This window comes from Bordetella genomosp. 13, from assembly GCF_002119665.1.
GTDB lineage: Bacteria > Pseudomonadota > Gammaproteobacteria > Burkholderiales > Burkholderiaceae_B > Bordetella.
This window is the reverse complement of record NZ_CP021111.1, coordinates 3,967,252-4,080,494: the sequence shown is the minus strand read 5'-3', so window position 1 is coordinate 4,080,494 and position 113,243 is coordinate 3,967,252. Positions and strand designations below refer to the sequence as shown.

Annotated in this window: 106 protein-coding genes and 2 tRNA genes (2 of these 108 only partly in view); 61 read left to right on the top strand and 47 right to left on the bottom strand. The window is 66.7% G+C overall.

Annotated features, from left to right (window positions below):
- The 3 genes from copD to CAL15_RS18290 all read left to right on the top strand — a co-directional run.
- On the top strand, window positions 1–461 hold the end of the coding sequence (copD, locus tag CAL15_RS18300; RefSeq protein WP_003116797.1) for a copper homeostasis membrane protein CopD. Its footprint begins 466 nt before the window's first position; only the last 461 of its 927 coding nucleotides appear in the window; its start codon lies off the left edge, out of view; it ends in the stop codon at window positions 459–461.
- Window positions 462–589: 128 nt separating this feature from the next.
- Complete coding sequence (locus CAL15_RS18295; RefSeq protein ID WP_003090336.1) at window positions 590–874, top strand: CopK family periplasmic copper-binding protein; 285 nt, start codon at window positions 590–592, stop codon at window positions 872–874.
- Window positions 875–1,105: 231 nt separating this feature from the next.
- Window positions 1,106–1,996 carry a LysR family transcriptional regulator gene (locus CAL15_RS18290; RefSeq protein ID WP_014833982.1) on the top strand — a complete coding sequence of 297 codons (891 nt, stop codon included), beginning with the start codon at window positions 1,106–1,108 and terminating at the stop codon, window positions 1,994–1,996.
- Between the two features lie 4 nt (window positions 1,997–2,000).
- Here the strand turns inward: CAL15_RS18290 and CAL15_RS18285 are convergent, their stop codons facing one another.
- The gene (locus tag CAL15_RS18285) at window positions 2,001–2,306 is read right to left on the bottom strand and encodes a helix-turn-helix domain-containing protein (protein WP_003097526.1); all 306 of its coding nucleotides are present in this window, start codon (window positions 2,304–2,306) and stop codon (window positions 2,001–2,003) included.
- 356 nt (window positions 2,307–2,662) lie between these two features.
- Here CAL15_RS18285 and CAL15_RS18275 point away from each other — a divergent pair.
- A protein-coding gene (locus CAL15_RS18275) for an IS3-like element ISPa39 family transposase (protein WP_086009122.1) occupies window positions 2,663–3,822 on the top strand; the annotation gives its coding sequence in 2 pieces (ribosomal slippage) (window positions 2,663–2,921 and window positions 2,921–3,822; 1,161 coding nt in all).
- Here CAL15_RS18275 and CAL15_RS18270 read toward each other — a convergent pair.
- Both CAL15_RS18270 and CAL15_RS18260 read right to left on the bottom strand, forming a co-directional pair.
- Complete coding sequence (locus tag CAL15_RS18270; RefSeq protein WP_003116793.1) at window positions 3,823–4,098, bottom strand: hypothetical protein; 276 nt, start codon at window positions 4,096–4,098, stop codon at window positions 3,823–3,825.
- Window positions 4,099–4,513: 415 nt separating this feature from the next.
- Window positions 4,514–5,306, bottom strand: a protein-coding gene (locus tag CAL15_RS18260) for an IS5-like element ISStma16 family transposase (RefSeq protein WP_086009121.1) whose coding sequence is annotated in 2 segments (ribosomal slippage) — window positions 4,514–5,048 and window positions 5,047–5,306 — 795 coding nt in all. Because the reading frame shifts where the segments join, the coding sequence is not laid out codon by codon here.
- Between the two features lie 278 nt (window positions 5,307–5,584).
- On the opposite strand from CAL15_RS18260, the gene CAL15_RS18255 reads away from it, so the two are divergent.
- A complete protein-coding gene (locus CAL15_RS18255) occupies window positions 5,585–6,820 on the top strand; it encodes a TolC family protein (protein ID WP_024099874.1) in 1,236 nt (411 codons plus the stop codon).
- A 212-nt stretch (window positions 6,821–7,032) separates the two neighbouring features.
- Here CAL15_RS18255 and istB read toward each other — a convergent pair whose 3' ends face one another.
- The 4 genes from istB to CAL15_RS18230 all read right to left on the bottom strand — a co-directional run bounded on the left by istB (window position 7,033) and on the right by CAL15_RS18230 (window position 11,667).
- Window positions 7,033–7,824 carry an IS21-like element ISPa36 family helper ATPase IstB gene (gene istB, locus CAL15_RS18245; protein WP_003097544.1) on the bottom strand — a complete coding sequence of 264 codons (792 nt, stop codon included), beginning with the start codon at window positions 7,822–7,824 and terminating at the stop codon, window positions 7,033–7,035.
- Complete coding sequence (gene istA / locus CAL15_RS18240; protein WP_003097546.1) at window positions 7,811–9,310, bottom strand: IS21-like element ISPa36 family transposase; 1,500 nt, start codon at window positions 9,308–9,310, stop codon at window positions 7,811–7,813. The genes istB and istA overlap by 14 nt, the downstream gene beginning before the upstream one ends.
- 119 nt (window positions 9,311–9,429) lie before the next feature.
- Window positions 9,430–11,364 (bottom strand): tyrosine-type recombinase/integrase, encoded by a 1,935-nt coding sequence (locus tag CAL15_RS18235; protein ID WP_003097548.1) that lies wholly within the window; start codon window positions 11,362–11,364, stop codon window positions 9,430–9,432.
- Between the two features lie 227 nt (window positions 11,365–11,591).
- Window positions 11,592–11,667: transfer RNA gene (locus CAL15_RS18230), tRNA-Gly, on the bottom strand.
- Window positions 11,668–11,863: 196 nt separating this feature from the next.
- On the opposite strand from CAL15_RS18230, the gene CAL15_RS18225 reads away from it, so the two are divergent.
- Window positions 11,864–12,286 (top strand): RNA-binding S4 domain-containing protein, encoded by a 423-nt coding sequence (locus CAL15_RS18225; RefSeq protein ID WP_086079886.1) that lies wholly within the window; start codon window positions 11,864–11,866, stop codon window positions 12,284–12,286.
- Window positions 12,287–12,441: 155 nt separating this feature from the next.
- On the opposite strand, the gene CAL15_RS18220 is transcribed toward CAL15_RS18225, so the two are convergent.
- Entirely contained in the window at window positions 12,442–13,380 is a 939-nt protein-coding gene (locus CAL15_RS18220) for an alpha/beta fold hydrolase (protein ID WP_086079885.1), read from the bottom strand.
- A 202-nt stretch (window positions 13,381–13,582) separates the two neighbouring features.
- Between CAL15_RS18220 and CAL15_RS18215 the strand changes: the two genes are divergently transcribed.
- Window positions 13,583–14,593 (top strand): SDR family oxidoreductase, encoded by a 1,011-nt coding sequence (locus CAL15_RS18215; RefSeq protein ID WP_086079884.1) that lies wholly within the window; start codon window positions 13,583–13,585, stop codon window positions 14,591–14,593.
- 111 nt (window positions 14,594–14,704) lie between these two features.
- Here the strand turns inward: CAL15_RS18215 and CAL15_RS18210 are convergent.
- Window positions 14,705–14,780 (bottom strand) — tRNA-Gly (locus CAL15_RS18210).
- 108 nt (window positions 14,781–14,888) lie between these two features.
- Between CAL15_RS18210 and murB the strand changes: the two genes are divergently transcribed.
- The gene (gene murB / locus CAL15_RS18205; protein ID WP_086079883.1) at window positions 14,889–15,959 is read left to right on the top strand and encodes a UDP-N-acetylmuramate dehydrogenase; all 1,071 of its coding nucleotides are present in this window, start codon (window positions 14,889–14,891) and stop codon (window positions 15,957–15,959) included.
- Window positions 15,960–16,374: 415 nt separating this feature from the next.
- On the opposite strand, the gene dapB is transcribed toward murB, so the two are convergent.
- Both dapB and CAL15_RS18195 read right to left on the bottom strand, forming a co-directional pair.
- Window positions 16,375–17,169 (bottom strand): 4-hydroxy-tetrahydrodipicolinate reductase, encoded by a 795-nt coding sequence (dapB, locus tag CAL15_RS18200; protein ID WP_086079882.1) that lies wholly within the window; start codon window positions 17,167–17,169, stop codon window positions 16,375–16,377.
- Between the two features lie 35 nt (window positions 17,170–17,204).
- Window positions 17,205–17,792 carry an outer membrane protein assembly factor BamE gene (locus tag CAL15_RS18195; RefSeq protein ID WP_086079881.1) on the bottom strand — a complete coding sequence of 196 codons (588 nt, stop codon included), beginning with the start codon at window positions 17,790–17,792 and terminating at the stop codon, window positions 17,205–17,207.
- 252 nt (window positions 17,793–18,044) lie between these two features.
- Between CAL15_RS18195 and fur the strand changes: the two genes are divergently transcribed.
- On the top strand, window positions 18,045–18,464 hold the full coding sequence (fur, locus tag CAL15_RS18190; protein WP_086079880.1) for a ferric iron uptake transcriptional regulator: 420 nt from the start codon (window positions 18,045–18,047) through the stop codon (window positions 18,462–18,464).
- Between the two features lie 78 nt (window positions 18,465–18,542).
- Here the strand turns inward: fur and recN are convergent, their stop codons facing one another.
- The 4 genes from recN to CAL15_RS18170 form a co-directional block, all read right to left on the bottom strand.
- The gene (recN, locus tag CAL15_RS18185; protein ID WP_086079879.1) at window positions 18,543–20,201 is read right to left on the bottom strand and encodes a DNA repair protein RecN; all 1,659 of its coding nucleotides are present in this window, start codon (window positions 20,199–20,201) and stop codon (window positions 18,543–18,545) included.
- Window positions 20,202–20,216: 15 nt separating this feature from the next.
- Window positions 20,217–21,116, bottom strand: a complete 900-nt coding sequence (locus CAL15_RS18180) for an NAD kinase (RefSeq protein ID WP_086079878.1) — start codon at window positions 21,114–21,116, stop codon at window positions 20,217–20,219.
- Window positions 21,117–21,205: 89 nt separating this feature from the next.
- A complete protein-coding gene (locus CAL15_RS18175) occupies window positions 21,206–21,733 on the bottom strand; it encodes a cytochrome b (protein ID WP_086079877.1) in 528 nt (175 codons plus the stop codon).
- Window positions 21,730–22,809 (bottom strand): catalase family peroxidase, encoded by a 1,080-nt coding sequence (locus tag CAL15_RS18170; protein WP_086079876.1) that lies wholly within the window; start codon window positions 22,807–22,809, stop codon window positions 21,730–21,732. Before CAL15_RS18170 ends, CAL15_RS18175 begins: the two co-directional genes overlap by 4 nt.
- Before the next feature lie 171 nt (window positions 22,810–22,980).
- On the opposite strand from CAL15_RS18170, the gene CAL15_RS18165 reads away from it, so the two are divergent.
- The 15 genes from CAL15_RS18165 to dnaJ all read left to right on the top strand — a co-directional run bounded on the left by CAL15_RS18165 (window position 22,981) and on the right by dnaJ (window position 38,135).
- Window positions 22,981–23,499, top strand: a complete 519-nt coding sequence (locus CAL15_RS18165) for a sigma-70 family RNA polymerase sigma factor (RefSeq protein WP_086079875.1) — start codon at window positions 22,981–22,983, stop codon at window positions 23,497–23,499.
- Entirely contained in the window at window positions 23,496–24,251 is a 756-nt protein-coding gene (locus tag CAL15_RS18160; RefSeq protein WP_086079874.1) for an anti-sigma factor family protein, read from the top strand. The genes CAL15_RS18165 and CAL15_RS18160 overlap by 4 nt, the downstream gene beginning before the upstream one ends.
- Window positions 24,252–24,579: 328 nt before the next feature.
- The gene (locus CAL15_RS18155) at window positions 24,580–25,563 is read left to right on the top strand and encodes a Bug family tripartite tricarboxylate transporter substrate binding protein (RefSeq protein WP_086079873.1); all 984 of its coding nucleotides are present in this window, start codon (window positions 24,580–24,582) and stop codon (window positions 25,561–25,563) included.
- Window positions 25,564–25,583: 20 nt separating this feature from the next.
- Window positions 25,584–26,579: an ABC transporter substrate-binding protein gene (locus CAL15_RS18150; RefSeq protein ID WP_086079872.1), complete on the top strand. Its 996-nt coding sequence runs from the start codon at window positions 25,584–25,586 to the stop codon at window positions 26,577–26,579.
- Window positions 26,580–26,585: 6 nt separating this feature from the next.
- Window positions 26,586–27,449, top strand: a complete 864-nt coding sequence (locus tag CAL15_RS18145) for an FAD binding domain-containing protein (protein ID WP_086079871.1) — start codon at window positions 26,586–26,588, stop codon at window positions 27,447–27,449.
- Window positions 27,450–27,458: 9 nt separating this feature from the next.
- On the top strand, window positions 27,459–27,980 hold the full coding sequence (locus CAL15_RS18140) for a (2Fe-2S)-binding protein (RefSeq protein WP_086079870.1): 522 nt from the start codon (window positions 27,459–27,461) through the stop codon (window positions 27,978–27,980).
- Window positions 27,970–30,336 carry a xanthine dehydrogenase family protein molybdopterin-binding subunit gene (locus CAL15_RS18135; protein ID WP_086079869.1) on the top strand — a complete coding sequence of 789 codons (2,367 nt, stop codon included), beginning with the start codon at window positions 27,970–27,972 and terminating at the stop codon, window positions 30,334–30,336. Before CAL15_RS18140 ends, CAL15_RS18135 begins: the two co-directional genes overlap by 11 nt.
- Before the next feature lie 18 nt (window positions 30,337–30,354).
- Window positions 30,355–31,140 (top strand): SRPBCC family protein, encoded by a 786-nt coding sequence (locus CAL15_RS18130; protein WP_198299085.1) that lies wholly within the window; start codon window positions 30,355–30,357, stop codon window positions 31,138–31,140.
- 78 nt (window positions 31,141–31,218) lie between these two features.
- Window positions 31,219–32,226, top strand: a complete 1,008-nt coding sequence (gene hrcA, locus CAL15_RS18125) for a heat-inducible transcriptional repressor HrcA (RefSeq protein ID WP_086079868.1) — start codon at window positions 31,219–31,221, stop codon at window positions 32,224–32,226.
- A 54-nt stretch (window positions 32,227–32,280) separates the two neighbouring features.
- A complete protein-coding gene (hemH, locus tag CAL15_RS18120; RefSeq protein WP_086081176.1) occupies window positions 32,281–33,372 on the top strand; it encodes a ferrochelatase in 1,092 nt (363 codons plus the stop codon).
- Window positions 33,373–33,470: 98 nt separating this feature from the next.
- On the top strand, window positions 33,471–33,713 hold the full coding sequence (locus CAL15_RS18115; RefSeq protein WP_086079867.1) for a hypothetical protein: 243 nt from the start codon (window positions 33,471–33,473) through the stop codon (window positions 33,711–33,713).
- Window positions 33,714–33,899: 186 nt separating this feature from the next.
- Entirely contained in the window at window positions 33,900–34,457 is a 558-nt protein-coding gene (gene grpE, locus CAL15_RS18110) for a nucleotide exchange factor GrpE (protein WP_086079866.1), read from the top strand.
- Between the two features lie 8 nt (window positions 34,458–34,465).
- Window positions 34,466–34,861, top strand: coding sequence for a thioredoxin family protein (locus CAL15_RS18105; protein ID WP_086079865.1), 396 nt, complete (start codon window positions 34,466–34,468; stop codon window positions 34,859–34,861).
- A 111-nt stretch (window positions 34,862–34,972) separates the two neighbouring features.
- Entirely contained in the window at window positions 34,973–36,895 is a 1,923-nt protein-coding gene (gene dnaK / locus CAL15_RS18100) for a molecular chaperone DnaK (RefSeq protein ID WP_086079864.1), read from the top strand.
- Window positions 36,896–37,001: 106 nt separating this feature from the next.
- Window positions 37,002–38,135 (top strand): molecular chaperone DnaJ, encoded by a 1,134-nt coding sequence (gene dnaJ / locus CAL15_RS18095; RefSeq protein WP_086079863.1) that lies wholly within the window; start codon window positions 37,002–37,004, stop codon window positions 38,133–38,135.
- 403 nt (window positions 38,136–38,538) lie between these two features.
- Here dnaJ and CAL15_RS18090 read toward each other — a convergent pair whose 3' ends face one another.
- Entirely contained in the window at window positions 38,539–39,426 is an 888-nt protein-coding gene (locus CAL15_RS18090; protein ID WP_086079862.1) for a LysR family transcriptional regulator, read from the bottom strand.
- Between the two features lie 199 nt (window positions 39,427–39,625).
- Here CAL15_RS18090 and CAL15_RS18085 point away from each other — a divergent pair, with 199 nt between their 5' ends.
- The 10 genes from CAL15_RS18085 (at window position 39,626) to CAL15_RS18040 (ending at window position 50,395) form a co-directional block, all read left to right on the top strand.
- Complete coding sequence (locus CAL15_RS18085; protein WP_332455559.1) at window positions 39,626–41,314, top strand: acetolactate synthase catalytic subunit; 1,689 nt, start codon at window positions 39,626–39,628, stop codon at window positions 41,312–41,314.
- Window positions 41,311–42,096 (top strand): SDR family NAD(P)-dependent oxidoreductase, encoded by a 786-nt coding sequence (locus CAL15_RS18080; RefSeq protein ID WP_086079860.1) that lies wholly within the window; start codon window positions 41,311–41,313, stop codon window positions 42,094–42,096. Before CAL15_RS18085 ends, CAL15_RS18080 begins: the two co-directional genes overlap by 4 nt.
- Before the next feature lie 22 nt (window positions 42,097–42,118).
- Entirely contained in the window at window positions 42,119–43,093 is a 975-nt protein-coding gene (locus tag CAL15_RS18075; protein ID WP_232468028.1) for a Bug family tripartite tricarboxylate transporter substrate binding protein, read from the top strand.
- A 41-nt stretch (window positions 43,094–43,134) separates the two neighbouring features.
- Window positions 43,135–44,103 (top strand): tripartite tricarboxylate transporter substrate binding protein, encoded by a 969-nt coding sequence (locus CAL15_RS18070; RefSeq protein ID WP_086079858.1) that lies wholly within the window; start codon window positions 43,135–43,137, stop codon window positions 44,101–44,103.
- 11 nt (window positions 44,104–44,114) lie between these two features.
- Entirely contained in the window at window positions 44,115–44,885 is a 771-nt protein-coding gene (locus tag CAL15_RS18065) for an SDR family oxidoreductase (RefSeq protein ID WP_086079857.1), read from the top strand.
- Window positions 44,886–45,150: 265 nt separating this feature from the next.
- Window positions 45,151–45,858 carry a GntR family transcriptional regulator gene (locus tag CAL15_RS18060; protein ID WP_086079856.1) on the top strand — a complete coding sequence of 236 codons (708 nt, stop codon included), beginning with the start codon at window positions 45,151–45,153 and terminating at the stop codon, window positions 45,856–45,858.
- A gap of 156 nt (window positions 45,859–46,014) precedes the next feature.
- Window positions 46,015–46,965: a Bug family tripartite tricarboxylate transporter substrate binding protein gene (locus CAL15_RS18055; protein ID WP_157666688.1), complete on the top strand. Its 951-nt coding sequence runs from the start codon at window positions 46,015–46,017 to the stop codon at window positions 46,963–46,965.
- Between the two features lie 131 nt (window positions 46,966–47,096).
- Window positions 47,097–48,230, top strand: a complete 1,134-nt coding sequence (locus tag CAL15_RS18050; protein ID WP_086079854.1) for a pyridoxal phosphate-dependent aminotransferase — start codon at window positions 47,097–47,099, stop codon at window positions 48,228–48,230.
- 44 nt (window positions 48,231–48,274) lie between these two features.
- Window positions 48,275–49,522, top strand: a complete 1,248-nt coding sequence (locus CAL15_RS18045) for a M20 family metallo-hydrolase (protein WP_232468026.1) — start codon at window positions 48,275–48,277, stop codon at window positions 49,520–49,522.
- 186 nt (window positions 49,523–49,708) lie between these two features.
- On the top strand, window positions 49,709–50,395 hold the full coding sequence (locus tag CAL15_RS18040) for a DUF3313 domain-containing protein (RefSeq protein WP_232468025.1): 687 nt from the start codon (window positions 49,709–49,711) through the stop codon (window positions 50,393–50,395).
- A gap of 127 nt (window positions 50,396–50,522) precedes the next feature.
- Here CAL15_RS18040 and CAL15_RS18035 read toward each other — a convergent pair whose 3' ends face one another.
- A complete protein-coding gene (locus CAL15_RS18035; RefSeq protein WP_086079852.1) occupies window positions 50,523–51,374 on the bottom strand; it encodes a class I SAM-dependent methyltransferase in 852 nt (283 codons plus the stop codon).
- 149 nt (window positions 51,375–51,523) lie between these two features.
- Here CAL15_RS18035 and CAL15_RS18030 point away from each other — a divergent pair, with 149 nt between their 5' ends.
- The 3 genes from CAL15_RS18030 (at window position 51,524) to CAL15_RS18020 (ending at window position 55,195) form a co-directional block, all read left to right on the top strand.
- Window positions 51,524–53,551: a transcriptional regulator gene (locus CAL15_RS18030; RefSeq protein WP_232468023.1), complete on the top strand. Its 2,028-nt coding sequence runs from the start codon at window positions 51,524–51,526 to the stop codon at window positions 53,549–53,551.
- 91 nt (window positions 53,552–53,642) lie between these two features.
- Window positions 53,643–54,065: a CopG family transcriptional regulator gene (locus CAL15_RS18025; protein ID WP_086079850.1), complete on the top strand. Its 423-nt coding sequence runs from the start codon at window positions 53,643–53,645 to the stop codon at window positions 54,063–54,065.
- Window positions 54,066–54,091: 26 nt separating this feature from the next.
- Window positions 54,092–55,195 (top strand): extracellular catalytic domain type 1 short-chain-length polyhydroxyalkanoate depolymerase, encoded by a 1,104-nt coding sequence (locus tag CAL15_RS18020; protein WP_086079849.1) that lies wholly within the window; start codon window positions 54,092–54,094, stop codon window positions 55,193–55,195.
- A gap of 28 nt (window positions 55,196–55,223) precedes the next feature.
- Here CAL15_RS18020 and CAL15_RS18015 read toward each other — a convergent pair whose 3' ends face one another.
- A complete protein-coding gene (locus CAL15_RS18015; protein ID WP_086081174.1) occupies window positions 55,224–55,703 on the bottom strand; it encodes a VOC family protein in 480 nt (159 codons plus the stop codon).
- Window positions 55,704–55,822: 119 nt separating this feature from the next.
- A complete protein-coding gene (locus tag CAL15_RS18010) occupies window positions 55,823–56,476 on the bottom strand; it encodes a TetR/AcrR family transcriptional regulator (RefSeq protein WP_086079848.1) in 654 nt (217 codons plus the stop codon).
- A gap of 94 nt (window positions 56,477–56,570) precedes the next feature.
- Here CAL15_RS18010 and CAL15_RS18005 point away from each other — a divergent pair, with 94 nt between their 5' ends.
- A complete protein-coding gene (locus tag CAL15_RS18005) occupies window positions 56,571–57,446 on the top strand; it encodes an aldo/keto reductase family oxidoreductase (RefSeq protein WP_086079847.1) in 876 nt (291 codons plus the stop codon).
- Window positions 57,447–57,497: 51 nt separating this feature from the next.
- Here the strand turns inward: CAL15_RS18005 and CAL15_RS18000 are convergent, their stop codons facing one another.
- Complete coding sequence (locus CAL15_RS18000) at window positions 57,498–60,248, bottom strand: M16 family metallopeptidase (RefSeq protein ID WP_086079846.1); 2,751 nt, start codon at window positions 60,246–60,248, stop codon at window positions 57,498–57,500.
- 233 nt (window positions 60,249–60,481) lie between these two features.
- Here CAL15_RS18000 and phnD point away from each other — a divergent pair, with 233 nt between their 5' ends.
- Genes phnD through CAL15_RS17975 form a run of 5 tightly spaced genes read left to right on the top strand, consistent with a single transcriptional unit; the run spans window position 60,482 to window position 64,593 of the window.
- On the top strand, window positions 60,482–61,462 hold the full coding sequence (gene phnD / locus CAL15_RS17995) for a phosphate/phosphite/phosphonate ABC transporter substrate-binding protein (protein WP_086079845.1): 981 nt from the start codon (window positions 60,482–60,484) through the stop codon (window positions 61,460–61,462).
- A gap of 2 nt (window positions 61,463–61,464) precedes the next feature.
- Complete coding sequence (gene phnC, locus CAL15_RS17990) at window positions 61,465–62,322, top strand: phosphonate ABC transporter ATP-binding protein (protein WP_198299083.1); 858 nt, start codon at window positions 61,465–61,467, stop codon at window positions 62,320–62,322.
- Complete coding sequence (gene phnE, locus CAL15_RS17985) at window positions 62,319–63,173, top strand: phosphonate ABC transporter, permease protein PhnE (RefSeq protein ID WP_232468021.1); 855 nt, start codon at window positions 62,319–62,321, stop codon at window positions 63,171–63,173. The genes phnC and phnE (CAL15_RS17985) overlap by 4 nt, the downstream gene beginning before the upstream one ends.
- Complete coding sequence (phnE, locus tag CAL15_RS17980) at window positions 63,170–63,991, top strand: phosphonate ABC transporter, permease protein PhnE (RefSeq protein WP_232468019.1); 822 nt, start codon at window positions 63,170–63,172, stop codon at window positions 63,989–63,991. The genes phnE (CAL15_RS17985) and phnE (CAL15_RS17980) overlap by 4 nt, the downstream gene beginning before the upstream one ends.
- 50 nt (window positions 63,992–64,041) lie before the next feature.
- On the top strand, window positions 64,042–64,593 hold the full coding sequence (locus CAL15_RS17975; RefSeq protein ID WP_086079844.1) for a GNAT family N-acetyltransferase: 552 nt from the start codon (window positions 64,042–64,044) through the stop codon (window positions 64,591–64,593).
- Between the two features lie 110 nt (window positions 64,594–64,703).
- On the opposite strand, the gene CAL15_RS17970 is transcribed toward CAL15_RS17975, so the two are convergent.
- From CAL15_RS17970 to CAL15_RS17960, 3 genes are all read right to left on the bottom strand, one after another.
- Complete coding sequence (locus CAL15_RS17970) at window positions 64,704–65,690, bottom strand: Bug family tripartite tricarboxylate transporter substrate binding protein (RefSeq protein ID WP_157666687.1); 987 nt, start codon at window positions 65,688–65,690, stop codon at window positions 64,704–64,706.
- Between the two features lie 357 nt (window positions 65,691–66,047).
- Window positions 66,048–67,220 (bottom strand): vWA domain-containing protein, encoded by a 1,173-nt coding sequence (locus tag CAL15_RS17965; RefSeq protein WP_086079842.1) that lies wholly within the window; start codon window positions 67,218–67,220, stop codon window positions 66,048–66,050.
- Window positions 67,221–67,238: 18 nt separating this feature from the next.
- The gene (locus tag CAL15_RS17960) at window positions 67,239–68,114 is read right to left on the bottom strand and encodes an AAA family ATPase (protein ID WP_086079841.1); all 876 of its coding nucleotides are present in this window, start codon (window positions 68,112–68,114) and stop codon (window positions 67,239–67,241) included.
- A 159-nt stretch (window positions 68,115–68,273) separates the two neighbouring features.
- On the opposite strand from CAL15_RS17960, the gene CAL15_RS17955 reads away from it, so the two are divergent.
- From CAL15_RS17955 to CAL15_RS17945, 3 genes are all read left to right on the top strand, one after another.
- Window positions 68,274–68,648, top strand: a complete 375-nt coding sequence (locus CAL15_RS17955) for a c-type cytochrome (protein WP_086079840.1) — start codon at window positions 68,274–68,276, stop codon at window positions 68,646–68,648.
- Window positions 68,649–68,660: 12 nt separating this feature from the next.
- Window positions 68,661–69,023 (top strand): c-type cytochrome, encoded by a 363-nt coding sequence (locus CAL15_RS17950; RefSeq protein ID WP_086079839.1) that lies wholly within the window; start codon window positions 68,661–68,663, stop codon window positions 69,021–69,023.
- A gap of 259 nt (window positions 69,024–69,282) precedes the next feature.
- On the top strand, window positions 69,283–69,717 hold the full coding sequence (locus tag CAL15_RS17945; protein ID WP_157666686.1) for a CopD family protein: 435 nt from the start codon (window positions 69,283–69,285) through the stop codon (window positions 69,715–69,717).
- Between the two features lie 25 nt (window positions 69,718–69,742).
- Here CAL15_RS17945 and CAL15_RS17940 read toward each other — a convergent pair whose 3' ends face one another.
- Entirely contained in the window at window positions 69,743–70,213 is a 471-nt protein-coding gene (locus CAL15_RS17940) for a DUF2231 domain-containing protein (RefSeq protein WP_086079837.1), read from the bottom strand.
- 43 nt (window positions 70,214–70,256) lie between these two features.
- Here CAL15_RS17940 and CAL15_RS17935 point away from each other — a divergent pair, with 43 nt between their 5' ends.
- The 3 genes from CAL15_RS17935 to CAL15_RS17925 are packed head-to-tail and all read left to right on the top strand — an operon-like array spanning window position 70,257 to window position 73,860.
- On the top strand, window positions 70,257–70,955 hold the full coding sequence (locus CAL15_RS17935; RefSeq protein WP_198299082.1) for a cytochrome c oxidase subunit II: 699 nt from the start codon (window positions 70,257–70,259) through the stop codon (window positions 70,953–70,955).
- An 8-nt stretch (window positions 70,956–70,963) separates the two neighbouring features.
- Complete coding sequence (ctaD, locus tag CAL15_RS17930) at window positions 70,964–73,453, top strand: cytochrome c oxidase subunit I (RefSeq protein WP_086079835.1); 2,490 nt, start codon at window positions 70,964–70,966, stop codon at window positions 73,451–73,453.
- Window positions 73,450–73,860: a hypothetical protein gene (locus CAL15_RS17925; protein WP_086079834.1), complete on the top strand. Its 411-nt coding sequence runs from the start codon at window positions 73,450–73,452 to the stop codon at window positions 73,858–73,860. The genes ctaD and CAL15_RS17925 overlap by 4 nt, the downstream gene beginning before the upstream one ends.
- 18 nt (window positions 73,861–73,878) lie before the next feature.
- On the opposite strand, the gene CAL15_RS17920 is transcribed toward CAL15_RS17925, so the two are convergent.
- Window positions 73,879–74,304, bottom strand: coding sequence for a DUF1841 family protein (locus tag CAL15_RS17920; protein WP_086079833.1), 426 nt, complete (start codon window positions 74,302–74,304; stop codon window positions 73,879–73,881).
- A 107-nt stretch (window positions 74,305–74,411) separates the two neighbouring features.
- Between CAL15_RS17920 and icd the strand changes: the two genes are divergently transcribed.
- Window positions 74,412–75,668: an NADP-dependent isocitrate dehydrogenase gene (gene icd / locus CAL15_RS17915; protein WP_086079832.1), complete on the top strand. Its 1,257-nt coding sequence runs from the start codon at window positions 74,412–74,414 to the stop codon at window positions 75,666–75,668.
- Between the two features lie 237 nt (window positions 75,669–75,905).
- The gene (locus CAL15_RS17910; protein ID WP_086079831.1) at window positions 75,906–78,134 is read left to right on the top strand and encodes an NADP-dependent isocitrate dehydrogenase; all 2,229 of its coding nucleotides are present in this window, start codon (window positions 75,906–75,908) and stop codon (window positions 78,132–78,134) included.
- Window positions 78,135–78,597: 463 nt separating this feature from the next.
- On the opposite strand, the gene nhaA is transcribed toward CAL15_RS17910, so the two are convergent.
- The 6 genes from nhaA to CAL15_RS17880 form a co-directional block, all read right to left on the bottom strand.
- Complete coding sequence (gene nhaA, locus CAL15_RS17905) at window positions 78,598–79,959, bottom strand: Na+/H+ antiporter NhaA (protein WP_086079830.1); 1,362 nt, start codon at window positions 79,957–79,959, stop codon at window positions 78,598–78,600.
- A 114-nt stretch (window positions 79,960–80,073) separates the two neighbouring features.
- Complete coding sequence (locus CAL15_RS17900) at window positions 80,074–80,994, bottom strand: 4-hydroxy-tetrahydrodipicolinate synthase family protein (protein WP_086079829.1); 921 nt, start codon at window positions 80,992–80,994, stop codon at window positions 80,074–80,076.
- The gene (locus CAL15_RS17895; RefSeq protein ID WP_086079828.1) at window positions 80,991–81,278 is read right to left on the bottom strand and encodes a hypothetical protein; all 288 of its coding nucleotides are present in this window, start codon (window positions 81,276–81,278) and stop codon (window positions 80,991–80,993) included. The genes CAL15_RS17900 and CAL15_RS17895 overlap by 4 nt, the downstream gene beginning before the upstream one ends.
- 171 nt (window positions 81,279–81,449) lie before the next feature.
- Window positions 81,450–82,244 (bottom strand): TorF family putative porin, encoded by a 795-nt coding sequence (locus tag CAL15_RS17890; RefSeq protein ID WP_086079827.1) that lies wholly within the window; start codon window positions 82,242–82,244, stop codon window positions 81,450–81,452.
- A gap of 165 nt (window positions 82,245–82,409) precedes the next feature.
- Window positions 82,410–83,042, bottom strand: coding sequence for an outer membrane lipoprotein chaperone LolA (gene lolA / locus CAL15_RS17885; protein ID WP_086079826.1), 633 nt, complete (start codon window positions 83,040–83,042; stop codon window positions 82,410–82,412).
- A gap of 73 nt (window positions 83,043–83,115) precedes the next feature.
- Window positions 83,116–85,482 (bottom strand): DNA translocase FtsK, encoded by a 2,367-nt coding sequence (locus CAL15_RS17880; protein WP_086079825.1) that lies wholly within the window; start codon window positions 85,480–85,482, stop codon window positions 83,116–83,118.
- A gap of 42 nt (window positions 85,483–85,524) precedes the next feature.
- Between CAL15_RS17880 and trxB the strand changes: the two genes are divergently transcribed.
- From trxB to CAL15_RS17865, 3 genes are read left to right on the top strand one after another with little or no spacing between them, the layout of a single operon-like run.
- Window positions 85,525–86,484 (top strand): thioredoxin-disulfide reductase, encoded by a 960-nt coding sequence (trxB, locus tag CAL15_RS17875; protein WP_086079824.1) that lies wholly within the window; start codon window positions 85,525–85,527, stop codon window positions 86,482–86,484.
- Complete coding sequence (locus CAL15_RS17870) at window positions 86,471–87,148, top strand: Smr/MutS family protein (RefSeq protein WP_086079823.1); 678 nt, start codon at window positions 86,471–86,473, stop codon at window positions 87,146–87,148. The genes trxB and CAL15_RS17870 overlap by 14 nt, the downstream gene beginning before the upstream one ends.
- A complete protein-coding gene (locus CAL15_RS17865; RefSeq protein ID WP_086079822.1) occupies window positions 87,145–87,474 on the top strand; it encodes a DMT family transporter in 330 nt (109 codons plus the stop codon). Before CAL15_RS17870 ends, CAL15_RS17865 begins: the two co-directional genes overlap by 4 nt.
- A 9-nt stretch (window positions 87,475–87,483) precedes the next feature.
- Here the strand turns inward: CAL15_RS17865 and CAL15_RS17860 are convergent, their stop codons facing one another.
- The 6 genes from CAL15_RS17860 to CAL15_RS17835 are packed head-to-tail and all read right to left on the bottom strand — an operon-like array spanning window position 87,484 to window position 93,272.
- The gene (locus CAL15_RS17860) at window positions 87,484–88,443 is read right to left on the bottom strand and encodes a PDR/VanB family oxidoreductase (protein ID WP_232468017.1); all 960 of its coding nucleotides are present in this window, start codon (window positions 88,441–88,443) and stop codon (window positions 87,484–87,486) included.
- A 14-nt stretch (window positions 88,444–88,457) separates the two neighbouring features.
- The gene (locus tag CAL15_RS17855; RefSeq protein ID WP_086079821.1) at window positions 88,458–89,780 is read right to left on the bottom strand and encodes a Rieske 2Fe-2S domain-containing protein; all 1,323 of its coding nucleotides are present in this window, start codon (window positions 89,778–89,780) and stop codon (window positions 88,458–88,460) included.
- Window positions 89,774–90,553, bottom strand: a complete 780-nt coding sequence (locus CAL15_RS17850) for an HpcH/HpaI aldolase family protein (RefSeq protein WP_232468016.1) — start codon at window positions 90,551–90,553, stop codon at window positions 89,774–89,776. The genes CAL15_RS17855 and CAL15_RS17850 overlap by 7 nt, the downstream gene beginning before the upstream one ends.
- A gap of 15 nt (window positions 90,554–90,568) precedes the next feature.
- Complete coding sequence (locus CAL15_RS17845) at window positions 90,569–91,501, bottom strand: 3-keto-5-aminohexanoate cleavage protein (protein WP_086079820.1); 933 nt, start codon at window positions 91,499–91,501, stop codon at window positions 90,569–90,571.
- The gene (locus tag CAL15_RS17840) at window positions 91,498–92,262 is read right to left on the bottom strand and encodes an SDR family NAD(P)-dependent oxidoreductase (protein WP_086079819.1); all 765 of its coding nucleotides are present in this window, start codon (window positions 92,260–92,262) and stop codon (window positions 91,498–91,500) included. The genes CAL15_RS17845 and CAL15_RS17840 overlap by 4 nt, the downstream gene beginning before the upstream one ends.
- Window positions 92,259–93,272, bottom strand: a complete 1,014-nt coding sequence (locus tag CAL15_RS17835; protein ID WP_086079818.1) for a Bug family tripartite tricarboxylate transporter substrate binding protein — start codon at window positions 93,270–93,272, stop codon at window positions 92,259–92,261. Before CAL15_RS17835 ends, CAL15_RS17840 begins: the two co-directional genes overlap by 4 nt.
- Before the next feature lie 135 nt (window positions 93,273–93,407).
- Between CAL15_RS17835 and CAL15_RS17830 the strand changes: the two genes are divergently transcribed.
- Window positions 93,408–94,298 carry a LysR substrate-binding domain-containing protein gene (locus CAL15_RS17830; protein ID WP_086079817.1) on the top strand — a complete coding sequence of 297 codons (891 nt, stop codon included), beginning with the start codon at window positions 93,408–93,410 and terminating at the stop codon, window positions 94,296–94,298.
- A gap of 6 nt (window positions 94,299–94,304) precedes the next feature.
- On the opposite strand, the gene CAL15_RS17825 is transcribed toward CAL15_RS17830, so the two are convergent.
- Together CAL15_RS17825 and CAL15_RS17820 are read right to left on the bottom strand one after the other, a co-directional pair.
- Window positions 94,305–96,374: a sodium:solute symporter family protein gene (locus CAL15_RS17825; protein ID WP_086079816.1), complete on the bottom strand. Its 2,070-nt coding sequence runs from the start codon at window positions 96,372–96,374 to the stop codon at window positions 94,305–94,307.
- Window positions 96,374–96,679: a DUF4212 domain-containing protein gene (locus CAL15_RS17820; protein WP_086079815.1), complete on the bottom strand. Its 306-nt coding sequence runs from the start codon at window positions 96,677–96,679 to the stop codon at window positions 96,374–96,376. The genes CAL15_RS17825 and CAL15_RS17820 overlap by 1 nt, the downstream gene beginning before the upstream one ends.
- 313 nt (window positions 96,680–96,992) lie before the next feature.
- Between CAL15_RS17820 and kdpF the strand changes: the two genes are divergently transcribed.
- From kdpF to kdpE, 6 genes are read left to right on the top strand one after another with little or no spacing between them, the layout of a single operon-like run.
- Window positions 96,993–97,436 (top strand): K(+)-transporting ATPase subunit F, encoded by a 444-nt coding sequence (gene kdpF, locus CAL15_RS24545; RefSeq protein WP_198299080.1) that lies wholly within the window; start codon window positions 96,993–96,995, stop codon window positions 97,434–97,436.
- Entirely contained in the window at window positions 97,436–99,235 is a 1,800-nt protein-coding gene (gene kdpA, locus CAL15_RS17810; protein WP_086079813.1) for a potassium-transporting ATPase subunit KdpA, read from the top strand. Before kdpF ends, kdpA begins: the two co-directional genes overlap by 1 nt.
- A 41-nt stretch (window positions 99,236–99,276) precedes the next feature.
- Entirely contained in the window at window positions 99,277–101,430 is a 2,154-nt protein-coding gene (gene kdpB, locus CAL15_RS17805; RefSeq protein ID WP_086079812.1) for a potassium-transporting ATPase subunit KdpB, read from the top strand.
- 30 nt (window positions 101,431–101,460) lie between these two features.
- On the top strand, window positions 101,461–102,072 hold the full coding sequence (kdpC, locus tag CAL15_RS17800; protein ID WP_086079811.1) for a potassium-transporting ATPase subunit KdpC: 612 nt from the start codon (window positions 101,461–101,463) through the stop codon (window positions 102,070–102,072).
- A gap of 46 nt (window positions 102,073–102,118) precedes the next feature.
- Entirely contained in the window at window positions 102,119–104,920 is a 2,802-nt protein-coding gene (locus CAL15_RS17795; protein WP_086079810.1) for a sensor histidine kinase, read from the top strand.
- 3 nt (window positions 104,921–104,923) lie between these two features.
- A complete protein-coding gene (kdpE, locus tag CAL15_RS17790; RefSeq protein ID WP_086079809.1) occupies window positions 104,924–105,616 on the top strand; it encodes a two-component system response regulator KdpE in 693 nt (230 codons plus the stop codon).
- Window positions 105,617–105,631: 15 nt separating this feature from the next.
- Here kdpE and CAL15_RS17785 read toward each other — a convergent pair whose 3' ends face one another.
- The 8 genes from CAL15_RS17785 to CAL15_RS17750 form a co-directional block, all read right to left on the bottom strand.
- Window positions 105,632–106,057, bottom strand: coding sequence for a RidA family protein (locus CAL15_RS17785; RefSeq protein ID WP_086079808.1), 426 nt, complete (start codon window positions 106,055–106,057; stop codon window positions 105,632–105,634).
- Window positions 106,054–107,559, bottom strand: coding sequence for an N-acyl-D-amino-acid deacylase family protein (locus CAL15_RS17780; protein WP_086079807.1), 1,506 nt, complete (start codon window positions 107,557–107,559; stop codon window positions 106,054–106,056). Before CAL15_RS17780 ends, CAL15_RS17785 begins: the two co-directional genes overlap by 4 nt.
- A gap of 5 nt (window positions 107,560–107,564) precedes the next feature.
- Window positions 107,565–108,434 (bottom strand): MurR/RpiR family transcriptional regulator, encoded by an 870-nt coding sequence (locus tag CAL15_RS17775; protein ID WP_086079806.1) that lies wholly within the window; start codon window positions 108,432–108,434, stop codon window positions 107,565–107,567.
- Window positions 108,435–108,526: 92 nt separating this feature from the next.
- Window positions 108,527–109,507, bottom strand: a complete 981-nt coding sequence (locus tag CAL15_RS17770) for an ABC transporter ATP-binding protein (protein WP_086079805.1) — start codon at window positions 109,505–109,507, stop codon at window positions 108,527–108,529.
- Window positions 109,504–110,511 carry an ABC transporter ATP-binding protein gene (locus tag CAL15_RS17765; protein ID WP_086079804.1) on the bottom strand — a complete coding sequence of 336 codons (1,008 nt, stop codon included), beginning with the start codon at window positions 110,509–110,511 and terminating at the stop codon, window positions 109,504–109,506. The genes CAL15_RS17770 and CAL15_RS17765 overlap by 4 nt, the downstream gene beginning before the upstream one ends.
- A 1-nt stretch (window position 110,512) precedes the next feature.
- Window positions 110,513–111,382 (bottom strand): ABC transporter permease, encoded by an 870-nt coding sequence (locus CAL15_RS17760; protein ID WP_086079803.1) that lies wholly within the window; start codon window positions 111,380–111,382, stop codon window positions 110,513–110,515.
- A gap of 3 nt (window positions 111,383–111,385) precedes the next feature.
- Window positions 111,386–112,327, bottom strand: coding sequence for an ABC transporter permease (locus CAL15_RS17755; RefSeq protein ID WP_086079802.1), 942 nt, complete (start codon window positions 112,325–112,327; stop codon window positions 111,386–111,388).
- 58 nt (window positions 112,328–112,385) lie between these two features.
- Window positions 112,386–113,243, bottom strand: partial view of an ABC transporter substrate-binding protein gene (locus CAL15_RS17750; RefSeq protein ID WP_086079801.1) — the 3' portion only. The gene runs 693 nt beyond the window's last position; the window shows 858 of its 1,551 coding nt (coding positions 694–1,551); its start codon lies off the right edge, out of view — the gene reads right to left on this strand; its stop codon occupies window positions 112,386–112,388.

Here is a 113,243-nt window from a genome sequence, read left to right as displayed (position 1 = left end):
CGGATATCACGCACCTCTGGGCAGCGGGCGCTTGGGTGGGCGCATTGGTGGCGTTCTTGATGCTGGCATCCCACAAGCAGGATGTCGCGCAAGACCCGGTAGCGGTCCTCAGTCGGACGTCGAATGGCTTTACTCGCATAGGTACAGCGATCGTGGCTGCACTCGTCGTGAGTGGAATTCTCAATTACCTGTTGATCGCCGGACCATCGTTTGATCCGCTCATCTCGACGCTGTATGGCCGGCTGCTGATGGTAAAGCTCTTGCTTTTCGCAGGCATGCTGGCGTTGGCTGCTGCCAATCGGTATCGGTTGAGCCCGAGCCTGGAGGCTGCTTTGAAGGCAGGCAATCGCGCACAGGCAGTCATCAAGCTTAGACAGAGTCTGTTCACGGAGGCGACCTTGGCCGTTTTGGTTCTGGCGAGCGTTGCATGGCTTGGCATCTTGTCTCCCACTGGAACCTAGTCCTTCATGGGCGGCAGATGACAGCACATGAATTGAATGTAATGCACGGGTAAGCGCTCTGTAGACCGCCTGCTTCTACATTTAACGACGCGGCGCAAGTTGTCGTCGTTTTTACAAAGGAGTCGATCATGAAATCGCAAATTGTCATTGCCGCCCTGTTGAGCGCTCTCTCCGTGCCAGCCTTCGCCGGTCATGCAGCAGCCCAAGCAGCCAAGGAAATGGTTCCCTTGGCTGACGGGGGAACGCTGTACATCTTCAAGGACGGAAAGATGGCACAGGAAAGCCGCTTCGGGCGCGCCGTCTATCTCAATGTCGGAGCTTCGGTGTCGACGAAGGATGGGCGCAACATCGCGATCACCAGCAATGAAGTCGCTCGCCTCGGGTCGCTGCTACAAAAAGAGCACGGCGGATGACGCCGCGGGTGTGCGGTGCTTTTCAAAGCTTCTGCACAGTGTGACAGAGACGCGCGCCCCGATTGGGCGCGCGCGCTTGGGACGCGTCACGAGCAACCACGAGCGCTCAAGGTGCCAGTTTTTGCGATGTCAAGCGCATCAACTTCCCTGAAATGGATCCAGCCTCCCCGTCCACCGTGATTCGTCCACGGGACATCTGGCGCGAATGAGGACTTGCGAGGAGCCCGATTTATGGAGTTGCGTCATCTACGATGCTTTGTCGTCTTGGCAGAGGAGTTGCATTTCACGCGGGCGGCCGAGAGGCTGCATATAGAGCAACCCCCCTTGTCTCGCGCGATCAAGGAATTGGAAGATGAGCTTGGGGTCACGCTGTTTGACCGCGACCGCAGGGGCACACGGCTGACCGTGGCGGGGGCGGCATTCTTGCAGGACACCCGCCGACTCTTCACTGTCCTGGAGCAAGCGCGTGAAAATGCCAGAGCCATTGCCGCGGGCCTGAGGGGCAGCCTGCGCATTGCAATTTCCGATGGTGCGATGGACCCACGACTATCGGCGTTCCTAGCTCGTTGCCGCGCGGAAGAGCCCGAGGTCGAGATACGTCTCTCCGAGGTACCGCTGACCGAGCAGATACGGGGCCTACGGTCTGGCGACTTCACGATCGGATTTGCACACGCGGCGGATGTTGGCGAAGGCATCGTGGCTGAACCGATCTGGCGAGACCCGATTGTGATCGCCATGCCAGCGCGGCACTCGCTTCTTGCGCACAAGCAAGTTCCGCTGAACGAACTTCAGGGTCACCCACTGGTTCTGTGCGACAAACTGGCCTGCGAAGGCTACTGCCGAGAACTAAATCGGCTGCTACAGGTTCTGGAACACAGACTCAACGTTGTCGAAGAAGTGTCGTCGCTGGACATGATGCTAACGCTCGTCGGCGCAGGCTATGGGATTGGTTTCATGACGGCGACCAAGATTCCCATCAGCCAGAGGCCGGACGTGGTGATTCGCCCTCTGGCGCAGGACACGGCGGTAATCACAACCTATCTGCTTCGGCCAGAAAGCAGCAACTCATCGGTTTCGCTGGATCGCTTCATCGAACGTCTGCGAGGACCTCCGGGTGACTAAAGCGTCAATGCCTATCTGAATCGTGCGCCGCGGCACGAAGATTGCGTTCGGCTGCGCTGACGAGTTCCGCAGCACTGAGCTTGAGTCCGGCGGCGATTCTTAAGATCAGAGCGAGAGTGGGCATGTGCTCCCCACGCTCTATTTTGCCCATGTGCGATCGCTCGATCCCTGCTTTCGCAGCCAGTTCTTCCTGAGCAACACCTTGCGTCAGGCGGGCGACACGAACGGCCGCTCCGAATGCCAACGCTGGCTCGGCGTCGAAAGTGGTAGTTCCTGGGGGACGGCCTCGTCGGACAGTTCGCTTCTCCATCCTTGGAAGCGTCGAACAGTCCAAACAATTTAACCACGTTAAGTTTAACTCAAACTAGCTATCATGAAGACTTTCCATCCTTGTCTTATCGCTTCTTGGGGCCTCTCATGCACGACGCCACCAGCCCACGCCCACAGCTCAGGCTCGCCATAGCGCCTGGTGTGGCCTCTTCGTACCTAGCTGCATTGCTTGCCCTGCAGCGCGCGGAGGAGCCCGAAGTTTCTATGGAATTTAATGAGGTTACGGCGAGCGATCTCATTACGGGCCTCTACAAACGGCGCTTCGACGTCGTGACCTGCCCCCCGTTTTCCGGGCCAACCTGATCTTAGTAGAGTCCGTCTCACAAGAGGACGGACATGAAGAAGCGATACACCGAAGAGCAGATCATCGGCTTCCTGAAGCAGGCGGCCGCCGGCACGCCGGTCAAGGAGCTTTGCCGCAAGCACGGCTTCAGTGACGCGTCGTTCTACCTGTGGCGGCGCAAGTTCGGCGGCATGGATGTGCCCGACGCCAAGCGCCTGAAGGCACTGGAAGCGGAGAACGCGCGGCTCAAAAAGCTGTTGGCCGAGTCGATGTTGGACAACGAAGCGCTGAGGATCGTGGCGCGGGGAAAATACTGAGCCCGCCGACGCGACGGGCTGCCGTCGCGGACGTGCGGGCGAAGCTGGGCCTGTCGGAGCGGCGGGCCTGCCGGGCACTGGGCTTGTCACGCAGCGTGTTGCACTACCAGCCGCGCATGGCGAACGCGCCGTTGCAGGCCAGGCTCGTTGCGTTGGCGGGCGAACGTCGCCGGTTCGGCTACCGACGGCTGCACATCCTGCTGGAACGGGAGGGCTGGATCGCCAACCACAAGCGAATCTACCGGCTGTACCGCAACGCTGGCCTGGCGGTGCGCAAGCGCCGCAAGCGCGATCGCGTGGCCGTCGAGCGCCGTCCGCTGCAGCTGCCGTCGGGGCCCAACCACACCTGGTCGATGGACTTCGTCTTCGACGCCCTGGCCAACGGGCGCCCGATCAAGTGCCTGACGGTGGTGGACGATTGCACCAAGGAAGCGGTGGAAATCGCCGTCGGCCGGAGGATAAATGGCCAGAACGTGGCCGACATCCTGGATGCGGTATGCCGTTTCCGCGGCTACCCCGCGGCGATCAGGACCGACCAGGGACCCGAGTTTACCGGCCGGGCGCTGGACCAGTGGGCGACCGCCAACGGCGTGACGCTTGTGCTGACCCAGCCAGGGAAACCCACGCAGAACGCCTATGTGGAGAGCTTCAACGGCAAGTTCCGGGACGAATGCTTGAACGAAAACTGGTTTATCTCGCTCGAGCACGCACGGGCGGTAATCGCCATCTGGCGCAAGGACTACAACGAGGTGCGTCCGCACAGCTCACTGCCCAAATGCACGCCTGCCGAGTTCGCCGCCGCGCTGCGCAACGAAGGTGCCTTGACTGGTTCGACCGCTGATCGAAACCTGACCCACCGGAGCGGTATGCTCCCCAACCTGGACTCTACTAAGTAGCTAGTGGCCCTGAGAAAGGGGGCAGGTCACGGAATCTGCACGCGCCCAATAGCCGATGGCCCCTACGAGGTCATTACGCACCTGCAGCGACTCTCGGGACAGACGAATCTTGTAGCTGATCGATTTGAGCTTAGAGCCTTGCGAGTTGCCGAGGCGCGTAAAGCATGACAACCACGTGCGGTGCCCGCCCTTGCCGGTGGATTTGCAGCGGGTGCCGGTTCGGGCCAAGGCGCCGTCCAGACGCATCAATTCATCCTGGAAACTGACCTTGATCAATTCAACTCCCTACAACTTCCAATAGTATGTCCGCATGATCGGCTTAAGGCGCCTTCTCGCAAGATGGAGCCGCTGGATTACCAGCGGCCTAGTCGTAACCTTGCTTTTCTCGCAGGTTGCGATGGCGATGTACGTCTGTCCCAAGCCAGACCCGAGGGCATCTGTGGAAACCACGCAAATGCGTGCCACGATCTCGATGCAGCAGGCTGACAAGTTGCCAATGTCGGATTGCACCGGCATGCCTGATTCCATGGACAGCGAAGCGCCACAGTTGTGCCACGCTCATTGCAGTGGCGATCGGGAGTCGGCGCTTTCATGGCAGGGGCTGGACATTCAGTTTCTCGCGGCGCACGTGATGTGGCTCGCCAACTCGCTGCCCGGGTTGGTTCTCGACCGGGTAGCCCTCAGAGCGTGTTCAAAGTCTTTTGAGCAAGAGCACCAAGAATGCCAAGTGGACGAACTGCAGGCTGGTGTTGAGCCATCGCTCGCAGTTCTTCCACAGCCTCCTGTTCTTGTCCAGCCAGGCAAAGCTGCGTTCCACGACCCAGCGCTTGGGCATCACTTTGAAAGTGTGAAGCTCGCTTCTCTTGGCGATCTGCACCGTCACATGCCCTCCCAGAATCTGCTGCACGCCTTGCGCGAACGGCCGACCGATGTAGCCTGCATCGCACAGCAGGCTTTGTAGCCGGCTCAACCGGGGCTTGCAGCGCTGTAGCGCCTGCAGTGCGCCTTTGCGGTCCGTCACCTCGGCCGTGGTCACCGCTATCGCATGCGGCAATCCCTGGGTGTCCACCGCGATGTGGCGCTTGATGCCCGAGACCTTCTTGCCTGCGTCATAGCCCTTCAAGCCCGCCGTGTCCGTGTTCTTCACGCTCTGCGCGTCCACGATCAAGAGCGTGCTGCAGGCGTTGCGCCCCAGTTTCTCGCGGGCCGCGCCAACCTGATTTTTTTAATGCCTGCTCCAGCAGGCTGCCACCCTCGCGTGGCTCGCTCCAGATGGCAAAGTACGAGTGCACGGTGCGCCATTTGGGAAAGTCGCTGGGCAGTGCCCGCCACTGACAGCCCGTGCGCAGCAGGTACAGCACGGCGCAGAACACCTCGTACAGCTCCACTTTGCGTGGGGCAGTCTTTCTGCGCGCACTCTCCAGCAATGGCCGGATCACCTCGAACTGCTCGCGCTTGATGTCGCTGGGGTAGCCTTTTCTCACCCAGCGAGCTTCTCACATCAAGAGGGCGAGACTTTGAACACGTTCTCAGGCGGCACGTTACCTACATTCCTCCCAATCCCCGCGCGGGCTTTCCGCCGATCTACCTCACGTTCCAAGTCCTGCGGAATTGATTTATGTGTCCGTGCTCGCCGCGCACCGATGCGGCAGACCACGTGATTTCGTGAATACCAATTCCGAGGACAACCATGTTTACTCCCTTTTTTGGCGCCCCCGAGGGGCGCCCGTCGGCGTACGGCCGAGGCACAACGCCGGCCTCGATGCGAGTGCATCGTCTGAAAGCTATCAGCATCGCGTTGGCGGGCAGTGCGCTTGTCTCGCCTGTAGCCTACGCCCTCGATTTTGCTGAGGCACGCCTTATCGCGGAGCAGCAGAGCCCACGCATAAGCGCGCAGCAGTTGCAGGTTAACGTCGCCGAATCCGTGCAGAAGGCAGCAGGCTCGCTGCCCGACCCCAAGCTCTCGCTCGGCATCGAAAACTACCCCATCAGCGGCATGGATCGCTGGAGCATGACGCGCGAATCCATGACGATGCAGCGCTTGGCGCTCATGCAGGAAGTGCCCAACAGGGCCAAGCGCGACGCCCAGGTCGCCAGCGCGCAGGCGCGTGTGGATCGAGAACGCGCGGCGCTGGTTTTGCAGCGATTGCAGATCCGCCAGGAACTCAGCCTGGCGTGGATCGCCGCGCAGGCGGTGGAGCAACGGGAGATACTGCTGACGGAACTGCTCGCGGAGAACCAGCGCCTGCAAGACAGTCTCCCCGCTCGCGTCGCCGGCGGCACCGCCCAGGCTGGCGATCTGTTGGTCGCGGAACAGGAGGCGCTGACACTCACGGACCGCCGTGACGATCTACAGCGGGACCGGGCCAAGGCCAGGGCCGCGTTGCGGCGCTGGGTGGGCTCCAGGGCCGACGAAGCACTGCAAGGCGATCCAGGCCCGCTCACTCGCCCCGTCGCGCAACTGCGCACAGAACTGGCGAATCACGCGGAGCTTGAACTCTATCCGGCGATGCAAAGCATGGCCCGGGCCGAGTCCCGCGAAGCCCAATCAGAGACCCGCGGCGATTGGGCCTGGGAGATAGCCTATAGCCGGCGTGATCGCCGATGGGGCGACATGGTGTCATTTCAGGTGACATTCGATCTGCCTTGGCAGAAGGATCGACGCCAAGTGCCCATGATCGAGGCAAAACGGCACGAGTTGGAACGTCTGGACGCCGAACGCGAAGACGTGGCGCGGCGGCATTTGCAGGAGCTGGACGACAGCGCCGCCGAACTCCAAGCGTTGAACAGCCAGATCGACCGCCTGCAGACCGCCGGCTTGCAACTGGTACGGAACCGAGCGGCGCTTGCATTGAGCAACTACCGATCCGCCAAGGGGGACCTGAGCGCTGTGCTCAGTGCACGCGCCCAGGTGCTGGAGACGCGCATGCGTCTGATCGACCTTGGAGCGCAGCGCGACAGCCTCGTCGCCCGACTGAACAGCCTGATCGCGGACTGAGTGGAGACCCTCGCCATGAATACCTCTTCGAGAAACATCCTTGCCGGCTTGACGCTGGTTGCTGCCGGTATTGCCGTTGGATGGGGCGTCGCCCAATGGCGCGCCGGCCACCTCAGCGGCTCCCCCGCTGCCAACGTCTGTTGGCGCGCACTTAAAACTGACCCAGGCTGCGCGTTGAACTTTGACCCACCCGGTGTACGGGGCTGAGGGTATCAGTTGGTGGTCTGGGTGGTGGCCTCCTTTGCCCTGATTCTGGCTTTGGTCTTGTTGGCGGCGGTGCTGTTGCGCAGCCGCCAGGAGTCGTTGCCGGTCTCCAGGATGTGGCAGTGGTGGGTGATGCGATCCAGCAGCGCGGTGGTCATCTTGGCGTCGCCGAACACCTGACCCCATTCGGAGAAGGCCAAGTTGGTGGTGATGGCGAGGCTGGTGCGCTCGTAGAGCTTGCTGATCAGGTGGAACAGCAGCGCGCCGCCTGAGGGGGTGAACGGCAGGTAGCCCAGTTCATCGAGGATGACCAGGTCGGCATAGGTCAGGCGCAGGGCGATCTGCCCGGCCTTGCCCTGGGCCTGTTCCTTCTCCAGCGCATTGACCAGTTCGATGGTGGAGAAGAAGCGCACGCGCAGGCGATGCTGGCGCACGGCCTGGATGCCGATGGCGGTGGCCAGGTGGGTCTTGCCGGTGCCCGGTCCACCGACAAGGACGACGTTCTCGGGGGTGTGGATGAAGTCACCCTGGTGGAGTCGTTCGACCAGTGCGCGATCAACGGGACTGGCCGCGAAGTCGAACCCGAGCAGGTCACGATGGACGGGGAAACGTGCGGCCTTCATCTGGTTGGCCTGGGCACGAACCTGCCGTTCGGCGGACTCGGCCTGCAGCAGTTCGGCCATCCAGTGTTCGGGCTCCATGGTGTGCAGGCGCATCTTGGCCAGCAGTTCGGGCCACTGGCTGGCCATGCCGTGCAGCTTGAGCTGCTGCATGCGCAGCGGCAGGTCAGGCGTCGACATGATCTGCCTCCCGCAGGGCGTCGTAGCGGGCCGGATCGGACACCGGCGGATGACGCAGCGTCACTCGCGAGGCGACCGTCTCGATCGTGCGGTCCGGATGCTGCAATCGCCCCAGCACGTTGAGCACGTGGTCGGCGCGCACCAGGCCGGACTCGAGTGCCAGTTCCACCGCCACCAGTACCGCTTCGAGCCCGTGCACGGGTACGGCGGCCAGCACCTGGGCCATGGCGCGGTCGCCGTGAGGCTGGCGCAGCAACACCTGCTGCAGCTTGCGCAGCGGATCGGGCATGGACAGGAACGGCGCGCCGTCACGCAGTGCCCCCGGCTTGCGCTGGACCAGGGCGATGTAGTGCTGCCAGTCGTAGTGGACCCGATCACGCTCGAAGCTGCGCCGGTGGCGGGCGACCTCGGCCTCGCCGACCACCACGGCCAGTTCGAAGGGATACACGCGCAGGCTGGCGACGGCGTGGGCGTGTTCGCACGGCACGCTGTAGCGGTTGCGCTGGAAGCTGACCAGCGCGGTCGAACTGACCCGCACCGGCCGCTCGATGTAGCCGTCGAAGGGCGCGGGCATCGGCATCAGGTGGGGCTGTTCGTCCTCCAGAGCTTCGGCCACGGTGATGTCGGAGGCATCCGGATGCGCCTGCATCGGCCAAGCGGCGCGGCACTCGCTGGCGAGCCAGGCGTTGAGGGTGTCCAGATCTGGCCAGTGGCGGGCCCCGGCCTCGATCCAGATCTGTCGGCGCCGGTCCTGCACGTTCTTCTCGACCCGCCCCTTCTCCCAACCCGCGGCGCGGTTGCAGAACTCCGCGGCGAACAGGTAGTGGCTGGTCATGGCGTGGAAGCGGGCGTTGACCCGCCGTTCCCGGTGCTGGCCGATCCCGTCCACCGCCGTCTTCATGTTGTCGTAGATGCCGCGGCGCGGCACGCCACCGAAGGCGGTAAACGCCTGGGTATGAGCATCGAACAGCATCTCGTGGCTCTGGGTGGGATAGGCCACCAACCAGAAGGCGCGGCTGCAGGCCAGCTTCACGTGGGCGAGATCCAGCGGCATCTTGGCGTGGCTGCCGACGAAGGCGTACTCGCGGCTCCAGTCGAACTGGAAGGCTTCACCCGGAGGAAAGTGCAACGGCACGAAGGCCGGGCGGCGGCTGGCGCCGCCGGCCGCCTTCCACTGGCGGATGAAGGCCGTCACCCGGGTGTAGGTGCCCGGATAGCCGATCGCCTGCAACTGCGAGAACAGCACCTTGGCGGTGCGTTGTTCCCGCCGGGGACGATGGCTGTCGGCACGCAGCCACGTCTCCAACTGGGACCGGTAGGGATCGAGCCGGGAGGGCGAGGCTCGCCTGGGATAGACCGGCTCGGACTGGCCGCTGCGCAGCCATCGCCGGATGGTATTGCGGGATAGGCCCGTGCGCTTGGCGATCTCGCGCAGCGGCAGGCCATCGCGGAAATGCATCCGCCGGATCTTGGCCAACATGACCATGGTGATCACTCCTGAAATCCCCCGAGCAAAAGATGCTCAGGATGTGGGCTTCAGGTGGGTCAGTTTTACCCGCGCATCACCGCCGAAAGTGGGTCAGTTCTGGATGCGCGCCAACAGCGTCAGGCACTTTCGAGCATTGCCGCATCATTTAGCAACCGTTGAATGCGCTGGCGAGTCTCCTCTGGAATACCTTGCACAGACGAGTCAGGTCCGGGCCTGTTTGGCTGCTGCTGGGTGCCCGCGATGACCCGCACGACCATGCCCAAATTTCCTGGTGTCACGATGTCGATGGCTGCGCGATCACCCAGGTCCGGATGTGGGCGGGTCAGCATCCGGTACAGGTCCCACGGATCCGCATGCGGGCACTGGTTCATGAGCACCTGTGCCAGCTTGTGCTTGAGGGGTACCAGCTGCCAGTCGGGCACGCGTTGCCCGCGGTTGCCCAAGCTGATGGACAGCAGCTTGCCCGCCTTCAGCTCGCGGTTGATCTGGTCCTTGGACTTCCCGGCCAACTTGCCGAACAGCGGGACCGGCAGACTGCTCGGCGATTCGTAGATGACCAGCATTTCCTCGCGCTCGCGCTGGATGACAGACACCTCCGGCTCTGGCGCATGCGTCGGGGGCGGTGGTACCTGCGACAGTCGCTGGAATGTGATTCCCCCGTCGTTTGGCGTCACGACGATGGGTTCGGCCACCACAGGCGGAACGGATGCCGCAGAAGCAGCAGCGACGATGGTGTTGGGCTTGTCCTCCTCTGCCATGGCCGGCACGCCCTCGATATGGATCGTGAGGTGCGCGCTGGCCGCTTCCACTTGGCCCTGTTCGAGCAGATCGAGACGATCCGCCCAGTCCTGCATCATCCGGCGGCGCGGCTCAACATACTTGGCGTGGTTGTAGGCCGAACTCACCTTGTTCGGGTCCGAGTGCGAAAGCTGCGCGTCCACCCAAATCTTGGGATAGCCGATCTCGTTGAGCGCCGTCGAGATGGTTCCGCGGATGCCGTGACCGGTCAGTTGATCCTCGTAGCCCATTCGTTTCAAGGCCGCGTTGAGGGTGTTCTCGCTGATGCGCTTCTTGAGTTCGCTGCGGTGCGTGAGCAGATGGACCTGGGCCGGCCTCATCACACCCAACAGGTAGCGCACGATCTCGATGGCCTGCACGGACAACGGCACGATGTAGGGCGGAACGTCCTGCGGGCGCTTGCCGGCCTTGCGCATCTCGTCTTGGAGTTGCTTGACGATCTGCGGCGGGATGATCCACAGGCCACGGTCGAGATCGAACTGGTCCGGGGTCGCCAGCCGCAGCTCGCCGGTACGCACGCCGGTCAGGAACAGCAGCCGGATGCCGAGTTGGGTCTGCCAACCACGAGGGTTGTAGAGCCTGAGCTTGTGCAGGAACTCGGGAAGCTCCGGAAGATGCAGGTAGGGGTTGTGGTTCACCGGGGGCTTGGGCTCGGCCACCACGTCCAGGTCGGAGGCCGGATTGGCTTCCAGCCCCTCCACGATGACGAGGGCATAGCGGAACAACTGCCCCAGCCAGGTGCGGACCTTCTCGGCAGTGGTGAACGCCTTGCGCTCCTCGATCCTCGCCAGGACGCCCAGGAGTTGGGGCCGGCGAATGTCGTAGATCGACATCTGCTTGAGGCTAGGCAGCACGTCCTTGTTGAAGATCCGCAGGATTTGCGACAGCGTGCTGTTCCTGCCCTCCTTGATTTCCTTGCGGCGATGCTCGACCCACGCATCGAAGACGGCCTTGAAGGTGTAGTCGGCCGCAAGCTTGACCGCGTGTCGCTTCTGTTTCCGATCGGTATGGGGGTTGACGCCCTTTGCCAGAAGCGCCCGGGCTTCGTCGCGCAAGGTGCGCGCTTCGCGCAAACCGATCTCGGGGTAGTTCCCCAGGGAGATGCGCTTTTGCTTGCCGAGCCAGTAATAGCGCAAATGCCACGACTTGCCGCCGGTGCGGGCGACCACCAGGCCGAGGCCATCGGTGTCGGGGATGCTGTAGGTTTTCTCGGCGGCCTTGGCTTGCCGCACGGTCAGATCAGAGAGTGTCATCATCAAGCTCCTAAGTCTTGGACTTAGGCCCGATGCTGCTTGTCATCCCGATCCAACCCCAGCAACAACCCGGAACCGGCACGACCCGCATTCTTTGGCCTTGTTTTTGGCCTCAAAAATGGTGGCTGTCAGTGGACTTCCGTGGCTTTCGCTGGAATGAAAAAAGGAGCCGAAGCTCCTCTTTTCAATGACTTACAGACGTCAGTGGAAGTCTGTAGATCATAAATTGGAGCGGGAGACGAGTCTCGAACTCGCGACCTCAACCTTGGCAAGGTTGCGCTCTACCAACTGAGCTACTCCCGCAGGGGTCTTGCTGGGCTTGCCCGGTTTCCCTGCCCAGCTTATCGGGCTATCGGGCAGACCTCTTTTGGGCAGGCCTTTTTCGCAGCGCCGCCTGTTTGGTTTCAGGCTACGCGTTTCCGCGAAAGAAAAAGATTATAGCGCTCTTGCAGAATCTGTCAAGTGATTGGCGGACGTCATGTGCTCGTATCATGTACCGATGTCCAAATCGTCAACCGCTTCGAATCCCGGCGTCGCTTCCGCCGAACGTCTGCGCCTGGACAAGTGGCTGTGGGCCGCGCGCTTCTACAAGACGCGCAGCCTGGCCGCCCAGGAGGTCGAGAAGGGCCGGGTGCTTATCAATGATCAGCTTGCCAAGCCGGCCCGCGAGGTGCGGCCCGGCGACATCGTGCGCATACGCAGGCAGGACCAGGTGATGCAGGTACGCGTGCGCGGCATCAGCGCCGTGCGCGGCCCGGCTCCGGTGGCAGCGCAGCTGTATGAGGAAACGCCCGAAAGCCGCGCGGCCCGCGAGCACGCGGCCGAGATGCGCCGCCTGGCGCCCGAACCCGCGCAAACCATCTCGGACGGCCGTCCCACCAAGCGGGACCGGCGACAACTTGCGTCGCTGCGAGAGAAGTAGACAGCGCATGGCGGGTCGACGGATTGCCTGGTGTTCGAACCTTGATCGAGGGCTTCGTTTCTCGGCCGCCATTCCCGTATCGAAGTATCGGAGCCGCTCGACGCGAATGCCCACCTGGCGGCGGCGCGCTGGCCGAGCCCGTCGCTGCGCCCAAGTCAGTTTCCCGGCGCACCCACATGCTCGGCAATCAGTCGCGCCAGCATGGGCCACAGCGCTGGAGGCAGGTCATGTCCCATTCCCGGTATCAGCCGCAGGCGCGCCCCTGGAATGGCCCGCGCCACCGCGCGCCCGGCGGCCAGCGGCATCATGCGGTCTCCGGTGCCGTGGATCACGAGTGTCGGCGCACGGATGGCTCGGCAATACACCCGCAGGTCGCCGGTGCCCAGCACCGCCCACACTTGCCGACGCACGCCCTCGCCATCCAGGCCTCTGTCGCCCATGGTCCGTACGATGTGCTCCAGTTCCGAATCCGGTACCGGATACTGCGCCGTACCCAATGCATGCAGCAGAGATTTGATGCGCGCCTGGCGGACGTGCGCCGGTGCGGGCATGGATCCGCGCCACATCTTCCACAGCAGCCGGGGCGCGGGCGGCGGCATCAACGGCTGGTTGGTGCTGGTGGACATCAGGGTCAGCGTGCGCACGCGGCACGGATGCCGGGCGGCCATGACCTGTCCGATCATGCCTCCCAAAGACATGCCCACCACATGCGCTTGCGGGATGTTCAACGTGTCCAGCAGCCGCAGGGCGTCGTCGGCCATGTCGTCCAGTGTGTAGGGAACCTGCGTGCGCAATCCAAGCTGGGCGCGCATGGCCAGGCGCCACATAGACGGAGCGGGCGTCGACATGCGAAACCTGCCGGACAGGCCCACGTCACGATTGTCGTAGCGGATCACCCTCGACCCGGTCGCCGTAAGCGCTTTGCAGAAGCCGTCGGGCCACAGCACCATCTGCGCACCGATGCCCATGATCAATACCAGGGGAGGCGCCGCCCGGTTGCCCCAATCTTCGTAAGCGAGCGCTATCGGCGGCCCCTGGATGCGGCCTCGCCGCACCGGCGGCTCGGATGCCGGGTCGTCTACCCACGCGCTCATCGTGGCGGCCGCGTTAGTCCTGGTCCGGCGATTTGCTGTCAGAGTCCGACATGGCGTGCCTCCTGGATGAAAGAAGGGGAGTGGATTCGCAAGCGGACGCAAGCCGTATGCCCGCGCGCCGGACAACAGGAATGGCGCTTGCTGCGGCTACAGGTCTTGCGGCGCGGCGGACGCGCCGTCTTACCGAACAGGAGCGATGCCCATGAAACTGCGACTGAAACCCCTACGCGAACAGGTAATTGTGATCACCGGCGCCGGCAGCGGCATCGGGGCCGCCACGGCCAGGATGGCTGCGCAGCAGGGAGCGAAAGTGGTGCTGTGCGGCCGTGGTGAAGAGGCGCTGACCCGGCTGGCGGACGAGATTGCCGGCGCCGGCGGACAGGCGAAGGTGATCGTGGCCGACGCAGGCGTCCCGGAGGACCATGAACGCATCCTGCAGAACGCCCTGGCGGCCTATGGCCGCGTCGATACCTGGGTGAACAACGCCGGCGTGTCGATCTTCGGCCCGCTGGAAGACGTGCCGCTGGAAGACCAGCGCAAGCTGTTCGAGACCGACTACTGGGGCGTGGTGTACGGCTCCATGACCGCGGTGCGCCACTTCAAGGTGTCCGGCGGCGGCGCGCTGATCAATGTGGGCAGCGAAGTGTCCGACCGCGCCGTGCCGCTGCAGGGCGCATACTCCGCCGCCAAGCACGCAGTGAAGGGCTTCACCGATGCACTGCGCATGGAACTGCAGCAACAGGGGGCGCCGGTGTCCGTGACCCTGATCAAGCCCGCGTCCATCGCGACGGGGTTCACCGAGCATGCGCGCAACTACATGGACGTGGAGCCGCAGCTGCCGCCGCCCGTATACGCACCCGAGATGGTGGCCGAGGCCATTCTGCATGCCGCGCAGCACCCGGTGCGGGACCTGTACGTCGGCAGCGCGTCGCGCGCCATCTCGATGGTGGGCCAGAACATGCCGGGGTTGGCCGATCGCATGGCCGGCTGGCTGATGCGCAACCAGCGCGGCAAGGGTCCGGCCGTGCGCGGGTCCGATTCGCTGTACGAGGGCGGCGGCTCGCATCCCGCCTCGATGCGGCCCGCGCGCCGGCGCAGCGTCTACACGTACGCGGCCATGAACAGCGGCAAATCGTGGCTGGCCGCCGCGGCGGTGCTGGGCGGCGCGGCGCTGTGGATGCGGCACGCGAAGCACCGCGGCTCGCTGGAATGAGGCGTGCGCAAGACGCGGCCGAAATGACAAAAGGGGCCGGAGGGCCCCTTTACATTGCACGGTGTTGTGGCCGCGTGGGCAGCGTGCGCTGCGCCCTGGCATGACCGAATCTGGAGCGGGAGACGAGTCTCGAACTCGCGACCTCAACCTTGGCAAGGTTGCGCTCTACCAACTGAGCTACTCCCGCGTGAGCCGCGCAGTATACACGAAACGCAAATGTATGCGCGCAAGGGCCTTCAAGTAATATCGGCGCAGTTCTCACGCAGCACCCATCACGCAGCACCCAATCCACGCCATGTCCCAGTCGTCCGATCCCGCCGTGTCAGGCGCATCCCTAACTCCTGCCCCGTGCGACCTGACCGCGAGCAACACGCTGGGCCTGCCGTCGCACGCGCCCGCATGCGTGACGCTGGACGACTCCGCGCAGTTGACGGCCCTGTCCGACCTGGTCTTGCAGCATCCCGCCGTGCTCGTGTTGGGCGGCGGCAGCAATGTGGTACTGCCCGAACGTGTGGCCGGGCTGGCGGTGCGCGTGGCGCTGCGCGGCATCCGGCTGGTGGAAGAGCGTCCGGACGCCTGGATCGTCGAGGCCGCCGCGGGCGAGAACTGGCACGACTTCGTGGCGCGCTGCGTGGAGCAAGGTTGGAACGGCCTGGAAAATCTGGCGCTGATCCCCGGCACGGTGGGCGCCGCGCCCGTGCAGAACATCGGCGCCTATGGCGTCGAACTCGCCGAACGCTTCGACAGCCTGATGGCCTGGCACCTGTACGACCGCCGCCTGATTCGCATGACCGCCCAGGACTGCCGCTATGCCTATCGCGACAGCGTCTTCAAGCACGCCGAGCCCGGCACGTGGGTGATCGTATCGGTGCGCTTCGCGCTGCCGCGCCCGTGGCAGCCGGTGCTGACGTATCCCGACCTCGCGCGCGATCCGATCCTGAACCCCGGCCCGCGCCGCCCCACCGAGGCCGTGGTCAGCGCGCGCGACGTGTTCGACGCGGTCTGCCGCATCCGCCGCGCCAAGCTGCCCGATCCCGCCGTCATCGGCAACGCGGGCAGCTTCTTCAAGAACCCCATTGTCGACGCGGCGCAGCGCGAAGACCTGCTGGCCCGCTTCCCCACACTGGTGTCATACGCGCAACCCGACGGCGGCTACAAGCTCGCCGCGGGCTGGCTGATCGATCAATGCGGATGGAAAGGCAAGATCCAGGGCGCGGCCGGCGTGCACGACCGGCAAGCCCTGGTACTGGTAAATCGAGGCGGCGCCACGGCCGACGACATCCTCGGCCTGGCGGGCGCGATCCAACGCGACGTGGAAGACCGCTACGGAGTGAAATTGGAGCGCGAGCCGGTCGTTGTGGCTTGATCAGGGCACAAGAAGCACGGATCGGTGCGATCTAGCTGCGGTCGGTATAGCTGTCTTGGATCGTCGGCGTTCTTGAGGCGTCTGGGCCATGACTGCGGACTCTCGTCCTCGCGCTGAAGCGCTGCGGGCGCGAGCCCTCCGCCATGTCCCAGACTCACGACAACGCGATGCCACGGCCGCATGTTCGCGGTTTTTCCGCACCACCCCGCAGTTCTGCGCATACGACAACGCAACGCAACGCATATTCGTCAGCACGACGCACGGCCGCCTTTGACGGTGCTGTGAGCCGCGGCCGTGCCGGAGAAGTCGCGCCCGCAGCGCTTCAGCGCGAGGACGAGACTTCGCAGCTACGGCCGCGGCGCCTCAAGAACTCAAATGCGCCTGCATCGAACGCAGACCTATACAACAGCGCCGCTTACGAAAGCCCCAGAACCGCCTGCATATCGTACAGGCCGTTGTGCTTGGTGGCGAGGAAGCGGGCGGCGCGCAGCGAGCCGGCGGCATAGTTGGCGCGGGTGGTGGAGCGGTGCGTGATTTCGATGCGCTCGCCGTTGCCGCAGAAGAAGACGGTGTGGTCGCCCACGATGTCGCCGCCGCGCACCACCGAGAAACCGATGGTGCCGGGCTTGCGCACGCCGGTGTCGCCATGGCGCGTCCAGGTGGCCACGTCGGGCAGCGCCACGTTCCAGGCAGAGGCCACGGTTTCGCCCATTTTCAGTGCGGTGCCCGAGGGGGCGTCGACCTTGTTGCGGTGATGCGCCTCGAACACTTCGACGTCGTAGCCGGAGTTCAGGATCTTCGCCGCCATCTCGAGCAGCTTGAAAGTGGCGTTGACGCCCACGCTCATGTTGGGCGCGAACACCACGCCGATCTTCTGTGCGGCAACCTCGATGGCGGCGCGGCCGCTGTCGTCGAAGCCGGTGGTGCCGATGACGATGCCGGTGCCATGCTGCACGCAGGCCTTCAGGTGCTCTAGCGTGCCCTCGGGGCGCGTGAAGTCGATCAGGCAGTCGGCGCCGGCCAGCGCGTCGAGCTGGTCGGTGATTAGCACGCCGGTATTACGGCCCAGGAACGCGCCGGCATCCTGGCCCAGCGTCGACGAGCCGGCGCGGTCGAGGGCGACGGCCAACTGCAGATCGGGGGCGTCGAGCACTGCCTCGATCAGCATGTGGCCCATCCGGCCGCTGGCGCCCGCAATGGCGATACGCATGGGATTTCCTTGGGTTGGGCTGGACACGGCGTCGCTCATCGCAGCGGCTGGGCGTCGCCGCCAGGCAGGCCGGGCGAATAGGGCGAGGGGCTGGCCGGCGGCTGCACGACCACGCTGGGCGTGGCCTGGCGGCTGCCCTCGTCCTGCTTGCGGGCCTGGTCGGAATCCAGCGTTTCGGTGGCCTTGCTTTCGGCGGCCCGGGCTTCGTCCTCGCGCTTGTCCGCGGCGTCTGCCTGGGCTTCCTGCGCCAGCGGCGGCGCCGATTCGATGGGATTGCCGTCGTCGTCCAGCTGATAGGGCTGCAGCGTGGGCTGCTGGTCGCCGCTCCAGCGCACCAGGCGGTCGTTCTCGAACCAGACGGTGAACTTGCGCTCGCGCGCGTTGCCGTAGCCGGGCTTGTAGTAGTAGGGGTAGTCCCAGCGGTCGGCGTGCAGTACGCTGGTCAGCATCGGGCTGCCCAGTGCGAAGCGCACCTGTTCGCGCGACATGCCGGTTTGCAGCAGGGCCACCTGTTCCTGCGTGATCCAGTTGCCTTGCTGGACGTCGATCCGGTACGGGAAGCCCCACTTGCCCGACGAGCAGCCGGCCAGGGCAACCATGACGCCCAGCGCGGCCAGGCCCATCTTGAAGGACCGGACGGGCCGGGAGGGAATACGTGCGATCGAAGACACTTGCGCACCGCCAATTATTGAGAAACGGACAAAACCGTTATCATAAAGGTTTCAAGAAGATAGTTCCCTGCGGCTTCCCGGCAGCGTCACTGCGGGATCCCTACAAGGGAACGAAACGGCGGCAACAAGATGGCCGGCGGGTGCAGTGGGGCCAGCCGGTTTCGCACCATGCCCATGCCCAACGCCGACAGAGAGCAAGCAACTATGAGCGACCAAAGCGACCTGAAGAACATGGGCTTGAAGGCGACGTTTCCGCGCCTCAAGATTCTGGACATTTTCCGCAAATCCGACCAGCGCCACCTCAGCGCCGAAGACGTCTATCGCGCGCTGATCGCCGAAAACGTCGAGATCGGCCTGGCCACCGTCTACCGCGTGCTCACGCAGTTCGAGCAGGCCGGCATCCTCAGCCGCAGCCAGTTCGACACGGGCAAGGCGGTGTTCGAGCTGAACGACGGCGACCACCACGATCACCTTATCTGCACCAACTGCGGCATCGTGGTCGAGTTCTCGGACAACGAAATCGAGAAGCGCCAGCACAAAATCGCCAAGGACAACGGCTTCGCCCTCGAAAGCCACGCCATGGTGCTGTACGGCATCTGCGGCAACTGCCAGAAGACCCGCTGATAAAAAACCCGGGCTCACGGCCCGGGTTTCTCCTTCCTGGTCAGTCGGCCATGCAGAGCCGACCCGACACCCTGTTTCCTACGCCGCCTCCGACACGCCCAGCATTTCGCGCGCATGATTGCGCGTGGTGTCGGTGATGGTGATGCCGCCCAGCATGCGGGCAAGTTCCTCGACGCGCGCGTCGATGTCCAGCTCGGCGATGTGCGAGCGCGTGGTGCCGCGGCTTTCGCTCTTGCTGACGCGGTATTGCGTGTTGCCGCAAGCCGCCACCTGCGGCAGGTGCGTGACGCACAGCACCTGATGGCGGGCGCCCAGCTCGCGCAGCAGCTTGCCCACCACTTCGGCGACCGCGCCGCCCACGCCGCTGTCCACTTCGTCGAAGATCAGGGTGGGTACGCGCGCGGCGCGGCTGGCAATGACGGACAGCGCCAGCGAGATGCGCGACAGCTCGCCGCCCGAGGCCACCTTGGCCAACGACCGCGGCGTGGTGCCGGCATGGCCGGCCACCCGGAATTCCACCGTTTCGTTGCCCTGGGCAGACGGTGCGGATTCCGCCAGCGCGGCCTCGAACGTGCCGCCCTGCATGGCCAGCGTCTGCATGGCCTGGCTTACCTGCTTGCCCAGGTCTTTGGCCACCTTGCGACGCGCGGCGGACAGCCTGGCCGCCGCCGCGTCGTAAGCCGACTGCGCCTGGGCGGCCTGCGCGCGCAGCGCCTCGACGTCGCCGGCCGCCTGCATCTGGGCCAGCTGCGCGTGCAGCGCGTCGCGCAGGGCAGGCAGTTCCTCGGGCGTGGTCTTGAACTTGCGCGCGGTTTCGAACACGGCCCCCATGCGCGCCTCGACGTCGCCCAGGCGCTGGGGGTCGAGTTCGACCCGGGTGATGTAGCCGTTCAGGTCGGACACGGCTTCGCCGATGGCGATGCCCGCCGATTCCAGCGCCTCGCACAGGCCCTTCAGGGCGGCGTCGTGGCGCATCATCTGCTGCGCCCGCTGCAGCGCCAGGTTGACGCGATGGCGCGCGGATTCTTCTTCGCCGTCCAGCGCCTCGAGCACTTCGCTGGCGCCGTCCAGCAGCGACTGCGCATGCGCCAGCCGCGTGTGCTCGGCCTGCAGGCTGTCCCATTCGTCGGCGCCCAGCGCCAGGGCGTCGAGCTCGTCGGCTTGCCATTGCACGCGTTCGCGCTCGGCGTTCAGGCTGTCGGCGTCGTGTTCAGCGGCTTCGAGCTGGCGCTGCAGCCCGCGCCACTGCTTCCAGGCCTGGGCCACCGACTGGCGCAGATCGGCGTGGCCGCCATGCGCGTCCAGCAGGTCGCGCTGCGCCTCGGGCCGCATCAGGCTCTGGTGCGCGTGCTGGCCGTGGATGTCGACCAGATGTTCGCCCAGTTCGCGCAGCAGCGTGACGGTGACCGGCGTGCCGTTGAGGTACGCGCGGCTGCGGCCCTGGGCGTCGATGACCCGGCGCAGCGCCAGCTCGGGGCCGGCGGCGTCCAGGTCGTGCTCGGTCAGCCAGTCTTGCAGGTGGGCGGGCGTATCGAACACCGCGGTGATGTCGGCCCGTGCCGCGCCCTCGCGCAGCATGCTGGCGTCGCCGCGTTCGCCCAGCGCCAGCGCCAGGGCGTCGATCAGGATGGACTTACCGGCGCCGGTTTCGCCGGAGAATACGGTAAAGCCCGGACCGAAGTGGATCTCGGTTTCGTCGACGATGACGAAGTCTCGGATATGCAGGGTGCGCAGCATGGCGGGCGCGTCTGGCTATTCAACGTTGTCGGTGGCCTGCGGCATCAGATTCCAATGCAGCTTGCGGCGCAGGGTGGAGAAGAAGCTGTAGCCCTCGGGGTGGACGAAGCGCACCGTGTGCGGGGCGCGCCGCACCTCGATGCGGTCGCCGGGCTGCAGGTCGGACCAGGTCTGCATGTCGAAATGCACGCTGGCGCCGACCTCGACCCGGCCCATGGCGACCAGCGTCATGGAAAGCACGCCGGAATCGGGAATGACGATGGGGCGGTTGGACAGCGTCTGCGGCGCCACGGGCACCAGCACCACGGCGTTCAGGCCGGGGTGCAGCAGCGGACCGTTGGCCGACAGCGCATAGGCCGTGGACCCCGTGGGTGTGGCGACGATCAGGCCGTCGGCGCGCTGCGCGTACATGAAGGCGCCGTCCAGTTCGACGCGCACCTCGATCATCCCGCCGCGGCCCGCGCGGTTGAGCACCACGTCGTTCAGGGCCAGCGCCGAATACATCTGCTGATCCCCGCGCCACACGCTGCCTTGCAGCAGCATGCGGTCTTCGATGGTGTAGTTGCCCTCGAGCACGCGGTTCAGCGCGGCATGGGCGTCCTGCACCGGGATGTCGGTGATGAAGCCCAGGCGGCCATGGTTGATGCCGATGAGAGGCACCCCGAACGGGGCCAGGTGACGGGCCGCGCCCAGCACCGTGCCGTCGCCGCCCATGACGACCGCCAGAGAGGCGCTGCGGCCGATTTCCTGGACGTCGGCTACCTGGTATTCGTGCACCTCGGTGTTGCGAGCGGTGTCGGCCTCGATGAGGACCTTGCGGCCGGCCTGCGTCAGCGCGTGCGCCAGCGCCCTTAGCGGGGCGTCCAGGCCGGTGTCCTGGTGCCTGCCGATCAGGGCGACGGTGGGAAAATGCATGGGTCGGACCCGTATGAAAGTGAGAAGTGGGGCGGGTCTCACGATTATAGGGGGCCGCTTGCTACGGAAGTAGGAGAAAAGTGCGCCGGTCACCCTCTCGTCATCGACCGCATCACGCCGTCCCTGCGGATCAACCAGTGGTACAGCGCGGCCGCGAAGTGGGCGCAGAAGGTCAGGAAGAACAAGTACGCAAGCCAGCGATGCGCGTGCCGCAGCCAGGCGAACAGCGCGGGATCGGCGGCCGCGATGGCGGGCAGCCGCAGCCCCGCGCCCAGCATGATGGGATAGCCGCCTGCGGACTGCATCGCCCACCCGACCACGGGCATCGCCACCATCAGGGCATACAGCAGCAGATGCGAGCCCACGGCGGCCGACTTCTGCCACGCCGGCAGGTCGCCGGGCAGCGCGGGCGGCCACGAGCGCAGGCGCACGGCGATCCGCACGCAGGCCAGCACCAGCACGGCCGCGCCCAGCGGCACGTGAATCCCGACCAATGTCGTATGCAGTGTGGACACGGACGCCGTCATGCCGACCCCGATGAACAGCATCGCGACGATCATGACCGCCATGACCCAATGCAGCAGGCGGGCGGGCCAGCCGAATACGTTCTTCATCATTGTTTCTCCGTGGACATGCGGGCCGCGCCGGGAAGGCCGGCTTCTTCACTCGTTCGCCGCAAATAGGAATCCGCATAGGCGGCCGAGCGTGCCGCCAGCAAGGGATCGCCGGACACGCGTATGCCCTCGGGCAGCACCGTGGGATCGAAGTTGATGTCGCGGCATGGGCCGTTGTCCTGCGGTTCGACGGTGGAAAGCACGAGCGTGCCCGCGTCGATCACCGTTCGGTCCGCGGGCCAGGTCTTGGTCGCGTCGTCGACCGGGTCGTCCGGCGCCGCAAGCGTAATCATCAATTTCCAGCGCTGCACGCCGGCGGCGATTCTGCGCACCAGGTCTTCCTGCAGCACATTGGCGTCGCCCGCCGCGGCGGTATTGCCGGCGGCATCCGGCTGCTGGGGCACCATGGCCCAGCGCACCGCCTGGCGCTTGCCGTTGCCGTCCACCAGATAGAAGGCATTCAACGAGTGGTATGTCTCGGTCGCGTAGCTGGCGCCGGGGCGCGCCGTTTTCACCCAGGCCAGGAACGCGCCCGCTTCAGGATGCGCGCCGAAGAAGGCCTTCAGCTTTGCCGGATCGGGCTTGCCCGTTTGCGGGTCTGGCCGCCCCGCCAGCGCCTGTTCATAGAACGCCTCGGGCGTGGCCAGGGGAAACACCGGCATGGCGTTCATGCCCATCCGCCACTGTTGTCCGTCCGGCGCGGCAAGCCGTAGCGCCAGGCTGCGGATCGGCACGCTGTTGTCCGGCGCATAGGGGTTGCCGCCCGGCAGCGCGAACCTGCCGACGACGGGTGTGCGGACGGTCTTGAAGAACGGCGCGGTGGAGTAGGCGCTGGCCGTGCCGGCGCCTTCGAAGTATCCGCTGACGCACACGCCTTTGGCGTGATTGCGGCGATATCCAGGATGCAGGCCGCCATTGGCCTGCAGGCTGTCGACAATCTTCTGCGGCGTCAGCCGCTGGGGCGCCAGCCAGCCGCCGGCGTAGCCGAAGGCGAGCGCCACTCCGGCCACTGCGCCCGCGATCGCCAGCCAGCGCCATCGCTGCGCTGCGGGCCTGGATTGTGTGGAAGTCTGCGTCATGAGGTGCGCTCCCGACCGTGAGGTCTGTGTCGAATCCTTGCCAGACGCGCGGTCGCGGGCGTTTATTCCGCGCGAAAAAATTTGTTTTGAGGTAGGGAATAGCAGGCCGTGCGCGGCGTCTTACTATTCCCACCGACGCGTCGCATTTGTCGCATCCACCTTCCGCCCGCCATGTCATCGACCGACCAAGACGAGCAACTGCGCGAACTGATTCCGCGCCTGCGCCGCTTTGCGCTCTGGCTGACCCGGGACGTGCACGCCGCCGACGATCTCGTGCAGTCGACACTGGAGCGCGCGCTGTCCCGCTGGTCCAGCCGGCGCGGCGACGATACCCTGCGCAGCTGGCTCTTCACGATCCTGCATCGACGCTTCCTGGACAGCCTGCGCAGCGCGAAGCGCCAGGCGGTGCTGTTCGGCCGCCTGCACGAGCCCGAAGAACCGCAGTGGCCGTCCGCCGAGCACATGGCCGCCACGCGCGGCACGCTCGAGGCCTTCGGCCTCCTGTCCGACGAGCACCGCGCGGTGCTGTTGCTGGTGGCCGTCGAGGGCTGCAGCTATCAGGAAGTCGCCGATCTGCTGGGCATCCCTCTCGGCACGGTCATGTCGCGGCTGTCGCGCGCGCGGCAGGCGCTGCGCCGGCTTGGCGACGGCGAGCAGCGTCCCGCTCCTCTACTGCGAGTACTGAAATGAACATGGCCCCAAGCGAAGAAGATCTCCACGCCTATGTCGACGGCCAGCTCGACGACGAGGCGAGGGCGGCCGTCGAGCTTTATCTGGCGCGGCATCCCGAGCGTGCGCAGCAGGTACGGGATTGGATGCGGGACGCGCGGGAGTTGCGCGCCGCCATCGCCGGCGTGCCGCTGCCGCGTGACAATCCCGCGCTCGATCCCGCCGCGATCCGCGCCCGCCGTGCCGGGCGCGCCCGGTCGTGGATGGCGATGGCGGCCTCGCTGGTCCTGTGCTTCGCCATCGGGTCCGTCGGCGGTTGGCAGGCCCGCGGGTGGCGCGCGACGCCGACGGTGGCGCCGATGAGCGATGCCATCGAGGCGTACAAACTGATGGTGGTCGACCGCAGCGTGGGCGTCGACGTCGCCGCGTCCAGCCTGCAGGAACTGCAATCGTGGCTGGATCGCAGCGTTGGAATGACGACGACGATGCCCGACCTGGGCCAGGCCGGTTTCCGTCCGGTGGGAGGCCGGCTGTTCGCCACCGAGAGCGGGGCGGCGGCCATGGTCATCTATGAAGACGAGGCGGGACGCACGCTCAGTTTCTATGTCCGGCCGCCGCTGTCGGCGCACAGGCTGCTGGCGGCCGGCGAGCGTGCCGAAGGCGGACTGATCACACGGTACGGTTCGCGGCATGGCGCGCTGTACGCCATCGTGGGTCCGGCCGAAGCCTTCGCGCTGCAGGGCGTCGCCAAGGCACTGGAAGGGCGAACGTAAGCCGGTCCGCGCTTTCCCGCTCGTAGCCCCGAGCCCTTGAACCGGGCGGCGCAACGCCGCACCGGTCTATCTCATATCGCTCGCCATTCGCGCAGAGCTGGCACAGGTATTGCTTGATCAGGGTAGGGCGCGCAATCCCGCTCGCCCTGGGCCTCGCCGATCCTCCAGGACATTTTTCACCGGACTGGTAGAAGCCCTAATAAAGCCAAATGCTCAGTACAGTGAATAATTGCTCCGCCTACTGAGTATTTTTGGTGCATGAGGCACCCGACTGGTGCGACACGGCTGTTCCGATCAATCCCGCTATTGCTATTGCGCGAGTTTCGACATGCTTACCAAAACGCTTATCCGCCTGTTCTGTTCCTCAGCCCTGACCGCGATGGCCGCTTCCGCGGCTCTGGCGCAAGGCGCCAAGCCGACCGCGACGTTCCCCGTGAAGCAGGTCGAGATCACCGTTCCCTATGCCGTGGGCGGCGGCGTCGACATGCTGGGCCGCCTGATAGGCGACCAGATCGGCAAGCTCGGCCAGCCCGTCATCGTCAGCAACCGGGGCGGCGCGGGCGGCATGGTCGGCACCAAGTATGTGGCGGGTCAACCCAAGGACGGTCATTTCCTGCTGATGACCAACGACGCCTACTCGCTGGCGCCCGCCATCTTCAAGGAGCTGTCGTACGACCCCAAGAAGGACCTCGAGCCCGTCGTGGCCGTGGCCTACGCGCCCATGCTGGTGCTGGTGCCCACCAATTCCCGCTTCCAGACGTTCGCCGACATCGTACAGGCCAGCAAGGGCGGCAAGCTGTCGTGGGCCTCGTGCGGCGCCGGCACCGATCCGCATCTGGCCGGCGAGATGATGAACATGGAATACAAGATGCAGAACACCCATATTCCGTACAAGGGTTGCGGACCCGCCATGGTCGACGTCATGGGCGGCCAGGTGGACTACGGGGTGATCACGATCTCGGGCGCCTTGGCGCACATCGCCGCCGGCAAGCTGCGTCCGCTGGCCATCACTTCGCAGCAGCGCTCCAGCGCCACGCCCAACACGCCCACCATGCGAGAACTGGGCGCGACCAGCTTCGTGCTGGACCAATGGCAGGGCTTCTTCGTGCCGGCCGGCACGCCCGAGACCGTCAAGCAGGACATCTACAAGACGGTGTCTTCCATCATGAAAACCCCCGAGATGAGGCAGAAGCTGGAAAGCCTGGGCTACATCATCGCGGACGAGGGCCCCGACAGTTTCAAGAAGATCGTCCATGGCGACATCGACCGTTTCTCCGCGCTGGCGAAACAGATCGGCCTGAAGGCGGACTGAGCAACAACCAAGGAAAATCCATGAGCAAGTTGAACATCAGCCTTTCCGTAGGCAACTATGACCGCACCCAGGCGATCTTCGACGGCCGCGTGGCCATCGAGGGCTGCAACGTGCACGCCGTGCCGCTCGAGCCCGAAGAGGCCTTCCACCGCGCCTTCCGCTACGAAGAATTCGACGTGACGGAAATCTCCATGAGCAGCCTCATGATGAACACGGCGCGCGGCGAGAACGCCTACATCGCCATCCCCGCCGTGCTGTCGCGCGTGTTCCGCCAGTCCGGCATCTACATCCGCACCGACCGGGGCATCAACGGCCCGAAAGACCTCAAGGGCAAGATCATCGGCGTGCCCGAGTACCAGATCACCGCCAACGTGTGGATACGCGGCATCCTGGAGGACGAGTTCGGCGTCAAGCCCTCGGACATCAAGTGGCGCCGCGGCGGCGTGGAAGAGCCGGGCCGCGGCGAGCGCTCGCCGCTCACGCTCAACGCCGACATCGACCTGCAGCAGATTCCCGACGACAAGACGCTGTCCGGCATGCTGGAGGCGGGCGAGATCGACGGCTACATCGGCGCGCGCGCGCCGTCGTGCTTCCTGCGCGGCGCGCCCAATGTGGGCCGCCTGTTCGGCGACAACTACATCGAGGCAGAGAAGGACTATTTCCGCCGCACCAGGATCTTTCCCATCATGCACCTGGTGGGCATCCGCAAGTCGCTGGTGGAAAAGAACCCGTGGCTGCCCGTCAGCGTGTACAAGGCCTTCATCAAGGCCAAGCAACTGGCGGTGCACGAGCTGAACGAGATCTGCCACCTGGCGGTCACCCTGCCGTGGATGGTGCACCATTACAACGAGGCCCGCGAACTGATGGGCGACGACTTCTGGCCCTATGGGCTGGAAGCCAATCGCCACGTCATCGAGACCTTCTCGCGCTATCACTTCGAGCAGGGGCTTTCCCAGCGTCGCGTGGCGCCCGAAGAAATCTTCGCGCCGTCATCGCTGGACCTGTCCAAGATCTGACGCGCCGTGAAAGCTCCCGCCGTCGATTACATCGCTCCGGGCACCCTGGACGAGGCGCTGCGCTGCCTGGCCGACATCGACAATGCCCGCGTGCTCGCGGGCGGCCAGTCGCTGATGGCCATGCTGAACATGCGCTTCGCGTTTCCCGATTGCCTGGTCGACATCAACCGCATCCCGGAACTGGCCTATATCCGCGATGACGGCGACGCCGTGCAAGTCGGCGCCATGACCCGGCAGCGGGACGTGGAGTTCTCCGACACGGTCGCGGCGCGCCTGCCGATACTGCGCGAGGCCATCTTGAACGTGGGGCACCGGCAGACGCGCAACCGCGGCACCGTCGGCGGCAGCCTGTGCCAGCTGGACCCGTCCGCCGAGATTCCCACCATCGCCATGGCCCTGGACGCCCAGGTGCACATCGGCAGCGCGCGCGGCCGGCGCAGCGTCAGCATGGCCGAGTTCCCGGCGAGCTACATGACGCCCGCCCTCGAGCCGGACGAGATGGCGCTGGGCGTCACGTTCAAGCCGTGGGACGCGAGCCACGGCTCCTGCTTCCTTGAGTTCTCGCGTCGTCACGGCGACTTCGCCATCGCCTCCTGCGCCGCGTTGCTGCAGTTCGGCGTGGACGGACGGGTGGCGCGATGTTCGATCACGCTGGGCGGCTGCGCCGCCACGCCCGTGCGCATGCCCCGGGCCGAGGCCGCCCTGATGGGCACCCAGGCCACCCCCAAGGACATAGCCGCCGCGTCCGAGCTGTGCGGCGCGGTCGATGCCAGCAGCGATGCCTACACGCCCGGCTGGTACCGGCAGCGGCTGGCGCGCGTGCTCAGCGCGCGCGCGCTGGACAGCGCCGTGCGGCGCGCAACCCGATAAGGCAGCAACATGGCCGACCGTAAACCCCGCCCCGTCCGCATGACGGTCAACGGCCAGCCCCGCGAGGGCGTGGCCGAACCCAGACTGAACCTGGCCGACTTCCTGCGCGGCGAATTGAAGCTGACCGGCACACACGTGGGCTGCGAGCATGGCGTGTGCGGCGCCTGTACCGTGCTGGTGGACGGCGTCTCCGCGCGCAGCTGCCTGATGCTGGCCGTGCAGGCCGACGGCTGTGCCATCGGCACCGTCGAGGGCCTGGCGCCTTCGGAAGACACGCTGGGACCGCTGCAGCAGGCCTTCCACGAACTGCACGCGCTGCAATGCGGCTATTGCACGCCCGGCATCCTGATGTCGCTGACCGAACTGCTGGCCAGCAATCCCGATCCCGACGAGGCCGCGGTGCGCGACGTGCTGTCCGGCCACCTGTGCCGCTGCACCGGCTACCAGAACATCGTGGCCGCGGCCCTGCGCGCGGCCCGCGTCATGCGCGAAGCCGCAGCTTCGGAGCGGAGCGACCGCCATGCACGCTGATCCCGCCCTGCGCACCAATCCCGGCATGGGCGAGAGCCCCGGCCGCGTCGAGGACGACCCGCTGCTGCGCGGCGCGGCCTGCTTCCTGGACGACGTGCGCCTGCCCGAGCCGCTGCATGCGTGCTTCGTGCGCAGCCCGCATGCGCACGCCCGCATCCGCGGCATCGACGCCGATGCCGCGCGGACCATGCCGGGCGTGGCCGCCATCTACACCCGCAAAGAACTGTTCGGCCACCTGACCTCGTGGCGCATGCCGTTGGGCTTCGCGCTGGCGGCCTTGCCCGAGAACACCACGCCCTTCGCCCTGGCAGGCGACGAAGTCGCCTTCGCGGGCGAGGCCTTTGCCGTGGTGGTGGCCGACAGCCGTCACCGGGCCGAGGACGCCGCCGCCGCCGTGCGCGTCGACTACGAGATATTGCCCGCGGTGTCCGACTGCCGCCTGGGCGCGCAGCACGACGCCCCGCGCGTGCGCACGGAACTGCAAGACAACGTGCTGCAGGACTACACGCTGGCCTACGGGGAGGTCGATGAAGCCTTCGACCAGGCTCCCATCGTGCTGCACGACGAGTTCTGGGCGCATCGCGGCGGCGGACACCCCATGGAGCCTCGCGGCGTGGCCGCCGCGCCGGATGCCGCCACCGGCGTGCTGACGGTGTGGTCGTCCACCCAGATGGCGCACGAGCTGCACTACACCATCAGCCACATGCTGGACCAGCCGGAACATCAGCTGCGCGTGATCACGCCCGACGTGGGTGGCGGCTTCGGGGCCAAGTTCATGATCTACCCCGAAGAGATCGTGATCCCCGCCGTGGCGCGCGCGCTGGGCCGTCCGGTCAAGTGGGTGGAAGACCGCCGCGAGAACTTCCTGACCACCGTTCAGGAACGCGACCAGTACTGGAAGATCGCGCTGGCCGCCGACCGCCAAGGCAGGCTGCTGGGCATACGCGGCGAGTTCGTGCACGACAACGGCGCCTACACGCCCCAGGGCACCAACGTACCGTACAACACCGCCTCGTCGATGAGCGGCCCGTATGTCGTGCCGGCCTTTTCACTGCGCGCGCGGGTGGTCTACACCAACAAGGTGCCCGTCGCCACCATACGCGGCGCGGGCTACCCGCAGGCCACTTTCGTGATGGAGCGCATGCTGGACCGACTGGCCAACGAACTGGGCATCGACCGCCTGGAGTGCCGCCGCCGCAACCTGATCCCCCCCGAAAAGGTTCCCTACACCAAGCCCCTGAAGTCGCGCGCCGGCGTGCCGCTGGTGATCGACAGCGGCGACTTTCCCGCCCTGCAGGCCCGCGCCGCCGAGGCCATCGACTACGACGGTTTCGAGGCGCGCCGTATGGAATCTGGCGCGCGCGGCCGGCTGCGCGGCATCTGCATCGCCAACAGCGTGAAGCCCACCGGGCGCGGCCCCTACGAGGTGGTGCGGCTGCGCGTGTTGCCTTCGGGCCGCATCGTGGCCCACACCGGCGCGCTGGCCATGGGGCAGGGCATCAAGACCACGCTGGCCCAGTTGTGCGCCGCGCGCCTGGGCGTGCAGCCCCAGGCCGTTGAGATCGTCGCGGGCGACACCGGCCACGTGGGCTACGGCATGGGCGGTTTCGCCAGCCGGCAGGCCATGATGGCGGGTTCCGCCATCTGCGAGGCCGCGGACAAGGTCCGCGCGAAGGCGCTGGCCGTCGCGGCCCAGGTGCTGAAGGTCGATGCCGCCGACCTGATGCTGTCCAACGGTGAAGTCCACACCGTGGATTTCGGCCTGCGCGTGTCGCTGGCGCGCGTGGCCATGCTGATGAAGGGCGTGCCCGGCTACGCCATGCCCGCTCCGGGCGACCCTGGCCTGGACGAAACCGTGTTCTTCCATTGCGACGCGCAGACCTATGCCGGCGCCTCGCACGCCTGCGAGGTCGAGGTCGACGCGATGACGGGCGCGATGCACGTGGTGCGCTATGTCGCGGTGCAGGACAGCGGCAACATCATTAACCCGCAGCTGGCACAGGGCCAGGTGCACGGCGGCGTGGTGCACGGCCTGGGCAATGCCCTGTTCGAATGGATGGGCTATGACGCCAACGCGCAACCATTGACCACCACCTACGCCGAATACCTGCTGCCCACCGCGCCCGAGGTGCCCGACATCGAGGTGATATTCCAGCCTTCGCCCACGACCTTGAACCCGCTGGGCGCCAAGGGCATCGGCGAAACGGCCACCATTCCCGTCGCTGCCGCCGTGATCGGCGCGGTGGAACACGCCCTGCGCGAGCAGGGCGCGCGCCTGTGCGAATTCCCCCTTACTCCGGTGCGCCTGGTCGAGCTGATCGATCAGGCGGCCGGCGCCGCGAACCTCCAGCCCTGAACAGACCGACACGCAGCCATGGAATTCACCAACCACTTTCATATTCCGCTGCCGTTGGCGGACGCCTGGAAACTGATGCTGGACGTTCCGCGCATCCTGCCCTGCCTGCCGGGCGCGCGCCTGACCGGAACCCTGGGGGACGATCAGTACCTGGGCTCGGTTTCGGTGAAGCTGGGTCCGATCAAGCTGAGCTTCGACGGCAAGGCCGAGATGCTGCGCAAGGACGAAGCCACGCACACCGCCTGGCTGCGCGGCTCGGGCCTGGATCCCAAAGGGCGAGGCTCGGCGCAGTCGGAATTCAGCTTCGCGCTGATCGAGGCGGCGACGGGCGGCACCGACGTCACGGTCACCACCGACTTGCAATTGTCGGGCGCGGTGGCGCAGTACGGGCGCGGCAGCGGCATGATCGAGGAAGTGGCCGCGCACATCCTGAAGCAGTTCGAGCGCAACCTGGCGGCTCTGGTGCAGGGTGGCGATGAGGCCGGCGTGCCGCTTGTCGCGATGGAAGCCGGCGTTGCAGCGCCGTCGGCGCCGATGCCGGCCTCGGCCGCCACTGCGGCGCCGACTCCGCTTTCCGCCGCGGCTTTCGCTTCCGCGTCCGCCTCGCCGGAAGCCCAGGCCGTCCTGCTCCAGGCGCAGGCCGTGCTGGCCCAGGCCCAGGCCACGCTGGCCGCGACGCAAAAAATGCTGCTCGCGCGCCAGTCCGGCCCGCAGTCCGGCGAACTGAACATGCTCAGTATCGGCCTGAAGGCGCTGTGGGCACGGGTGAAGTACGCCGCTGGCGGGATCTTCGGGCGCAATTGACCGGTCGATTACGTCCCCGGCACGAACACAGGAGGGGGCCGGTCGCCGTACTTCCAAAAGTTTCACTAAAATAGGGGTATGGACGACCGCGCACGCGCACTACTCAAGGCGTTGATAGAACGCTACATCGCCGACGGGCAACCTGTCGGTTCGCGCACATTGTCCAAAGTTTTCGACCTGTCCCCGGCCACCATCCGCAATGTGATGGCCGACCTCGAAGACCAGGGCCTCATTCACAGCCCGCACACCTCGGCGGGCCGCGTGCCCACGCCGCGCGGCTACCGCATGTTCGTCGATTCACTGCTGGCGGTGCGCGCCTATCAGCTGCACCAGCCCAACGTGGGCGAACTGCTGCCCGTGGCCGAGCCGGCCCGCGCCGTCAATGCCGCGGCCGCGCTGCTGTCCAACCTCACGCAGTTCGCCGGCGTGGTGCTCACGCCCAAGCGCTCGCAGGTGTTCCGCCAGATCGAATTCATCCGCCTGTCCGACCGCCGCGTGCTGCTCATCATCGTCACGCCCGACGGCGACGTGCAGAACCGCATTCTTACCGTCCAGCGCGACTACAACGAATCCGAACTCACCGAGGCCGGCAACTTCTTCAACGTCCATTTCTCGGGCAAGTCGTTCGACGCGGTGCGCCGCACGCTGTCCACCGAACTCGCTCAGCTGCGCGAAGACATCTCCAAGCTGATGCAGGCGGCCGTCGAGGCCAGCGCCGAGGCCGCCGACGACGGTGACGCCGTGGTCATCTCGGGCGAGCGCAAGCTGCTCGATGTCACCGACATCGCCTCGGACATGGACCGGCTGCGCAAGATGTTCTCGCTGTTCGAGAAAAAAACCGACCTGCTGCAGCTGCTGGACGTGTCCAGCCGCGCGCAGGGCGTGCAGATCTACATCGGCGGGGATTCGCAGCTGGTGCCGTTCGAGGAAGTCTCCGTCATCACCGCGCCGTATGGAGTGGACGGCAAGGTGGTCGGCACGCTGGGCGTCATCGGGCCCACGCGCATGTCCTACGAGCGAGTCATACCCATCGTCGACATCACGGCGCGACTGCTGTCCAACGCGCTCAGCCAGAACCACCAATAATCCGACAAACGAGACAACCGGCTTGCGCTCATGCCAAGCCGACAGGGGGTGTGCGTGTTCCTGCGCTTGTTCAAGTACCTGTGGCCCGAACGCTTCCTGCCCGAGGCGCCTTTCGACGGCGACCTGTTCGACGAGAACCCGCCCATCACCGGCCCCGGCCGGGTCGGGGTGCTGCTGGTCAACCTGGGCACGCCGGACACGCCCTCGCGCGGCGATATCCGCAAATACCTGGCCGAGTTCCTGTCGGACCCGCGGGTCATCGAGATTCCGCGCTACCTGTGGATGCCCATCTTGCACGGCCTGGTGCTGACGCTCAGGCCCAAGAAGCTCGTGCCACGCTACCAGGGCATCTGGATGGACGGCGGCTCGCCGCTGATGGTGTACAGCCGCCAGCAGGCCGAGGGCGTGGCCCAGGCGCTGCGCGCCCGCGGCCGCGACGTCGAGGTCGAACTGGCCATGCGCTACGGCAATCCGTCGATTCCCGATGCCATGACCGCGCTGCGCCAGCGGGGCTGCGAACACATCCTCACCGTGCCGCTGTATCCGCAGTATGCGGCCAGCACCACCGCCACCGCAGTCGATGCCGTCACCCGGCATGCCGCCCGGCTGCGCGACCAGCCGGCGCTGCGCTTCGTCAAGCGCTTCCACACCGATCCGGGGTATATCGGCGCGCTGGCCGAGCGCATCGAATCCCACTGGCAGGCCAACGGCCGGCCGCAGCTGCTGCTGCTCAGCTTCCACGGCCTGCCGCGCTATTCCATCGAGCTGGGCGACCCGTACTACCGCGAGTGCATGCAGACCGCCCAGTTGCTGCGCGCCCGTTTGGGCCTGTCCCCCGAGCAGATCGAGGTCAGCTTCCAAAGCCGCTTCGGGTCGGCCCGCTGGCTCGAGCCCTATACCGAGCCCACCCTGAAGGAACTGGCGTCTCGCGGGGTCGCGTCGGTCGACGTCGTATGCCCCGGTTTCGTGGCCGACTGCCTCGAGACGCTCGAGGAAATCAACCAGGAATGCCGTCACGCCTTCCTGCAGGCCGGCGGCAAGCAATTCCGCTACATTCCGGCGCTCAACGACAGTCCGATGTGGACCGCTACCCTTACGGACATCGTCGACAATCACTTACAAGGCTGGCCTGTAACACCTGCCTGACAGGGATACACTGGGGTGAACGTCCAGGCGTCGCCATGGGGGCGCCGCCGGCGGCCTGTTTTCGCGAGCTCCCTCGCAGAATTCCAAGGAGGCTACGCATGACTACCGACCCGAAATCCCGCACCGACAAGCCGGGCCGACACGAAGAACAGCGCGAGCAGGATCTCGACGAAGCGCTGGAAGAAACCTTCCCGGCCAGCGACCCCATCGCCGTCCCCGCCGATCACGATGCCGACGCGGCCAAGATCCGCAAGACCCGCGAGCGCCAGATGGACGAGGCGCTGGAAGATACGTTCCCCGCCAGCGACCCCGTCGCGCCTGCCCAGCCGGGCAAGAAGTAGCGCTTTGGGGGCGGCCGGGACAGGCTCGCTCTGCTTCGTCTTTCGAAACGACAGTCAAGCTCGCGAGTCGGGCGGCGGCCGGCGCAAGCCAGCGCCGCCCAAATTTCTTCTAAGACCGGACTTGAAACAGGGGCATTGACCCCCATAGTCAGGGCGATCCCATCGATTTACTTCCGGAGGACCCTCATGACGGCACCCCAAGAGCCTGTCGAACCCACTGTCGACGCCGCCGAAACCGCTGCCGCGCCCATGCCCGAGGGGCAGGAAGCGCTGCAGGCAGAGATTGCCGCCTTGCGCGCCGAACTCGAAGCGGCGCAAGCCGCCCAGAAGGCCCAACAGGAACAGGTGCTGCGCGCCATGGCCGAGGCCGAGAACGTGCGCCGCCGCGCCCAGGAAGACGTGTCGAAGGCCCGCAAATTCGGCATCGAGTCGTTCGCCGAAAGCCTGGTGCCCGTCAAGGACAGCCTGGAAGCCGCCCTGGCCCAACCCGAACAAACCGTCGAAACCCTGCGCGAGGGCGTCGAAATGACCCTGAAGCAGTTGTCCGCCGCCTTCGAGCGCAACCTGCTGAAGGACATCGCGCCGGCCCAGGGCGACAAGTTCGACCCCCATCTGCACCAGGCGATCTCGTCGGTGCCCGCCGAACAGCCCGCCAATACGGTGGTGCAGTTGCTGCAGAAGGGCTACGCGATCGCCGACCGCACCCTGCGTCCCGCGCTGGTCGTGGTGGCCGCCGGCAACTGAGGCTCGCCATGGCGACGGCATCCTCCTTCGATCCCTCCCAGGTCTTCGAATTGTTCGGCATGCGCCACGTGAGCAATGCCGACTTCGACGCCCAGGTGGTGCAAGCCCCGGGTGACGACCTGCGCTGCGTCTTCTTGTGGGGCCAGGACTGTTACAATTGTAATGTGTTCAAGCAGACGGCCCTGCTGCATCAAGACGCGTTGCGTGCCCTGGGACTTACCTGGTTCGAGGCGGACGTCTACGCCGACGAGCCGCTGGGGCTGCGGTTCAGCCTGCACGGCGTGCCGACTTTCGTGCTGTACCGCGGCGGCAAGCGGCTGGGGCGCATCACCGGCTGGCCCGGCCTGCCCCAGTTCACGGATGCCGTGCGGCGTCAGCAGGGGACGGGCGCGGCGGGCGGATGAAATGCCCTTGAAAACCCTGTCGCCGACCCCAGTTAGGCTGGGACCGAGTTTTCAACGACGGGTTTTTACCAACTCTTCGCGATTCCAGAATTTCATTCAAGGCAACCTACCATGAGCAAAATCATCGGCATCGACCTGGGCACGACCAACAGCTGCGTGGCAGTGCTGGATGGCGGTCAGGTCAAGATCATCGAAAACGCCGAGGGCGCCCGCACCACGCCCTCCATCATCGCCTACATGGACGATGAGACCCTGGTGGGCGCGCCGGCCAAGCGCCAGGCCGTCACCAACCCCAAGAACACGCTGTACGCCGTCAAGCGCCTGATCGGCCGCAAGTTCGAAGAGAAGGCGGTGCAGAAGGACATCGACCTGATGCCCTACACGATCACCAAGGCCGACAATGGCGACGCCTGGGTCGAAGTGCGCGGCAAGAAGCTGGCGCCTCCGCAGGTGTCGGCCGAAGTGCTGCGCAAGATGAAGAAGACCGCCGAGGACTACCTGGGCGAAGAAGTGACCGAGGCCGTCATCACGGTGCCCGCGTACTTCAACGACAGCCAGCGCCAGGCCACCAAGGACGCCGGCCGCATCGCCGGCCTGGAAGTCAAGCGCATCATCAACGAGCCCACCGCGGCTGCGCTGGCCTTCGGCCTGGACAAGACCGAGAAGGGCGACCGCAAGATCGCCGTGTATGACCTGGGCGGCGGCACGTTCGACGTGTCCATCATCGAAATCGCCGACGTCGATGGCGAGAAGCAGTTCGAAGTGCTGTCCACCAACGGCGACACCTTCCTGGGCGGCGAAGACTTCGACCAGCGCATCATCGACTACATCATCGGCGAGTTCAAGAAAGAGCAGGGCGTCGACCTGTCGAAAGACGTGCTGGCCCTGCAGCGCCTGAAGGAAGCCGCCGAAAAGGCCAAGATCGAGCTGTCCTCCAGCCAGCAGACCGAGATCAACCTGCCGTACATCACGGCCGATGCGTCCGGTCCCAAGCACTTGAACCTGAAGGTTACCCGCGCCAAGCTGGAAGCCCTGGTCGAGGAACTGATCGAGCGCACCATCGAGCCCTGCCGCATCGCCATCAAGGACGCCGGCGTCAAGGTCTCGGACATCGACGACGTCATCCTGGTCGGCGGCATGACCCGCATGCCCAAGGTGCAGGACAAGGTCAAGGAGTTCTTCGGCAAAGAGCCGCGCAAGGACGTCAACCCCGATGAAGCGGTTGCCGCCGGCGCCGCCATCCAGGGTTCCGTGCTGTCGGGCGACCGCAAGGACGTGCTGCTGCTGGACGTCACCCCGCTGTCGCTGGGTATCGAGACCCTGGGCGGCGTGATGACCAAGATGATCCAGAAGAACACCACGATCCCCACCCGGTTCTCGCAGACCTTCTCCACGGCCGACGACAACCAGCCCGCGGTGACGATCAAGGTGTTCCAGGGCGAGCGCGAAATCGCAGCCGGCAACAAGGGCCTGGGCGAGTTCAACCTGGAAGGCATCCCGCCGGCGCCGCGCGGCGTGCCGCAGATCGAGGTCACCTTCGACATCGACGCCAACGGCATCCTGCACGTGTCGGCCAAGGACAAGGGCACGGGCAAGGAAAACAAGATCACCATCAAGGCCAACTCGGGTCTGTCGGAAGACGAGATCCAGCGCATGGTGAAGGACGCCGAGGCCAATGCCGAGGAAGATCACCGTCTGGCCGAACTGGCGCAGACGCGCAACCAGGCCGACGCGCTGGTGCACGCCACCCGCAAGTCGCTGACCGAGTATGGCGACAAGCTGGAAGCGTCCGAGAAGGAAGCCATCGAGGCCGCCATCAAGGACCTCGAGGAAGTGCTGAAGACGGGCGACAAGGCCCAGATCGAAGCCAAGGTCGAAGCCCTGTCCGCCGCCTCGCAAAAACTGGGCGAGAAGATGTACGCTGACGCCCAGGCGCAGCAGCAGGCAGCCTCGCAACAGGCCGCCGACAACGCGAAGCCGGCGGACGACAATGTCGTCGACGCCGACTTCAAGGAAGTGAAGCGCGACCAGTAAGGAGCGCTACATGCGAACCCCGCCCGGTAGCCGGATTTCCGTCTACCGGGCGGGGTCGTTTGAGTGGTACCCCGATTAGCGCTCTTTCCGGAACCCACTGAAGAATATGGCAAAACGCGACTACTACGATGTCCTGGGGGTGGCCAAGAACGCCTCGGACGATGAACTGAAGAAGGCCTACCGGAAGCTGGCCATGAAATACCATCCGGACCGCAATCCGGATAACAAGGAAGCCGAGGAAAAGTTCAAGGAAGCCAAGGAAGCGTACGAAATCCTGGGCGATGAACAGAAACGGGCGGCCTACGACCGCTACGGCCACGCCGGCGTCGATCCCAATGCCGCGGGCATGGGCGGCGCGGGCGGCATGGGCGGCGGCTTCGCCGATGCCTTCGGCGACATCTTCGGCGAAATCTTCGGCGGCGCCGCCGGGCGCCGTGGCGGCGGCGGACCGCAGGTGTATCGCGGCGCCGACCTGAAGTATTCGCTGGAGATCACCCTGGAGCAGGCCGCGGCCGGTTTCGACACCGAGATCCGCGTTCCCAGCTGGGAACACTGCGAAACCTGCCACGGCAGCGGCGCCAAGCCCGGCACCTCGCCCAAGACCTGCCGCACCTGCGGCGGCGCGGGCGCCGTGCGCATGCAGCAGGGCTTCTTCAGCGTGCAGCAGACCTGCCCGACCTGCCATGGCAGCGGGAAGGAGATTACCGATCCTTGCCCGGCCTGCGACGGCGTGGGGCGGATTCGCAAGAACAAGACCCTGCAGGTGAAGATTCCCGCGGGCATCGACGATGGCATGCGGATTCGGTCCAGCGGCAACGGCGAGCCTGGCATCAACGGCGGGCCTCCGGGGGATCTGTATGTCGAAATCCACATCAAGCAGCACAAGATCTTCCAGCGGGATGGGGACGATCTGCACTGCGAGCTGACGATACCGTTTACGACCGCGGCGTTGGGTGGGGATCTGCAGGTGCCCACGCTGGGCGGGAAGGCTGAAATCCAGATTCCCGAAGGTACGCAGTCCGGAAAGACGTTCCGGTTGCGTGGAAAGGGAATCAAGGGGGTTCGGGCTGGATATCCGGGGGATCTGTACTGCCACGTGGTGGTGGAGACGCCGGTGCGGCTTAGCGAAGAGCAGAAGTCGATTCTGCGGCAGTTCGAGACTTCGTTGAATGACGGCGGGGACAGGCACTCGCCGCAGAGCAAGAGTTGGACGGATCGGGTTAAGGAGTTTTTTAGCTGATCGTTTTCAGCCGCTGGCATAAGCGGCTGATATGTGAAAAAGCCCGTTGTGCTGACCAGTGAGCCTGGTGGGTACAGCGGGCTTTTTGCCCCCGCGATGCGAGGCCGCGTAGTGAGTGGTTCTTGCCCGCGTCTGTCGTCAAAGCCAGATCGTTCGGCGATACTCTCGAGCCTCCTCCTTCCTTCGTCCGTACGCGGCGGCACAGGCGAGAGAATCAAGTCCCCACGCACAGGGACAAGGCGGCGTGCAGCTGGCCAACCTCAAACCGTTGATCGATCTCTGGGCGACGGCGCGGCCACGGAAGTGACGAAGCACGTGACGCCGAAGTAATGCCGCGGGCGATAGCATTGCGGAGTACTGGGAGGTTCATGGCGCGGGTCATGCCTGGGCAGGCGAAAAGCATTCACGCCCGGACGACGTGATTCATGAATGCCTTGGCCGCTGGCGTAAGTTCGCCCACCGAGCGGTAAAGAAACCCGATGGGACGCCGCACCACGGGATCCACCAGCGATAGTCTCCGGATTCCTGCGAGGTTGCATGCATCTGCCGCACGCGATGGCAGCACGGTCACGCCCATGCCGGCTCGAGCCATGCCTATCGCCGTGGTGATAAGGCTGACCTCGTTGACCGGCCGCCTGGACACACTGATGGTGGCAAAGGTCTGGTCGATCAGCAGGCGCAGATAGCTGTTGGTTGCCATACCGATCAGTGTCATCGTGCTGAGTTGTCGCCAGGTAAGGTGACCAGCCCCCGCCGAAGGGTGATCCTCGTTGACCAATGCGATCAATTCATCGTCATAAAGATGGCGAAATTGCAGTTCCGCTGCGTCCGGCATGGGGCTGGCGACGCCACATTCGATTTCTCCTGTGCGCACCATTCTGATGATCTCGCGGTTCTCGGGCATGGCATCGTGCAGATCGATACGGACTGTGGGATGCAGCCGATTGAAGCTGGCGATGAAAGGGGGCAAGTAAACACCGCCCGCCGACGGCACGCAGGCCAATGAAACGACGCCGCCGCGAGGCACGGTGCCGCTGAGTACATTGGCCAACGTCTCCTTCAACTCCGTTAGCAGGCGATCGATCGTCGGCATGAGTTCACGCCCGGCCGTCGTCATGGAGACGCCCCGCGCCGTGCGCTCGAACAGCACCACCTCCAGTTGTTGCTCCAGGTTCTTGATGACGGCCGTCAACGCAGGCTGCGATACATGGAGGACCTGCGCGGCCGCGGAGAAGCTTCCCGTACGGGCGATCGCCACGAAAGCTTCCAATTGCTTGAGTGTCGTAGCCATCAGGGAACTTTATGCCTTCTTCAGAAATTCGTATTGGACCAAGGGATTTTGCGTTTTTATCATGGCCTCCCTACGCAAACCTATACATCCAATTTATATGAATTCGAACAGCGCCATTGCCACACCCACCGCAACACCTGGCCCGGCTGCAGGCAGTTGGGTGCGTCAGGACCTGTCCGGATACCGCGTCGCCAACGCGATGGTGGATGTGCTCAAGACGGCGGGCGTACAGGAAATTTTTGGCCAGAGCTGTCCCACCGCCATCTTCCTGGCAGCCGAGGCGGTGGGCATACGTCAGATCGGCTATCGCACGGAAAATGCCGGCGTGGCCATGGCTGATGCCGCTGCGCGGGTAAGCCGGCAGATTTCGGTGATCACCGCACAGAATGGCCCCGCGGCGGCGCTGCTGGTGGCGGGCTTTGCAGAAGCCAGCAAAGCGTCGGTGCCAATCCTGGCGATCGTGCAAGAGGTGCCGCGTGCCAATGCCGACAAGAATGCCTTCCAGGAAATCGACCACGTGGCGCTATTCGGCGCTTGCGCCAAGTGGGTGCGGCGCATCGACGTGGCCGAGCGTGCCGCCGAGTACACCGAGCGCGCGATACGTATTGCGACCTCGGGGCGGCCCGGTCCGGTCGTGCTGCTGGTATCGCCTGACGTGCTGAGCCAAAGCTGCTTGCCGACGAACGCCTTGGCATCGCAGGGCGACGACGCGCTGGGACGCTTTCCGCAGGATCGCATGGTGCCCACTCGAGCGCGGTTGGCCAAGCTCGCCGACGCGCTACTGGCGGCCCGGCGCCCGCTGCTCGTGGCAGGAGGCGGCATACACATTTCCGACGCCTGCGCGCCATTGGCGCGCTTGCAGCAGATCGCCGGTTTGCCCGTGGCGACCACCAACATGGGCAAAGGCGCCGTGGACGAGTCGCATCCCCTGTCGCTCGGCGTGATCGGGAATGTCATGGGCACTCGCAGCATGGGCAAGCATATGCAGTCCTATGTGGAGAGCGCGGACCTGGTGATCTTCGTGGGGACGCGCACGAACGAGAACGGCACGGCTTCCTGGTCGCTGTTTCCGGAAGGGGCTACTTATGCGCAGATCGACATCGACAGCCAGGAGGTCGGCCGCAACTATCCTTGCCTGCGCTTGGTGGGCGATGCCGCTGCCACCCTCGATGCCTTGGCCGATTTGCTGGAAGGGCGTGCCGCGGCGGTGGCAAGCGCTCGCCTTGACGAGTTGGCTGCAACGTTCGAGCGCAGTCGGCAGGCCCATCGCGAAGAGCTGGCGCCTTACGCTGAAAGCGAAGCCACGCCGCTGAGGCCAGAACGCATCATGACCGAAATAGCGCAGTCCGATGGCGACATCATCTGGGCCGCGGACGCCAGCTATTCGTCGATCTGGCTGGTGCAGTACGTGCGCAGTCTTCGAGCCGGCACGCGTTTCATCACCCCGCGGGGCATTGCGGGGCTGGGCTGGGGGGTGCCCATGGCAATCGGCGCGAAGATTGCCCAACCGCAGTCCCGCGTCATCTGCCTGACAGGTGATGGCGGCTTTGCCCATTGTTGGGCGGAGTTGGAGACGGCCCGGCGCCACGGGCTGCCAGTGACCATCGTGGTACTGAACAACGGCGTGCTGGGCTTTCAGATCAATGCCGAGGAAAGCCGTTTCGGCACCCACACGCAGGTATGCCACTTCGGTGACTTCGATCATGTGGCGATCGCTCGCGCCTGCGGATGCGACGGCATGGCGGTAAGCGACGTGGCGCAGTTGCGCCAGGCGTTGGAGGCTGCCGCGGTCAGCGATCTGCCTTTTGTCATCGACGTCAAGACCGATCCGCGCGCGTTTCCGCCTATCACCGCTTTCGAAGCGCAATTGCAGAAGGTTCCCGAATGAATAACGCGCTACACGATAACTTGCCATCGTTCGCCGGCCGCCGCGCCCTCGTGACGGGCGCAGGCGGAGGAATCGGGCGCGACCTGGCCCTGTCGCTCGCCAGGCACGGAGCAGATGTATGCGTACTGGATCTGAGTGCGGACGCCGCCGAGGCGACTGCGGCAGAGATCCGGCAGCATGGCCGGCGAGCGGCGGTACTGGCGCACGACATGGGCAGCGCTTCGGTGGTCGGCGCGATCGAAGCTGCCGCCCACGAGTTCGGCACGTTCGACCTGCTCGTGAACAACGCCGGCATTTCCCCCAAGAAGCCCGATGGCGGAAAACGCATGATTTGGGAGACGCCGGTCGACGAGTGGTGCCAGGTTATTCAGGTGAACCTTACCGGGTACTTCATGGCAATGCGGGCGGTTCTACCTGGCATGGTAGGCCGACGCCGCGGCTCCATCGTCAACATCGGCTCGCTGGCTGGCCTGCGCTACTCCCGGATCGCCGGCGCTGCCTACGCGACCGCCAAACAAGCCGTCGCCGGGCTGACGCGGCAGGCGGCCGGTGAGGTCGCCGAGTTCGGCATCCGAATCAATTGCGTCGCGCCGGGCCGGATCGAAACTAGCATGGCCGCGGTAGCGGGCGATGCATTCAATGAAGCCATACGCAAAGAGACGCCCCTGCGCAGGCTCGGGCAGCCCCTGGATATCTCCAATGCGGCGTTGTTCCTCTTGTCGGACCAGGCGGGCTTCATCACCGGCGAGTGCCTGAACGTGACCGGCGGGCGCGGACTTTAATACACATAACCAGGAGACATCCATGCATTCAATGACCCGGCGCCGTGCGCTGCTTGCCCTCACTTGCGCCGCTCTGGCGCTTCCCGCGGCCGCCTGGGCCTGGCCGGAGCGGCCCGTAAGGATAATCGTGCCTTATCCGCCTGGCGGCATTACCGACATCGTCGGGCGTTCGATCGCCGAGCGCCTCGCGGAGACCTTGCAGCAGCCGGTGGTGGTGGACAACCGCGCCGGCGCGGGAGGCACCATCGGCGCGGTGCTGGCAAGCCAGTCGCCCGCGGATGGCTACACACTGTTCATTGGCACCAGTGCCACCAATGGCACCAATCCGGTGACTTTCAAGGATCTGCGCTACCAGCCCGAACGCGACTTCGCACCCGTGGCGCTGCTTGCCACCGCCCCATTGATGATCAGTGTCCACCCGTCGGTACCAGCCAAGACTTTGCCGGAATTCATCACCTACCTGAAGGCGAATCCGGGCAAGGTGAACTACGCGAGCACGGGCAAGGGCGGATCGGTGCACCTGACCACCGAGTTGTTCGCGATGCAGACGAAGACCTCGATGGAACACATCGTCTACAAGGGCAGCGCGCCAGCGCTGAGCGATCTGGTCGGCGGGCACGTCCAGGTCATGTTCGACAACGTGCCGTCGGCCGCGCCGCTTGCAGCCACAGGCAAGGTGCGGGCGCTGGCAGTCACGGGCGCCAAGCGCGCGGCATCCGCGCCGGATGTTCCGACTGTTGCCGAGGCCGCGGTGCCTGGCTTCGAATCCTTGTCGTGGATCGCCCTGTATGCACCGGCCGGCACCCCTGCGGCCATCCTGTCCGAACTCAATGAGGCCGTGGCGAACGCGATGCGGCATCCGCGGCTGGTCGCGACCTTCGAGAAGGCCGGCCTGGAACCCGTTGGCGGCACCCCCGAGGCCTTGGCGCAATACCAGGCCACGGAGATAAAGAAATGGGGCACGGTGGTCGAGGCGATCAAGTACGTGCCCGAATAAATCCCATCATGCCGCGAACAAAATAAATCGAGGAGACAGACATGAAGCGACGTCAAGCAATTCATTGGGCGGGTGTCGTGCTGGCCGCCTTTTTGGCCGGCTCTGGCGCAATGGCCGGGGAGCCGTGGCCCGCGCGCGAGCTGAGCCTGTACGTCAATTACGGGGCGGGCAGCAGCACCGATCTCGTGGGGCGTGCGCTGGCGCAGGAAATGGAGAAGGCGCTCGGCGAACCGGTGGTCGTCCAGAACAAGCCCGGTGCGCAAGGAACGCTTGGGCCGGGCTTCGTCGCCCGGCAAGCGGCCGACGGCTATGCGATCGGCATCCTTTCCTATGCGCCGGTCGCGATTGCGCCGCACATGATGAATGTGAGTTATACGCTGGCCGATTTCGACGTCATTGCTGGCATCGGCCGCTATCGCTACGGGGTCGCGGTGCGCGCCGACTCCCCGTACCGGACTGTGCAAGACCTGGTCGATGCCGCCAAACGCGGCAACGGCGTGTCGTTCAGCGCCACAGGTGCGCCCAATAACCTGGCCTTGCTGAAACTGGGCGAACTTACAGGAGGACAGTTCGTCTTCGTGCCGATGAAGTCCGGCCCCGATGCGGTCGCGGCCGTGCTGGGCAACCACGTGCAAGCCGTGGTGCAGACCCCGAGCGACATCATGCCGTTTGTGCAAGGGGGGCAATTGCGTCTGCTGGCTTCGGTAAGCCCGGTTCGTTGGCCCGAGGTCCCTGAAACCTCGACCATGAAAGAGGCCGGCTACGACGTCGAGATCGACTCATGGACGGGTATCGCCGCGCCGCGCGGCCTGGCTCCGCAGGTGCGTCAGGCTTTGGAGCGCGCGACCTTGACGGCGGTGCAGTCCTCCGCCTACCAGGATCAAGTCCGGAAACTCGGCGTGGATCCCGCCGCAATGGACGGCGAACGTTATCGGGTTTTTCTTGAAACCGGCTACCGCGACATGGCCAAGGCTCTGAGCGATGCGGGCCTGGCCAAGGCATCAAACTGAGGAAAGCGCATATGAACGCGACATTCAAGAATGCGCCTGTGCATCCGCGCACTGCGGTAGTGACCGGGGCGGCCCGCGGCATTGGCCTGGAAACCGCTGCGCGCTTGGTGCAGCAAGGGTACCGTGTGGCGCTGGTGGATCGAGATCCCCTGGTGCGGGAGAGCGCGGCGGCGTTTCCTGAGGAAAACGTGACGGCGGTATGTGTCGACGTAGGCGCGCCGGAGGCGGCCCAGGCAGTGGCAGATGCAATTCGCCCCTGGGCTCCGCCATCGGTATTGGTGAACAACGCCGGCATATCCCCCAAGGTCAATGGCCGCTCCAACGGCTTGCTGGCCATTGAGCAGGCTGAATGGGACCTGGTGATGAACGTGAACCTTTATGCGACTTCCCGGATGTGTCAGCAGTTCATCCCGGGCATGCAGGAGCTGGGCTGGGGGCGCATTGTCAATGTGGCCTCATTGGCGGGACGTAGCAAGTCCATCGTGGCCGGCGCCACATACATGGCGTCCAAGGCGGCTGTCTTGGGACTAAGCCGGTCGATTGCGGCGCAGTTCGGTCCGGTTGGCATCACGTGCAATTGCGTGGCGCCTGGTCGGATCGATACCTTGATGGGCGGCGCCGGTGGCGCGAGACAGAATACCGACTATGCCGCACAGATACCGGTAGGGCGCATCGGCGAGGCGCACGAGGTCGCCTCGGCGATCGTATACCTGGCATCGGACGATGCGGGCTTCATCAATGGCGCGGTCATCGACATCAACGGCGGCTTCTTCATGTCCTAGGATGCGTCGCAGTCGGTGAAGCGCATGCCTTCGGCGTGCGCGTGTAGTGCCGGCAGGTTGAACCGAAAAGGCGGTGTCGACGGGGCATCGGTCTCCCAGCGCTAGTATTCACGTTTGAATAATGAAGACCCGGAGCGTGATGGATCTGGCGGATCGTGCGGCATTCCGCTGCGAGGCGACCTTTACTCCCGATGGGTCATAATGATCGCGCTATCTCGTGGTACTGCGAGACAATACCGTTCTTTCTAGTCCTCCTTCCTTCGGCATGCTAAAGACACCCCAGAGCCGTTCCACCTCATCACCGCGGCCCGCCAAATCCACGGCCAGCCGCAGCACGCTTGCCGATGAGGTTCGGGTTCGCATCACCGAAGAGATCGTCACCGGCGCCTACGCCCCAGGCGCCCGCCTGGACGAGAACTCCCTAGCTCAGAAATTCGACGTCTCCCGCACGCCAGTGCGCGAAGCGCTGCGTCAGCTGGTCGCCAGCGGCCTGGTCGAATGGCGGCCACGCCAAGGTGCGGTGGTGGCGCAGGCATCGGTGCAGCAACTGGTCGAGATGTTCGAGATGATGGCCGAACTCGAGTCCTTCGCTGGCCGGCTGGCCTCTCGCCGCATGACCGAAGCGGAACGCACGCAGCTGCAAGAGCTGCTGGACAAGGCTCGCGGCTCGGTGTCCGAGGGCAACCGCAACGCGTACCAGAAGCACAATCGCGCCTTCCATTTCGCCATCTACAAGGGGTCGCACAACCACTGCCTGATCGGTCAGGCCTGTGCGTTGTACGACCGCATCGCGCCGTATCGCGCCTATGAACTGAGCCGTGAGGGCGAAGTGGGGCGTGTGTTCGAAGAGCACGAAGCCATTACCCGAGCCATCGTTCAGCGCGATGGCGTGCGGGCGGCGCATTTGTTGAAGGAGCACGCCATGCCTGACATGGATTTGCTCGGCGACCTTATTGCCACTTCCGGGCACTAAGCCGCCCGGCTCGCCCTCAGCACTATCCCTAACCCGCCAGCTTTTTATGCTGCACTGCATTGACACGGGCGTCGGCCGCCCCTCAGAATATGCAAAATCATAAATATTGTATGCAATCGCTCAAGGGGAACTACTGCAATGCGATGCTTCACCGCTATGGCCTTGATCACCGGCGCCCTGGCCAGCGCCTCCTTCCATGACGCGCATGCCGCGTATCCCGATCGTCCCATCCGCCTCGTGCTGGGCTATGCGCCCGGCGGCTCCATCGACGCCGTAGCGCGGACAATAGCGCCCAAGCTGGGCAAGGCGCTCGGCCAGTCCGTGGTGCTCGAATACAAGGCGGGCGCTGCCGGCGTGATCGGCGCGCGCGCCGTGGCCGGCTCCGAACCGGACGGCTACACCCTGCATCTGGTGGAATCGGCCACGCTGGTCATCCTGCCCAGCCTGCAGGATGTGGGTTACGAGCCGGTCAAATCCTTCACGCCGATCGGCACGGTGGCCTCGGCCGGCATGCTGCTCGCGGCCAATCTGAAGGTGCCCGCGAAGACGCTGGGCGATCTCACCAAGCTGATGAAGTCGTCGCCCGGCGAATACAGCTACGCCACGTCGGGTGTAGGCAGCGTGGGGCACGTGGGCATGGAGATGCTCCAGATCCAGCAGGGATTGCAGTCGGTCCATGTGGCGTACAAGGGCGGCGGGCCGGCCATGACGGACGTCATCGGCGGGCAGGTGCCGCTGATCGTGTCGTCGCTGGCGCCGGCCATTCCGCAGATCAAGGCGGGCGCCATTCATCCGTTGGCCATCACCTCGGCGAAGCGGTCCTCGGCATTGCCGGATGTGCCCACGGTGGCCGAGCAGGGCCTGCCGGGTTTCGACGCCTCGGCGTGGTATGCGCTGGTCGGGCCTGCCGGGCTCCCTGCCGACGTGGTGAAGAAGGTCAACGCCGCCAGTGCGAAGGTCACGCAGGATCCAGCCGTGCGCAAGTCGTTGCAGGATCAGGGTCTTGAGCCGGTGGGCGACGATGCCTCCGCGCTTGCCGAGCGCATCGATGGCGACCTGAGGAAGTGGAAGTCGGTCATCGACAAAGCTGGAATTTCTTTGAAGTAAGCCGCGCATCGCGATGCCAACACGGGCGCCGGCATCACTCGGCGCCCGTTGGTTGCTTCGATACTGTATTCAATAAAAGCTGAATTGTATAAACATAGTTGTGGGTCCACCCCGCTGGAGGAAAGTTTTCGATGAAGCCCTTCGAAAAGCGCAACGCGTTCTTCGATCAGTTGTGCAACAACCCGGACTTGATGTGGCTGGGCCAGAACACCAACCACTTCGACCCGCCACCGGAGGTGCGGCAGGCCGTGATCGAGGCGATGGACTCGGGCATCTATCACGCCTATGCGCCGCCGCTGGGCTTCGAGCGCTTGCGCGAGCTGATCCGCAATGACCTGGGCCTGCCCGACGCCAGCGTGATGGTGACCGATGGCGGCGTGCAGGGGCTGTACGGCGTGTGCAGCCGGTTCTGCGAGCCGGGCAGCGAGTTCCTCACCACGGATCCCAGCTGGGCATGGCCAATGGCTTTTGCCAAGCGAGCGGGCGCGACGGTGGTCCAGATTCCCATCTACGATCCTTCCGTGGGCTACAAGCTGACCATCGAGCAGTTGCTGCGGCACGTCACGCCGCGCACCAAGATGATCTATCTCGTGGACCCGAACAATCCGCTGGGCACCTGCCACACCGAGGAAGAGATCAAGGCGTTCACGGACGTGGCGCGCGACATCGGCGCTTACTTCATCCACGATGCCACGTACTTCCAGTTCGCCGACAGCTTCACGCCCGCGTACCGGTTCTATCCCGAGAAGACGCTGATGATGTACAGCTTCTCGAAATGGCTGGGCCTGGCCGGCATGCGCCTCGGGGCCGTGGTGGGCGCGGCCGACAACATCGAGCTGCTGGCCGATGCGCCACCCAACAATCTGGGCAGCAACGTGCTGTCGCAGAAGGCCGCCATCGCGGGCCTCGAGGCCAAGTCGCGCTGGTTCCCCGTCATCAAACAGCGCCTGCGTCGCAATCAGCAAGTCGTGTTCGAAGCCGTATCCAAGATTCCGGGACTGCATGTACCCGTGTATCCGTCGCAGGCGAACTTCCTGGTGGTCGAGACGCTGGGCGCCGGCATCCGTCCGGAAGCTCTGGTAGCCGCTTTGCAGGAGAACGGCATCATGATCCGGCAGGGCAGCTATCACACCAAGACGTTCGGCGACCGCTTCGTGAAGATCAGCCTGACCGTGCCGGAAGCATGGGCCGACGAGCTGTGCCGGGCGCTACCCGCCGCGGTCGAGGCTGCCTCGCGCATCGAGAATCCTCCGTCCTTGTTCTGACAACGCGAACGCGCTCACATAGGTGCTGTATGAGCAAAGACAACATGAATTCCTCCGATCATCCCGCTGGCATGGTCGACGCCGCGCGGCTGGACTCGCGCATCGAAGCCTTGGGACGCATCGGCGCATACTCGCCTACCGGCGTCGACCGGCAGGCGCTGACTCCGGCCGATGCACAGGGCCAGGCCTTGCTGGTGGAATGGGCGACCGAGATCGGCATGCAGGCGCAGACCGACGCCATCGGTAATCTGTTCCTGCGCCTGCCGGGCACGGACCCGGACGCGGCGCCCGTGATGGCCGGCTCGCACATCGACACGCAGCCCACGGGTGGCAAGTACGATGGCGCCTACGGCGTGCTGGCCGCGCTCGAGGCCGCGCATGCCATCAAGGCTTCGGGGCTTGTGCATCGACATTCCATCGAGGTGGTGGCCTGGATGAACGAGGAGGGCTCGCGCTTCGCGCCGGGCATGTCGGGCTCGTCGGTATACGTCGGTGCGCGCGACCTGGACGAGACGCTGGCGGTGACCGACGCCCAAGGCGTGACCATCGCCGAAGCGTTGGCGGACGTGCGCGCTCGCATGCCGGTCCTGCCGATGCGCGGACTGCGTTCGCCGGCGGCTGCGTATATCGAACCGCATATCGAGCAAGGTCCCGTGCTCGAGGCCGCGGGCCTCAGCGTCGGCGTGGTGACGGCCATGCAGGGCAAGCTGACCTTCCGCGTCACCGTGAACGGCGAGGCGGCGCACGCCGGCACCGTGCCCCTGAGCCAGCGCAAGGACGCGTTGCTGGCGGCGGTGCGTTGCGTGGATACCATGAGCCGTAGGTTTGCCGATCCGGACGACGTCCTTCGGCTCACGTTCGGCCGCTTCGACGTCACGCCCAGCGCACCATCGGTCGTGGCAAGCCAGGTTGTCTTCTCCATCGACATCCGGCATCCCGACACCGCGCACATGCAGGCGCTGGGGTCACAGGTACTCGAGATATGCGAATCGGTGTGCGGTCCGTGCACCGCCGTTGTCGAGCCGCTGTCGGAAGCGCCTTCGCTGGAGTTTCATCAAACGATACGGCGGCAATTGGCCGAGTCGGCCAGCGTGCTGGGCATCGGTACGCTGGAGCTGCCCTCGGCCGCCGGGCACGACTCGCGCTACATGAGCGATATCTGCCCGACCGGCATGCTGTTCATCCGCTGCCGCGACGGCCAGACGCACAACGATCTGGAATATGCCTCGCCATCGGACATGGCGGACGGAGCACGGGTGCTGGCGCACACGATGTATGCACTGGCGCGCTAGGCAGAGCCCGCCCGGTAACGCCGGGCGGCCACCTTCGGCAAGCTGAAGTGCCATGCCGCCGTCACGCACCTTCCGCCTCCTCCTCCCTTCATTCGAACAGAGCAATCCCATTGACCAAAAGACCTATATGAATCCGCCGCGGTGATCCATATGCTGTATGCATACATCAGCATCCGAGGAGCACCCATGATGAAGGCGACATTGCGCGCTACCTGTCTCGGCGTATCGGTGGCTTTCTTCGTTGCCGGTTGCGCTTCGACCACCGAACCCAAGGAATCGGGTTTTCTCAAGAACTACTCGAATCTGCAGAAGCAGGATGCGCCGGGCGGCGGGTCTCGACTGCTGTATGTGAATCCCGCGTTTACTCCCGGCAAGTACGCCGCCGTGTGGCTTGCGCCCGTGGAGTTCTATCCAGCGCCGCAGCCGACCGACGAAGTGTCGATGTCGACCCTTGAAGAGATACGCCAGTACACCGACCAGTCGCTTCGGCAAAAAATCGGCCAGCAGGTGCGGCTGGTGGATCAGGCCGGACCCGGGGTGGCGCATATACGTGTCGCGATCACGGCGGTGGGCAGCGAAACCCAGGCGCTCAAAGCCTATCAGTACATTCCGATAGCGTTCGTCGTCACCAGCGCGGTGGCAGCGGCCGAGGGCGGACGGCCCAAGGATGCCTCGGTGGCTATCGAGAGCCAGGTGACGGACAGCGTAACCAGCGAACTGCTGTTCGCGTCCGTACGCGGCGGCACGGGCGAGGAGATCACTTCCGAGTCGCAGGGGCAGGGCGGCGTGCAGACGGCCAACCTCAAACCGCTGATCGATCACTGGACCACCGGCGCGGCCACGGAAGTGGCGAAGTACGTGACGCCGAAGTAGTGTCACTGCTTCGCATCGTCCGTCCCGCGCCGTGCGCGGATAGATGCGAAGGGGGCGTGCCATGGCCCACCTGCTGCTTGCCTGCCTTGGCGGCCCCGTATGCGATGCGATTCGGATGGCCGCCCGTTCACCGCCGGGTGATCACGATCTCCAGATATTCGCTGGGCACTACCACCGTCCCGTCGCCCGACCGGTTGAACCGGCTTATCTGCGCGATGATATCGCTTTGCAGCGCCGCCTGTGCGTCCGGCGCCAGCGCCGAGAACGCTTTCAGCATCGGCCCGTAGTAGGTCTTGAACACTTCCATCCAATGTTCCGGCGACCGATACCGGAACACGAAATGGCGCGGTTCCGCCTGGATCGCGGATGCATCAGGTCCGAACATCTCTTCGATGCGCGCCCGCGTGCCCCACAGCGCGGGCGATTTCGCCCCGGCAGGCGGCGGCAGGTGCTTGCCGATGGTCTTGAATATCTGGCCGATGAAGCCGTCCGGCGTCCAGTTCGCCATGCCGATCTTGCCGCCGGAGCGGCACACGCGGACCAGTTCGGCGGCCGTCTTGTCGTGGTCGGCCGTGAACATCACGCCGAAGGTGGAAAGCACGGCGTCGAAGCTGCCGGGCGCGAAGGGCAGGGCTTCGGCGTCGGCCTCCTGGAATTCGATAGTCAACCGCTCGGCGGCGGCGCGCTCGCGGGCGCGCGCCAGCAGGGCCGGCACATAGTCGGTCGAGACTACGTCGCAGCCGCGGCGGGCGGCGGCCAGCGAGGCATTGCCGTTGCCGGCCGCGACATCGAGGACTGTCTGCCCGGCGCGGACATCGAGGGATTCGCACAGCTGCTCGCCGACGATCTGCAGGGTGGTGCCGACGACGGCATAGTCTCCCGATGCCCAGGTGGCTTGCTGGCGGGTCTTGAGGGCGGCCAGGTCGGGCTGCGCATGATCCTGCGTTTGAGCGGCGACGGCGGTGGCGGATGCGGACATGGTGTGTCTCCATTAAGACGGGGGATGAGCGCCGGCGGATATCGCCGGCGCGAGGCGGAATCACAGGCAGCAGCACGAAGGCATACATGCGTCGTGCGATCCGGGCTCAAACGTAAGGCCCGCGCGTGGAGGCGGGCGTGGTAGCCGGCGTGGAATCTGACGCGGCGGCGCATCCGGGTATGCCCGAGGATGGCGCCGCCCTGCGCGTCCGCATGCTCGGCCCGATAACGATCAGCCGGGCGGGCGCCGCATTGCCTCTGCCGCCCTCGCGCAAGCTGCGCGCCCTGGTCGCCTATCTCGCGCTCGCCCCGCACGCGATGACCCGCACGCATCTGTGCGAGCTGCTCTGGGATATCCCGAACGATCCGCGTGGCGAGCTGCGCTGGTGCCTCAGCAAGGCAAGGTCCCTGCTGGACGAGCCGGGGCGTCGACGGGTGCAGGCTACGCAGGACGCCGTGAAGCTGGACCTTCACGATTGCCATGTCGACGCTCTCGAGATCGAGCAGGCCGCGCGGCAGGGCATCGGCGGCATCGGCATGGAACGGCTGCGTGCGCTGGCCGCTCTGTTCACCGGCGATTTCCTGGACGGGCTGCAGTTGAAGTCCTGCCCCGTCTTCGACAGCTGGATGGTGGCGCAACGGCGGCGATTGAGAGCCTGCCACGAGGCGGTGCTGGAACATCTGGCCGCATGTCTGCCGGCGGCGTCCGAGGAGCGCGGCGACTGCCTGGGCAAGTGGCTGCTGCTGGCCCCATTCGACCCGCGCGCGCACGCGCTGATGCTGCAGTCGCTAAGCGACCGGGGCCGGCATCGCGAGGGGGAAGAACACCTGGCTGCCACGATTCGTGCCTTCGATGACGAGGGTCTGGATTGGCGGCCCCTGCGCGACGCATGGCGGCAGTTGCGACGGGCGCCGAAGGATCCGCGGGAATCCGTGGTGGGAACTGTCGTTTCGCCGGCTGCCGATGCGCCGGACGGGACCAGGGGACGAACCGGGCGCGCTTCCATCGTCGTCATGCCGTTCGCGGACGCGTCCGCGCGCGGCGGGGTGCGGGGCGGGTTGGGGGACGGGCTGGCCTACGACATCATCGCCAGACTGGCGAAGCTGCGCAGCCTTTTCATCATTGCGCAGGGCACTGTGTTCGCGCTGGACCAGCGCAGCGTGGGGCCGGAGGAGGCCGGCAGGACGCTGGATGTGGATTTCGTAGTGAGCGGGTCGCTGCGCCGTCACGCCAAGCGCATCATCGTGGACGTGGCGCTGATCGAGTCGCGGACGTCGCGCATCGTCTGGGCGGAAGTCTTCGACCACGCGCTGGCCGATGCGCTCGTGGCGCTGGACGAGATCGGCAACCGGATCGTCGCGTCGATCGAGATCGAGATCGAATCCGCGGAGCGCAACCGGGCCATACTGTTGCCGCCGAGCTCGCTGGACGCGTGGTCGGCCCATCATCGCGGCCTGTGGCATATGTACCGGTTCACCCGGGCCGACAATGCTCTGGCGCGGCACTTCTTCGAGATGGCGGTGCGGCGCGACCCGACGTATTCCCGCGCCTATGCGGGGCTGTCCTTCACGCATTGGCAGGACGCGTTCCAGCGCTGGGGCGAGCAGCAGCCCGCGATGGAGCTGGCACTCAAGGCCGCGGGCCAGAGTCTGATCGCCGACGACCGGGATCCGGCGGCGCATTGGGCCATGGGCCGCGCGCTGTGGCTGCGCGGCGGCCAGGATGCGTCGCTGGCGGAACTGCGGCGCGCCGTGGATCTCAGCCCCAACTTCGCCCTGGGCCACTACACGCTGGGATTCGTCCATTGCCAGGCGGGAGATGCGCAGGCGGCCATCGAGTCGGCCGACCATTCGCGTTATCTGAGTCCCTTCGACCCCTTGCTGTTCGGCATGCTGGCCGTACGCGCGCTTGCGCTGGCCCGAATGGGGCGGATCGAGGAGGCCGCCGACTGGGCGGTGAAAGCCGCGATGCGTCCCAACGCTCATGTGCATATCGTCGCGATCGCCACGTTGTGCCTGGCCCTCGCAGACAGGATGGACGAGGCGCTCCAACTCCTGGCCACGCTCCGCCAGTCGCATCCCGGATACCGCGTTGGCGATCTGCTTGCCGCGTTTCGCCTGACGCCGGACGCGCAGGCATTGTTCAGGAAGGGCGCTAGGCGGGTCGGGCTGGATTGAATTCCGGTTCTACCCTCAAGACAATGTTTGTTGCATCGGAAAGGCTTGAACATCCATTGACCATCCTAGTGGATGGTACTAAGATGCCGAAATGCCTCCCCGCACACCATCCCTCGCGTCCGCGTCCAAGCCTTCCGACGAGAAGATCACCATCAACCTGGGTTACGTCGACCTCGGCCAGATCGATCTTCTGGTCCAGGAAGGCTTCTATGCCAACCGCACAGACCTTATCCGCACAGCCATCCGCAATCAGCTGGCCACGCATGGCGACGCCGTGCGGCAAGCGGTCAGCCGCAAGACGCTGGTCCTCGGCATCCAGCACTACACCACGCAGGATCTGCTCGCGGTGCAGGCCGCGGGAGAAATGCTGCAGATCCGGGTGCTTGGCCTGGCGAGCATCGCGCCCGACGTCACGCCTGAATTGGCTCTTGCCACGATTGAATCCGTGACGGTCCTTGGCGCGCTGCATGCCAGTCCCGCCGTCAAGACCGCCCTGCGTCAGCGCATTCGCTGACCTCTTCCCAGCCGCGAAGGAATTCCATGCACTTCGATTTCCAACAACTCATGCAGCAGGCCACCCGGCTTACCCAGTCGGGCGACCTGAGCGCGGCCACGGCCGCCATTCAAGCCGCTTTGAATGGCGTCGCACCCGCCGCACGCGCCCCGCGCGACGATTCCGATGTCATCGACGTCGAAGCCATCGAGATCCCCGAACCCGCACAAACGTACGACCCCGATCCGGCAATCGTCGAAGAAGTCGACCCGCCCCTGCGCAAGCCCTCCGTGCCCGGCGACACGTTTACGGCGGGAACATTCCGCAATTCGGCTGGGCATCGCGGCTACAAACTTTATGTGCCGCCCAATGCGGGCGAGAAACCCTTGCCGTTGGTGGTGATGCTTCATGGCTGCACCCAGGATGCCGACGATTTCGCTGCCGGAACGGCGATGAACGACGCGGCCCGGTCCCAGGGCTTCTACGTGCTTTATCCCGTCCAGTCGCAACAGGGAAATCCGCAGAAGTGCTGGAACTGGTTCAAGCACAATCACCAGCAGAAGGGGCGTGGCGAGCCGGCGATTCTCGCGGGCATGACGCGTTCGGTGATGGAGCAGCACGCCATCGATCCTCAGCGGGTATATGTGGCCGGTTTGTCGGCGGGCGGTGCAATGGCGGCGATACTGGCCGGCGCGTATCCCGAGCTGTACGCGGCGGCGGGCGTGCATTCGGGGTTGGCGGCCGGCGCGGCCTCGGATCTTTCTTCGGCGCTTTCGGCGATGAAGGGCACGGGTATTCGAGCGGCAACGCCGACCGGCAGCGGCGTGCCCACCATCGTTTTTCATGGAGACCGCGACGCGACGGTGCATCCGGGCAATGCTCATGCAGTAGCCGCGGCCAGCGCGGGATCATCCGCCAGTGTCGAAAGCGGGCGCATGCAGGGCGCGGGCACCAGGCGTCACAGCACGAAGCACGTATACCGGAATGCCGCAGGCGAGGTCATGGCCGAGCGCTGGGAAATTCATGGCGCAGGCCATGCCTGGGCAGGAGGTAAGGAAAGCGGCTCATATACGGACCGCACCGGTCCGGATGCCACCGGCGAGATGGTGCGATTCTTCTTCGAGCGGACATTGCGCAGCAAGAGGCCTTAGCCCATATCTCCGAGCCCCGGCGCAAACATCAGCCCCGCCGGGCCGCTTCGATCCTGGCGATATCGATCTTCGACATTGTCATCATCGCGTCGAACGCGCGCTTGGCCGCCGCCTGGTCCGGATCGGTGATAGCTTCTATCAGTGCGCGCGGCGTGATCTGCCACGACAATCCCCACTTGTCCTTGCACCAGCCGCATTCGCTGGCCTGGCCGCCGTTGTCGATGATGGCGTTCCAGTAACGGTCGGTCTCGGCCTGGTCGTCGGTGGCTACCTGGAACGAGAACGCCTCGTTGTGCTCGAACGCCGGGCCGCCATTCAGGCCCAGGCATGGAATGCCCATTACCGTGAACTCGACGGTCAATACATCGCCCTGCTTGCCTGCGGGATAGTCGCCAGGCGCGCGGTGTACGGCCTTGACGACGCTGTCCGGGAACGTCTTGGCATAGAAGTTTGCGGCATCCAGGGCGGTGCCGTCGTACCAAAGGCAAACCGTGTTCTTGCTGACCATGGTGATCTCCTCCTCGTTGGAAAAATCCCGTAGGTGGACGTGATACAGCATATTCGGCATCCATCATCGTATACGCATGGGGCCCGATCTGGAGCGCGCGGGCACAGCATCGGCCATCGTCACTTCGCAACGCTGGTTTTCCGCGGCCGGCTTTCCCGCTCCAGATATCCCAGGCACAACGACTCCAGCTGCCCCGGCAGCGCCCTGGCCAGCTTCGCCGATGCGCTGCCATCCATCACGGCGTGCATCGATCCTGTCATCGCCGCGGCGAACATATAGCTCACCGTAGGCAGATCGGCGAACTCGACAGCCTCGGCCGTGGCCAGCATGGCCGCCAGTATGGCGTGGGCGCGTTCCCGGGATTTCAGTACCAGCGGCCGCGAATCCAGTTCGCCCGCGACGGCGTACAGGGCGCGGCCTTCCTCGATGTGCTCGGTCTTAGCCTTGATGAAGGCGCGCACGACCGTGGCCACCATGGTGGCCAGCGGCTTGCCGTGTACCGACGCCGCCGCCTTTTCAATGGCATCGCCGATCCTGCCCAGGTGCCGCTCCAGCACGGCGTATAGCAGCGCCTGCTTGTGAGGGTAGTACTGGTACAGCGTGCCGACCGAGGCGCCCGCGCGTTCGGCCACGCGTATGGTCGTCAGCCGCTGCAGGCCGTCGGCCAGCAAAACCTGAATAGTCGCGTCGAAGATGGCGTCCACGGTGGCCTGCGAACGTGCCTGGCGCGGCTGTTTGCGGGGCTTCAGCGAGGGCTTGGCGGCGGTGGCCATATGCGAATTTCCAATCTGAAGGATTGTTCATATTATGGCCCTTCCGATGCCGAATGTCTCCCCTGCGGCGTCAACCATTTCAGGAGCGAAGCGAATGACCACAGCCACTCGTGCCGGTACCTACAAACTCGGCAACCTCATCGTCAACCGCATGGGCTACGGCGCCATGCAGCTTGCCGGCCCGCACGTATTCGGCCCGCCCAAGGACCGCGCCGCGGCGCTGGCCGTGCTGCGCGCGGCCATCGAAAGCGGCGTGAACCATCTGGACACCAGCGACTACTACGGCCCTCACGTCACCAACCAGATCATCCGCGAGGCGCTGCATCCGTACCGTGACGACCTCGTCATCGTCACCAAGGTGGGCGCCAAGCGGGGCGACGATGCATCGTGGAACCCGGCGCTGAGTCCAGCAGAGTTGCAATCCGCCGTGCATGACAACCTGCGCAACCTGGGCCGGGACGTGATCGATGTGGTGAACCTGCGGCTGATGTTCGATCCCATGGGCCCGGCGGAGGGCGACGTCGAGCCGCTGCTCGCGCCGCTGGTCGAGCTGAAGGACAAGGGGCTGATCCGCCACATCGGCCTGAGCAACGCCACGGCCGCGCAGGTGCAGCAGGCCAGGGGCATCACCGACATCGTGTGCGTGCAGAACATGTACAACCTGGCGCATCGCGGTGACGAGGCGCTGATCGACGACCTGGCGCAGGCCGGCATTGCTTATGTGCCGTTCTTCCCGCTGGGCGGCTTTTCGCCGCTGCAGTCGTCCATCTTGAACGACGTGGCGGCCCAGTACGAGGCGACGCCGATGCAGGTGGCGCTGGCGTGGCTCCTGCAGCGCTCGCCGAATATCCTGCTGATTCCCGGCACGTCGTCGGTGGCGCACCTGAAGCAGAACATCGACAGTGCCAGCATCCGGCTTTCGCCCGAGGCGATCGAGGCGCTGGATGGAATCGGGGCGGCAACGCAGTAAGGCAGTAAGGCGCGGGCGCGCCAACCCGAAGGCTGGCGCGCGCCGTATCTCTTACGGCTTCTTGCGGAAATCCCCCGCCACCGACGTGCTGAACGTTTCGGGCTTGAAGTGCTTGCGCAGCGCGGCGTTCACGGTCTCAGGGGTCAATGCCTGCAGCTTCTTGTCGATTTCCGCGGACCAGGCGAAGGTGCGGCCTGTCTTCAGGTAGTCGAGCCACACGCCCGCCAGCACGGCGTCCTGCGCCCGCGACAGGCGGCGATAGTTCAGCAGCGCGGCGATGCCGTCGCGCACCTCTGCCTCGGTGAAACCTTCCTTCAGCACGCGGGCCGTTTCTTCGCCGATGGCCTTTTCCAGGCGGTCGCGGTTCTGCGGCGCATAGATGGCGTAGATGGTCCAGCTGCCCGTGGGCTCGAACGACGACGCGACCAGGCTGCTGCGCACGTTGTACGACAGGCCTTCCTTCTCGCGCACGCGGTCCCACAGGCGCGAGGTCTCGGACGTGCCCAGCAGGAAGTTGGCCAGGTACAGGGCCGGGAAGTCGGGATCGGTGTCCTGCAGTTTCAGCGGGGCCCGAGAGATGTAGAAGGCGTTGGCCTTGTCGGGCGTGGCGATCTCGAACTGCTCGGCGGGGACGTCTTGGTAGGGATCGTCCAGGCGCGTATAGGCGGGGGCGCGGCGCCATCCTTCCAGGCCCTTGGCCAGCGCGGCCTCGGCCGCGGCCTGGTCGAAGTCGCCCACGGCCGAGAACTTGATGCCGCCGGTGCCGTAGAACTTCTCATGGAAGGCCACCAACTGGTCGCGCGTGAGGGCCTGCACATCGGCCAGCGCTTCCTCGAAGCTGGGCACGTAGCGCACGTCATCGGCCGGCCACGGATTGTCGTGGCGCGCCAGGGCGCGCGACGCCAGCGCACTCGGCTCGGTCATGGCGCTTTGCAGCGAGGTGACCACCTGGCGCTTGTACTCGGCCACCTCGGCCTCGGGATAGTTGGCGTTGCGCAGGATGTCGAGCACCAGCGACACCAATTCGGGCAGGTGTTCGCGCGTGGTGGACATGCTGACGCCCAGGTCGGTGCCCGAAGCGCCGAAGCTGACTTCGGCCTGCATCTGGTCGAAGCGGTCCTGGATCTGCTGGCGCGTCAGAGTGGGGGTGCCGCGGTCCAGCAGCTCGGCGGCCGCTCCGACCACCGCCCGCTGTCCTTTCAGGGTGGCGGCGTCGCCGTATTGCAGCAGCAGCTGGGCCTGCACGCGCTCGCCCCGCGTCGCCTTCGGCATCAGCGCCACCTGCACCGGCCCGCTGGGCAGGTTCAGGGTGCGCAGCTGCGTCAGCTTGTCGATGTTGGCGGGCGAGGGATCGAAGGCGGCGGCCGCCTTGAAGTCCGGGTCGCCCTTGTAGTCCTTGAAGATCTGCTCGAGATCCGGCCGCTCGCCCAGCGGCGCGCGCTGGGGCTTTTCGGTGGGCAGGTAGCGGCCTTCGGTGCGGTTGGCGCGCACCAGGTATTCGGTGGCCACGCGCTGCACGTCTTCGAGCTTGGCGTCGCGCGCGCGGTCGCGCTGCAGGAAGAACAGGCGCCAGTCGCCCGAGGCGATGGCGTCGGACAGCGCCACGCCGACGCGCTCGGGATCGTTATAGGTCTGCTGCCAGGCGGTCAGCCACTTGCTGCGGGCACGTTCCAGTTCTTCGGCGGTGAAGGGCTTTTCGCCCACCGCTTCCAGCGTGGAGGTCAGCGTGCGCAGCGCCTGCTCGGGGTCCATGTCTGCCTGAAGCTGCGCGCCGAACATGGCGGTGCCGGGATGGCGCTGATCCATGGTGAAGCCGAACACGCCCGACGCCTGCTTGGTGGGCACCAGGGCATGGTATAGGCGGCCCGAGGGCGTGTCGGCCAGGATATAGGCGGCCAGGTCGAAGGGCACGTAGTCGGCGCTGCCCGCGGCCGGGATGTGGTACATGGCCGCCACCAGCGGCGTGCCGCCGGCACGGCGCAGCGTGACCGAGCGCTCGCCATCCTGCGTGGGCTCGACGGTGTATTCGGGCGGCAGCGTGCGCTTGGGGCGCGGCAACTTGCCCAGCGTGCCCTGGATGTCGGTCAGCGCGGCCTGGGGATCGAATTTGCCCGCCACGATGAGCACCGCGTTGTCGGGCTGGTAGTACTGGTGATAGAAGGCGCGCAGCTGCCCGATATCGACGTTCTCGACGTCGGAGCGCGCCCCGATGGTGCTCTTGCCGTAGTTGTGCCACTGGTAGGCGGTGGACTGCATCTTCTGCATGAGGATGCGGAAGGGATTGTTCTCGCCGCTTTCCATCTCGTTGCGGACCACGGTCATTTCCGAGTCGAGGTCCTCCTTGGCGATGGTGGAGTTGACCATGGCGTCGGCCTGCCAGCCCAGGTACCACTTCAGGGTCTCGGGATTGGCGGCGAAGCTGGCGAAGTAGTTGGTGCGGTCCAGCGAAGTGGTGCCGTTGGCCTGCAGGCCGCGCCTGGAGAACTCGCCCAGCGCGTTGCGCAGCGTGGGCGTGCCCTTGAACATCATGTGTTCCAGCAAGTGCGCCATGCCTGTCTCGCCGTAGTTCTCGTGGCGCGAACCCACCAGGTACGTCATGTTGACGGTGGTGGTGGGCTTGGATTCGTCGGGTGCCAGCAGCACGCGCAGGCCGTTCTCTAGCCGGTACTCCGTGATGCCCTCGACCGAGGTCACTTCGGAAACGCCGTTGGGCAATTGGGCCGCGCCGGCCTGGAATGCAAGAAAGGACGAGACCAGCAGCAAAGGCAGCCGCATCGGCAGCACCGGGAGGGAAAGACGCATGTTCCTGGAGTCCTGTAGGTTGGCGGAATTCTGTTGGAGTTTATCCCCGCGGGATGGTTCAACCGCCGAAAGGAGGGCGATGAATGGCCGATGCCTCCAATCTTCCCTCAACGTCGTCCATCTTCGGGCCATGCGCGATCAATATGAAGCGATGTGCCGGGACTCGATTCTGTCACGGTCTTGTCATGGAATCATCGAAGAATGGCCGACGGTTCGCTTACACGGGGTTGAACATGAAAACGAAAAAGCTGGTCGGTCTCGCACTCTTCGGCATGGCGGGCGTCTTCGCCTCCTCGTTCGCGCAGGCGGCCGAGTGCGCCAGGGGTGAGCTCGACAAGAAGTTCTGCGACGCCAACGGCGACATGGTCGCCGACGCTCCCACCGACCCCAAGCAGTGGGTCGACCCGTCCACCCTGGTGTTCGCCTACACCCCGGTGGAAGATCCCGAGGTCTATCGCGGCGTCTGGGAAGAGTTCCTGCGCCACATGGAGAAGACCACCGGCAAGAAGGTGCAGTTCTTCCCGGTTCAGTCCAACGCCGCGCAACTCGAGGCCATGCGCGCCGGCCGCCTGCACGTGGCGGGGTTCAACACCGGCAGCAACCCCCTGGCCGTGAACTGCGCCGGCTTCGTGCCCTTCACCATGATGGCCGACAAGAAGGGCGCCTACGGCTACGAGATGGAAATCATCGTGCCGGCCGACAGCAGCGCGCAGAAGATCGAAGACCTGAAGGGCAAGACCATCGCCTTCACGTCGCAGACGTCCAACTCGGGCTACAAGGCGCCTTCGGCCCTGCTGGCCAGCACCTACAACATGCAGGCCGAGAAGGACTACAAGCCGGCGTTCTCGGGCAAGCACGACAACTCCGTCATCGGCGTGGCCAACAAGGACTACGATGCCGCGGCGGTGGCCAACTCGGTGATGAACCGCATGATCGCGCGCAACGCCGTGGACAAGTCCAAGCTGCGCAGCATCTACAAGTCGCAGTCGTTCCCCACCACCGGCTACGGCTACGTGTACAACCTGAAGCCCGAACTGGCAGAGAAGGTGAAGCAGGCCTTCTTCTCGTTCGACTGGGAAGGCACCGCGCTGCTGAAGGAGTTCAGCAAGGCCGACCCGGCGCAGGAAGCCTTCATCCCGATCACGTACAAAGAACACTGGGCGGTGGTCCGCGAGATCGACAAGGCCATGAACGTCTCGTATACCTGCCAGTGATCATGGCAGTCCACCCGCAGGGCGAGCCCCTGCTCGCCTTGCAGGGGCTGGTGAAGCGCTATGCCACGGGCGACCTGGCGCTGGACCACGTGGACCTGGCCGTGCCGCGCGGCCAGGTGCTTGCCTTGATCGGGCCGTCCGGCGCGGGCAAGAGCACGCTGATACGCTGCGTCAATCGTCTGGTCGAGCCATCGGGCGGCGACGTGCTGCTGCAAGGACGCAGCCTGCCCGGGCTGTCGGCAAGGGCGCTGCGGCAGGCGCGCCGCCAGCTCGGCATGATCTTCCAGGAATACGCGCTGGTCGAACGCCTGACCGTGATGGAGAACGTGCTGTCCGGCCGCCTCGGCTACACGAGCTTCTGGCGCAGCTGGACGCGCCGCTATCCCGAGGCGGACGTCAGGCAGGCCTTCTATCTGCTCGAGCGCGTGGGCCTGGCCGGCTTCGAGAACAAGCGCGCCGATGCCTTGTCGGGCGGCCAGCGCCAGCGCGTGGGCATTGCCCGCGCCCTGATGCAGGAGCCGCTGCTGTTGCTGGTGGACGAGCCCACCGCCAGCCTGGACCCGAAGACGTCCCGGCAGATCATGCGCCTGTTGTGCGAGATCTGCCGCGAACGCGGCTTGTCCGCGGTTATCAATATCCACGACGTGGCGCTGGCCACGCAGTTCGCCGATCGCATCGTCGGGCTGCGCAAGGGGCGGCTGGTCTACGATGGCGCGCCCGCCGGCCTGACGCCGGCCGTGCTGACCGAGATCTACGGGCAGGAAGACTGGAACGCGTCGGGCCATGCGGCCGCGGCCGATGAGGACGATGCGCCATCGCCCGAGGACGTCGTGGCGCGCGCGGCGACGGCGGCGGCATGAGCACCGTACGTTCGCCACAGGGCGGCGATGCGGCGGCACGGCAGGGCGCGCGCGCTTCCATGGCGCCGCTGCGCTGGCGCAGGCCGCCGTTCATCCGTTCGGCGCCGCTGCGTCTGGCCCTGTGGCTGCTGGTGGCGCTGTACCTGGCCGCCGCGCTGGGTTCCATCCAGGTCGACTGGAATCGCGTATCCGAAGGCCTGGTGCGCGGCTGGCGATTCGTGGCGGCCTTTGCGCAGCCCGACTTCACCAGCCGCTGGCGCGAGATCAGCGAGGGCCTGCTGGAAAGCCTGGCCATGACGGTCGTGTCCACGGCCATCGGCATCGTGCTCAGCGTGCCGCTGGGCCTGGGCGCGGCGCGCAACATCAGTCCGCTGCCCGTGTACGCGGTGTGTCGCGGCTTCATCGCCATCTCGCGCGCCTTTCCCGAACTGATCATCGCGATCCTGCTGGTGAAGATGTTCGGCTTCGGGCCGCTCGCGGGCATGCTCACCCTGGTGATCGCCTCGATGGGATTCCTGGGCAAGCTGCTGGCCGAAGAGATAGAGACCGCGGACCGCGGCCAGCTCGAGGCCATACGCGCCACGGGCGCCGCCTGGCCGCAGTGGATCGTCTACGCCGTGCAGCCGCAGGTCATGCCGCGCATGATAGGGCTGTCGCTGTATCGGCTGGACATCAACTTCCGCGAGGCCGCGATCATCGGCATCGTCGGCGCCGGCGGCATCGGGGCCACGCTGAACACGGCGTTCGACCGTTATGAATTCGAGACCGCGGCGGCCATCCTGCTGCTGATCATCGCCATCGTGATGCTGTGCGAGTACGCCTCGGGCCACGTGCGCCGGAGGTTCCTGTGAACCCCGCTGCATCGTCGAATGCCGGCGTGCCGGCGTGGCGGCGCCGCACGCCGGCCCAGCAGCGCTGGGCCTGGCTGGGCTGGATGATCGCGGCGCTGGTCTTTGCGGCGGGCTGGCAGCTGGTGTCCGAGAACACCATCTGGGCTTTCGCCGCCGATGCGCCGACCGCCGGCTGGGACATGATCTCGCGCATGTGGCCGCCGCGCTGGAGCTACGTCGACCGGCTGTGGGCTCCGCTTTGGGACACGTTGAACATCGCCACGCTGGGCACAGCCATCGGGGCGGTCATCGCCGTGCCCATCGCGTTCCTGGCGGCCCGCAACACCACGCCCAGCCGCATCGCGCTGCGCCCGCTGGCGCTGGCCATCATCGTGTCGTCGCGCTCGATCAACTCGCTGATCTGGGCCATGCTGCTGGTGACCGTGGTGGGGCCCGGCGTGCTGGCCGGCATCATTGCCATCGCGCTGCGCTCCATCGGCTTCATCGGCAAGCTGATGTACGAGGCGATCGAAGAGGTCGACGTGCGCCAGGTCGAGGCCGTCACCGCCACGGGCGCCAGCCGGCCACAGGTGCTGGCCTACGCCGTGGTGCCGCAGATATTGCCCGCGATGGTGGGCACCACGGTGTATCGCTGGGACATCAACATCCGCGAATCCACGGTGCTGGGCATCGTGGGGGCAGGGGGCATCGGCCTGCCCCTGGCCGCGTCGGTGGACAGGTTGGCGTGGCCGCAGGTCACGGTGATCTTCGCCGCCATCCTGGCCACGGTGTTCGTGGCCGAGTGGGTATCGCATCGGGTGCGGCAGGCGTTGATCTAGCGGGAGCAAGGCTGGCTACAATTTCCTATCCCGCCCCTCCGAACCGCGCCATGAACTTCACCGCACCCACCCCCGCCGGCGCCAAGCTCGTGCGCTGCACCCGCGAACGCCATGCCGGCGCCATTCTGGCGATTCTCAACGACGCCATCATCAACACCACAGCCCTGTACGACTACAAGCCGCGCACCATGCAGTCCATGGACACGTGGTTCCAGACCAAGGCGGCGGGCAGGTTTCCCGTGCTGGGTTACGAGAACGATGCCGGCGAGCTGATGGGCTTCGCCAGCTACGGCACGTTCCGCGCCTGGCCTGCATTCAAGTACTCGGTGGAGCACTCGGTCTACGTCGACGAGCGATTCCGCGGGCACGGCCTGGGCCTGGCCTTGATGCGCGCGCTGGTCGCCCAGGCGCGCGAGGACCAGGTGCACGTGCTGGTAGGCGGCATCGATGCGGCCAACCAGGGCAGCATCGCGCTGCATCGCAAGCTGGGCTTCGTGCACGCCGGCACCATCGCGCAGGCGGGCTTCAAGTTCGGCCGGTGGCTGGACCTGGCGTTCTATCAGCTGACGCTGGATACGCCGTATCAGCCGGTGGATGGTTGAATGCGTGAGCCTTGTGGCTGGGCGGCATGGCCAGGCGCAACCTTCGATTTCGTGCGCTTCGGATGCCTAGGCGCAGGGGACGTGCATCGTGCGCGTTCCCTGTCATGTCATCAGCTGACCTTGATGTCCGAATCCCGGATAACCTTGCCCCACTTGGCCAGCTCCGACTCCACGAATCGCGAATACGTGTCGGCAGGCATGCCGTCGTCGGCGACCATGGAAAGCCCGGCCAGCAGTTCGATGGTGTCCGGTTGGACCAGGAAGCGCTTGAGCGACGCATTCAGCTTCTGCACGACCGCGGGCGGCATGCCGCCGCTTCCGCTCAGGCCGTACCAGGCCGCGGCCTGCAGCTGGGGGTAGCCCTGTTCCGCGAAAGTGGCGGCGGTCGGCATTTTGGAGAAGCGCTCGCCGGCGGTCAGGCCGATGATCTTGATCGCGCCGGCACTGAACTGCGCGGTGTGGGACGACATGTTGTCGCATACCGCGGTCAGGTTGCCCGCCAGCAGATCCGCCTGCGCCGGGGCCGAGCCGCGATAAGAGACATGCTCGACGGGGATGCCCAGCGTGTTGCCGATGAGGTTGCCGGTCAGGTGGCCCAGGCTGCCGATGCCGCCCGAGCCGTAGAACAGCGGCTTGCCGGTGGATTTGCTGTAGGCGACCAGTTCGGCCGCATTGTCGAAGGGCGCGTCCGCACGAACCATGAGCGCCATGGGACCTTTGCAGATCAGCCCGATGTGGCTGAAGTCCTCCATGGCGCGGTAGCCCAGTTCGGCCTGGGGATATAGCGAAGGCGCGACGCCGTGCGCCGCGGAACTGGTGGCGATCAGCGTATAGCCGTCGCCGCGGGCCTTGGCCACGTGCTGCGTGCCGATGCGCCCGCCCGCGCCGCTGCGGTTCTCCACCACGAAGGGCACACCCAGCTCCGCCGCCATGTGCGTGGCGATGCGCCGCGCGATCATGTCGAGCGAGCCGCCGGGCGCGAACGCCACGACGATGCTGACCGGCCTGCTGGGATACGTCTCGGCGCGGGCCAGCATGGGCGCGGCGAGCATGGCGCCGCTGGCGGCGAGGAAATGCCGACGGGAAAGTGAAGTCATGGTTCTGCGTCCTTCAACGGCGTGGGTTGAGCGCCGTGGGACGTCCGCGGCCTCGTGGCGATGACCGCGTCGGCACGTTCCAGGACCGCGCGGCATCGTTGTTGCCGCAACTTTGCCGCACGCTGTGCAGGGCCGGAATTCGACATTTCCGAGGCATCTGTTTGGAAAAGCCTCGTGCGAGAAGGTGGTGCGTTTCGCGAACCAAAGTGAGGCACGACGAAGGGCGTGCCGGGTTCGGAGTGGTGCATGCACTGCGAGTCAGCGCCGCGTGCACCCGCGTGGGGTGGGGGCCGTGCAACGGCGCCGCGGACCGCAACGCCGGAATCGCCGGCGCTGCGGCGGCCGATTCCGCGACGGCTACTTGGACAGCAGCCGCATCGCCTGTTCCAGCCCCGCCACCGTCACCGGAAACATCCGGTCCTGCATGATGTCGCGCAGCAGCGCGATGGACTGCCGGTACGGCCACGATGCCGTCGGCTCGGGGTTCAGCCACACTGCCTTGGGCCAGGCATCCAGCAGGCGGCGCATCCAGGTCGCGCCGGCTTCCTTGTTGTGATGCTCGACCGAACCGCCCGGCTGCAGGATCTCGTACGGGCTCATGGTGGCGTCGCCCACCAGGATCAGCCGCCAGTCGGCGTTGTACTTGCGCAGGATGTCCCAGGTATCGAACCGCTCGGCATGGCGCCGCCGGTTGCTTTGCCACAGGTTCTCGTAGGGGCAGTTGTGGAAGTAGTACACCTCGAGATTGTGGAACTCGCTGCGCGCGGCGGAGAACAGCTCTTCGATGCGCGCGATGTGGTCGTCCATGCTGCCGCCCACGTCCAGCAGCATCAGTACCTTCACGTTGTTGCGGCGCTCGGGCACCAGGCGCAGGTCGAGATGGCCGGCGTTGCGGGCGGTGCTGGCGATGGTGTCGTCCAGGTCCAGTTCGAGCTCGGCGCCGTCGCGCGCGAAGCGCCGCAGGCGGCGCAGCGCCACCTTGAAATTGCGCGTGCCCAGTTCGACCTGATCGTCGTAGTCGCGAAACTGCCGCATGTCCCACACCTTGACCGCGGTGCGGTTGCCGGCGGACTCGCCGCCCACGCGTATGCCTTCGGGGTGGTAGCCGCCGTTGCCGAACGGCGAGGTGCCGCCGGTGCCGATCCACTTGTTGCCGCCGGCGTGGCGTTCCTTCTGTTCGTCCAGGCGTTGCTTGAACAGCTCCATCAGCTTGTCCCAGCCATGCTTCTCGATGGCGGCCTTTTCTTCGGGAGTGAGGCTTTTCTCGAACTGCTTGATCAGCCAGTCGATGGGAACTTCTTTACCGGCCGGCAGAGAAGCCTCGATGCCGCGATAGTAGGCGCCGAAGGCGCGGTCGTAGCGGTCGTACAGCGACTCGTCCTTCACCAGCGCCGTGCGCGCGAGAAAGTAGAAGTCGTCCAGCGTCGGCGACATCACGTTGCCGCGCAGCGCCTCGACCAGCGTCAGGTATTCCTGCACGGACACCGGCAGCTTGTGGGCCCGCAGGTGGTAGAAGAAGTCGATAAGCATGGCGAGGCGAGAACGAGCTTAACGGCGCTGGCCGCCGCGGGTCATGGCGGCCAGGCGTTCCAGCAGCTGCATGTCCTGCTCGTTCTTCAGCAGGGCGCCCGCCATCATGGGCACGGCCGTGGCGGCGTGGGCGTCGATCTGCGCGGCGGTGGCGTCTTCGGCCAGCAGCAGGCGCAGCCAGTCGAGCAGTTCGGAGGTGGAAGGTTTCTTCTTCAGGCCGGGTGCGTCGCGCAACGCGAAGAACGTGTCCAGCGCCGCCCGCAGCACGTCCTGCTTCAGGTCGGGGAAGTGCACGCCGACGATGTCGCGCATGGTCTCGCGGTCGGGGAAGCGGATGTAGTGGAAGAAGCAGCGGCGCAGGAAGGCGTCGGGCAGGTCCTTCTCGTTGTTGGACGTGATGATGACCAGCGGGCGATGGCGCGCCGCGATGGTCTGGCGCGTCTCGTAGACATGGAACTCCATGCGGTCGAGCTCGCGCAGCAGGTCGTTGGGGAATTCGATGTCGGCCTTGTCGATCTCGTCGATCAGCACCACCACCGGATGTTCGGCCTCGAAGGCCTGCCACAGCGTGCCCTGCACGATGTAGTTGCGGATGTCGCGCACCTTCTCGTCGCCCAGCTGCGAGTCGCGCAGGCGCGAGACCGCGTCGTACTCGTACAGGCCCTGATGCGCCTTGGTGGTGGACTTGATGTGCCATTGCAGCAGCGGCCGGCCCAGCGCGCGAGCCACTTCCTCGGCCAGCATGGTCTTGCCGGTGCCTGGCTCGCCCTTGATGAGCAAGGGGCGCTGCAGGGTCAGGGCGGCGTTCACGGCCAGCTTGAGATCGTCGGTGGCGACGTAGCGGTCGGTGCCTTCGAAACGAGTGGATTTCTGGAGTTCGGGATGAGCGGACATGAGCAGGGAAGTCGTTGTGCGGGCGCCCCGGCGGGGAGTGTGGCTACAGTATGGGCCCGGCTCAATTATCGTACAATCCCAGGGTTTGCCGGCCGGGCCAGTCCCGGCATGCATCCCAGCTTCAGTCATCATTCATACCAAGAGAAGAGACAGCAGACCATGAAGTTGAGAATCCCCCCGATGCGTGCGTTTTCCGCGCTGGCCCTCGCCGCTTCCTGTGCCATCGCCGGCCAGGTGCATGCCCAGGCGGCTGGCGCGGCACCTGCCGGCAACGCGCCTGTCGGCAACGTCCAGAATGCGCGCGACAAGGTGTCGATGTGCATCGGGTGCCACGGCATCCCCGGCTACAAAGCCTCGTTCCCCGAGATCTACCACGTGCCGATGATCGCCGGCCAGAACGCCAAGTACATCGAGGCGGCGCTCAACGAATACAAGAAGGGTGCGCGCAGCCATCCCACGATGGACGCGATCGCAGGCAGCCTGTCCGACCAGGACATCGCCGACCTGGCGGCCTACTACGCCAACCTCAAGTAAACGGGGCAACACATGAAACGCGCTATCTCTGCCCTCGCGGGCGTACTCGTGGCCATGTCCGCCCTGCCGTCGCAGGCGCAGGACATCTCCGCCGGCAAGGCGGTGTTCGACAAGATGAACTGTGCGTCGTGCCACGGCGCCGATGCCAAGACCTCGGTGCAGCCGGAATACCCCGTCCTGGCGGGCCAGCACGCCGACTACTTGGCGCACGCGCTGCGCGCCTACAAGCGCGGCGGCGCCAACAGCCCCGCCACCGCCAACGTACGCAAGAACCCCATCATGGGCGCGTTCGCCGCCCAGTTGTCCGACCAGGACATCGCCAACGTGGCCGCCTGGCTGGCCGCGCAGCCCAGCGACCTGGGCGTGCGCCGCTAAGTACCACGTCACACCGCCACATTTCGTCGGTCCCGCTCGTTCGCCAGAACGGGCGGGCGTGACGCTCGTGCCGCGCCAATCGAGCGCCTGATCTCCATTTTCTCGACATCCCCGGGCATGGCGCTTGCTGCGCCGATCGCACGTCGTCCCCGGGGATCGTCATGAAAATAGAAAACGCCAGCCTGTTCCTCGTGTCGCAAGACACCCGCACGCGTTGCGGCTGCTGCCATCACGCCGAGACCGCAGCATGGCGTGGTTGATGTCCCTGCACATCGCGACATTGACGATCTGGAGCGCCTCTCTGCTGTACATGCCCGTGATGTTCAGCGTGGATCACGAGATGAGCACCGCGACGTCGAAACGTCTGCGCGTCATGAGCCGATTCGCTTTCATCGCCGTGGCGTCGCCCGCGGCGGTGCTGGCCATCATCAGCGGCAGCGGGCTGGCGTACCTGACGCAGGCGTCCGGCAGCTGGCTGGCGGCCAAGCTCGCCGTGGTGGCGCTGATGGCGGGCTTCCACGTGTACTGCGGCCGCATGTTGGCGATGCTGGGCCACGAGGGATCGCACAAGCGCGAGCGCAGCGCGGCCACGGCATGGCTGATCGTCGTGCCCCTGATACTGATCCCGACGGTGCTGTGGCTGGTGTTGGCCAAGCCAGCGCTCTTGTCGGGCCTGGAGGGAGCGCCATGGTGAGAGAGCGTCCGAAGTCCCGGGCCGCTTACTCGTCGTGGATGCCGACCTGGTCCTCGAATACAAGTTTGCCGCCCAGCCAGCCGGCCGCGCCGACCAGTGCCACGCCCAGCGCGGACAGGTACAGCCCCATGGGAAAGACGGCGGCTTGCGCGTCCGGCAGTCGCGTGAACCAGTTGATGAAGGACACCGACAGCAGCATGACCGCCATGACGAAATGGCTCCACGCGGCGGCGCGATGGCGGATGCCTTCGACCGCCAGCAACTCCACCGTACCCGTGATGCCCGCCAGCGTTCCCATCAGCGTGCCCGCGCCCAGCAGCCACAGAGCAGCCCGCGCCCAGAACTCGTCGGCCAGCCACAGGTACGCCAGGTCGGCTGGCAACGCGCCCACGATGAAGGCGATAGGGAAGGTGACCAGCGCGGGATGCAGCGGGTGGCGGCTTACCGCGACCACGGTGGTGGTGCCTTCGGGCAGCGCCTTGGCCAGTTTTTTCATGGGTTCTTCTCGTCTGCGGAGGGGATGGCCAGCAGGGCAGCAAGTGGCATGCCGCGCTGCCGCCGCGGCGTGCGCATGCGTGCTGCTGGCGGGTTGCCAGGGCCGGCTGTCCACGCTGGACCCGGCGGGGCCCGATGCCCGCGCCGTCGCCCTCGTGTGGGACATCATGGCGTGGTCGTCGCTGGCGATTCTGGCGGTGATGGTGATGCTTGCCACGCTGGCCTGCCTGCGCCGGCCGAGCGGCGGCGAACAGCCCCCCGCGCGGCTGTTCCTGATAGGCGGGGGGCTGGCGTTTCCCGGCGTGGTGCTGGCCGCGCTGCTGGCCTATGGGTTGAAGGAAGGCGACCTGCGCGCGCCGCTCGCGAGGCCCGGTGTCTACCGCGTCGAGGTGATCGCGCATCAATGGTGGTGGGAGGTCAAGCATCTCGATGCGCCGGACGGCGCGCGCTATGCCGTGAACCAGATCCACGTGCCGGCGGGCGCGCCGGTGCACGTCAGCGTCACCGCGGTCGACGTCATCCATGGGTTCTGGATTCCGCGCCTGGGCGGCAAGATCGATGCGATACCCGGCCGCGTCAATACCATACGCATCCAGGCGGACCGGCCCGGCGTCTATGACGGCGTATGCGCCGAGTTCTGCGGCGTGCAGCACGCGTCGATGTTCCTGCAGCTGAGCGCGCATGACGAAGCCGACCTGCCTTCGGCCCTGCAAGCCTTGTCCACGACCCGGGTGACGCCATGAGGCGCCAGATGTCTCCCATCGCCCGCCACAAGGCCCTGCTGGCGGATTGGGGCTCGCCGCCGGGCTGGCGCGGCCTGTCGGCCGTGAACCACTCCACCCTGGGCCGGCGTTTCATCATTGGGGCGCTTTTCTTCTTCCTGGTCGGCGGCGTGCTGGCGATGCTGGTGCGCGCGCAGCTGGCCACGCCCGGCGGCGGTTTCCTGGATAGCGACACCTACAACCAGATCTTCACCATGCATGGCACGGTGATGATGTTCCTGTTCGCCATTCCCATGCTGGAGGGGTTCGCGTTCTACCTGCTGCCCAAGATGCTGGGGGCGCGCGACATGGCATATCCGCGCCTGGGCGCGTACGGCTGGTGGTGTTATCTGTTCGGCGGCACGATGCTCATCGCCGGAATGGCGCTGGGCGTGGCGCCCGACAGCGGCTGGTTCATGTACACGCCGCTGTCCAGTTCCACGTACCGGCCGGGCATCAACAGCGACATCTGGCTGATCGGCATCACATTCGTCGAGATATCCGCGGTGTGCGGGGCGATCGAGCTGATCACGACCATCCTGAAGTTTCGCGCGCCGGGCATGTCGCTGAACCGCATGCCGCTGTTCGCCTGGTACATGCTGGTGACGGCGGGCATGATTCTGGTGGGTTTCCCGCCGCTGATCCTGGGCAGCATCCTGCTCGAGCTGGAGCGCGCCTTCGGCCTGCCGTTCTTCGAGGTGGCCAAGGGTGGCGATCCGCTGCTGTGGCAGCACCTGTTCTGGATCTTCGGCCATCCCGAGGTCTACATCATCTTTCTGCCGGCCGCGGGGATGGTGTCGACCATGGTGCCCACCTTCGCACGGCGTCCGCTGGTGGGCTACACCTGGGTGGTCGCGGCCATCGTGGCGATGGGCTTTCTCAGCTTCGGCCTGTGGGTGCATCACATGTTCGCCGTGGGCATTCCGCAACTGGCGGTGGCCTTCTTCTCGGCGGCCAGCATGCTGGTGGCCATACCCACCGCGGTGCAGTTCTTCGCGTGGCTGGCCACGCTGTGGTCCGGCGAGGTGCGGTTCCGCCTGCCGATGCTGTATCTGGGCGGCTTCCTGGTCATCTTCGTGCTGGGCGGTTTGACGGGCGTGATGCTGGCGCTCGTGCCGTTCAATTGGCAGGCGCACGACACGCACTTCGTGGTGGCGCACCTGCACTACGTGCTGGTGGGCGGGATGATCTTTCCCATCCTGGCCGCCACCTGTTATTGGCTGCCGCACTTCACGGGGCGGTTGCCTTCGGAGCATGCCGGGCGCTGCGCGTTCTGGCTCATCTTCGTGGGCTTCAACCTGACGTTCCTGCCGATGCACCTGACGGGGCTGTTGGGCATGCCGCGCCGTATTTACACCTATCCCGGCGAGCTGGGCTGGGACGTGCCGAATCTGCTGTCGTCGGTGGGCGGGTTTATGCAGGCGACCGGGTTCGCGGTCTTCCTGATCGACATGCTGCTGCATGCGCGCATCGGTCCGGTGGCGCCGCGCAACCACTGGAAAGCCGGCACGCTGGAATGGGCAATGCCCACGCCCGCGCCGGCCTACAACATCGGTTCCATTCCCGGCGTGCAGGGCCGCGAGCCGCTTTGGGACAATCCGGACCTGGGCGCCGAACTGGCCGGCGGCCGGCATTGGCTGGCCGCGCCGGCGCCGGGGCGGCGGCAGACGCTGTCGGTCGACGTGATGAGCGGACGGCCCGAGGCCGTGGCCGAACTGCCCGGCCCCACGTGGCTGCCGCTGCATGCGGGCCTGGCCACGGGACTGTTCTTCCTGTGCCTCCTGTTCAAGGCCTACGCGCTGGCGATGGTGGGGGCGCTCATCACGCTGGCGGTGTTCCTCGTGTGGGCATGGCGCGGCGGCGAGCGCCGCGATCCGCCCGAGGTCGAGGCCTCGCCCGGCGTGTTCCTGCCGGTGCACGTGCTGGCGCCGGGCGCGCCCGGCTGGTGGGGAACGTGCTGCGCGATAATCGCGGATGCCGCGTTGTATGCCTCGCTGCTGTTCGGCATTTTCTTCCTGGGCACGATGGCGCCGCAGTGGCCGCCACCGGCCTGGCTGGATCTGTCCGCGTGGGCGGCTCTTGCGTTGAGCGTACCGGCGATGGTCGCCGCGGTATCGGCATACGCGGCTTGCTCCGCCAATCGGCGCGGGCGTGGCCAAGCGAGGGAGGCATGGATGGTGGGCAGCGGCGTGTCGGGCGTGTGCGCCGCGGCCGCGTTTTTCTGGATGGCGTCTTTGTTGCCTGACGCGGACAGCCATGCCTATGCGGCCGCGGCGACTGTGCTGGCGTACTACGTCGCCGTCCATTGCGGCATCGGCGTGGTGATGGCGCTGTTCGTGGCGGTGCGCGGCCGCGCGGGCTATGTCGGCGCGAACCGCGAACTGGAGCCCGCGGTGGTGCGGCTGTGGCAGACGTATGCCGCGGGCGTGGCCGTCACGGCCGCGGTGGTGCTGTATGGGATGCCGGGGTGGATGTCATGAGCGCACAGGAGCGCTTCGAGCGCGGCGGGCCCTCGGCGCCGAGCCTGTGGCGCGCCGTGGCGGGGTGGTCGCTGTGGGCGGTGTGCCTGTCGGTGCTGTACGCGGGCCATGCGCTGGGATGCCGCATGGCTGCCGGCGGGACCATCCTGTCGTACTTTCCGGCGCCGCCGATGTCGGGCGGCGTGTCGTGGGGCCTTGCCGTGGTGTGGGCTGTCGGCATCGTCGCGCACGCCGTGCTGGCCGCGCGCAGCTGGCGCCGCATGCGCATCGTGAGGTCGGCCGGGCAGCGCGCTGCGGGTAATGCCGGCGCCTTGGCGATGCTGGCATGGGCGATGGATGCCAGCGCGATGGTCGCTACCGTGGTGATCGGATTGCCGGTGATCGCGGTGCCGGCCTGCGCGGCGTAGCCGGCCGGGCGACGCCCCTCAACGCTCCGCGCGCTGCCGGATCAGCTCGATATACGCGTCGCTGTCCAGCGGGGTGCCCAGGCGCTGGGCCTCCCACACGACCTGTCCCAGGCAGTCCATGATCTCGTGGGCGGCGTGGTGCGCGTCGCTGCGCGCCACCAGCTTTTGATAGGCGGCGCGGATGCCGCGCGGGTGATCGATGGACAGCTGTTCGGCGATGGCCAGATGCATGGACAGGTGCAGGAAGGGATTGGTGCGGCCTTTCTCGACCGGGTACTCCGCTTCCATCGCGCCGGGGCTTTCCAGGTCGGCGTGGTACTCGGGATGCTCGATCATCCAGTCCAGCGCCATGGACTCGAGCGGGGTCAGCACCTGGTTGGCGCGGTGCTTGCGCCAGGACTCGACGAAGAATTCGCGAACCTGCTCGCGGGAAGGATTGAACATCGGCAGGGCCGTATTGCGGTTGCGGAAAACCTTGATTTTACGCCTCGCTTCTGTGTGGGCCGCCCACAGGGCGAGATAGAATTGACGGATTCCGCCGTGGAGCACCCATGTCATACCAACACGTCAAGGTTCCCGCAGAGGGCGGGAAGATCGCAGTCAATGCCGATTCGTCGCTGACCGTTCCCGACCAGGTCGTCATTCCCTACATCGAGGGCGATGGCACGGGCGCCGACATCGCCCCCGTGATGCGGCACGTCGTCGACGCGGCCGTGCAGAAGGCCTATGGCGACCGCCGCCGCATCCACTGGATGGAGGTCTACGCGGGCGAGAAGGCCACGAAGCTCTACGGGCCTGACGTGTGGCTGCCCGAAGAAACCCTGCAGGTAGTGAAGGACTACGTGGTGTCCATCAAGGGGCCGCTGGCCGTGCCCACCAGCGGCGGCATCCGGTCGCTGAACGTGGCGCTGCGCCAGCAGCTAGACCTGTACGCCTGCGTGCGGCCGGTGCGCTACTTCCGCGGCGTGCCCTCGCCCGTGCGGCAGCCCGAGAAGACCGACATGGTCATCTTCCGCGAGAATTCCGAAGACCTGTACGCCGGCATCGAGTACAAGGCCGAGTCCGAGCAGGCCGCCGAGCTCATCGCCTTCCTGCAGGGCAAGCTGGGCGTGAAGAAGATCCGCTTTCCCGAGACCTCGGCCATCGGCATCAAGCCGGTGTCGCGCCAGGGCTCGCAGCGGCTGGTGCGCAAGGCCATCCAGTACGCCATCGACCACGACCGCGCCTCCGTCACGCTGGTGCACAAGGGGAACCTGATGCAGTTCACCGAAGGCGGCTTTCGCGACTGGGGCTACGCCGTGGCGCGCGAGGAATTCGGCGCGCAGGTCATCGACGGAGGGCCGTGGTGCCGGGTGAAGAATCCGCGCACGGGCCGCGACATCGTCATCAAGGACGTCTACGCCGATGCGTTCATGCAGCGCAGCCTGCTGCGCCCGGCCGAGTTCGACGTGATCGCCACGCTGAACCAGAACGGCGACTACATTTCCGATGCCGTGTCGGCCCAGGTGGGCGGCGTGGGCATCGCCCCCGGAGCGAACGTGTCGGATTCGGTGGCCATGTTCGAGGCCACGCACGGCACCGCCCACAAGTACGCGGGCAAGGACTACGTCAACCCGGGCTCCGAGATTCTGTCGGCCGAGATGATGCTGCGGCACATGGGATGGATCGAGGCCGCGGACCTCATCATCTCCGGCATGGAGAAGACCATCCAGTCCAAGACCGTCACGTACGACTTCGCGCGCCTGCTCGAGGGCGCCAACCAGGTGTCGTGCTCGGGCTTCGGGCGGGCAATGGTGGAAAACATGTGATGTCATCCCGCTGACATCGGCAGCACGGTAGAAAGGAAGCCGCACCTTCGGGCCGGCCCCGACTTCCGGGCTTTTCGGGCGGCTTCGTTCACCCGCCGCCGCCTCCCCCGAACCTGGTGTCTGCGGGGCGGATTTTTAATGCCATAATAGAGGTCTTATATAAGACCTGAATTCCGGGCTGCGCCATCCGGCGGGAAGGGCGGCCGCATTTCTTGATCATCAAGGTAAGCGAAGAACATGTCCACTCCATCGAAGATCATCTATACCCTGACCGACGAGGCGCCCGCGCTGGCGACCTACTCGCTGCTGCCCATCGTCGAAGCCTTCGCCCGTTCGTCGGGCATCGGCGTCGAGACCCGCGACATCTCGCTGTCGGGACGCATCATCGCCGCCTTTCCCGACTTCCTGAACGACGAGCAGAAGATCCCCGACGCGCTGGCCGAGCTGGGCCAGCTCGCCACCCGGCCCGAAGCCAACATCATCAAGCTGCCCAACATCAGCGCCTCGATCCCGCAGCTGAAGGCCGCCATCAAGGAACTGCAGAAGCAGGGCTACATGGTGCCCGACTACTTCGACGAGCCCGAGACCGAGTCGGGCAAGAGCGTCAAGGCCCGCTACGACAAGATCAAGGGCAGCGCCGTGAACCCCGTGCTGCGCGAAGGCAACTCCGACCGGCGCGCGCCGCTGTCGGTCAAGAGCTATGCCCGCAAGCACCCGCACAAGATGGGCGCCTGGTCGGCCGACTCGAAGTCGCACGTGGCCCACATGTCGGGCGGCGATTTCTACGGCAGCGAGAAGTCGGCCCTGATCGCCCAGGCCGGCAACGTCAAGATCGAATTCACCGCTGCCGACGGCACCAAGCAGGTACTGAAGGAAAAGACCGCGGTCAAGGCCGGCGAGATCATCGACGCCGCCGTGATGAGCAAGAAGGCGCTGCGCAGCTTCCTCGAGGCCCAGATCGCCGACGCCAAGGCCCAGAACGTGCTGTTCTCGGTGCACCTGAAGGCCACGATGATGAAGGTCTCCGACCCGATCATCTTCGGCCAGGTGGTCTCGGCGTTCTATGCCGACGTGCTGGCCAAGCACGCCGACACCCTGAAGCAGATCGGCTTCGATCCCAACAACGGCATCGGCGACCTGTACGCCCGCCTGGGCGACCTGCCGGCCGAGAAGCGCGCCGAGATCGAGGCCGACATCCAGGCCGAATACGCCAAGCGTCCGCAGCTGGCCATGGTGAATTCCGACAAGGGCATCACCAACCTGCACGTGCCCAGCGACGTCATCGTCGACGCCTCCATGCCCGCGATGATCCGAGACTCCGGCCGCATGTGGGACGCCGAGGGCAAGCTGCAGGACGCCAAGGCCGTCATTCCCGATCGCAGCTACGCCGGCGTCTACCAGGCCGTCATCGACGACTGCAAGAAGAACGGCGCGTTCGATCCGGTCACGATGGGCAGCGTGCCCAACGTCGGCCTGATGGCGCAGGCGGCCGAAGAATACGGTTCGCACGACAAGACCTTCCAGATCGCCGGCGACGGCGTGGTGCGAGTGCTGGACGAGTCGGGCGCCGTGCTGCTGGAACAGCAAGTCGAGGCCGGCGACCTGTGGCGCATGTGCCAGACCAAGGACGCCCCGGTGCAGGATTGGGTGAAGCTGGCCGTCAACCGCGCCCGCCTGTCCAACACGCCGGCCGTGTTCTGGCTGGACAAGAACCGCGCTCACGACGCGCAGCTCATCGCCAAGGTCGAGCGCTACCTGAAGGACCACGACACCAACGGCCTGGACCTGCGCATCCTGAGCCCGGTCGAGGCCACCAAGTTCTCGCTGGAACGCATCCGTGCCGGCAAGGACACCATCTCGGTCACCGGCAACGTGCTGCGCGATTACCTGACCGACCTGTTCCCCATCATGGAACTGGGTACCAGCGCCAAGATGCTGTCGATCGTGCCGCTGATGGCCGGCGGCGGCCTGTTCGAAACGGGCGCCGGCGGTTCCGCGCCGAAGCACGTGCAGCAGTTCGTGGAAGAAGGCTTCCTGCGCTGGGATTCGCTGGGCGAATTTTTGGCCCTGGCCGCCTCGCTGGAGCACCTGGGCAACGTCAGCGGCAACGCCCGCGCCAAGACCCTGGCCAAGACGCTGGACGAAGCCACCGGCAAGTTCCTGGACGAGAACAAGTCGCCCGACCGCAAGGTCGGCGGCCTGGACAACCGCGGCAGCCACTTCTACCTGGCCCTGTACTGGGCCCAGGCGCTGGCCGCGCAGACCGAGGACAAGGAACTGCAATCCCAGTTCTCGGGCCTGGCCAAGACCCTGACCGACAACGAAGCCAAGATCGTCGCCGAACTGGGCGCGCAACAGGGCAAGCCGGTCGACATCGGCGGCTACTACCGTCCCGACACCGCCCTGGTCAACAAGGCCATGCGGCCCAGCGAAACGCTGAACGCCGCGCTGGCTGCGCTGGGCTGATAGCGGCCATTCTCCGGGCAGGCTGCATGCCTGCCCAGTGAATGAACCATCCAGAACCCCGACAGGGCGACCTGTCGGGGTTTTGCTTTTCCCGCTCCCTTCAGCGCTGATGCGCGGAGTTTGAGTCCTTGACCCGCCGCGTACTCACCTGCGAAGTCTCGTACTCGCGCTGCGGGCGCAGCTTGTCGCGCTCCGTGCGAGACTTCTCCGGCAAGTACGCGGCTAGTCAGCACGCATACCGCCAATCAGAATCCATTGGTTGCGGCCGAGGCATCGAGACGTCTTGAGCCTGGTCCATGGCGGAGGGTTCGCGCCCGCAGCGCGGAGCGCGAGGACGAGAATCCGCAGTCATGGACCAGGCGCTCAAGAACCCCGATCCCGCGCACCAAAGGACTCTCTTTCCCATAAGCTCGCCATCAACGACCAGCCATGGACCACCCCAGCGGTACGGTAAAGACGTCCGTCACGCCGCCTGCAACTGCCTGACGCCGGCCCGACGCCGATACACCACACCCCATGCCAGCCCCAGCACCGCGGCCGCCAGCGACCCCAGCAGTACGCCCAGCTTGGCCGCACCCAGCAGCGCCTGGTCGTCGAACGCCAGCATCGCGATGAAGATCGACATCGTGAAGCCGATGCCCGCCAACAGGCCGACCAGCCAGATGCCGCCCCACGAGACGCCGGGCGGCAAACTGCACCAGCCCAGCCTGACGGCCAGCCAGCTCATGCCCACCACGCCCAGGGGCTTGCCCACCAGCAGCGCCAGCGCGACGCCGCCCATGATCCATTGCGGATCGGGGGCGGACAGGTCGACGCCCTGCAGGCTTACCCCGGCATTGGCCAGGGCGAACAGAGGCATGATGCCGTAGGCCACCCACGGGTGCAGGGCCATCTGGACGCGTGTCACCGGCGGCAGCACCTCGCGGTGGGCGAGCCGCAACTGCTTCAGCGGCGACGCCAGCCGATGCGCGTCGAGTACGCCTTCGTCGTTGCGCAGCGAGTCCATCGTCCGCGCCATCACGTCCAGCGGCCGGTCGCGGCTGGGCCGCGGCATGACAGGCGTCATCATTCCTAGGGCCACGCCGGCCAGCGTGGGGTGCGCGCCCGTCATCAGCAGCCCGGTCCACAGGACCGCGCCGGGAAGTAGGTAGGCGTAGGCCGAGCCTATGCCCAGGCGCTGCAGAGCGATCACCATCAGGATGCCCAGGCCGGCGACGAGGAAGCCGTGATACTCGAGTCCGCCCGAGTAGAACAGCGCGATGATGAGGACCGCCGCGATGTCGTCGATGATGGCCAGCGCCAGCAGGAAGATCCGCACGTTGGAGGGGATGGATCGTCCCAGCAGCGCCAGTACGCCGACGGCGAAGGCGATGTCGGTGGCGGTGGGAACCGCCCATCCCTGGACCCGTGCGGGATCGCCGTTCATGCCGACATAGATCAGGGCAGGGATGGCGATGCCGCCCAGCGCCGCCATGATAGGCAGGCCCGCCTGTTTCAGGCTGCGCAGCGCTCCTTCATGCATCTCGCGGCGGATCTCCATGCCGACGACCAGGAAGAAGAAGGTCATCAGCGCATCGTTGATCCAGAAGTGCAGGGATTGCGAGAACGCCAGGCTGCCCACTCCGATGGTGATCGGCAGATGCCAGAGGGCGTGATAGCTAGGAGCGAAGGGCGAATTGGCCCAGAGCAAGGCGGCCAGGGCGGCAGCCACCAGGACGATGCCGCTGGCGGCCTCGATGTGCAGGAAGCGCTCGAGGGCGGCGAAGGCGCGTTCGGCCAGAACCTGCGTGCGCGGCAGCCCGTGCTGCGGGGAGGGGTGTTGCATGGTCGCGGAGACTCCGCGTGGCGGCCCGACCGACGCATGAACCTGCCGTACCGCGGAATGCAGCCGACACCCGGGTTCCGATTGTACATGGACGCGCGGCGCCTCTCTTGCCGGTCAAGCCGCCTGCGACTCGGCTCGCATATCCTCGATCTGCATCATCACGCGTTCCAGCCTGGCCGTCAGTCCGGCGCTGGCGGGCATCATGGGCTGGCGCAATTCATCCGCGACCAGGCCCTGCATCGACAGGGCGCGCTTGATCGGACCCGGGTTAGGTTCGGCGTACAGCAGCCGGATCAGCTTGCGCAGCGGGGCGAACAGCGCCTCGGCGCGGTCCATGTGGCCCGCGCGCGCCGCGCGCATCATGGCCACGAAGCGTTCGGGATACAGGTGGGCGGCGGCCGGGATGGCGCCCGTGCCGCCGGATGAAAAGTGCTCCATCAGCATGGTGTCGTCGCCGCACAGCGCCCGCACCTGTCCGCGCTGATTCAGCGCCATCAGCAGCACGGGGTTGCATTCCTTCACGCCCGCGTACTGCGGATCGCGCGCCAGCGTTTCGATGGTGTCGACCGTCATGGCGACACCGGTGCGTTCGGGAATGTTGTACAGGATGACGGGACGTTCGGTGGTCCAGGCGATCTGGTGATAATGCCAGACGATGCCGGCCTGGCTGGGGCGCAAATAGCAGGGCGGAGGAATCAGGTAGCCCGCCGGCGCCAGTCGATCGAGTCGGCGCACCAGCGCGGCCACGCTGCGCGTATCGATGCCGGTCGCGCCCACGACCACGGGCAACGCATGATCATCGCTGCGCACGGCCTCGATCATGTCGCACTTCTCGCCGACACCCAGCAGACTGCCTTCGCCCGTCGAGCCGAACAGCACCAGGCCGGCGATGCCGGCTTCCCGATAGCGGCGGGCCAGGGCCTGCGCGGCATACAGGTCGATGCGCCCCTGCCGCATGGGCGTGATCATGGGCAGCCACAGGCCTTCGAGCGACGCGGCGCAACTCGTCTGGGCAGTTGAATGTGCGGCGCTCATCGGAACACCGCCGTCATGGCATGGATGGCGCCGAACTCGGCTTGCGGCAGCTCGCACATCACGACGTGCATGGCTGCGTCGATGTGGTGGCGCGTGCCGCGCAACATCATGGTGGTCGGGCCGCCGGCGGCGTCCGTGCCGATGATGCGCACCTCGGCGGGCATGGCAGCCGCGCGGCGCAGCGCCACGTGCAGGGTCAACACCTGGTGCGGCGGAATGCGCACGGTCATCGAGATCGAGTCGTCCAGCGGCATGCCGGGGGGCATGGAGGCGCGGGGCTGCATGTGGGGCTGGCGTTGCGGATGAGGCATGGCGTGGGTGGCGCGGGGTCTGCGTGCTGCGGCAAACTGCCGTTGGCCGGTGGTTGCTGACGAGTCCACTATAGGCAGCACGCCATAAAGCTCGCGAAAAAATCGACCGCCCCGCCGTAAAAATGTCGTCTACGCCGCGCCAGCTCAGAACGTCCTGGTCAGCGTCAGCACGCCCGTGGCGCGTCCCATGTCGCGGCCCTTGGCATTGGTGTAGACGCGCCGGTCGGCATTGGTGTCGACGTATGCCGCGCTGATGCTGAACCCCTCACCCAGGTCCTTGGTGAGGCCGAGCTTCCAGTCCCAGTACGAGCCGTCGTCGACGTTGCGCACGTACTGGTAGCCCAGGTGCGCGTTCAACGTCAGGCCCCAGACGCCGGTATCGAAGTTGCCCGCCAGGTCGAAGTACTGGCTGCCGTCGCTGCGCGCGAAGCCGAACAGGTTCGTGACGGCGTACGAGTACTTGAAGAACAGCGGCCCCCAGCCCATGCCGGCATACAGCTCGGTGGTGTCGGGGCTGGTGTAGCCGGACGGATAGTCGCCCGGGTAGTAGTACTGCAGGACGCCCAGGTCGAAGGGCACGCCGTCGGCCAGCCTGCCCTTGTAGCCGCCGTAGAAGTCCATCTCGATGGGGGCGGAAACCTCGCGATTGCCGTCGGAGAGCCAACTGATGTTCGAATTCCAGTTGCCCAGGTAGAAACCGCTGCGGTGCGCGTAATCGAATCCGCCCGACAACGAGGGCTTGTTGTTGGTCTGCATCAGTCCGCGATAGCGGTACTGCGTGGCCAGCGACACATTCGCGCTGACCGCATGGGCGGCGGACTCTTGCGCGGCCGGCTGCTGCGCGAGCGCCGGCGCGGCGAGCGCGGCGCCCAGCGTTACCAGCAGCGTTGCGGCGGCCAGCTGCGCGTATGGCGAGGATAAGGGAAGGGCTTGCTGCATGACGGTTCTCCTGTGTCGGCGCCGGAAGAGGCGCCGGCCGAACAGTAGAGACAAACGCATAAGCCCCGCGTAAAGACTTGCCGGCGCAGCATAAGCGCCGCGTAAAAATGGAAACGGCGCCCGCTGGGGCGCCGTCGCAATGGCAAGCGTATTGCCGGCGTCAGGCTACATCTTCACCACGTCCGTGCCCGCGGGCGGCGTGAACTGGAACTCGGAGGCCGGCAGCGAGGGGTTGGGCCGGATGTTGGACAGCGTGACGCGCGTGGTCTGGCCGAAGGCGTCCAGCAGCTCGATGCGCGCGGGCTGGTTGTCCTTCATGCCGATGTCCACCTGCGAGAAGCCCGCGTCGCCGCCGCGCGGCTTGGCGCGCAGCCATTCCAGGCCGTCGCGCGCCGGCAGGGGCGAGACGTCGAAGGCCTGCTCGAGGTCGCCCGACCCGAACAGGATGGCGGCGGGCGAGGTGCCGATGGCCTGGTCGACCTGCCGCACGGTGACCTGGGCCAGGTCGGGGTCGTACTGGAACACCTGCTTGCCGTCGGAGACGATGCGCTGCTCGTAGGGTTTTTGCACCATCCAATTGAACTTGCCGGGCCGCTGGAACGCGAAATTGCCGCTTTGCGTCTTCTGCGCCTGGCCGCCCTGCGCGCCCGACGTGGCCTGCGTGAACGAGCCGGTGGCGCCCTGCACGTTCGCCACGAAAGCCTTCAGCTGCTCTTGCGCGCCGGCGGCCAGCGCCATCAGGGGGCACAGGCCCAGCACTACCATGGCGGCCAATCGTTGCATCGTCTTCTTCGTCATGACTGAACTGCCTCCTGTGGCTGCGCGGTTGCCTTCCCGAGGGAGGATACCCCCTTGGGGCACCCCACCGGGCTCATGCTTCCTCGCCCTCGCGCGCCGGCACCAGGATCTCCCGGTTGCCGTTGGACTGCATGGCCGACACCATGCCGGACTGCTCCATCTGTTCCAGCAGGCGCGCCGCGCGGTTGTAGCCGATGCGCAGGTGGCGCTGCACCAGCGAGATCGAGGCGCGGCGGTGCTTCAGCACCACTTCGCAGGCCTGGTCGTACATGGGGTCGGATTCCGCATCGCCGCCGATGCCGGTGACGCTGCTGGCGCCTTCGCCGCCGTCGCCCTCGGCGCCGCCCTCGAGCAGGCCTTCGATGTAGTTGGGCTCGCCCTGCGCCTTAAGCGATTCGACCACGCGGTGCACCTCGTCGTCATGCACGAAGGCCCCGTGCACGCGTACCGGCAGGCCCGTTCCCGGCGGCATGTACAGCATGTCGCCTTGGCCCAGCAGGGTTTCGGCGCCCATCTGGTCGAGAATGGTGCGCGAGTCGATCTTGGACGAGACCTGGAACGCGATGCGCGTGGGGATGTTGGCCTTGATCAGGCCCGTGATGACGTCGACGCTGGGCCGCTGCGTGGCCAGGATCAGGTGGATGCCGGCGGCGCGCGCTTTCTGGGCCAGGCGGGCGATGAGCTCTTCGATCTTCTTGCCCACCACCATCATCAGGTCGGCCAGCTCGTCGATGACCACGACGATCATGGGCATCTCGGCCAGCGGCTCGGGCTGGTCGGGCGTGAGCGAGAAGGGGTTGGGGATGGGCTCTTCGCGCTTGATGGCGTCGCGGATCTTGGCGTTGTAGCCGGCCAGGTTGCGCACGCCCATCTTGCTCATCAGGCGATAGCGCTTTTCCATCTCGCCCACGCACCAGTTCAGCGCGTTGGCGGCCTGCCGCATGTCGGTGACCACCGGGGCCAGCAGGTGCGGGATGCCTTCGTAGACGCTCATTTCGAGCATCTTGGGGTCGATGAGGATGAGCCGGGTGTGCGCGGCGTCGGCCTTGTACAGCAGCGACAGGATCATCGCGTTGATGCCCACCGACTTGCCCGAGCCGGTCGTGCCGGCCACCAGCAGGTGCGGCATCTTGGCCAGGTCGGCCACCACCGGGTTGCCCGCGATGTCCTTGCCCAGCGCCATGGTCAGCACCGACTGGCTGGCGTGATAGGTCTGCGAGCCCAGGATTTCGGACAGCTTCACCATCTGGCGCCGCGGATTGGGCAGTTCGAGGCCCATCAGGTTCTTGCCGGGAATGGTTTCCACCACCCGGATGCTGACCAGGCTGAGGGCGCGGGCCAGGTCCTTGGCCAGGTTGACGATCTGGCTGCCCTTGACCCCGGTGGCGGGTTCGATCTCGTAGCGCGTGATGACGGGGCCGGCCTGGGCCGACACCACCACCACGGATACGCCGAAGTCGGCCAGCTTCTTCTCGATGAGGCGCGAGGTGAATTCGATGGTCTCGGCCGAGACGGTTTCCTGGTTGCCCTGCGGCGGATCCAGCAGGCCCAGAGCGGGCAGGTCGGTCTCGCCGGCCGGGGGCGCGAACAGCGACTGCTGCTTTTCTTTCTCGGCGCGGTCGGAGCGGGGCACCACTGTGATGGCGGGCTCGATGCGCACCGGCTGCTCGTGCACCAGTTTCTCTTGCTTGGCCACGACCTGCTCGGTGCGCACGGCCTGGGCGACCTCGCCCACGCGGCGGTCTTCGCGAGCGGTGTAGGACTCGCGCACTCGGCGCAGCGCACCCTCGATGCTGGAACCGATGCGCTCGGCCAGGTGCAGCCACGAAAAGGAAAAGAACAGGCTGAGGCCGATGGCGACCAGCACCAGCAGGACCAGCGTGCCGCCGGTGAATCCCACGCCGCGCGACAGCCAGCCGGCGAGCATCTGGCCGATGACGCCGCCCGCGCCGCTTTGTCCGTCGGTGCCGCCGGGCAGGTGCATGCCCCAGCTGTACAGGCGCAGGGCCTCGACGCCCAGCGAGCCTACCAGCAACAGCGCGAAGCCCACGCCTTCTTCCCAGTGCACGCGAGGCAGAGGGTCGTCCTTGCCTGGACCGCGCAGCTGGGTGGCCAGGCGCCGGTAGCCCGCACGCACCCGGTGCAGCAGCAGAATGACCCACCACCACGCCGAATAACCGAACAGATAAAGCAGGATGTCGCCCAGATAGGCGCCCAGGGTGCCGCCGCCGTTGCGGATGGAGCCCGATGCGACCGAATGCGACCAACCGGGGTCGGATGGGTGCCAGGTGGCCAACACCAGGGTCAGCCAGGCGGCTAGCGCGGCGAACAGGATCCAGCGGGCCTCGCGCAGCAGGGCGGAAATGCGCGTCTGCAGGGGGGAGGGGCCGTTGCGGGTGTTGCGCGAAGCGCGCGGAGAGGCAGTGGAAATACGCGGCATGGCCCTCATTATAATGAGGCGTCCATTCAAAGATACCCGCATATGTCCACGCCCAAGCACGCAAAAGTCCTGATCCTCGGGTCCGGTCCGGCCGGCTACACCGCCGCCGTGTACGCCGCCCGGGCCAACCTGAAACCCCTGCTCGTCACCGGCCTGGCCCAGGGCGGCCAGCTGATGACCACCACCGAGGTCGACAACTGGCCCGCCGACGTCCACGGCGTCCAGGGCCCCGACCTGATGCAGCGCTTCCAGCAGCACGCCGAGCGCTTCGAAACCGAGATCGTCTTCGACCACATCGCCAAGGTCGACCTGTCGCAGCGGCCCTACACGCTTACCGGAGACACCGGCAAGCTGTACACCTGCGACGCCCTGATCATCGCCACCGGCGCTTCGGCCAAGTACCTGGGCCTGCCGTCCGAATCGGCCTTCATGGGCCGCGGCGTGTCCGGCTGCGCCACCTGCGACGGCTTCTTCTACCGCAACAAGGACGTGGTCGTGGTCGGCGGCGGCAACACCGCCGTCGAGGAAGCGTTGTACCTGTCCAACATCTGCCGCAAGGTCACGCTGATCCACCGCCGCGACAAGTTCCGCGCCGAGCCCATCCTGGTCGACAAGCTGATGGACAAGGTAACGAACGGCAACATGGAACTGAAGCTGTTCCACACGCTGGAAGAAGTGCTGGGCGACGACGGCGGCGTCACTGGCGTGCGCATCCGGCACACCGACACCGGCGCCACCGAAGACCTGGAAGTGGCCGGCTGCTTCATCGCCATCGGCCACCAGCCCAACACCGAGATCTTCGCCGGCCACCTCGAGATGAAGGACGGCTACATCGTCACGCAGAGCGGCCTGAACGGCATGGCCACCATGACCTCGGTGCCAGGCGTGTTCGCCGCCGGCGACGTGCAGGACCACGTGTACCGCCAGGCCATCACCAGCGCGGCCACGGGCTGCATGGCCGCCCTGGACGCGCAGCGCTGGCTGGACAATGCGGGGCACTAAGGCCAGCCTGGCCGACCTGAAGCGCGTGCACGAGAAGCTCGCGCAGGAGCGCGAACGCGCCGAGCGCGAGGCTCGGGAAGAGGCGGCCCGCCGCGAGCGCACGGCGCCCGCGCATGACGTCGATGCTTTCCGCCGCGCCATGCAGTCGGCCACGCCGATGAAGTCGGCCAACAAGGTCGAGCACCGTCGCGCCGGGCCGGCCATCGACGAAGCCGTGGCCTCGCGCCGCGCGTCCGCGCTGGGCGAGAAACCCGCCCGCGCCGATGCCGGCGTGTCGGACGGCGGCGACGTGGCGCACCTGCTGTCCGAGAACGGCACGGCCTTCGTGCGCGCCGACGCGGCGCCCGACACCGCGCGGCGCCTCAAGCGCGGCGAGTGGCGCATGGGCGCGGAACTCGACCTGCACGGACTGCGCGTCGAGCAGGCCCGGCATGCGGTGCTGTCGTTCCTCGACGAGTGCCTGGAGCACGGCATCCGCTGCGTGCGCATCGTGCACGGCAAGGGCTACGGATCGCAAGGGCTCGAGCCCGTGCTGAAAGACAAGGTCCGTACCTGGCTCGTGCAGAAGGCCGAAGTGGTGGCGTTCTCCGAGGCCGCCGAGCGCGAAGGCGGAGCCGGGGCGCTGCTGGTGCTGATGCGCCAGTCCGAGGGCGCACGCCGATGAAGTGGCTGTATCTGGCTATCGCCATCGCCGCCGAGGTCGTGGCCACCAGTGCGCTGAAGAGTTCCGACGGCTTCACCCGCCTGTGGCCATCGGTGATCACCGCGGCGGGCTATGCGGTGGCGTTCTACTTCCTTGCCGTCACGCTGCGCACCATACCCATGGGGGTGGTGTACGCGATCTGGTCGGGCGTGGGCATCGTGCTGATCTCGCTGGTCGGGTGGGTGGTGTACAAGCAGCACCTCGACGTGCCCGCCATCCTGGGCATCCTGCTGATCGTCGCCGGCGTGGTGGTGATGCAGGTGTTCTCCAAGACCACCGCACACTGAGGCCGGCGCTCAGCAGTCCAGCACCAGCCTGGCGCCGCGGGCGCGCGAGCAGCAGATCATCATGCAGTCGCTGGCCGCCTGTTCCTCGGGGCTGAGGAACATGTCCAGGTGCTCGGGCTCGCCGGCCAGCACGCCGGTGCGGCAGCTGCCGCACACGCCCTGCATGCAGGAATATTCCACGTCCACCCCCGCGTCCAACAGGACCTCGAGAATGGTCTGGTCCGGCCGGACTCTCAGGGTTCGCCCGCTGCGGGCGAGCTCTACGTCGAAGCCTTGTCCCGCGCCCGGCATCGGGATGTCCGCGCCGAAGCGCTCGTAGTGCACGCGTTCGGCCGGCAGGCGACTGCAGGCGGACAGGTACGCATCCAGCATGGGCGCGGGCCCGCAGCAGTAGAAGTGCGTGTCGGGCGGCGCGTGCGCCACGATGGCGGGGATATCGAGCCTGCCGCCGGCCTCGTCGTCGAAGTGCAGCGTCAGCGGCATGCCCGCGGCATCCGCCAGGGCCTGAAGTTCGTCGACGAACGCGGCGCCCGCCCGGCTGCGCGCCGCGTACACCATGTGCCATCGCGCGCCCCGCGCGGCGAGCTGCTGCGCCATGCAATACAGCGGCGTGATGCCGATGCCTCCCGCGATCAGCAGGGTGGGATGGTCGCCGTCGATGAGGGGGAAGTGGTTGCGCGGGGCCGACACCTCGAGCACGTCGCCCACGCGCAGCCGTTCGTGCAGGTAGGCCGAGCCTCCGCGGCTGTTGCCGTCGCGGTTGACGGCGATCTCGTAGCGCCGCTCCGTGTCCCGCAGGGTGTACAGCGAATAGCTGCGCACCAATCCGCCGGGCAGCCGGAGGTCGACGTGCGCGCCCGGCGCGAACGACGGCAGCACCGCGTCGGACAGGCGCTCCAGTGCGATGGCCGACACCGTGCCGGCCAGCCGCCGGATCGCGCCGACCCGCATCTTCACGAATTCGTTCATGGACACGCGCTCCGTCAGAAGCGGCCCAGCGGATCGCCGAAACGCCGCTGCATGACCTCGTCGAACGCCAGCGGCGCATCCGCGACGATGCCGCCCGCGCGCACGCGGTAGCTGGCCGGGCTTGCTAGTCCGGGCGGCTGCTCGCCGGCGGCCAGGGCCTTGGCCGATTCCAGCATCAAGCGGCGGAACTGCACCACGCCGATGTCGGTAGGGCCCAGCAGTTCGCGGGTGCGATCGGCGATGCGCCCCTGGCTGTCCTGGATCGCCGCATCCTGCTCCGACACGCCGACGATGCCCGTGAAGTTCTCCGACTTCTGCATCTGGCGATCTATCAGGTAGTCGTTCGACCGGTTGCGCAGCGGCATCCAGCGATCGTCCATCTCGGGATAGACGGCGCCGCCGCTGCGATAGCCGCGGATTTCTTCCTCGGTCAGCGGGCGCTCCGGGTTCCACGAGTACACATAGACCCAGCACGATTCGTCGTCGATGGGCACCCAGGTCTGGCCATGATAGGTCTGGCCCGGCGTCGCGCTGGGCGTGTAGCCGTGACAGGGCATCAGGTATTGCGCGATGCGCCAGTACGACTGCCCGGGCGCCGCGCGGCGCGATGCGCCCAGCACCAGTCCGCTGTCGTGTTTTCTCACCTCGTAGCGCGGCCGCGTGTCGTCGCGCATCCACTGCACGTGCTCGCTGCTCATGGTTTGCTGCGAGTAGCCGCGCGTGGCGCGCGCGGCCTTCTCATGCAGTTGCTCACCGGAGCGATCGACCGGCTGGTGCAGGAAAGAGAAGTGCGCCGTGTCCACGCCGCCCTCGGCCGCCTGCGCCCAATTGCACTCCTGGAACTTCTTCGACACGTGCCGGTGCGAGGCGGGCACCAGCGCGAACTCCATGTCGGGCATCGGGGGCGGCACGGTCTCGCTGCCCATGTAGGCCCAGACATAGCCGCCCCATTCCCGCGCGGGATAGGCCTTGATGCGGGCCTTCTGGCACATCCGCGGCACGGCCGCCGCGTCCAGCGTGGGCATGTCCAGGCATTCGCCGTCCACGCCGAATTTCCAGCCATGGAAGGCGCAGCGTATGCCGCCTTCTTCGTTGCGGCCGAAGAACAGGTTGGCGCCACGGTGCGGGCAGCGGGGCTCGATGACGCCGACCTGGCCGGTGCTGTCGCGAAACGCCAGCAGTTCCTCGCCCAGCACCTTGATGCGTACCGGGGCGCAATCCGGCGTGGATACTTCCTCTGCCAGCACCACAGGCAGCCAGTAGCTGCGGAACAGCCGTCCCATCGGCGTGTCCGCGTCGGTGCGGGTCAGCATCTCGTTGTCTTCGCGGCTCAGCATGCGTCCTCCTGTGTTGCGTTGCTGCGTTCCTTCCACCGGGCGGCCAGCGCGTCCGCCGCCCGGGTCAGCAGGCCCAGGTCCGAGCCCAGGCACACCATCGTGGCGCCGGCGTCCAGATAGGCGGCCGCCTGCGGTTCCCCCGCCAGGATGCCGGCCGCCTTGCCGGTGGCGCGGATGCGGCGCACCCCGTCCAGGCAGGCTTCCAGCACGGCGGGGTGAGTGGGCTGCGCCAGATAGCCCAGGTCGGTGGACAGGTCCACCGGCCCGATGAACAGGCCCTCCACGCCGTCCACCGCGGCGATCTCCTCGATGTTGTCCAGGCCCTGGCCGCTTTCGATCTGAAGCAGCAGGCAGACCTCATCGGCGGCGCGTGCGTAGTAGTCCGTGTCGCGGCCATAGTTGGTGGCCCGCACGCTGCCGCCCACGCCGCGGATGCCATGCGGCGGATAGCGCACGGCGGCGACGGCCTGGCGCGCCTCGTCCGCCGTCTTGATGTTCGGCACCATCACCGTGTCTATCCCCATGTCCAGCACCGGCTTGAACCACACGGGATCCAGGCCGGGCATGCGTACCAGGCAATGAGTGCGGGAGGACGCCAGGGCCAGTGCCTGCGTGTACAGGGTGGGCAGGCTGGTGGGGGTGTGTTCGGCGTCGAACATCAGGAAGTCGAAGCCGCTGGCGGCCAGCGCATCGGCGGTCTGGGCGGTCAGCGACATCGCGAACAGTCCGAACTGCGCGCGGCCCGCGCGCAGCTTTTGCTTGAATGGGTTCACCGCAGTGTTCCTTGCCTAGAAGTTGACGGCGTCGGCGCCTTTGAGCGCGAGCATCTGCCGGGCCTCGTCGGGCGTGGCGATCTCGCCGCCCAGTTCCTCGATCAGGTGGCGGATCTTGCGCACCTGCTGCGCATTGCTCTCCGCCAGCTTGCCCTTGCCGATCCACAGGCTGTCCTCCAGCCCGACGCGCACGTTGCCGCCCAGCAGCACCGCCTGCACGGCTACGCGCATCTGTGCGCTGCCCGCGCCCAGCACGGACCAGTAGTACTGGTCGCCGAACAGGCGTTCCGCCGTGGCGTGCATGTGAATCACCTCGGCCGTGTGCGCGCCGATGCCGCCGCGCAGCCCCAGCACGGACTGGACGAACAGTGGCGGTTCCAGCAGGGCGCGATCCAGGAAGTGGCGGGCCGTGTACAGGTGGCCGATGTCGTAGCACTCCAGTTCGAAGCGCGTGCGATTCCTGGCGCACGACGTGAGGATGTTGGCGATGTCCCGGAACGTGTTGCGGAACACGCGATCTTCGCTGCCTTCCAGATACGGCCGCTCCCAGTCGTGCTCGAAGGTCTTGTAGCGGTCCAGCATCTCGTACAGGCCGAAGTTCATCGAGCCCAGGTTCAGAGATGCGATCTCGGGCTTCAGCTCCAGTGCGGGGACCAGGCGCTCCTCCACCGACATGGTCGGCGCGCCGCCCGTGGTCAGGTTGATGACCACCTTGCTGTTGCGCTTGATCGTCGGCAGGAAGCGCATGAACGCCTCGGTGGTCTGGTCGGGCCTGCCGTCCTTCGGATCGCGCGCGTGCAGGTGCACGATGGCCGCGCCCGCATCGGCGGCCTCGAGCGCGGCGTCGGAGATCTCGTCGGGGGTGATGGGCAGGTGCGGCGACATGCTGGGCGTGTGGATCGAGCCCGTCACCGCGCAGGTGATGATGACTTTCTTCGATGGCCTCATGGCGTTGCCTCGCGTAGCCGCGCCTGCAGCGCGGCGTCGTTGATGGACAGGTCCTGGCCGCCCAGGTCGGCGGGACGCGCGTCGCACAGCCAGGCGATGTATTCGGCCGGGCGTTCGGCGGGCGCCAGGTTGCTGCGCGGCATGCGGCTGATGTCGTTGATGCCTGACGCGCGGATGCTCGCCTGCATCGCGGTGTCGACGAAGCCGGGCTGGAATCCATAGCACGCGATCGCGGGATACTCATGGGCCACGCAGCGCGTCAGCATGGCCAGGCCCGCCTTGCCGCTGCAATAGGCCGACCATCCCTCGCGGGTGGCATGCGCCGCGCCCGAGGACAGGTTGACGATGACCGCAGCCGGGCTGCTCAGCAGCGCCGGCAGGGCGGCGCGTATCGTCCGGTACGGCCCGTGCAGGTTGACGTCGTGGTTGGCCAGCCAGGCCTGCTCGTCGGTGTCGCCCAGCAGTCCGATGGGCTCGATGTTGCCGGCGTTGTTGACCAGCGCATCCAGGCTGCCCTCGCGCCGCAGGCACTCGTCCATCGCGGCGCGCACCGACCCGCCGTCGCGCACGTCCAGCGCGACCGCCCACGCCGTGCCGCCTTCGGCCTCGATCTGCGTCAGCACGGGCACGGCGCCCGCGGGGTCGCGTACGGCCAGCACGGTATGGAATCCGCGTCGTGCCAGCGCCAGGGCGGTCGCCGCGCCGATCCCGCGCGAGGCGCCCGTCACCAGCGCTACCCGGTTGTGTCGATGGGTGTTCATTGCGGCGTCAATCCCGCGTCGGCAGTCAGTTGCTTCCACAGGTCGACCTGCGAACCGACGTACTGGCCCAGCTCCTCGGGAGAGCTGCCGAATATCTCGATGCCCAGTTCCGCGCCACGCTTGCGCAGCGCGGGATCCTTCAGGATGGCGGTCAGTTTTCCGTTGAGCTGGGCCACGACGGCCGGCGGCGTGCCGGCCGGCGCGAACATGCCGAACCACGCCACCACGTCGAATTGCGAATAGCCCAGTTCCTTCATCGTGGGTACGTCGGGCAAGGTAGGAAAGCGCTGGTCGGACAGCACGGTCAGCGCCCGCATCTTGTTCGCGGCCAGCATGGGGCCGGCCGCGGCCACGTCGACGAACGCGAACTTCACTTGCCCGCCCAGCAGGTCGGTAATGATCTGCGGCGAACTGCGGTACGGAATCTGCAGGAACTCGACCCCGGCGATCTTGCCCAGCTTGCTGCCCGATACCGTGCCGAAGCTGTTCGAGGCGCCGTACGACACGCGCCCGGGTTGCTTGCGTGCCGCCGCCACCAGGTCCTGCAGGGTGCGGTAGGGTCCGTCGGCGGCCACGACCAGCAGGAAGGTCAGGTTGCCCAGCTTGGTGACCGGGGCATAGTCCTTCACCGGGTCATACGACAGGCTCTTGAACATGCTGGGATTGGCGGCATGCGTGGTGTTGGTGGTGAACAGCAGCGTGTTGCCGTCCGGCTTGGCGCGCGCTACGGATTCCGCCGCGATGATGCCGTTGGCGCCCGGCTTGTTCTCCACGATGACCGGCACGCCCAGCGCGGGGCCCAGCTTCTCGGCCACCAGTCGCGCATAGATGTCGGTGCCGCTGCCTGGACCGAAGGGCAGCACGATCCTCACCGGTCCTTCGACGGCCGCGGCCGGCGCGGACCGGGCTGGGGCCGCCGGCAGGGCGAGGGCCGCGGCCAACGCGGTGGTAAGCGCGGCGGCCAGCAAAGTGCGCCGGGATATGCCGGCGCCGCTACAGGGATGGCGCATGGTTTGTCTCCGTGGTTGGTATTGGTCTGCTTATGAGGGGCGATTGTGGCGACCCCTACGGCCCCGGACAATCGAGTTTTTTACATACAATGTGAGAAAAACTCACGGCGACCAATACGCCATACGCAGGGGACCATGAGACAGCTGCCTCCACTGAACGCATTGAAGGCCTTCGACGCGGCTGCCCGGCACCTCAGTTTCACCAAGGCGGCCGAGGAGCTGTGCGTGACGCACGGCGCCGTCAGCCGCCAGGTGGCCGCGCTGGAAGCGCACTTCCGCATGGTTCTGTTCTCGCGCGGGCCGCGCGCCTTGACGCTGACGCCGGAAGGCGCGCAACTGGCGCAGGCGGTGGCGCGCGCGTTCGATATCCTGTTCTCGGCCAGCGATGCGCTGCGGCCCGCCAATCGCTCGAGTTCGCTGCTGAGGGTGTCGGTGCCGCCCACGCTTGCGATGTGGTGGTTGATGCCGCGCCTGGGGGCGCTGGACAACGGGCAGTCCGGGTTTCGCATCGAGATTTCGACGTCCACCGATCCCGTCGATTTCGACGAAGGCCAATACGACGCGGCCATACGACGCATCAGCGCCGTGCCGCGCGGACTGCACGCCGAGCGCTTCCTGGACGGGCGATCCGTGCCGGTGTGCAGCCCGCAGTACCGGCGGCGCAATGAACTGGACGGCCCCCAGGACCTGGCTCGCGCCACGCTGCTCGTCACGCGCACCGAAAACCGCGCATGGGAAGCGTGGTTTCGCGCGCAGCGGGTGCGGCGCGATCCGGAGTCCGCCACCAAAGTGTTCGACCAGCTCTATTTCGCGCTGGTGGCCGCCGTGGACTCGTTGGGCGTGGCGCTGGCCCCGGTGGCGCTGGCCGAGGAAGAGGTGCGCAAGGGCAATCTGTGCATCGTGCCCCACCAGTCGCTGCAGGCGCGGCGGGCCTACGCGCTGCTGTGCCCGCGCAGTTCTCCGCGCCTGGACCTCATCCAGGCCTTTGGCGGCTGGCTGCGTTCGCACGCGCCGGCCGGACGCTGATCCGCATCAGGCGCCTTCGCCCGGCTTGCGCAGATAATCCACCAGCGCCAGCGTGGCCGCATCGGGCCGCGGCGTGAGCAGCGACACGATGATGATGGTGGCGAACGCGGCCGGCGCGCCCATCACCCCCGCGGCGATGGGCTGGATGCCCCACCACAGGTCGACGGCCACGGTGCGCGGCACGCCGAAGACCCATTCCCGCAGCCAGGGATGGGTGTGCGCCATGTAGGCGAACGTGGTGGCCAGCCCCGCTGCCATGCCCATCGTCACGCCCCACTTGTTGGCACGACGCCAGAACACGCCCATCACCAGCGCCGGGAAGAAGGACGAGGCCGCAAACGAGAAGGCTGCCGTCACCATGAAGAGGATGTCGGCCGGCTTGCGCGCCGCCACCCATGCGGCCCCGAACGCCACCAGCAGCAGTAGTATCTTGGACACGATGACTCGCCGCGCCGCCGGCATGCGCGGCGACACCACGCGATACCACATGTCGTGGGACAGCGAGTTCGACATGGTCAGCAGCAGGCCATCCGCCGTGGACAGCGCCGCGGCGAGCGCGCCCGCGGCCACCAGCCCCGAGATGACGAAGGGCAGGCCGCCGATCTCGGGCATGGCCAGCACCACCACGTCGGCGCCCATGCCGATCTCGCCCAGCTGCACGATGCCGTCGCGATTGATGTCCACGACCTCGAGCAGGTTGGCATCGACCGCGCTCCAGGCATGCACCCAGTTGGGCAGGCTGCTGAACGGCGTGCCCACCACCTGGGCATAGACCTCGTACTTGACCAGCAGCGCCAGCGCGGGCGCGGTGAAGTACAGCAGCAGGATGAACAGCAGCGCCCAGAACACCGAGCGGCGCGCATCGCCCACCGATGGCGTCGTGTACGAGCGCATCAGGATGTGCGGCATGCCCGCCGTGCCCAGCATCAGGCACAGCACCAGCGAGAGGAAGTTGACGCGCATGTCCGCGCGTTCCTGTTCGTCGCGGGCGGGAAAGGGCTGGGCATGCGGCGTTGGCGGTGAGCCGCGCGCGTCGAAGGCCGCGCGCGCCTGGGACCATGCGGCGCGCGCCGCTTCGGGATTGGGCGGGTAGGCCGCAAGTTCGCGCTCGAGCGAACGCACCTCGACCATGGGCGCGTCCGTGGCGATGAGCGCCGCCAGGCGGGACCGCAGCCGGTCCTTCTCGTCCACCCAGGACTGCGGCAGAGCGTCCAGCCGCGCGCTCATTTCGCGCGCCTGCTGGCGCCACAGCCGCCGCACCTCCTGTTCGGCCGGGTCGTTCTGCAGGTGGATCTCTTTCTCGGTGACCTGCTGCAGTACGGAGCCGGCCGACAGCTGCGGCACCGGACTGTCCGTGTGCTTCACCGACAGCCAGATCACCGGCACCAGGTAGGCGATGACCAGGATGATGTACTGCCCCACCTGGGTCCAGGTGACGGCGCGCATGCCGCCCAGGAACGAGCACACCAGCATGCCGCCCAGCGCCACGAAGATGCCCAGCTCGAACGTGATGCCGGTGAGCCGGGTGGTGATGATGCCGACTCCGTAGATCTGCGCCACCAGATAGGTGAACGAGCACAGGACCGCGCAGGCCACGCCTGCCAGCCGCGGCAGGTTGCCGCCGTAGCGCGCGCCCAGGTAGTCGGGGATGGTGTACTGCCCGAACTTGCGCAGATAGGGCGCCAGCAGCAGGGCCACCAGCACGTAGCCGCCCGTCCACCCTATCACGTAGGCCAGGCCGCCGTAGCCAGTCAAGTACAGGGTGCCCGCCACGCCGATGAACGAGGCCACGGACATCCAGTCGGCTGCGGTGGCCATGCCGTTGTAGACGGCCGGCACGCGGCGGCCCGCCACGTAGTATTCGACCTGATCGGACGTGCGGCACACGATGCCGATGCAGGCATACAGGCTGACGGTGATGATGAGGAACGCATAGCCGATCCAGTTGCGCGACAGCCCGGCCATCTCTGCCAGCGCAAGCAGGCCCACCAGCATGGCGAAGCCCGCCGTGTACAGCAGGTAGATGCGGCGCAGCCGCAGGCCGAACTCGTGCTGGGTGTCGGCGGAAAACGGCATCAGCGCGGCTCGCGCGGCGGGGTGTCGGCCGTATCCAGCTCGCCGGCGGTCTGCGCGGCGTGTGCGTCGGCCCGGTTCATGATCCAGCCGTACGCGGCCACGATCAGCAGGAAGGCCAGGGGCGCGCCATAGGCGGCCAGCCAGAACGGAAACGGCCAGCCGATGAACTCGAACGCAAGGTATCCGGTGAACAGGGCCGGCGCGGCGGTAAGCGCGACCCACAGGACCAGCAGCAGCGCGATGAGCTGGACGTTGCGGCGCCAGTAGCGCGCGGGGGAATGCGGACGGAGGCGGGATGCCGGCATGCTCGACCTGGATGAGCGGAACGCACTGTGCCCGTGTCCGGCGGATTGCGCGCTTGGCGGGCCTTCATGCGACAACGGCCGGCACGGGTAAACGTGCCGACCGTTGTGCGTTTGCTTTTTTTGTACTGCCTTAATTTATATACCGGTGCCGCCGGTTGTCTAGAGGCCCTTCAGAGCCTTCTGTCTCCTCACCTGCATGGGAAAGGATTCTGCACCAGTTACGGGATTGTCACACTAGGGGAATGCCCTAATTCGGCGCATTCATTTAGTTATATCCGGCACCAATGTAGTGCGATGTGGCCGGAAAGTCGCCGTGTTCGGCCATCCCATGAACAAATCGAGACGAATTTCGGGATTTTGGACCGAGCAGGCAAGCCAGCCGCGCGACGTCCGGCGCCGCGAAGGACGCACCGAATTGGTGCGGATGACCCCTTTACACGGTTTTTATACCGGGCCCTCCAAGCTTTATCCCGTTTTTACCCCCGGCTCCGTAATCTGCGCAGGGTCCGGCGGCAAGCCCGCCGACGCTGTTCAGTTCGGGGCACGGCCCCGGGGAGAAAAACATGGATGTCCTGTACCTCGCGGCCTTCGGCGCGATGGCCGGCCTGATCTGGGCGTTGATCGCCTTCTGCGCGCGCGCGCCGCGCGGCGACAGGAGGGCATCGCCATGACCGCCATCTACTGGCTGGGCGGCATCACCGCGGCCGCGCTCCTGGCCTATCTGCTGGCCGCGCTGTTCAACCCGGAGAAATTCTGATGGACGCCCGATTCGTCGCGCTGCTGGCGGTGTACCTGGCCGTCCTCTTGTGCGTGGCCCCGTTCCTGGGACGCTACATCAGGCAGGCCATGGAGAATGGCGACTACCGGCTGACCCGCTGGGGGCGGCCGCTGGAGCGCCTGTGCTATCGGTTGGCCGGGGTCGACCCGCGGGCCGAAATGGGCTGGAAGCATTACGCGCTGGCCCTGCTGTTGTTCAACGTGCTGGGCTTCGTGGCGGTCTATGGACTGCAGCGCATGCAGGGCGTGCTGCCGCTCAATCCCGCCGGGTTGGGCGCGGTGTCGCCCGATTCGTCGCTGAATACGGCGATCTCGTTCGTGGCCAATACCAACTGGCAGGGCTACGCGGGCGAAGCCACCATGAGCTACCTGACGCAGATGCTGGCGCTGACGGTGCAGAACTTCGTGTCCGCCGCCACCGGCATGGCGGTGCTGTTCGCGCTGGTGCGCGGCCTGACGCGCCACGGCGCGCGGGCGGTGGGCAATTTCTGGACCGACCTGGTGCGCGGCACGCTTTACGTGCTGCTGCCGATGGCGTTTGCGCTGGCCATCGCGTTGGTGGGACAGGGCGTGATCCAGAACCTCGATCCCTATGTGCAGGCGCGGACCCTGGAAGCGCAGGAATACAGCGCGCCCAGGCTCGATGCGCAGGGGCGGCCGCAACTGGACGCCGAAGGCAGGCCGGCGATGGAAACGCTGAGCACGCAGCAGCAGACCATAGCCATGGGCCCGGTGGCGTCTCAGGAAGCCATCAAGATGCTGGGCACCAACGGCGGCGGCTTCTTCAATGCCAACTCGGCGCATCCCTATGAGAACCCCACGCCGCTGTCCAACCTGCTGCAGATGTGGGCCATCTTCCTGATCCCGGCGGCCTTGTGCTTCAGCTTCGGCGAGATGGCGGGCAGCCGCAGGCAGGGCGCCATCATTCTCGCGGCCATGACGGCGATGTTCGTCGTCTTCGCCATGGCCGCCGCGCACTTCGAGCAGCAGACCACGCCCGCGCTGGCGCAGGCCGGCCTGGCGCTGGACGGCGGCAACATGGAGGGCAAGGAAGTGCGCTTCGGCATCGCGCCGACCGCGCTGTTCGCCGCCATCACCACCGCGGCTTCGTGCGGCGCGGTCAACGGCATGCACGATTCGTTCTCGGCCATGGGAGGCCTGTCGCCCATGCTGTTGATGCAACTGGGCGAAGTCGTATATGGCGGCGTGGGCGCGGGGCTGTACGGCATGCTGGCCTTCGCCATCCTGGCCGTGTTCATCGCCGGGCTGATGATAGGCCGCACGCCCGAGTACCTGGGCAAGAAGATAGAGGCCTTCGACATGAAGATGGTGTCGATCGTGCTGCTGGTCACCCCGGTGCTGGTGCTGGTGGGTACGGCCGTGGCCGTGCTGACCGGCGCGGGCAAGGCTGGCGTGCTGAACCCGGGCATCCACGGCTATTCCGAGATCCTGTACGCGCTGTCCTCGGCCGCCAACAACAACGGCAGCGCCTTCGCGGGGCTGTCGGCCAACACGCCGTTCTACAACCTGCTGCTGGGCGCTGCCATGTGGTTTGGCCGGTTCGCGCCCATCGTCGCGCTGCTCGCGCTGGCAGGGTCGCTGGCCGCCAAGCCGCGCCTGCCGCAGGGGCCCGGCACCATGCCCACCACCGGCCCGCTGTTCGGCGTGCTGCTTATCGGGTCGGTGCTGCTGGTCGGCGCGCTGAATTACGTGCCCGCGCTGGCGCTCGGTCCCGTCGCAGAGCATCTGCAGGACGCCGTGCATGTCGTGAAACCTTGAAGGACTCTGGCAGAAAAATCATGGACCAACGTTCTCATTCCATGGCCGCCGCCGATTCGGCCGTCGCGCCCGTGGCCGGCAGTCCCGGTACCGAGCGCCAGTTCGGCTTCTGGTCGTCGTCGCTGGTGGGCCCCGCGCTGCGCGACAGCTTGCGCAAGCTCTCGCCCGCGGCGCAGTGGCGCAACCCGGTGATGTTCGTCGTGTACGTCGGCAGCATTCTCACCACGGTGCTGTGGGGGATGGCGCTGGCCGGCGTGGCCGAGGCGCCCGCCGGCTTCATCCTGGGCATCTCGGTGTGGCTGTGGTTCACCGTGCTGTTCGCCAACTTCGCGGAGGCGCTGGCCGAAGGCCGCGGCAAGCAGCAGGCCGCCACGTTGCGCGGCCTGCGCACCACCATTCAGGCCCGCGTGCTGAAGGGCTTTCGCGAAAGCGACGAGCCCGGCGCCACGCCGCACGTATGGCGGGATCGCGCCGAGTCGCGCGCGTCCGGCGACCTGCGCAAGGGCGAGGTCGTGCTGGTGATGGCGGGCGAGACCATTCCTGGCGACGGGCAGGTGGTGGCGGGAATCGCCTCGGTCGACGAAAGCGCCATCACCGGAGAATCCGCGCCGGTGATCCGCGAGTCGGGCGGCGATTTCTCGTCCGTCACCGGAGGCACGCGTGTGCTGTCCGACTGGATCTTCGTGCGCATCGCCGCGAACCCCGGCGAAAGCTTCCTGGACCGCATGATCGGCATGGTCGAGGGCGCCAAGCGGCAGAAGACGCCGAACGAATTGGCGTTGACCATCCTGCTGGTGGTCCTGACCATCGTGTTCCTGGTGGTGTGCGTGACCTTGCTGCCGTTCTCGGCGTATGCCGTGGAGGCGGCCGGCGCGGGCAGCGTGGTGTCGGTGACGGTGCTGGTGGCGCTGCTGGTATGCCTGATTCCCACCACCATCGGCGGCCTGCTGTCGGCCATCGGCGTGGCGGGCATGAGCCGCCTGATGCAGTCCAACGTGATCGCGACTTCGGGCCGCGCGGTGGAAGCCGCCGGCGACGTGGACGTACTGCTGCTGGACAAGACCGGCACGATCACCTTCGGCAATCGCCAGGCCGCGGCGTTCCTTCCTGCGCCGGGCGTGACGCCGCAGGAACTGGCCGAGGCGGCGCGCCTGGCCTCGCTGGCCGACGAGACGCCCGAGGGCCGCAGCATCGTGGCGCTGGCCGAGAAGACGCTGGGCGCATCCGCCGCCGGGTTGCCGCAGGTGGATACGGCCCGGGCCGAGTTCGTGCCGTTCACGGCGCAGACGCGCATGAGCGGCGTGGACCTGCCCGACCGTACCGTCCGCAAGGGCGCGCTGGACGCGATCGTGGCCTGGCTGAAAGCGCAGGGCACGAGCCTGCCCACGGCCCTGTCGCGCGATGCCGAGACAGTGGCGCGGCGCGGCAGCACGCCGCTGGCCGTCAGCGACGGAGCCCGCGCGCTGGGCGTGATCGAGCTGAAGGACATCGTCAAGCCCGAGATCCAGCCGCGCTTTGCCGAACTGCGCCGCATGGGCATCAAGACGGTCATGATCACCGGCGACAACAAGCTCACCGCGGCCTCCATCGCGGCGGAGGCCGGCGTCGACGACTTCCTGGCCGAGGCCACGCCCGAGGCCAAGCTCAAGCTGATCCGCGCCTACCAGCAGGAAGGCCGCCTGGTGGCGATGACGGGCGACGGCACCAACGATGCGCCCGCGCTCGCGCAGGCGGACGTGGCCGTGGCGATGAACTCGGGCACGCAGGCCGCCAAGGAAGCGGGCAACATGGTGGACCTGGATTCCAATCCCACCAAGCTGATCGAGATCGTCGAGATCGGCAAGCAGATGCTGATGACGCGCGGCGCGCTGACCACCTTCAGCGTGGCCAACGACGTGGCCAAGTACTTCGCGATCATTCCGGCGGCCTTCGCCACGGTGTACCCGCAGCTGGGCGTGCTGAACGTCATGCGGCTGGCCACGCCCGCCTCGGCCATCCTGTCCGCGGTGATCTTCAACGCGCTGATCATCGTCCTGCTGATCCCGCTGGCGTTGAAGGGCGTGCGCTATCGCCCGCTGGGCGCGGCCGTGCTGCTGCGGCGCAATCTGCTCGTCTATGGCCTGGGCGGCCTGCTGGCGCCTTTCGTCGGCATCAAGCTGGTCGACATGGTGCTGGTCGCCTTCGGCTTGGCCTAATCCTGATCCGGCCTCTACAGGAAGACTCACATGCAAACTTCATCCAATACACAGAGCCAGGGCCTGCTGCGGCCCGCCGTGATGCTGTTCGTTCTGCTGTCGGTGATCACCGGCCTGGTCTATCCGCTGCTGACCACCGGCGTCGCGGGCGTGCTGTTCCCGCGCCAGGCGTCCGGCTCGCTGATCGAGCGCGACGGCCAGGTGGTGGGATCGGAACTGATCGGCCAATCCTTCGGCTCGCCGGGCTATTTCTGGAGCCGGCCCTCGGCCACCGCGACCATGGCGTACAACGGCGCGGCGTCGGGGGGCTCGAACCTGGGGCCGACCAATCCGGCGCTGGCCCAGGCCGTGCAGGAACGCATCGCGGCGCTGCGCGCGGTCGATCCCGCCAACGCGGCGCCCGTGCCCGTGGACCTGGTCACGGCCTCGGGCAGCGGGCTGGACCCGCACATCAGTCCGGCCGCGGCCGACTACCAGGCGGGCCGTGTGGCGCGCGCTCGCGGCATGTCCGAAGACGCGGTGCGCGAACTGGTGCGGGCGCACACCGACGAGCCGTGGCTGGGGCTGATCGGCGACCCGGCCGTCAACGTGCTGCGCCTGAACCTGGCGCTGGACCGGGCGGCGCCCGAGCCGCGCCGATAGGCGGCGTATAGTATGGCTGCCCCGCACATCCTCACCGCCTCGCTCCATGGCCGACTCCGGTAGCGATCGTCCCGACCCCGACCGGCTGCTCAGGCGCCTGGACGATGCCGCGGTCCGCGCAAGCCGCGGCAAGCTGCGCGTGTACTTCGGCGCGTCGGCCGGCGTGGGCAAGACCTACGCCATGCTGGCGGCCGCCCGTGCACAGCGCGAGCAGGGCGTGGACGTGGTGGCCGGCATCGTGGAAACCCACGGCCGCAATGAAACCGCGGCGCTGCTCGAGGGCATCGAGGTACTGCCGCTGCAGTCGCTGGACTATCGCGGCCGCGCGCTGCCCGAGTTCGACCTGGCGGGCGCGTTGCGGCGCCGGCCTCGACTGCTGCTGGTCGATGAACTGGCCCACTCCAACGCGCCCGGCGCGCGCCATGCGAAGCGCTGGCAGGACGTCGAGGAACTGCTTGCGGCCGGCATCGACGTGTGGACCACGCTGAACGTACAGCACCTGGACAGCCTGAACGAGGCCGTGGGCAGCATCACCGGCGTGCGGGTCTGGGAGACGGTACCGGACGAGGTGTTCGATGGCGCGCACGAGGTCATCCTGGTGGACCTGTCCGCCGACGAACTGCTGCGCCGCCTGAAGGAAGGGCGCGTCTACGTGCCCGACCAGGCGCGCCACGCCACCCGCAACTTCTTCCGCAAGGGCAACTTGATCGCGCTGCGGGAACTGGCGCTGCGCCGCACGGCCCAGCACGTCGACGACGACGTGCAGGAGTATCGCCACGAACGCCGGATCGAGCCCGTATGGCGCACCCGCGAGGCGGTATTGGCCTGCATCGCGCCCGATGCCCATGCCGAGCACGTGGTGCGCGGCGCCCATCGCCTGGCCCAGCAGCTGGAGTGCGACCTGCACGTGGTCACGGTGGAGGCGCTGCGCGTGGCGCCGCTGCCGCAGGCCGAGAAGCAGCACCTGGACCGCGCCATGGCCCTGGCCGACGGCTTGGGCGCGCGCACCGAGACCCTGGCCGACACCGACCTGGCGGATGCGGCCACGCGCTACATGCGCCGCCACAACATCACCAAGGCCGTGCTGGGCCGAGGCGCCTCGGGCGGCTGGCTGTGCCGCCGCGCGTCGCCGGCCGCGCTGCTGGACGCCATGCTGGCGCCGGGCTGGTGGCGGCGCCGCCGCACCTTTGCCGATGCGCTGTCCCAGGCATGCCCGGAGGTGGACGTGATCCGCGTGGCGGCGCCTCCGGTGGCGGGCCCGCCGCCCGGCCGCGACCTGATGACGCTGGGGCGCCGTCCCGGCGATGCGCCCGATGCGCGAGGCTCGCAACCGATCGGCGGCTATGCCTGGGCGCTGGGCTATTGCGCCGTGGCCACCGCGTTGTCGGCCGCGGCCGTGGAGGTCCTGCACCAGACCAACATCGTGATGTTCTATCTGCTGGCCGTGGTCGGCGTCGCGCTGCGGCATGGGCGCGGACCGGCGGCGCTGGCGTCGGTGGTCAGCGTCGCGCTGTTCGATTACTTCTTCGTCCAGCCCCTGTCGTCCTTCGCGGTATCCGACGTGCAGTACCTGGTGACGTTCGTGGTGCTGCTGGGCGTGGGCCTGCTGATCGGCCAACTGACCGCCGGCCTGCGCGCGCAGGCCAGGACCTCGGCCAAGCGCGAGGCCGACGCGCGCGGCCTGTACGAGTTCGCACGCGAGTTGTCTTCCGCGTTGATGCCGGACCAGATCGTGGCGGCGGCCAGCGCGTTCCTGAATGCCGCCTTCGGCGCGCGCAGCGCGCTGTACGTGCTGGCCCTGGACGACCGGTTGGCGCTCGCGTCGTCGCCGGACCCGGACATGGCCGCATTGGAACCGTCGCTGGCGCAATGGGTGTATGACCATGGCCGGCCGGCGGGCGCGGGCACCAGTACGCTGTCCAACAGCCCGCTGCTGTACCTGCCGCTGAAGGCGCCCATGCGCGTGCGCGGCGTGCTGGCCTTGCAGGCGCCGGGGCGGCCGTTCTCGGCCATGCCCGAAGCGCAGCGCCAGCTCGATGCCTACGCCACGCTGATCGCCATCGCGCTGGAACGCCTGCATTACGTCGAGGTGGCGCAGCAGGCCCTGGTCAACATCGAATCCGAGCGCCTGCGCAATTCGCTGCTGGCGGCCGTGTCGCACGACCTGCGCACGCCGCTGACCAGCCTGGTGGGCATGGCCGAGACGCTGATGCGAGATCCGGCGGCCCTGCCCGGCGCCACACGCGACACCGCCGCCGCGATGCGCGACCAGGCGCAGCGCATGCACGCGCTTGTGGTGAACCTGCTGGACATGGCTCGCCTGCAAAGCCGCGACGCGCCGCTGCGGCCCGAGTGGCAGTCCGTGGAAGAGCTGGTGGGCGCCGCGCTGGCTTCGATGCGCGAATCTTTGGCGGGCAGGCAGCTATGCGTGGGGCGGCTGTCCGACTTGCCGCTGGTGGAATGCGATGGCATTCTGATCGAGCGGGTGCTGTGCAACCTGCTGGAGAACGCCGCCAAGTACACGCCGCCGGGCAGCCCGATCCATATCGACGCGCGAGCGGCGGATGGCGAACTGCATGTCGAGGTGCGCGACCACGGCCCCGGCGTGCCCGAAGACATGCGCCAGCGCATCTTCGAGAAGTTCACCCGCGGCGGACGCGAGTCCGCCACGCCCGGCGTGGGCCTGGGACTGGCCGTCTGCAAGGCCATCCTGGAAGCCCATCACGGCCGCATCTGGGTCGAGCCCGGGCAGGGCGGATCGGGCGCGCGCTTCGTGTTCGCGCTGCCGCTGGGCACGCCGCCGGCCACGCCCGTCGAGATGCCGCTTTCCCGGACGCTTTCTGACTGAGTCATGTTCGATTACCAGCCCACCGTACTGCTCATCGAGGACGACGCCAACATCCGGCGTTTCGTCCGCACCGCGCTAGAGTCCGAGGGATGCGAGGTGCACGAGGCCGATACGGTGCAGCGCGGCCTGATCGAGGCCGGCACGCGCCAGCCCGACGCCGTGGTGCTGGACCTGGGCCTGCCCGACGCCGACGGCATGACGCTGATCCGCGAGCTGCGCGGCTGGACCGAGGTGCCTGTGCTGGTGCTGTCGGCGCGCGCCAGCGAGACCGACAAGATCGAAGCGCTGGATGCCGGCGCCGACGACTACCTCACCAAGCCCTTCGGCGTGGGCGAGCTGCTGGCCCGGCTGCGCGTACTGCTGCGGCGCCATGCGCGCGGCGGCGCCGGCAATGCGGCCGAGTTCAGCTTCGGCGACGTGCACGTGGACATGGCGCGGCGCGTGGTGACCCGCGCCGGCCAGCACGTGCACCTGACCCAGATCGAATACCGGTTGCTGGCGGTGCTGCTGGCGCATCGCGGCAAGGTGATGACCCATCGCGAGCTGCTGCGCGAGGTGTGGGGGCCGTCGCACGTGGAAAGCAACCATTATCTGCGCATCTACATGGGTCACCTGCGGCAGAAGCTCGAGGCCGATCCGGCGCAGCCGGTGCACCTGGTCACCGAGATAGGCGTGGGGTACCGGTTCGCGTCGTGAGTGGCGCGGCTCGCTTCATGACCCGCGAGGCCGCTTGTACGCCACGCATTCCACCTCTACTTTGGCGTCGATCACCAGGCGCGACTCCACGCATGCCCGCGCCGGCGGATGCTCGCCGAAGTATTCCTTGAACACCTTGTTGAAGGCCGCGAAGTCGCGCGGATCGTCCAGCCACACGCCGCAGCGCACCACGTGCTCCACGCCGTAGCCGGCCTCGGCCAGGATGTCGAGCAGGTTGCGGATGGCCGCGTGCGATTGCGTCGTGACGTTGCCTTCGACGATCTCGCCGTCGCGCATCGGCACCTGGCCGGACACGTACAACCAGCCGTCGGCCTGGACGGCGCGCGAGAAGGGCATGTGCTGGCCGCCCTGGCCGGTGCCGCCGGCCACGCCGTAGCGGATGATGCCGTTGGCGTCGGCGCGCGGGGTGTTGTCGCTCATGATGGCTCCTGATCGGGACGGGTGGATTCGGACAGGGTGGGGGACGCGAAGCCGGAGCGCAGGTCGCCGCTGCGCGGCAGCCAGCGCCCGGCGCGATCGCCGGTGGCGGCGCCGTCGTGGTAAGAAAGCACGCCGTTGACCCATACCGCGCGGATGCCCGCCGCGGGCCGCGCCGGGTCGTCGAAGCGCGCACGGTCGGCCACGGTGGCGGGATCGAACAGCACCAGGTCGGCGTGGTAGTCCTGGCGCACCAGGCCGCGTCCGGCCAGGCCGAAGCGCGCGGCCGACAGGCCCGTCATCTTGTGCACCGCCTGTTCCAGCGGAAACAGCCCCAGGTCGCGGCTGTAGTGGCCAAGCACGCGCGGGAAGGCGCCCCACAGGCGCGGATGGGGCAGCGGATCGTTGGGCAGGCCGTCGGATCCGATCATGGTGAGCGGGTGCGACAGGATGCGGCGCACGTCTTCCTCGTGCATGCCGTGGTAGACCGCGCCAGCCGGCTGCAGCCGCCGCGCCGCCTCGGCCAGCGGCACCTGCCATTCGGCGGCGATGTCGGCCAGCTTGCGGCCCGCCATGCCGGGATGGGGCGTGGACCACGTGATGTCGATATCGAAATCGGACGTCACTTGCTTCAGATCCAGCGTGGACGAACTGGCCGCATAGGGATAGCAGTCGCAACCTACCGGCACCATGCGGCCGGCGGTGTCCAGGCTGGCCAGTACGTCGCGGCTGCGGCCCCAGTTGCCCGCGCCGGCGCACTTCAGGTGCGACACGATCAATGGCGCGCGCGCGTGCGCCGCGATGTCGTAGGCCTCCTGCAGGGCGTCGAGGATTTCGGCGAACTCCGAACGCAGATGGGTGGTGTACAGCGCGCCGTGTGCATCCAGCTCCTCGGCCAGCGCCTGCACTTCGGCGGTGTCGGCCGAGTAGGCGGACGCATAGGCCAGCCCGGTGCTCAGCCCGACGGCGCCGTGCTGCAAGGCTTCGCGCAGCTGGGCGCGCATGGCAGCGATTTCCGCGTCGGTGGCGCGCCGGTCCAGGCGATCCATGTGATTGTTGCGTAGCGCCGTGTGGCCCACCAGGGCCGCCACGTTGACGCTGGGCCGCGCGGCGTCCACCGCGCGCGTGTAGTCGGCGAAGCTGGCATAGCGGAAGTCGTCGCGCCTGCCCAGCAGGTTCATCGGGTCGGGCGGTTCGCCGCGCAGCGTGACCGGCGCGGCGCTGATGCCGCAGTTCCCCACCACCACCGTGGTCACGCCCTGCGACAGCTTGGGCAGCATGCCGGGCGTGCTTATCACGTTGGTATCGTCGTGCGTGTGCACGTCGATGAAGCCCGGCGCCAGCGCCAGGCCCGCGCCGGCGTGCACGCTGCCCGCCGGCTTGGCCAGTTCGCCGGGCTGGCCGATGGCGGCGACGCGCCCGCCGGCCAGCGCCACGTCGGCGCGAAAGCCCGCGCCGCCCGTGCCGTCCAGCACCAGTACGTCGGCGATCAAAGTGTCGTACATCGTCGTCAATCTCCCAGCGGCAGCCGGTTGGGGCCGCCGCGGTATTCGTCCAGCACCAGCTTGATGCGGCGCAGCCGCTCCTGCGTGTGCTCCTGCCTGGCCAGCGCCAGTTCGGTGGCCAGGATGTCCATGGCCAGCAGCATCGCGTAGCGCGACGAGGAGGGCTTGTAGATGAAGTCGGTCTCGGCCGTGCGGATCGGCAAGGTCACGTCGGCCAGTTCGGCCAGCGGCGAGACGGGATCGGTCAGCGCCACGATGTGCGCGCCGTATTGCTTGACGATGCGCGCGGCCGCCAGGATCTCGGGCGTCAGGCCCGAGGTCGACAGGATCAGCACGGCGTCGCGTTCGTCCAGGGTGGCGGCGACCATGCGGATCAGCACCGCGTCGCTGTACGCGGCCACGGCATAGCCCAGCCGCACCAGGCGCGACTGCATCTCCTGCGCCAGCACGGCCGAGGCGCCGCCCATGCCGAACACGTAGATCATGCGCGCCTGGCTGGCCAGCGCCGCGGCGCGCTCGAACAGCGCTTCGGTGAACAGGGGCAAGTGCTCGCGCAGCGTGCTCTCGATGTCGGCGTACAGGCGCGCATAGAACGTGCTTTCTTCCGGCGCGGACGGGTCCAGGAAACGCTCGCCCACCGCGCTGGCCTGCGCCAGCTTCAGCTTCAGGTCGCGCGTGTCGTCGCAGCCCACGGCGCGCGCGAAGCGCGAGATGGTGGCGATGCTGACCCCGGCCTTGCGCGCCAGCTGGTCCACCGTGGCGGCCGCGGCGCTGGCGATGTCGTCCAGGATGGCATCGGCCACCTTGCGCTCGGTGGCGCTCAGCGCGTCGCGCAGGCTGCGGATCTGGTAGACGATGTCGCGCGGGGTTTGCATGCGGAATTCTCTGTGTCGTTCGGTTGGGGGCTAGCGCGACGCGGCGGCGCGCCCGGCCCGGGCGCGCACTTCTGTGCAGCGGCCGGACGCGATCATGCCAGTTCGTCCAGCCGCGCACAGGCTACATGATGTCCCGGCGCCACCGTGCGCGGCGCCGGCACGGTCGTGGCGCAGACGTCGGCGGCGCGCGGACAGCGCGTGCGGAACACGCAGCCGGAGGGCGGCGCCAGCGGACTGGGGATCTCGCCCTTGAGCAGGATGCGCGTGCGGGGCGCGCGGGGATCGGGCACGGGGGCGGCGGACAGCAGCGCCTGCGTATACGGGTGGCGCGGCGCGGCGTACACCTGGCGCGTCGGGCCGCGCTCCATGACGCGGCCCAGGTACATCACCACGACTTCCTCGCACAGATAGTCCACCACCGCCAGGTCGTGCGCCACGAACAGCATGGCCAGGCCCAGGTCGCGCTGCAGGTCCTGCAGCAGATTCAGAACCTGGGCCTGCACCGATACGTCCAGCGCCGAGACCGGTTCGTCGGCCACGATGAAGTCCGGCTCCACCGCCAGCGCCCGCGCGATGCCGATGCGCTGGCGCTGGCCTCCTGAGAACTCGTGCGGATAGCGGCCCGCCTGGTCGGCATTCAGCCCTACGCGTTCGAGCAGTTCGCCGATGCGCGCGGCGCGACGGTTCTGCGCCAGGCGATGCGTGTCCAGCGCCTCGCCCAGGATCTCGGCCACGGTCATCCGCGGATTGAGGCTGGCGTACGGGTCCTGGAACACGATCTGCATGCGGCGGCGCCACGGCAGCATGCCGCGCTGGTCCAGCTGCGTGATGTCCGCGCCATCGAACACAATGCGGCCGGCGGTGGGCGCCAGCAGGCGCAGCACCGCGCGGCCGGTGGTGGTCTTGCCCGAGCCCGACTCGCCCACCAGGCCCACGATGGTGTTGCGCGGCACGTCGAAGCTGACGTCCTCGACGGCGTGCACCACCGGCGCGCCGCGTCCCGCGCGGGTGGGGAAGTGGATGGTCAGCCCCTCGACGCGCAGCAGCGGGTCCGGCCGGGTATCGTGGCTCATTGCGGGTTCACCTTGATGCAGCGCGCGCGATGGCCCTGGCCCAGCGCGACGAGTTCGGGCACGACGCGCGTGCAGGCGTCCTCGGCCAGCGGGCAGCGCGGCGCGAACGTACAGCCCGGCGGCAGCGCCATGACGCTGGGCACGTTGCCCGGAATGGGCCGCAGGCGCTGGCGCGCGGCCAGCAGCGCAGCCGTCGGCATGCAGGACAGCAGCCCGCGGGTGTAAGGATGCGACGGCCGATCGAACAGATCGTGCACGCCGGCATCCTCGACCACGCGGCCCGCATACATGACGGCCACGCGATGCGCGATCTCCGCCACCACGCCCAGGTTGTGCGTGATGAACAGGATGCTCATGCCCGATTCGGCCTGCAGCCTGCGCAGCAGGTCCAGTATCTGCGCCTGCACCGTGACGTCCAGCGCCGTCGTCGGCTCGTCGGCGATCAGCACCGAAGGATTGCAGGCCAGCGCCAGCGCGATCATGACGCGCTGGCGCATGCCGCCCGACATCTGGTGCGGATACTCGCCCAGGCGGCGCTCCGCCGCTGGAATCTCGACCCGCTCCAGCATGTCGCGCGCGCGCCGCAGGGCAGCCGCGCGCGAGCCGCCCTCGTGCTGCAGCACCGCTTCGGCGATCTGGTCGCCCACGGTGTACAGCGGATTCAGGCTGGTCATGGGTTCCTGGAAGATCATGGCGATCTCGGCGCCGCGCAGCCGCCGCAGCGCGGCCGGCCCGGCCCGCACCAGGTCGTGCTCGGCGCCGCGCCGGTCGCGCAGCCGGATGCTGCCGCCTTCGATGCGGCCGGCCGGCCTGGCCAGCAGGCCCATGATGGACAGGCTGGTCACCGACTTGCCCGAGCCCGACTCGCCCACGATGGCCAGCGTCTCGCCCCGCGCCAGGTCGAACGTGACGCCGTCGACCGCCCGGGCCACGCCGTCGCGGCTGTGGAAACACGTTTTCAGGTCCTGCACCGACAGAATGACGTCCCTGCTGCTGGCGCTCATCTCACAACTCCTTGCGCAGGCGCGGGTCGAGCACGTCGCGCAGGCCGTCGCCCACCAGCTGCAGCGACAGCACGGACAGCACGATGGCGATGCCCGGAAACAGCATGATCCAGTCGGCCTTGCCCATGTACTGCTGGCCGGCGTTGATCATGGTGCCCCAGGTCGGGATCTCGGGCGACACGCCCACGCCCAGGAAGGACAGCCCGGCCTCGGCCAGGATGGCGTACGCGAAGATGAACGTGCCCTGCACCAGCAGCGGCGACACCAGGTTGCGCAGCACGTGCACCGTGACGATGCGCCACGTGGGCACGCCCAGCGCGTGCGCGGCCTCGACGAAGGGCAGCTCGCGTATCACCAGGGTCGACGCGCGGACGATGCGCGCCAGCCGCGGGGCATACACGATGCCCAGCGCGATGACGACGTTCAGCAGCGACGGACCCAGCGCCGCCACCAGGGCGATGGCCAGCAGGATGTCGGGAAAGGCCATCATGGCGTCGATCAGGCGGGACACGAACTTGTCCGCGCCGCGGAAGAATCCCGCCACCAGGCCCAGCGCGAGACCCAGCACCCCGGACAGCAGCACCACCAGGAAGCCCACCATCAGCGACAGGCGGCCGCCGTACAGCACGCGGCTGAACACGTCGCGGCCGAAGTCGTCGGTGCCGAACCAGTGCGCCGCGCCCGGCGCCTGCAGCCGATTCATGATGGACAGCTTGTACGGATCGAACGGCACGATCCATGGCGCCAGCGCCGCCGCGCCCGCCAGCACGGCCAGCACGGCCAGGCTGATCAGCACGGTCTTGCGCGCCGCCATCAGGCGCAGTATCTGCCAGCGCTCGCCGCTGGCGGGAGTGGACATCGCGATAGCCATGGTTCAGTAGCGCACCCGAGGGTCGACCACGAGGTACAGCAGGTCGATGAACAGGTTGATGAGGACGTAGATCGCGGCGATGACCAGCAGGGCGCCCTGGATGACCGGGTAGTCGCGCCGCAGCACCGCCGACACCACCAGGCTGCCCACGCCGGGCAGGCCGAACACGGTCTCGGTGACGACCGCGCCGCTGATGAGCAGCGCCGTGGTCAGTCCCAGCACCGTCAGTATCGGGATCAACGCATTGCGCACCGCGTGCTTCAGGATCACCTTGCTTTCGGGCAGGCCCTTGGCGCGCGCCGTGCGCACATAGTCGTCGCGCAGCACGTCCAGCATGCTGGCGCGGATGAAGCGGGTAATGAGCGCCGAGTTGACCAGACCCAGCACCACCGCCGGCAGCACCAGGTGCGACAGGCGCGTCAGCATGCTGGCGTCCGGCCCGCCGTAGCCCGCCACCGGCAGCCAGCCCAGCCGCACCGAGAACACCTGCATCAGCAGCAGCCCCAGCCAGAAGCTGGGCACGCTGGACGTGAACATTGAGACACTGAGCACCGACTGGTCCAGCACGGTGCCGCGTTTCACCGCGGACAGGATGCCCACGGGCAGCGCGATCGCGCTGGCGATCAACAGCGCCATCAAGGTCAGCCAGAACGTCGGCTCGGCGCGGTCGGCCAGCGCGGCCAGCACCGGCTTGTCCAGGAAGATCGAACGGCCCAGGTCGCCTTGCGCCAACTGGCCCAGCCATTGCACGTACTGCACCGGCAGCGGCTGGTCCAGGCCCAGGCGGGCGCGCAGGTCGGTGATGTCCTGCTGGCTGGCCTGCGGGCCCAGCATCACGGCCGCGGGGTCGCCGGGCGTGATGCGGATGATCACGAAGACGATAGTCGCCACGATGAACATCACCGCCACCAGGCCGACCAGCCGGTTCAACAGATAACGCAGCACGAGACCTCCCGAAACAGGACGTACGGCCGGCGGCGCGGTTGCCGCTGGCCGTGCGGACTTACTTGGCGTTGGACTTCCAGGCGTTCCAGAAGTACGGCCACGGCGCGGGCACCACGCCCTGCAGTCCGGGCGAGCGCGCGGCCTGGGCGTTGAAGTCGCCGACCTTGATGAAAGGCACTTCGTCGTACACGGCCTGCTGCACCTCGGCCCAGCGCGCCACGCGGGCCTCTTGGGTGCTCGCCTGGTTGAACGCCTGCAGCGCGGCATTGCGGCGCGGAGTGTCCCACCATCCCGGCGTGTCCTTGGAGGGGAAGTCGATCAGCGCCGGCTCGGGCAGGAACGGGCTGTGAGTAATGAAGATGTCCCACAGCGCAGGATCCTGCCGGCGCTGCGTGAGCGTGGCCCAGTCCACCACCTGCATGTCGACCTTGAAGCCGGCCGCCTTCAGGTATTCGGCTGCCACCAGCGCCATCTTGTAGTGGAACTCGTACTGCTGGCTGGTCAGGATGCGGATGGTGCGGTCCTGCAGATTGGCCGAGTCGGCCAGCTTCTTCGCACCCGCCGCATCGCCCTTGTTGTAGACCTTGCCGCCCAGCTGCGTGGCCCAGGGATATCCTTCGGGATACAGATCGCCGTTGAGCTTGTAGAAGTTCTTGTTGCCGAACGCGGCGTACAGCATGTCCTCGTCGTTCAGCGCCATCTGCACCGCCTGCCGCACCGCCAGGTTCGACATGATGCCCTGCCTGGTGTTCAACACCAGCCGCGGCCAGCCGAAGGGGCGCAGCATGACCGGATCGGACCGGCCGTTCTTCAACTTGTCCAGCGACTCCACGGGCAGCGAGTCGACGTAGGCGAACTGCCCGGCCACAGCGCTTTCCACGCGGGTGTTCGCGTTGGCCACGGGCACGAAGCGGAT

Coding starts and splice junctions, on each gene's coding strand:
- CAL15_RS18020 (WP_086079849.1), top strand. CDS start 54,092: ATGCACTTCGATTTCCAACAACTCATGCAGCAGGCCACCCGGCTTACC.
- CAL15_RS18045 (WP_232468026.1), top strand. CDS start 48,275: ATGAATTCCTCCGATCATCCCGCTGGCATGGTCGACGCCGCGCGGCTG.
- CAL15_RS17760 (WP_086079803.1), bottom strand. CDS start 111,382: ATGGCTATCGCGATGTCCACTCCCGCCAGCGGCGAGCGCTGGCAGATA.
- CAL15_RS18235 (WP_003097548.1), bottom strand. CDS start 11,364: ATGACACTCTCTGATCTGACCGTGCGGCAAGCCAAGGCCGCCGAGAAA.
- CAL15_RS18115 (WP_086079867.1), top strand. CDS start 33,471: ATGACTACCGACCCGAAATCCCGCACCGACAAGCCGGGCCGACACGAA.
- CAL15_RS18005 (WP_086079847.1), top strand. CDS start 56,571: ATGACCACAGCCACTCGTGCCGGTACCTACAAACTCGGCAACCTCATC.
- phnC (WP_198299083.1), top strand. CDS start 61,465: ATGGCAGTCCACCCGCAGGGCGAGCCCCTGCTCGCCTTGCAGGGGCTG.
- kdpB (WP_086079812.1), top strand. CDS start 99,277: ATGGCCGCCGCCGATTCGGCCGTCGCGCCCGTGGCCGGCAGTCCCGGT.
- CAL15_RS18215 (WP_086079884.1), top strand. CDS start 13,583: ATGAAACTGCGACTGAAACCCCTACGCGAACAGGTAATTGTGATCACC.
- CAL15_RS17890 (WP_086079827.1), bottom strand. CDS start 82,244: ATGCAGCAAGCCCTTCCCTTATCCTCGCCATACGCGCAGCTGGCCGCC.
- CAL15_RS18010 (WP_086079848.1), bottom strand. CDS start 56,476: ATGGCCACCGCCGCCAAGCCCTCGCTGAAGCCCCGCAAACAGCCGCGC.
- CAL15_RS17950 (WP_086079839.1), top strand. CDS start 68,661: ATGAAACGCGCTATCTCTGCCCTCGCGGGCGTACTCGTGGCCATGTCC.
- CAL15_RS18070 (WP_086079858.1), top strand. CDS start 43,135: ATGAAGCGACGTCAAGCAATTCATTGGGCGGGTGTCGTGCTGGCCGCC.
- CAL15_RS17965 (WP_086079842.1), bottom strand. CDS start 67,220: ATGCTTATCGACTTCTTCTACCACCTGCGGGCCCACAAGCTGCCGGTG.
- kdpC (WP_086079811.1), top strand. CDS start 101,461: ATGCAAACTTCATCCAATACACAGAGCCAGGGCCTGCTGCGGCCCGCC.
- nhaA (WP_086079830.1), bottom strand. CDS start 79,959: ATGCAACACCCCTCCCCGCAGCACGGGCTGCCGCGCACGCAGGTTCTG.
- CAL15_RS18075 (WP_232468028.1), top strand. CDS start 42,119: ATGCATTCAATGACCCGGCGCCGTGCGCTGCTTGCCCTCACTTGCGCC.
- CAL15_RS18000 (WP_086079846.1), bottom strand. CDS start 60,248: ATGCGTCTTTCCCTCCCGGTGCTGCCGATGCGGCTGCCTTTGCTGCTG.
- phnE (WP_232468021.1), top strand. CDS start 62,319: ATGAGCACCGTACGTTCGCCACAGGGCGGCGATGCGGCGGCACGGCAG.
- CAL15_RS17775 (WP_086079806.1), bottom strand. CDS start 108,434: ATGCAAACCCCGCGCGACATCGTCTACCAGATCCGCAGCCTGCGCGAC.
- CAL15_RS17970 (WP_157666687.1), bottom strand. CDS start 65,690: ATGACTTCACTTTCCCGTCGGCATTTCCTCGCCGCCAGCGGCGCCATG.
- CAL15_RS18035 (WP_086079852.1), bottom strand. CDS start 51,374: ATGTCCGCATCCGCCACCGCCGTCGCCGCTCAAACGCAGGATCATGCG.
- CAL15_RS18170 (WP_086079876.1), bottom strand. CDS start 22,809: ATGACGCAGACTTCCACACAATCCAGGCCCGCAGCGCAGCGATGGCGC.
- kdpA (WP_086079813.1), top strand. CDS start 97,436: ATGGACGCCCGATTCGTCGCGCTGCTGGCGGTGTACCTGGCCGTCCTC.
- lolA (WP_086079826.1), bottom strand. CDS start 83,042: ATGACGAAGAAGACGATGCAACGATTGGCCGCCATGGTAGTGCTGGGC.
- CAL15_RS17910 (WP_086079831.1), top strand. CDS start 75,906: ATGTCCACTCCATCGAAGATCATCTATACCCTGACCGACGAGGCGCCC.
- CAL15_RS18290 (WP_014833982.1), top strand. CDS start 1,106: ATGGAGTTGCGTCATCTACGATGCTTTGTCGTCTTGGCAGAGGAGTTG.
- CAL15_RS18025 (WP_086079850.1), top strand. CDS start 53,643: ATGCCTCCCCGCACACCATCCCTCGCGTCCGCGTCCAAGCCTTCCGAC.
- CAL15_RS18130 (WP_198299085.1), top strand. CDS start 30,355: ATGGAATTCACCAACCACTTTCATATTCCGCTGCCGTTGGCGGACGCC.
- CAL15_RS17865 (WP_086079822.1), top strand. CDS start 87,145: ATGAAGTGGCTGTATCTGGCTATCGCCATCGCCGCCGAGGTCGTGGCC.
- phnD (WP_086079845.1), top strand. CDS start 60,482: ATGAAAACGAAAAAGCTGGTCGGTCTCGCACTCTTCGGCATGGCGGGC.
- CAL15_RS17940 (WP_086079837.1), bottom strand. CDS start 70,213: ATGAAAAAACTGGCCAAGGCGCTGCCCGAAGGCACCACCACCGTGGTC.
- ctaD (WP_086079835.1), top strand. CDS start 70,964: ATGTCTCCCATCGCCCGCCACAAGGCCCTGCTGGCGGATTGGGGCTCG.
- CAL15_RS17880 (WP_086079825.1), bottom strand. CDS start 85,482: ATGCCGCGTATTTCCACTGCCTCTCCGCGCGCTTCGCGCAACACCCGC.
- CAL15_RS18080 (WP_086079860.1), top strand. CDS start 41,311: ATGAATAACGCGCTACACGATAACTTGCCATCGTTCGCCGGCCGCCGC.
- CAL15_RS18285 (WP_003097526.1), bottom strand. CDS start 2,306: ATGGAGAAGCGAACTGTCCGACGAGGCCGTCCCCCAGGAACTACCACT.
- CAL15_RS18180 (WP_086079878.1), bottom strand. CDS start 21,116: ATGCATTTTCCCACCGTCGCCCTGATCGGCAGGCACCAGGACACCGGC.
- CAL15_RS17765 (WP_086079804.1), bottom strand. CDS start 110,511: ATGAGCGCCAGCAGCAGGGACGTCATTCTGTCGGTGCAGGACCTGAAA.
- CAL15_RS18175 (WP_086079877.1), bottom strand. CDS start 21,733: ATGATGAAGAACGTATTCGGCTGGCCCGCCCGCCTGCTGCATTGGGTC.
- istA (WP_003097546.1), bottom strand. CDS start 9,310: ATGGTCATGTTGGCCAAGATCCGGCGGATGCATTTCCGCGATGGCCTG.
- fur (WP_086079880.1), top strand. CDS start 18,045: ATGAGCGACCAAAGCGACCTGAAGAACATGGGCTTGAAGGCGACGTTT.
- CAL15_RS17785 (WP_086079808.1), bottom strand. CDS start 106,057: ATGAGCGACAACACCCCGCGCGCCGACGCCAACGGCATCATCCGCTAC.
- murB (WP_086079883.1), top strand. CDS start 14,889: ATGTCCCAGTCGTCCGATCCCGCCGTGTCAGGCGCATCCCTAACTCCT.
- CAL15_RS18295 (WP_003090336.1), top strand. CDS start 590: ATGAAATCGCAAATTGTCATTGCCGCCCTGTTGAGCGCTCTCTCCGTG.
- dnaJ (WP_086079863.1), top strand. CDS start 37,002: ATGGCAAAACGCGACTACTACGATGTCCTGGGGGTGGCCAAGAACGCC.
- CAL15_RS18195 (WP_086079881.1), bottom strand. CDS start 17,792: ATGGGCCTGGCCGCGCTGGGCGTCATGGTTGCCCTGGCCGGCTGCTCG.
- CAL15_RS17770 (WP_086079805.1), bottom strand. CDS start 109,507: ATGAGCCACGATACCCGGCCGGACCCGCTGCTGCGCGTCGAGGGGCTG.
- CAL15_RS18165 (WP_086079875.1), top strand. CDS start 22,981: ATGTCATCGACCGACCAAGACGAGCAACTGCGCGAACTGATTCCGCGC.
- CAL15_RS17820 (WP_086079815.1), bottom strand. CDS start 96,679: ATGCCGGCATCCCGCCTCCGTCCGCATTCCCCCGCGCGCTACTGGCGC.
- CAL15_RS18065 (WP_086079857.1), top strand. CDS start 44,115: ATGAACGCGACATTCAAGAATGCGCCTGTGCATCCGCGCACTGCGGTA.
- CAL15_RS18105 (WP_086079865.1), top strand. CDS start 34,466: ATGGCGACGGCATCCTCCTTCGATCCCTCCCAGGTCTTCGAATTGTTC.
- CAL15_RS17870 (WP_086079823.1), top strand. CDS start 86,471: ATGCGGGGCACTAAGGCCAGCCTGGCCGACCTGAAGCGCGTGCACGAG.
- CAL15_RS17960 (WP_086079841.1), bottom strand. CDS start 68,114: ATGTCCGCTCATCCCGAACTCCAGAAATCCACTCGTTTCGAAGGCACC.
- CAL15_RS17840 (WP_086079819.1), bottom strand. CDS start 92,262: ATGAACACCCATCGACACAACCGGGTAGCGCTGGTGACGGGCGCCTCG.
- dapB (WP_086079882.1), bottom strand. CDS start 17,169: ATGCGTATCGCCATTGCGGGCGCCAGCGGCCGGATGGGCCACATGCTG.
- CAL15_RS18060 (WP_086079856.1), top strand. CDS start 45,151: ATGCTAAAGACACCCCAGAGCCGTTCCACCTCATCACCGCGGCCCGCC.
- grpE (WP_086079866.1), top strand. CDS start 33,900: ATGACGGCACCCCAAGAGCCTGTCGAACCCACTGTCGACGCCGCCGAA.
- recN (WP_086079879.1), bottom strand. CDS start 20,201: ATGCTGCGCACCCTGCATATCCGAGACTTCGTCATCGTCGACGAAACC.
- CAL15_RS18055 (WP_157666688.1), top strand. CDS start 46,015: ATGGCCTTGATCACCGGCGCCCTGGCCAGCGCCTCCTTCCATGACGCG.
- CAL15_RS18015 (WP_086081174.1), bottom strand. CDS start 55,703: ATGGTCAGCAAGAACACGGTTTGCCTTTGGTACGACGGCACCGCCCTG.
- icd (WP_086079832.1), top strand. CDS start 74,412: ATGTCATACCAACACGTCAAGGTTCCCGCAGAGGGCGGGAAGATCGCA.
- CAL15_RS18160 (WP_086079874.1), top strand. CDS start 23,496: ATGAACATGGCCCCAAGCGAAGAAGATCTCCACGCCTATGTCGACGGC.
- CAL15_RS18090 (WP_086079862.1), bottom strand. CDS start 39,426: ATGGCTACGACACTCAAGCAATTGGAAGCTTTCGTGGCGATCGCCCGT.
- CAL15_RS18140 (WP_086079870.1), top strand. CDS start 27,459: ATGGCCGACCGTAAACCCCGCCCCGTCCGCATGACGGTCAACGGCCAG.
- CAL15_RS17900 (WP_086079829.1), bottom strand. CDS start 80,994: ATGAGCGCCGCACATTCAACTGCCCAGACGAGTTGCGCCGCGTCGCTC.
- CAL15_RS18150 (WP_086079872.1), top strand. CDS start 25,584: ATGAGCAAGTTGAACATCAGCCTTTCCGTAGGCAACTATGACCGCACC.
- CAL15_RS18050 (WP_086079854.1), top strand. CDS start 47,097: ATGAAGCCCTTCGAAAAGCGCAACGCGTTCTTCGATCAGTTGTGCAAC.
- CAL15_RS17830 (WP_086079817.1), top strand. CDS start 93,408: ATGAGACAGCTGCCTCCACTGAACGCATTGAAGGCCTTCGACGCGGCT.
- kdpE (WP_086079809.1), top strand. CDS start 104,924: ATGTTCGATTACCAGCCCACCGTACTGCTCATCGAGGACGACGCCAAC.
- CAL15_RS17835 (WP_086079818.1), bottom strand. CDS start 93,272: ATGCGCCATCCCTGTAGCGGCGCCGGCATATCCCGGCGCACTTTGCTG.
- CAL15_RS18255 (WP_024099874.1), top strand. CDS start 5,585: ATGCGAGTGCATCGTCTGAAAGCTATCAGCATCGCGTTGGCGGGCAGT.
- istB (WP_003097544.1), bottom strand. CDS start 7,824: ATGTCGACGCCTGACCTGCCGCTGCGCATGCAGCAGCTCAAGCTGCAC.
- CAL15_RS18155 (WP_086079873.1), top strand. CDS start 24,580: ATGCTTACCAAAACGCTTATCCGCCTGTTCTGTTCCTCAGCCCTGACC.
- CAL15_RS17945 (WP_157666686.1), top strand. CDS start 69,283: ATGTCCCTGCACATCGCGACATTGACGATCTGGAGCGCCTCTCTGCTG.
- CAL15_RS17825 (WP_086079816.1), bottom strand. CDS start 96,374: ATGCCGTTTTCCGCCGACACCCAGCACGAGTTCGGCCTGCGGCTGCGC.
- CAL15_RS17795 (WP_086079810.1), top strand. CDS start 102,119: ATGGCCGACTCCGGTAGCGATCGTCCCGACCCCGACCGGCTGCTCAGG.
- CAL15_RS18085 (WP_332455559.1), top strand. CDS start 39,626: ATGGTGGATGTGCTCAAGACGGCGGGCGTACAGGAAATTTTTGGCCAG.
- CAL15_RS17845 (WP_086079820.1), bottom strand. CDS start 91,501: ATGAGGCCATCGAAGAAAGTCATCATCACCTGCGCGGTGACGGGCTCG.
- CAL15_RS17860 (WP_232468017.1), bottom strand. CDS start 88,443: ATGAACGAATTCGTGAAGATGCGGGTCGGCGCGATCCGGCGGCTGGCC.
- CAL15_RS17955 (WP_086079840.1), top strand. CDS start 68,274: ATGAAGTTGAGAATCCCCCCGATGCGTGCGTTTTCCGCGCTGGCCCTC.
- trxB (WP_086079824.1), top strand. CDS start 85,525: ATGTCCACGCCCAAGCACGCAAAAGTCCTGATCCTCGGGTCCGGTCCG.
- CAL15_RS18225 (WP_086079886.1), top strand. CDS start 11,864: ATGTCCAAATCGTCAACCGCTTCGAATCCCGGCGTCGCTTCCGCCGAA.
- CAL15_RS18040 (WP_232468025.1), top strand. CDS start 49,709: ATGATGAAGGCGACATTGCGCGCTACCTGTCTCGGCGTATCGGTGGCT.
- CAL15_RS17925 (WP_086079834.1), top strand. CDS start 73,450: ATGAGCGCACAGGAGCGCTTCGAGCGCGGCGGGCCCTCGGCGCCGAGC.
- CAL15_RS18220 (WP_086079885.1), bottom strand. CDS start 13,380: ATGAGCGCGTGGGTAGACGACCCGGCATCCGAGCCGCCGGTGCGGCGA.
- hrcA (WP_086079868.1), top strand. CDS start 31,219: ATGGACGACCGCGCACGCGCACTACTCAAGGCGTTGATAGAACGCTAC.
- CAL15_RS17920 (WP_086079833.1), bottom strand. CDS start 74,304: ATGTTCAATCCTTCCCGCGAGCAGGTTCGCGAATTCTTCGTCGAGTCC.
- CAL15_RS17855 (WP_086079821.1), bottom strand. CDS start 89,780: ATGCTGAGCCGCGAAGACAACGAGATGCTGACCCGCACCGACGCGGAC.
- dnaK (WP_086079864.1), top strand. CDS start 34,973: ATGAGCAAAATCATCGGCATCGACCTGGGCACGACCAACAGCTGCGTG.
- CAL15_RS17895 (WP_086079828.1), bottom strand. CDS start 81,278: ATGCAGCCCCGCGCCTCCATGCCCCCCGGCATGCCGCTGGACGACTCG.
- CAL15_RS17975 (WP_086079844.1), top strand. CDS start 64,042: ATGAACTTCACCGCACCCACCCCCGCCGGCGCCAAGCTCGTGCGCTGC.
- CAL15_RS18135 (WP_086079869.1), top strand. CDS start 27,970: ATGCACGCTGATCCCGCCCTGCGCACCAATCCCGGCATGGGCGAGAGC.
- CAL15_RS17780 (WP_086079807.1), bottom strand. CDS start 107,559: ATGTACGACACTTTGATCGCCGACGTACTGGTGCTGGACGGCACGGGC.